Origin of the sequence: Azospirillum sp. RU38E, assembly GCF_900188385.1 — a bacterium.
Classification (GTDB): domain Bacteria; phylum Pseudomonadota; class Alphaproteobacteria; order Azospirillales; family Azospirillaceae; genus Niveispirillum.
The window spans coordinates 801,072-916,414 of the sequence record NZ_FZOI01000001.1 but is presented as its reverse complement, the minus strand read 5'-3'; the positions used below and the strand labels follow the sequence as shown (position 1 = coordinate 916,414).

Below are 115,343 nucleotides of genomic sequence, written 5' to 3'. Positions count from 1 at the left end.
GCTGATCAGGCGGAAATCCGGCGTTTTCAGCTTCAGCGTCACGGTATTGCCCGCCAGCCCGGCCGCCTTCAACCGGCGGGAGATGGTTTCAGCCAGGGGCCACATGATCTTTTCCAGCGCATCGCCGTCAGCGACATCCTGATCAAAGGTGGTTTCGGCGGAAATGCTCTTGGCCGGGCTATGGGGCGTGACACTGCGATCATCCTCCCCACGGGAGAACCGATAGAGTCGCTGGCCGATGCTGCCATAGCGGCTGACCAGATATTTCAGGTCCATTTCCCGCAGTTGGCCGATGCTGCGGATACCATCATGTTCCAGTTTCTGGGCCAGGGCCTTGCCCACCCCCCAGATCATGCCCACCGGCTTGGGGGCCAGGAAATCCAAGGCCTCCGCGCGACCGATCACGGCAAAACCGCGCGGCTTGTCCAGATCGCTGGCCACCTTGGCCAGAAATTTATTGTAACTGAGACCGATGGAAGCGGTGATGCCGATCTCCTGCTCAATCCGCCGCACCAACCGGGCCAGGGTCTGGGCCGGGCTGCCGCCATGCAGCAGTTCCGTCCCGGCAAGGTCCAGGAAGGCCTCATCGATGGAAATGGGCTCCACCAGCGGGGTGACAGACTCCATCAGCTGCCGCACCTGCCTTCCCACCTGGGCGTATCGGCGCATGTCGGGCTTGATCACCGTGGCCGTCGGGCAGAGCGCCAGGGCCTTGAACATCGGCATGGCAGAGCGCACACCATAAAGACGCGCGACATAGCAGCAGGCGGAAACCACGCCCCGATGCCCGCCGCCAACAATCACCGGCTGGTCGGCCAGTTCCGGCCGGTCGCGTTTTTCCACACTGGCGTAAAAGGCATCGCAGTCGATATGGGCGGTGGACAGCGCGTGCAACTCCGCATGGGCCAGCATCCGCACCGACCCGCAGGCGGTACAGCGGCGGGCGCGCAGCTGGCGCCGCCCGCAATCACGGCACAGCCCGTCTGCGGGGCCGGTAGGGGGATCAGCGTGGGACAAGGGGGCCGGGCCGATAACCGATGTTTAACCTTTGCCGCTGCTTAATCCCAAGCAACGGTTAACTGTTTCTTTGCCACGACGGGCATCGCACAGTATGTCAGCATAGTGCCATAAACCCCGTCGGAACAGGACATGCAACATGGGTGCAGAAATGATGGCCCCGATGGCGGACAGCCCACAGCAGAAGAACGGTCGGCCCCTCGTCCTGATTGTCGAGGATAATGAGTTGAACATGAAACTGTTCAACGACCTGCTGGAAGCCCATGGCTATGCCACGCTGCAGACCCGCGACGGGATGGAGGCTTTGCGCCTTGCCCGTTTGCACAATCCCGACCTGATCTTGATGGATATCCAGCTGCCGGAGGTTTCGGGGCTTGAGGTTACCAAATGGCTGAAGGAAGATGACGCGTTGCGGGCCATCCCCGTCATTGCCGTCACTGCCTTTGCCATGAAGGGGGATGAAGAGAAGATTCGTGAAGGCGGCTGCGAAGCCTATATCGCCAAACCGATCTCGGTGGCAAAATTCCTGCAAACGGTTCAAGATTTCGTATGACGCCCGCCTGCCGGGCACGGAAGAATAGGAAACCATGTCGGCCCGGGTTCTTGTTGTTGATGATGTGCTCCCCAATGTGAAACTCCTCGCGGCCAAGCTGACGCGGGAATATTTTGACGTTGTCACCGCCAATAGCGGCCCGGAAGCGCTGGAGCGGATCAAGGCCCATCAACCCGATATTGTGCTGCTGGATGTGATGATGCCCGGCATGGACGGGTTTGAGGTGTGCGAACGGATTCGCGCCGATCCGGCCATCATGCATATTCCGGTTATCATGGTGACCGCCCTGTCGGATGTCAGCGACCGGGTGCGCGGGCTGGAGGCCGGGGCCGATGATTTCCTGACCAAGCCGGTCAATGACGTGGCGCTTTTCGCCCGCGTCCGCTCCCTGGTCCGTCTGAAAATGATGATGGATGAATGGCGCCTGCGGGAAAGCACCTCCGGTCAGCTGGGGATGTTGGTCTCCACCGATTCGGTGCAGAACCAGACGGCAGAGGCGGCCCGCGTGCTGGTGGTGGAAGACAGTGCCATCGATCTGGACAAGATCGACGAGACGCTGGCCCGCGACCGTGATGAGCTGACGGATACCGACAGCTGCGCCGCCGGGCTGGAGCTGGCGCTGAATGAGGAGTTCGACCTGATCATCGTCAGCCTGACGCTGATGCGGGAAGATGGCTTGCGGCTCTGCTCCCAGCTGCGCAGCCAGGAACGTTCTCGCCAGATCCCCATTCTGCTGCTGGCCGATGAAACCGACATGGATCGGGTGGCCAAGGGGCTGGAGCTGGGCGCCAATGATTATCTGATCAAACCGATCGACCGGAATGAGCTGCTGGCCCGCGCCCGGACGCAGATACGGCGCAAGCGCTATCAGGACCGGTTGCGCGCCAATTATGAACAGAGCCTGTCGATGGCGCTGACGGACAGCCTGACCGGCCTGTTCAACCGCCGCTATCTTTCCGCCCACCTGCCCCGGCTGCTGGATCGCAGCGGTGGCAATGCCAAGCCCGTCTCCGCCCTGATGTTCGATATTGACCATTTCAAGGTGGTCAATGACAGCTGGGGCCATGGTGTGGGCGATGAGGTGCTGAAGGAAGTGGCAGGTCGTGCCAGCCGCAACCTGCGCAATTTCGACCTCGTCGCCCGGCTGGGCGGGGAGGAATTCGTCGTCATCATGCCCGATACGGACATGACCCAGGCGACGCTGGTGGCGGAACGGCTGCGCAAGCGCATTGCCGAAACCAGCTTCGACGTCGCGGCCCCGGTGCAGAAGATCGATGTCACCATCAGCATCGGCGTCGCCGTCACCGACGGCCGGCTGGATGAAGAAGGCAAGCCCGAAAGCGGGGAACAGCTGCTGCGCCGCGCCGATATGGCGCTTTATCAGGCCAAGCGGTCCGGCCGTAACCGCGTCGTCGTCGACGACGGCAGCATCCCGGCCGTCAGCTGAACGGAAAAGTCGGCGGGGTCAGTGCCCCGCCGCATAGCTCAGGGCTGCTTTGCCGGCGGCGATGCCGCTGGCGAAACAGCCCTGCAGCAGATAGCCGCCGGTCGGTGCCTCCCAATCCAGCATTTCGCCACAGGCGAAGATACCGGGCAGATCCTTCAGCATCAGCCCGTCATCCAGGGCTGTCAGCCGGATGCCGCCAGCGGTGGAGATGGCGCGTTCCAGCCCCTGCATCCCGGAAAGCTTGATGGGCAGGGCTTTCAGCAGGCTGGCCACGCTCATGCTGCGTGTCAGGTCGGCGTCGCCCGCCCCTTCCCGCAACAGCGCACCGGCGGGCGGGGCCAGCGACAGCGCCTTGCGCAGCCGGTTCGCCAGACTGTCGGCCGGCGGCACCCGCGCCAGCCGATTCTGCACCTGCGACACGGTGAGATCGGGTTTCAGGTCCAGCAGAATCTCCGCCTCCCCATCCCGTTCAATGGCATCACGCAGGGGCGCGGACAGGGCATAAAGCGGCCCGCCTTCCAGCCCATGGGCGGTAATCACCAGTTCGCCGGGTACTGTGCGGTCGCGGAAGGTGACGCTGATGCGTTTCAGGGGCATCCCTTCCGCCCGCTCCCGCAGGCCGGCGCTCCAGCACACATCGAATCCGCTGTTGGACGGGCGGAACGGCGCCAGCGGCACGGCGCGGCCGCGCAGCAATTCCGCCCAGCCCCCGTCAGAGCCCAGGCGGGGCCAGCTGGCCCCACCCAGGGCCAGAATCACCGCTGCCGCGCCGTCACTGGTCACCTCCCCCGCCGGTCCCGCCAGGCGCAACGCCCCCTCTGCCGTCCAGCCGACCCAGCGATGGCGGGGATGCAGTTCCACACCCAACCCGGCCAACCGCCGCAGCCAGGCCCGCAACAGGATGCTGGCCTTCATCTCTTTCGGAAATACCCGGCCGGAGGAGCCGACAAAGGTTTCCACCCCCAGCCCATGGCACCAGTCGCGCAGGTCAGCCGGCGTGAATGCCCGAATCAGCCGATCAAACAGCGGCCGCGCCGCGCCATACCGAGCAATGAACCGGTCCAGCGGCTCGCTGTGAGTCAGGTTCAGCCCGCCCCGCCCCGCCATCAGGAATTTGCGCGCCGGCGATGGCATGGCGTCATAAAGCCGGACCTTGCCGCCAGCAGCGGCAATGGTTTCGGCGGCGATCAGGCCGGCCGGGCCGGCGCCGATGATGATGAAGGGCTTTGCGGACATGGGGACCAAACCGGAATGCGGGCTCTGCAGGGGGCTGAAATAGCGAAGGGGCGGCACCGTCGCCGGTGCCGCCCCTTGCGGAAATGCAACTGATCAGGCGTGGGTGATCGCGCGCTCAACCAGCTGGCCCAGATGCTGGGTGCGCTTGGTCAGGCTCTGCAACACGGCGGAGATTTCGGCCGTGGCGGCAGCGGTCTGACCGGACAGGTTCTTCACTTCACCAGCCACAACCGCGAAACCCTTGCCGGCTTCACCCGCGCGGGCGGCTTCGATGGTGGCGTTCAGGGCCAGCAGGTTGGTCTGCTTGGCGATGGCGTCGATCTGCTGGGCCACAGTGCCCACCTTCTCGATCTCGGTGCGCAGACCTTCCAGTTCGCGGCTGATTTCCTGGAGCGCGGAGGAAACCTCGCTCTTGCCAGCGCCGGAGAAATTGCTCGATTCGCTGCCGTACTTCATCTGCAAAGGCCTTGCGTCTTAGGGGTTGACCTGTAGCGACCCGGACAAACCGGGCGTTCCACCTTCATAGCACAAAGCCGGCGAACAAATCGTGACGATTTTCCGGCTGGGGCACCCCTTATGGATAGTTTCCATCAGGGTGCCCCGTCCTTGAGCTGGATCAGAAATCCAGCGACTTCACCCGCACCACGCTCGGCAGGCCCTGGATCTTGCCCAGCAGCTCTTCCGATACGGCCTGATCGACCGACACCAGACAGATGGCATTGGCACCGGGAGCGGTACGGCCCAGATGGAAGGTGGCGATATTCACACCGGCATCGCCCAGCGTGCTGCCCAGCTTGCCGATGAAGCCCGGCTTATCCTCGTTGCGGATGAACAGCATATGGTCGGTGACTTCCGCCTCGACCGGCACTTCCTCGATTTCCACCAGACGGGGCTTGTCGCCGCCGAACAGGGTACCGGCGACAGAGCGGGTGCGCTGTTCGGTCTGCACGATGACACGCACCAGGGTCTGATAATCGCCAGCCACCTCGCGCTTGGTCTCGCTCACCTTGATGTCACGCTCCTTGGCGATGACCGGCGCGTTGACCATGTTGACCGATTCCATCAGCGGGCCCAGCAGGCCCTTCAGCACGATGGCGGTCAGCGGACGGGTGTTCAGCTCGGCGGCCTGACCTTCATATTCGATGGTCACGGCCTTGATGCCGGTCTCGGTGATCTGGCCGGCAAAGCCGCCCAGCTGTTCGGCCAGCTTCATATAGGGGCGCAGCTTCGGCGCATCTTCGGCCGAGACGGACGGCATGTTCAGCGCATTGACCACCGCACCGCTGACCAGATAATCGGCCAGCTGCTCGGCCACCTGCAAGGCGACATTTTCCTGCGCTTCGGTGGTGGACGCACCCAGATGCGGGGTGGCAATAACCTTCTCATTGCCGAACAGCGGGTGGGCCTTGGCCGGCTCCTCCGCGAACACGTCCAGGGCGGCACCGGCGACATGACCAGCCTCAATGGCCGCCTGCAGCGCCTCTTCCACGATCAGGCCGCCACGGGCGCAGTTAATGATGCGCACGCCCTTCTTGGTCTTGGCCAGGGCCTTGGCGTCCAGGATGTTCTTGGTCGCTTCGGTCAGCGGCGTGTGCAGGGTGATGAAATCAGCGCGCTTCAGCAGATCTTCCAGTTCCACCTTTTCCACGCCGATTTCGGTGGCGCGTTCCGGCGACAGGAACGGGTCGAAGGCGATGACCTTCATCTTCAGGCCGACAGCGCGGTCAGCAACGATGCCGCCGATATTGCCGCAGCCGATAACGCCCAGCACCTTGCCGAACAGCTCCACGCCCATGAAGCGGTTCTTTTCCCACTTGCCGGCATGGGTGGAGGCATTGGCGGCCGGGATTTCACGCGCCAGCGCAAACATCATGGCGATGGCATGTTCGGCGGTGGTGATGGAATTGCCGAACGGGGTGTTCATCACCACCACGCCACGGGCGGTGGCGGCGGGGATGTCCACATTGTCGACACCGATACCGGCGCGGCCGACAACCTTCAGGTTGGTGGCGGCAGCCAGGATATCCTTGGTCACCTTGGTGGCCGAACGGATGGCCAGACCATCATATTCGCCGATGATGGCCTTCAGCTCGTCCGGCTTCAGGCCGACCTTCACATCGACCTCAACGCCGCGCTCCTTGAAAATCTCAACGGCGCGGGGGCTCAGGCTGTCGGAAATAAGAACCTTGGGCATGGGTGACTCCGAAATCTCAGGCGAGGAGCGGGTCAGCTCCAATCATGGACGGAAAAGAAGACGGCAACGGCGATCAGCAGAAACGCGACCCAATCGTTCCAGCGCAGGGATTCGCCAAGCCAGAAAGCGGAGAAGATGGCGAACACGGTCAGCGTGATCGCCTCCTGGATCATCTTCAGCTGCGGGGCCGTATAGACCGCGTGACCCAGCCGGTTGGCCGGCACCTGCAGGCAATATTCAAAGAAAGCAATGCCCCAACTGACCATGATGGCGGTGATGAGCGGCGCCGACTTGAATTTCAGATGCCCGTACCAGGCAAAGGTCATGAAGATGTTGGAAGCGACCAGCAGCAGAACCGGCCAAAGATAGGTGGTGAAGGTGGACATGGATCATCAGCCAGGAAACGGGTTTCCGGCCTGTCGATGCCCCTCCCCCATCGGCCGGAACCAGACGGGGGAGGTCACCTTAACCAGTTACAAAATCAGCCAGCCTTGACGGTGGCATAGGCCCAGTCCAGCCAGGGCAGCAGGGCCACGATATCGGCATTTTCAACCGTCGCACCGCCCCAAATGCGAATACCCGGCGGGGCATCACGATATGAGCCGGCATCCAAAGCCACGCCTTCCTTCTCCAGCAGAGAGGTCAGCTTCTTGGCGATTTCGGCCTGCGCTTCCGCCGGCTGCTCCGTCGCCCAGGGGTCGACGATCTTCAGGCAGATGGAGGTGCAGGAACGGCTCTCGGCCGTGTCAGCCAGGAAATCGACCCAGTCGGTCTTGGCCACCCAGTCGGCCACAGCCTTCAGGTTGGACTCCGACCGGCCGATCAGCCCTTCCAGGCCGCCGACGGACTTGGCCCAGTTCAGGCCGTCCAGCGCGTCTTCCACGGCGATCATCGACGGGGTGTTGATCGTCTCGCCCTTGAAGATGCCTTCCGACAGCTTGCCATTGCTGGCCATGCGGAAAATCTTCGGCAGCGGCCAGGCCGGCTTGTAATTCAGCAACCGATCAACGGCGCGGGGGGAGAGCGCGATCATGCCGTGCGCCGCTTCACCGCCCAGCACCTTCTGCCAGGACCAAGTGACGACATCCAGCTTGTCCCAGGGCAGGTCCATGGCGAACGCGGCGGACGTCGCGTCGCAGATGGTCAGGCCTTCGCGGTCAGCGGCGATCCAGTCGCCATTGGCGACGCGCACGCCCGAGGTGGTGCCGTTCCAGGTGAAGACGACATCGCGGGAGAAATCGACGGCGGCGAGGTCGGGCAGCGCGCCGTAACCGGCGACCATCTGACGGACATCGGTCAGCTTCAGCTGCTTGACGACGTCGGTGACCCAATCCTTGCCGAAGGATTCCCAGGCCAGCATATCGACGCCACGGGCACCCAGCAGCGACCACAGCGCCATTTCGACGGCGCCCGTGTCAGAGGCGGGAACAATGCCCAGCCGGTAATCGGCGGGGATGCCCAGAATTTCTTTGGAGAGGGTAATCACCTGCTCAAGCTTGGCCTTGCCGGGCTTGGAGCGGTGCGAGCGGCCCACCAGGGCGCCCTTCAGGGCTTCGATCGACCAGCCGGGGCGCTTGGCGCAGGGACCGGACGAGAATTGCGGATTGGCGGGGCGATTGCCCGGCTTCGGCGCAGCCATTATGGCTATTCCTTCCAGAATAGTAGCATCCCGTTGGGGGGATGTGACCCGCCGCCGAAGCTATGGGAGGGCGCTGGCTCCGTCAATCGCAAACTGCTCCCCGCTGATCAGATTTCTGCGTTGCAGGGGGCGCAGGGGAAAGATTGTTACAATTATGCCAACCCGCCGAGGGTTTGACCCTTGGCGGGTTGGCGGCCGGCGACCGCCGGCCCGCCGCACGTGCGGCGTAAGCCAAGCTGCCGGAGGCAGCGCCCGGCGATTGAGGGAACACGAAATCTCCCTGGATCGGTCACGATCAAGGGAGATTGGTATTACGCCAATACCGGGCTGGGCAGCATCAGGCCGCGGGCGCCGCGCATATCGGCATCTGTCCAGTCGGCATCACGCAGATCAGCCTGGGTCATCACGGCATCGGTCAGGATGGTACCGCGCAGAATGGCGTTTTGCAGGTTGGCCTGGGTCAGGTCGCAATCATCCAGCCGGGCCCTGGACAGGTCGATCCCGGCCAGCAGCCCACGGGCCAGCCGCGCCTTGCTGAAATTGGTCGGCCAGCTCTGGCCATTGCGCAATTCCATCGGCCCGGCGATCACATTGCTGAGGTTGGTTTCGTAGAGAATGGCCCGTTCCAGACAGGCACCGCGCAGATCGGCCCGGGGCATCCGGGCCTGCCGCATATCCGCCATGGACAGGTCGGCCATGGCCAGCACGGTGCCGGACAGGTTGGCCCCGCGCAGCGAGGTCTGCTTCAGGATCGCGGCGGAAAGATTGAGGTTGGAGAGATCCTGGCCGGAAAGATCCAGGGCGGACAGGTTGGCCCGCTCCCCCTTATGGCCATTGGTGACGATCCATTCCCGGTGCAGGCGCAACGCCTCCCCGATAACGCCGGTGATATTGTCCAGCCGGCGCAGCAGATCGGCCCCGGACAGGTTGGCGGTGGACAAATCCACCTCATCCAGCAAGGCACCCAGCAGGCTGGCCTGCGACAGGTTGGCATTGCGCAGCAGGGCGCGGGTGAGGATGCAGCCATCGAGACGGGTGCCGGACAGGTTGGCATCCGACAGATCGGCCCCTTCCAGGTTGCAGCCGGTCAGGTCCGATCCGCTGAGATCGGCCCGCACAAACACAGCCCCGCGCAAATCGGTGTCGCGCAGATCGGCCTGGATGACGAAGGCGTTGGAGAGCTTGGCCCGGCTGAGATTGGCCCGCACCATGCTGGCCTCGGATAATTCAGTCTTGTTGTGCTCCGTCGTCATTGGCGCCAGATCGCCATTCTTGGAACGCATCAGATAGCCATCACGCAGGTCCGCCTCATTCAGCACGGCGCGGGCCATGCAGGCCCCCCGCATGGCGGCACCCCGTAAATCCGCACGGGTCAAATTGGCCGAGGGCAGATTGGCTCGGCGCAGATCGGCCCCGAACAGACAGGCGCCATGCAGATCAGCCCCCGACAGGTCGGCCCCGTTCAATTTGGCGCCGGTCAGGTCCGCATCGGCAAGATTAGCGCTGCGCAGCACGGCGAAGGAGAGATCGTGGAACTTCAGGTTGGCCCGCATCCCGCCGCGTTGCCCCTGCAGGAATCGGCGATGGGCCGCCAGAACCTTTTCCAGTTCGGGAGCCGCAATCTTCGTATAGCCAATATCCAGCCCGTCAAGGGTCGCCGGTTTCATCGGAACGTATCAACCTTTCATGCAATGCCACCAATGACGCTATCGACCATATGTTAATATTTTACTCATGCCCTCCACTTGATCCGGATCAATACCGGGGAATTGTGAGTGGAAAAAGGGTACATCTTTTTTCCGATAAATGAAAATATAGATAAAACACCCCAATTTAACCATTTAATCTGGAAATGAAAATCAGAATTATGGAAGTAAATTTGGAAATATTTCCAGAATTTCTGCAATGGAGATGATTTTCATATTGAGACACTCCCGGTAAGAACACGCAACGCGGCGTCTCGCCGCAGGACGCTGATATCAAGGCGCTGGACCGGACGGGGAAAAAGCGGCTTGATTGATCTCGCTCATGTCCCGCAGCACTTCAGCTGACGCACTATCGATCCTGGTTTCCCGCCCTCTTGCCGAAAAGGTGGCAGGCTGAATGACCGGTGATGACCCATTTCCACAGCAGGCGCCACAGGAAACCGGCGGCACCATCCTGGCCGTGCGCGGTTCCGTGCTGGATATTGCCTTCCCCCACGGGCTGCCGGCCCTGGATGAGCTGGTGATCGCCGGCCAGGGCATCCCGGCAGAGGTGCGGGCGCATCTATCGGCGGACAAGGTGCGCGCCGTGGCGCTGGATGGCACGGCCGGGCTGCGGCGGGGCGACGGCGCCCGCCGCACCGGGGCCAGCCTGTCTGTGCCGGTGGGGCCGGACCTGTTGGGCCGGGTGGTCGATGTGATGGGACGCCCGCTGGATGGCGGGGCGGCGGCACCGGACAGCGCGCCCCGCTGGTCTATCCACCGCGCTTCCCCCCCGCTGGCCGCCCGCACCGCGCATCTGCAACCGCTCTGGACCGGGATCAAGATCATCGATCTTCTGTCGCCGCTGACACGCGGTGGCAAGACGGCCCTGTTCGGCGGGGCCGGTGTGGGCAAGACGGTGCTGATCATGGAACTGATCCGCACCGTGGTAGAACGCGATAACGGCCTGTCGGTCTTTGCCGGCATTGGCGAACGATCACGCGAAGCGGCCGAGTTGCTGGAGGATATGCGCGGGTCCGGCGTGCTGGCCCGCACCGCCATGGTGCTGGGCCAGATGGCGGAACCGCCCGGCGCGCGCTGGCGTGCCGGCATGACGGCGCTGACCCAGGCGGAATATTTCCGCGATGCCATGGGCCGCGACGTGCTGCTGCTGATGGATAATGTCTTCCGCTTCGTGCAGGCGGGGGCGGAGATTGCCGGCATGTTGGGGGTGATGCCGGCCCGCGTCGGCTATCAGCCCACCATGGCGGGGGAGATCGGGGCCTTGCAGGAACGCATCGCATCCGTCCCCGGTGCGGCCATCACCGCCATCCAGGCCGTCTATGTCCCCGCCGATGATTTCACCGATCCCGCCGTGGCCGAACTGTTCAGCCATCTGGATGGTTCCATCGTGCTGTCGCGCGCCGTGGCGGCGGAAGGGCTTTACCCCGCCGTCGATCCGCTGGCCTCATCCGCCCGGCTGATGGACCCGGACCTGCTGGGCCAGCGGCATTATCAGGTGGCCGGCGCCGTGCGCGCCGCCATCGCGCAATATCGCGCCCTGGAAGATATCATCGCCCTGCTGGGCATTGATGAACTGTCCGCCAACGACCGGCAGGTGGTGACGCGGGCCCGCCGGCTGCTGCGTTTCCTCACTCAACCTTTCTTCGTCACCGGCGGCTTCACCGGTCGCGGCGGTGTCAGTGTGGGGATTGAGGAGACGCTGGCCGGCTGCGAGGCGATCCTGAGCGGAGAGGCCGATAATTGGGCCGAATCCTCCCTCTACATGATCGGCACGCTGGACGATGCCCGCGCGCGGGAAAAGGCGGTGGCGGCATGAGGCTGCGCATCCTCACCCCGCTGGCCACCCTGCTGGACCGGGCCGACATCGCCCAGCTTGCCGCCGCCGATGACAGCGGCGGCTTCGCCATCCGCACCGGCCATGCCCCCTTCCTGACCGCCCTGCCCCCGTCGGTACTGCGCCTGCGACTGGCAGACGGCGGCACGCTTTACGCCGCCGTGGCGGGCGGCATGGTGCAGGTGGGCCGGGATGGCGTCACCGTCACCAGCCAGGATGCCGCCGTCGGCACTGACCTCGCCCCCCTCGCGGCCCGGGTGGAACGCGAACAGGCGGAACGCCAGACCAGACGGGCGGAAGGTACGGCGACGGAGCGCAAGCTGCAGGCGGCCCTGGTGCATCACCTGCTGGACAGCACCGCCGCCGAACGCCGCGCCGGGGGGGATTGAGCATGACTGACCCCGACCTGCTGGACCCGATCCACCAAGCCCAGCGCGATGCCGAACGGGCGGAGCGGGAGAAGCACCGCCGCCTGGGCGCCACCCTGGCGCTGATCGGCACGCTGGGCTGGCTGATCGTGTTGCCGCCGGTGCTGGGCCTCTTCCTGGGCCGCTGGCTGGACCGGGCCGGCGGCCAGTTCTGGACCTTGTCGCTGCTGTTCACCGGGGTTGCCGTCGGCTGCTGGGCGGCTTGGCGGCGCGTGACGGAGGGGGATTGATGGCACAAAACCTGCCGATCGGGCTGATGGCCCTGGGCCTGGTGACGGGTGCCGGTTTCGGCTGGCTGTTCTTCCGCCTGCTGGCGCTGAACAGCCGGCTTTACACCGCCGGGCGGGTGGGGCCGGCCACGGCCCTGCATGTCGGGCGGCTGGCCGGGGCCGTGCTGCTGTTCGTGGCGCTGGCCCGCCTGGGCGGGGCGGCCCCGCTGCTGACGGCCTTTGTTGGTTTTCTGGCCATCCGGCCCTTGCTGATCCGCCGCCATGGCAGGGGGGTATCATGAACCTTGCCTCCCCCTTTGCGGCGGATGTCGCCTTCCATCTGGGACCGCTGGCCATCAGTTGGCCCGTCATTTTCGGCGCGCTGGTCAGTTTCATCCTGGCGCTGACGGCGCGGCTGCTGGCAGGCCGGGTGGGACGGGACCAGCCGGGCCGCATCGGCACCGCGCTGGAGGCTGTCGTCACCATCCTGCGCGACCAGTTCGACGAGATCATGCAGACGGACAGCCGCCCCTTCCTACCGTTGCTGGGCAGCCTGTTCCTGTTCATTGCGGCCAGCAACTGGCTGGGGCTGATCCCTGGTTTTAAATCACCGACGGCGCATCTGGAAACCACGCTGGCCCTGGGGCTGACCGTCTTCGGGGCCGCCCAGGTACTGGGCGTGCGCGTCCGGGGCCTGCGGGCCTATCTGGCTGGTTTCGCCCATCCGCGCTGGTGGATGCTGCCGCTTAACCTGTTGTCGGAATTCACCCGCACCCTGTCGCTGGTCCTGCGCCTGTTCGGCAATGTGATGAGCGGGGAATTCGTCATTGCCATCGTGCTGTCGCTGGCGGGCTTTCTGGTGCCCGTGCCGCTGATGGCGCTGGAGGCGCTGCTGGGCCTGATCCAGGCCTATATCTTCACCATCCTGGCCGCCGTCTTCATTGGCGGGGCCATCGGCACCATTGAAAGGGGCTGACCCATGACCGTTGAAATGATCAGCATCCTGGCAGCCGCCCTGGCTGTCAGCTTCGGCGCCATCGGCCCGGCCCTGGCAGAGGGCCGCGCCGTGGCGGCGGCCCTGGATGCCATCGCCCGCCAGCCGGATGCCGCCAACACCATCTCCCGCACCCTGTTCGTCGGGCTGGCGATGATCGAAACCATGGCGATCTATTGCCTGGTGGTGGCGTTGCTGGTGCTGTTCGCCAACCCGTTCGTGGGCTGAAAGCGATGCATCTGGACCCGACCACCCTGGCCCTGCAGCTGGTGAATTTCCTGGTACTGGTCTGGCTGCTGCGCCGTTTCCTGTTCCGCCCCGTGCTGGCCGCCATCGACAAGCGCGACGCTGACCTGACCCAGCGCCGCGCCCAGGCGGAGACGCTGGCCGCCGAGGTTGCCGCCACCCGCAGCGCGGTGGAGGCCGAACGCCAGTCGCTGGCCAAACAGGCCGCCGAACTGCGCGCCACCGCCCAGGCCGAGGCAGAGGCCGAACGCCGCCGCCTGCTGGATGCCGCCCGGCAATCCGCCGATGCCCTGCGCGCTGCCGCCGCCAGCCAGTTGGCCGCCGAACGCCAGCAGGCAGAGACCGACCTGACCAAACAGGCCGCCGATCTGGCCACGGCCATGGCCGGTCGCCTGTTGGCCGATGCAAGGCCCGATTTAGCCGACCGGGTGCTGACCGACGCGCTGTGCCAGCAACTGGCCACCCTGCCGGCAGCGGAAAAATCCAGCCTGCTGGCCGGCCCTGGCGGCATCACCCTGACCAGCGCCCGCCCCCTGCCCGCCGACCTGCAATCAGCGCTGATCACCGCCCTGGGCCCCAATATCGCCATAAGCTGGACCGTTGATCCCGCTGTGATTGCCGGGGTGGAGCTTTCCGCCCCGCATCACCTGATCCATCAAAGCTGGCGGGCGGCCCTGGCCGGCGCGCGGGAAAGGCTGGGATCATGAGCGCCAGCCTTTCCACCCATCTGGCAGACTGGACCCGCCAGCAAAGCCAAACACTGGCCAGCCAGCCAGCCCCCGCTCCCGGCTGGCAGCAACTGGGCCGGGTCAGCCATATTGGCGACGGTATCGCCCTGGTCAGCGGGCTGGAACAGGCCCCGGCGGACGGGATGCTGCTGTTCACCGGCAATGTGCCGGGCTTGGTGCTGGACCTGGATGAAGGCCGGCTGGGCTGTCTGCTGCTGGGTGCGGCGGAGGGGATCAAGGCCGGCGATCCGGTGCGCATGGCCCAAGGCGTGCTGCGTGTGCCGGTGGGCGACGGCTTGCTGGGCCGGGTGATTGACCCGATGGGCCGCGCCCTGGATGGCAGGCCCGATCCCACGCCCGACCGGTTGGAGCCGATTGAACGCTCCGCCCCCGCCCTGACCAGCCGGGGCACGGTGGCCGAGCGGCTGGCCACCGGCACCACCATCATCGACAGTCTCTACCCCATCGGGCGCGGCCAGCGGGAACTGATCGTCGGCGACCGGGGCACGGGCAAGACCTGCATCGCCATGGATGCGTTGCTGGCCCAAGCCGGCGGCGATGTCATCCCCATCTATTGCGCCATCGGTCAGCGTGCCTCTGCGGTGGCCGATGTCATCGCCACTTTGCGCGATGGCGGGCTGGCGGATCGGGCGATCATCATCGTTGCCGCCCCTGATGCCGCCCCCGGCCTGCAATGGATCGCGCCTTATGCCGCCATGACCATGGCGGAATATTTCCGCGACAGCGGGCGTCACGCCCTGCTGGTGCTGGATGATCTGTCCAAACATGCCGCCATGCACCGGCAGGTCAGCCTGCTGTTGCAGCGCCCGCCAGGGCGGGAGGCCTTTCCCGGCGATATTTTCTATCTCCATTCCCGCCTGCTGGAACGCTCGGCCAAACTGTCAGACGCGGCGGGCGGTGGCTCGCTCACCTGCCTGCCGGTGGTGGAAACCCAGGCCGGCAATCTGGCGGCCTATATCCCCACCAACCTGATCTCCATCACCGATGGGCAGATCGTGCTGGATACCAGCCAGTTCCAGGCCGGCCAGCGCCCGGCGGTGGATGTGGGGCGCAGTGTCAGCCGCGTCGGTGCCCGCACCCAGCCGCCGGAACTGCGCAAACTGGCGGAAAAGCTGAAGCTGGAATATGCCCAGTTTCTGGAGCTGGAGGCCTTCACCCGTTTCGGCGGGCTGGTGGATGAACGCACGAAACAGACGGTGGAGCGCGGTCGCCGCCTGCGCGCCCTGCTGGGCCAGCGTCACGGCCACCCCCGCGCGCTGGCCGCGGAGGTGGCCTTGCTGCTCTCCCATGCCGACGGCTTGCTGGATGATCTGACCCTGCCCCAGGTGGAACAGGTGCGCGATGGCATCGCGGCCTCCATCGATGGCAACGACCCCGCCAACCTGGATAATCTGCGCCGCATCATCCAGATCGCCAAAGCCGCCGTGCTGAAGGGTCCGGCATGAGCATCGCGGCGCTGGAATATCGCCTGTCGACCCTGGGCAGCCTGTTGAGCGTGGTGGAGGCGTTGCGGTCGCTGGCCGCCGCCAAGCAGCAACGGGCCGCCGGGATGCTGGGGGCCGCCAGCGCCTATGCCGCGGCCAGTGCTGCCGCCCTTTCCGCCCTTTGCCCCGAACCGCAGCCACCCACCCGCCGCCTGTTCCTGCTGTTGGGGCCGGAGGGGGGATTTACCGGCGGCCTGCCCAGCCGGCTGGTTGCCGCCTTGCCAGGGGATCAGCCCCCGCTGGTGGTGGGCAGCCGCACCATTGCCGCCGCCCAGGCCCGGCATCTGCCGCTTGCCGGCACGATACCGGCCCCCGCCATGGCCGATGCCCTGCCGCCCCTGGCCACCAGCCTGTGCGCGCAATTCCCGGCAGATGCCGCCATCACCATCCTGCACCCGCGCGACCACGCCATCATCCAGACGGACTTGCCGCCGCTGCCGCAACAATCCGGCCGGGTGGAGCTGTTGACCCAGGTACCGGCATCGTCCCTGCTGGCCGCCGCTGGAATGCAGGACCGGCAGGCAAGGCTGTTGCTGGCCCTGCTGCAAACCCATGCTGCTGAACAATTGGCCCGCCTCTCCACCCTGACCGGTGCCCGCGAACGTATCCGCGACCGGGTATCGGAACTGACCATCCAGCTTTCCACCGCCCGCCAAGACAGCATCAGCCAGGAAATCGCCGACCTCTGGTCCGGCCGCCGCGCCCTGATGGGGTGAGCTGGATCATGGCGTGGGAGAGGGATCGTGGTTATGGTGGGGCGTGTGGATGGGGGATCGGATGCAATTTCACTTCAATTTTATTTCCCAGCTTCTCTTTCTTTCCATCCGCCTGCCCTGCCTCCTTTGAAGCAAACCATCCCCTGTTTCCCCCGCATCCTTTGCCTCCCCCGCGAAAGCGGGGGTCCAGGGGCAACAGCACCGATGTTTCGGTTCCAATAACCCTGGACCCCCGCTTTCGCGGGGGAGGCGGGGAAGAGACTGTCAGTAACAGCATTATCAATCTGCTAAACCCATTCCAGCCCCCCAACCCGGACCCATTTCATGCCCCGTTCCAGTTCCTCTGGCCTTGTCCTCACCAGTCTCATCGGCATCGCGGCCACCATCGGCCTTCTCGCCTTTGTCGTCTATGCCGGGGGCGATGCGCGCTTCTTCTTCAATCTGGAAGGGTTGGTGATTGTCGGGGGCGGCGTCATCTGCGTGGCGCTGCTGGCCTTCCGGGGGGATGAGATCACGGCGGCCCTGTCCGCCATCGCCGCCATGTTCAAGGGTCCGCCCAGCCTGGAACGGGAAATGGCGGAGCTGCTGGAGGTCTCCAAACAGCTTTTCAGCCGGCAGATCCAGGCTGCCGATGAACGGGTGCGCCGGGTGGGCAGCCCCTTTCTGCGGCTGGGGTTGCAGATGGTGGTGGATAATGCCTCGCTGGATGACATCATGCATGTGATGAACTGGCGCATCCAGAAACAGGTGGAGGCGGATCAGAAGCAATCCCGCTTCTTCCGCGTGCTGGCCTCCTTCGCGCCGGCCTTCGGGCTGCTGGGCACGCTGGCCGGCATGGTGGGGATGTTGAAGCAATTGGGATCGGGCGATATCGGCCTGATCGGTTCGTCCATGGCGGTGGCCATGCTGGCCACGCTTTACGGGCTGATCCTGGCCAATCTGCTGTTCAAGCCCATCGCCATCAAGCTGGAACAGCGCACCACCGAACGGGTGGCGCAGTTGAACATTCTGCTGGAAGGCGTGGTGCTGGCCCATCTCAACCGCTCCCCCATGGTGATTGAGGAGACATTGCGCACTTATCTGCTGGATGCCGGCGACGAGGTGCGCGGTGGCCGCTGATCGTGACCTGACACCGGAGACCGAGCGCGCCCGCGTCGCCGCCCGCCGCCAGCCCCACCGCCCCCATGAAAAATCGCTGGAACCGATGGAGGAAAGCGAGGAATGGGTCATCAGCTATATGGATATGGTCACGGTGCTGATGACTGTGTTCCTGGGCATGGTGGCGATTCTGGGCATGGATGGCCGCCTGTCCAACCCCAGCGATGAGGAGCGGGAGGCGACCAAGCAGGTGGACAAGGCCCTGGCCAGCCATCCCCTGCCCTCCCCCTTCCCCAATCTGCATCGGGAAGACGATGCCGATGACGAGGCACCGCCGCCCGCCCGCCCGCCCGGCCAGGGCGGCCCGGCGGGTCGCAGCGGCAATGCAACGGTCGCCGGCAGCAATGCCGCCGCGGCGCTGTCGCCCGCCGCACAGGCCTGGTTGCGCAAGCTGGAAGCGGCGGGTCTGCCGCCGGATGTGGACATCACCCTGAAGGACCGCAAGGTCGCCATCGTGGTGCGCGACCGCATCTTGTTCCCGTCGGGTTCCGCCACCTTGCAGCCGGCAGCGGTGGATTTGCTGCGCACGCTGGCCCCCTCCCTGGCCGCCTTGCCGGGCAGTGTGACGGTGGAGGGGCATAGCGACGATGTGGCCATCAGCACGGCCCGCTTCCCCTCCAACTGGGAACTCTCCGCCGCCCGCGCCGCCGCCGTGGTGCGCGTGCTGGCCGCCCTGGGCCTGCCCCCGGAACGGCTGGGCGCCCTGGGCCTGGCCGACAGCCGCCCGCTGACCACCGACCCCACCCGCCGGTCAGAAAACCGCCGGGTGGAAATTGTTGTGGATACGGATGCGGTGACGGCGAAGGGGGTGGGGCGGTGAGGGGGAGCTATCTAAGACAAGACACCATCTATATTGAAAATTTTATTCTTTTGTGCTGCAATATTTCTATTATGATTCACACGAATGGAGCAGTCATTATGCGGGAATTAATTTTAAAATATCCGAGTAAATGGCCTAGTGCCCTTCTTAATTTTTTGAAACATAATCAATCGATATTCCATAAATGGGAGAATGATCGAAATAATGTAAGCGTTATTGAATTTGAAATTAAATATCACGAACTAAGAAGAATACTAAATTTATATTATTTAGTAGGGTGGCATTGCACAAGGCTTACAGATTATGAAATAATAAATATAAAAACATATGGCATGGTAACTCCAAGCTTGGATTTTCTTTCAAAGAGAATAGAAAATTTGATTGAGTTAGGAGAAATTACAGAAAAATTTGGTGAAATATTTAAAAATTCAAATAGATACCAAGAAAAAAATAATACACACAATATATGGTTTCAATTTGATGAACCAAATACATTAGATGAAGATGCGAACTATCGTCTCCTAAGAAGATGGGGAGGCGAAGCCCTTTATTCTGAACACGAAGACGATAAAGAAAGAAATGATATTCTAGAAAAAATTGGACACCCCTGTGTTATTTTCGCCAGAATACCAATTAAATTTCTATGTAAAGATGGATCTATAACGCAAAAGGTGTATAAAATATTTTTAAACTACACAAACAAACGCAGAACCAGACAATGCGAATTGGAGGATTCATTGATTCAAAACCTACCAAATCAATACATTACCCACATTTATAAATACCCAGATAAAGACTTTTTAGAGATAACGGGTTGTGAAAAATGGAAAAAACATCTTTATTAATATTATTCTATGCAATGGACTATATAAATTTAATCCAAAATTGAATTTATCTTAATTAAATTACAAATAAAGCCCCGCGCATCATCCCCACAAATTCCGTTGCGTAGGGTTGCGTAGGGTTAACGGCGGCACCCGGTCGGATGCCGCCGTCCCTTACCCTCAAACCGCCTTCACCAACGCCGACACCGACCCCGGTGCCAGCAGCAGGTGCAGCAGCCCGTCGCCCGGCACTGCCGTTTCTCGCACACCCAGGCGGGTCAGGCTGGCCCGGTCGGCCTTGGCCGTATCGACCAGTTCCAGCCGCAGGCGGCTGCCATGCTGGCTGACACGGCGGATATTGCCGGCCCCGCCCAGAGCCGCCAGCGCTGCATCGGTCAGGGTGATCCCCGCCGCCGCCGTGCTGACCGTCGCCGTCTCGGCCTTGCGCGCCGGCTGGGTGCCGCCGCCCTGGGCCATGGCGTCGCGGATTTCCACCGCAACCTGATCGGCAATCGGCCCCAGCACCACCTGCAAGGCATTGGCCGAGGGGCGGATCACACCCCGCGCGCCCAGCCCCTTCAACGATGCCTCATCCACCAGCCCCTGATCGGCCACGATCAGGCGCAGGCGGGTGGTGCAGGCCCCCACGCTGGTCAGGTTGGCGGCCCCGCCCAGGGCGCAGACAAACGCCTCCCCCCGACCGCCGGGCAGGCTGGCCGTCACCGTGGTGGGGCTGGCCGCCCCCTCCTCCTCCCGCCCCGGCGTCTTCAGGTCGAAGCGGCGGATGACGAAGGAGAAGACGCTATAATAAATGGCGAAATAGGCCAGACCCACCGGCAGCAGCATCAGCGGCTTGGTGGCCTTGCCGTAATTCAGCACATAGTCGAACAGACCGGCGGAGAAGCCGAAGCCCAGCTTCACCCCCAGCATGTCCATCAGCACCATCGCCCCACCGGTCAGGATGGCATGAAGGGCATAAAGGGCGGGGGCCAAAAACATGAAGCTGAACTCAATCGGCTCCGTCACCCCGGTCAGGGCGGAGGTCAGGGCCAGACTGAACAGCATCCCGCCCACGGCCTTGCGCCGTTCCGGCTTGGCCGCGCGATACATGGCCAGACAGGCCGCCGGCAGGCCAAACATCATCACCGGGAAGAAACCGGCCATGAAGCCGCCAGCGGTGGGATCGCCCGCGAAGAAGCGGCGCAGATCGCCGGCGGTGCCGTTATAATCGCCCTGCACGAACCAGAAGACATTGTTCAGGATATGGTGCAGGCCGGTGACCAGCAGCAAACGGTTCAGCAGGCCGAAGATGAACAGGCCAAAACCGCCCGCCTCTGCCACGCCATGCGACAGCCCATCAACCCCCGCACTGATATGCGGGAAGCCCAGGCCGACAATGACGGCCAGCACCAGCCCCGCCGCCCCGGCCACGATGGGCACAAAGCGCCGCCCGCCGAAAAAGGCCAGATAATCCGGCAGTTTGATGGTGGAGAAGCGGTTATAGAACATGCCGCCGACAAGGCCGGAAATGATCCCGACCGGCACATCAAGCCGTGCCACCGCCTTGGCCTTCCAGGCGGCAATGGCCAGATCGCCCGTCACCTCTGGCGGGATCGCCAGCAGGGATTTACCGGCCTCGGTCGCCACCAGGAAGCAGACAATGCCGGAAAGACAGGCCGCGCCATTGCCATCACGGGCATAGCCGGTGGCCACGCCAATGGCGAACAGCAGACCCAGATGGGAGAAAAGCGCATCGCCCGCCGCACTGAGGAAGGCGATATCCAGCAGATCGGGCTGGCCCAGGCGCAGCATCAGCCCCGCCACCGGCAGCACCGCGATGGGCAGCATCAGCGCGCGGCCAAGGGGCTGAAGTTTTTCCAGGATCGACTTCATGCGCTGAACCCCCGCGCGAGTGTACGGACATCCGCCGCCGTGGCGCATTCCAGCGCCGCCGCAGCATGGGCACGGGCCTGTTCCAGCGTCAGCGCGGAGACCAGTGCCTTGATTTCAGGGACAATGGCCGGCGTGGCCGACAATTCCGCCACGCCCAGGCCCACCAGAATGGGCACGGCCAGCGGGTCGGATGCCAGGCTGCCACACACGCCCGTCCATTTGCCATGGCGGGCCGCCCCCTGGCAGGTCTGCGCAATCAGGCGCAGCACCGACGGGTGCAGACCGTCGATGGAGCCGGCGACAGCGGCATTGCCGCGATCCATGGCCAGCGCATATTGCGTCAGGTCATTGGTGCCGATGGACAGGAAATCGGCTTCCGCCGCCAGCAGATCGGCTGTCACCGCCGCCGCCGGGGTTTCCACCATCACGCCCAGTTCCACCTTGTCGGTGATGCCCATCTCCGTCCGCACGCGGTCCAGCACGGCGCGCACGCGCCGCAGCTCATCCACCCCGGCGATCATCGGCACCATGATGCGGCACTGGCCCACCGGCTGCACCGACAGGATGGCGCGGATCTGATCCTCCAGCATGGTCGGATAGGCGAAGCCAACGCGGATGCCGCGCAGACCCAGGGCCGGGTTCTCCTCCGCCGGGATCGGCAGATAGGGGGCCGGCTTGTCGCCACCAATATCCAGCAGCCGCACGATCAGCGGGCGGCCTTCCAGTGCGGTGGCGATGGATTGGTAATCGGCGGTCTGTTCGGCCACCGTCGGCGCCGTCGCCCGTTCCAGGAACAGGAACTCCGTGCGCAGCAAGCCGCTGCCCTCGGCCCCATTGGCGACGGCCTGCTTGGCATCCGCCTCTGATCCCAGATTGGCAAAGACCTCAATGCGCACGCCGTCCGCCGTGTGGCAGGGCTTGCCCGCCGCCGCCTTGGCCGCCGCCCGCCGGGCGGTGATCACGGCCAGCCTGTCGCGCGCCGCCGCCAGGGTGGCGGCATCGGGGGCGACATGCAGGGTGCAGCCGGTGGCATCCAGAATCAGGTCGGTGCCATCCGCCACCTGATGCAGCGCCGGGCCAATGGCAACCAGCGCCGGCAGCCCCATGCTGGCGGCCAGAATGGCAACGTGAGAGGTGGGGCCACCCCGTTCCACCACGAAGCCGACGACATTTTCCTTATCCAGCGCCATCAATTGCGAGGGCAACAGGTCTTCAGCCACCAGCACCGTACCGGGCGGGAAAGACAGCGGCTCATCCGCCACGCCTTCCAGCACGGCCAGCACCCGGCGTTCCAAATCCAACATATCATCGGCGCGTTCGGCCAGATGGGCATCGCCCGTGGCGCGCAACGCCGCCGCCTGGGGCCGCACGGCGGCGCGCCAGGCATGGCCGGCGCTGGCGCCATCGCCGATGGACAGGCTGGCCGCTTCCAGCAAGCCATCATCATCCAGCATGGCGCGGTGCGCCTGGATGATGGATTTCTGCGGACCGCTGGCGTGTGCCGCTTCAGCCTCCAGCCGCCGGCCCAGCTCGGCGCGGGCTGCTTCCAGCCGTGCCTGCTCGACCGCCGCCCCCTGACCGGTGGGGGCAACCTGGATTTCCGGCAGCCGGAAGGCGCGCGCCTGCCCCACGGCCAAACCGGGGGACGCGGTAACACCCGCCAGCTTGCCATCGGCCGGCAGTACCGCCGTACCTTGCGCCACCGGGGCCGCGACCGGGGCGACGGGCTGGGCCTTGGGTGCCGATGCCGGATCGGCCTTTTCCCCCATGCCGCTGTCGATCAGCGCCCCCAGGGTTGCCAATGCCTCGGCGGCATCGGCACCTTGGGCGCTGATGCTAACCTCATCACCCAACCGGATACCCAGCGTCAGCAGCCCCACCGGGCTGCGGGCATTCATGGCCTTGCCGGCCTTAGCGATGGTGACGCTGGCGCTGAACCCGCTCAACGCTTCCTTGATGCGGGCGGCGGGTCTGGCATGGATGCCATGGGCCAGCGGCACCAGAAGGCGGCGTTCCAGCGTGGCCCCCGTGGCCGCCTCTGCCGGGGTGCCCGCCTCTGCCGCCTTGGCGGTCAGGGTGAAGATATAGTCACCGGCCTTCACCGGGCCGTTGTCGCGGGTGCGGGCCAGGGTGAAACGGTCGGTTTCCAGCAGCAGAACCGGCGTTACCACCGCCGGGGCCGCCTGCACAATGGCGTCCAGATCGAAACGGATCAGCACATCGCCGCGCTTCACCCGGTCGCCCTGGCGGACGCAGGGGGTGAAGCCGCGACCGGCCAGGGCCACCGTATCGATGCCGATATGCATCAGGATTTCCGCGCCATCCGCAATGCGGATGGTGACGGCGTGGCCGCTGGCATTCAGCGCGCTGACCTCCCCATCGCAGGGGGAAACCAGGCAATCGCCCGTCGGGTCGATGGCCACACCATCCCCCAGCATCCGGCTGGCGAAAACGGCGTCGGGCACTTCATCCAGAACGGTCAGCCAGCCCGTCAGGGGCGCGCCGATGGCGATGGACGCCCCGGCGATACCGTCGATCTTGTTGGTCGGTGGTGTCATGCTCAGGGCCAAGTCTCTTTGATGTTGGCGTCAGGCGATGCGGGTGCCGGCGATCCAGGTTCCCGCAGGCTGAAGGTCGTGCGTCAACTGCACCCAGTCGGCCACCAGTCCGGGGGCCAGCGCGCCCCGTTCCGCCGACAGACCCAGGAAACCGGCCGGCCCGGCAGAGGCCATGATGGCAGCATCGGCCGGGGAGCGCTGCAGGCGGTTGACGGTATTGCGGAAGGCGGCAGCCATATCGATGGCCGAACCGGCCAGCGTGCCATCCTCCCCCACGCAACGGCCATCGCGCACCAGAATGCGGCGGCCATGCAGGTCGAATTCCGTCACATCCACGCCGACGCAGGACATGGCATCCGTCACCAGCATGAAATGATCCAGCGCATGGGAGCGGATGGCAACGCGCAGCGCCGCATCATGCACGTGGAACCCGTCAACGATGATCCCGCAATAGATGCTTTGATCATCCAGGGCGGCCCCCACCACGCCGGGGGCGCGATGCTGCAACGGCGACATGGCGTTGAACAGGTGGGTCACAGCGGACATGCCCGCCTGGAAACCCGCCACCGCCGTGTCATAGTCGGCATCGCTATGGCCGATGGCCATGATCACGCCCAGGTCGCGCAGACGGGTGATATCCTCCACCGCCGCCATTTCCGGCGCCAGGGTCAGCATCACCTTGCCACGGCGGGGCTTCTCGAACAGGGCCAGCATCTCCGGGTCCAGCCGGCGGAACTTGGCCGGATCGTGGATACCCTTGCGGGAGACATTGATGATCGGCCCTTCGATATGGACGCCCAGGCAGCCGGGCACCCCGGCCTCAATCGCCGCATCCGCCGCATCCAGCGCGCGGGCGATCACGGACGGCACATCGCTGATCAATGTCGGCAGGAAACCGGTGGTACCGAAACGCGCATGGGCGCGCCCGATGGCGGCAATACCCTCCACCGTCGGTTCATCATTGAACAGCACACCGCCGCCGCCATTGACCTGCGTATCGATGAAGCCGGGAACGATCCAGCCGCCTTGCAGGTCTATGGCACCTTCGGTCGTGGTCAGCGGACGGATGGCGGCGATACGGCCGCCCTCCACCGTGATCTCGGCCCCATCCAACATACCGGCCGGCGTCACCACCCGGCCATTGACGAAGCGAAACCCGGTCATCGTGTTTCAGTCACCTTGCTGAGGAAGAGCGGACGATCCGGATCATGGCCGCGCGCCACGGAAAGCGCGTTGGCCATATGATAGAAGCTCTGGATCATCAAAATCGGTTCGATCACCGGATGGGCCTGCAGCGCCGGCAGGGCGCTGGCCCCTTCGGCCTTGGCATCGGCCAGGCAGACGCGCGCACCACGGTCGGCAAACACCGCCGCCGTCTCCCGCACGCCGTTACCGGCCGTATCGGAACCGGCAAAGGCCAGCACGGGGAAACCATCGCGCACGATCGCCATCGGGCCGTGCTTCACCTCGGCGGCGCTGAAGGCCTCCGCGTGCAGACCGCAGGTTTCCTTGAACTTCAGCGCCGCCTCCTGCGCGATCCCGAACGTATAGCCGCGACCGATGGTGAACAGGTTGCGGGCATCGCGCAATGCCTCAACCGCAGCAGACCAATCCAGACCATTGGCCTTGGCCAGCAGATCGGGCAGGCCCTGCACGGCGGCACGCAGCGCGTCATCATCGGCCCATTCGGCCACCAGCGCGGCAAGGCCGGCCAGGGAGACGATATAGGACTTGGTAGCAGCAACCGACTTTTCCGGGCCGGCCTTCAAGGCGATATAAGTATCAGCCATGGCCGCCAGCGGCGAGGTCTCGTCATTGACGAAGGCCACCAGGCGGGCACCCGACTTCTTATAGGCCTCTGCCGTGGCCAGCAGATCGGGGCTGCGGCCGCTCTGCGAAATGGCAATGCAGAGCGCGCCACCGGCAACAACCGGGGCCGAGAAGACCGACACCACCGAGGGGGCGGCAGAGGCCACCGGCACACCCAGCAGGGTTTCAATCAGATATTTGCCATAGGTCGCGGCATGGTCGGACGAACCACGCGCACAGGTCGCCACCAGCGACGGCGGCGTCGCCCGCAGCGCCGCACCCAATGCACGCAGCGTGTCGATGTTGGCATCCAGCAGACGGCGCACAGCGGCCGCCCCTTCGGCCGCCTCGCTCCCCATCAGGGTCGCCGCAGCATCCGTGGCCTTATGATTTTCGTCAGCGATCACTTTCGCCCCCACCTGTTCTGTAAACCAATCCGCCAAGGATAAGTCACATATTGGTATTGTACAAGGTACTATTCAGGACCTATCAGCCATCACCAGCGCGCGCAGGGCGGCCACCTTGTCGGCCTGGGTGCGCAGACGCGGGCCCGCCTGGAAACCGAAACGCTTTTCCTGCTCCCCTGGTGCCCCCAGCGGGGCGCGGCAGGAGGCATGAACCTCCCTGACACCGGTGGCCAGGATGGTGGAGACATTGCCGGCATCAATGCCGCCGCCAGGCAGAATGATAATGCGGCCGGCCGCTTGACGAACCAGGGCAGCCAAGGTGGCCGCCCCATCCACGGCGCGCGGCTGACCGCCCGACGTCAGGATACGGTCGAAGCCCAGCGCAATCGCCGCCTCCAGCGCTGCCCCGTGATCGGGGCAGAGATCGAAGGCGCGGTGCAGGGTCAACAGCAGCGGACGCCCCCGCTTCTCCCCCTCTGCCCGGGCATGGGCCACCCATTGCGTCAGCAAATTGGTATCAAGGTGGTTATGCTGATCATTGGCCCCGATCACCACACCAGCCAAGCCGGCCTGGGCGGCATCGCTGATATCCTCCGCCACCAGGGCCGCCTCACGCGCATCATAACGGAAATCGCCTTCGCGCGGGCGGGCCAGCAGCAGCGCCGGCACCGGACAGGCCGCGGCCGCGCGGATCAGGGCTGGCGACGGGGTCAGCCCGCCCAACGACAGGCCGGCGCATAATTCCATGCGATCGGCACCACCGGCTACGGCGGCATCAATGCCGGCCGCTTCCTCTACGCATACTTCAAGCATGAGGCCCCTGTCTGATCTGATTTTCCCCGGCGCAGCACCCTGCGATTCAGCGGCGTGCGCAATCCCGTTACATAAAACAACACAAAACCAAAACAATTCCAATACAGGCCTTATAGGCTTCCTTCTTGACGGGGGACCTGCGTGGGCTATCGTGATGTTAGCGCAACCGGGCACCCTGCCCGCCTCCCTCCTTGCGCGGCCATTTCCAGACACCTGTCAGGGATATTTCCCCATGAGAAGCCTATTCTGGTCCGCCGTCCTGCTGGGCGCCGGTCTGGCCGTGCCCGCCTATGCGGCGGATTATGCGGCGCCACCCGTTCCGCCCGTGGGAACCAACACGGTCGCCGAGGTGGAGTTGCGCGTTCCGCGCCCCGCCAGCCAGCCCTGCATCGTCACCCTGTTCGACACCCGCGAATTTGTCGGCGAAGATCCGGCCCGATTCGATTATGCGCCACCGCAGAATTGCAAAGGCCCCTGGGCCAAGGTGGTGATCGAGGCAGATTACGCGGTTTCCGCCGGCCGCCAATATGATCGCACCGCCATCATCAATGTCGGCGGCGTCAATCTGTATTTCGGCACCACGATGGAGCCGCGCAAGGACATTGCCCCCGAATGGCATGTTGAGCGTGACGTGACCGATTATCAGGCGTACCTGCGTGACAAACGCAAAGGGGCCGCCTGGCTGGTCAATTATGTGGATGACACCTATACCGGCCATATCACGGGCCGGGCACGGATGTTGTTCTATCCCGCCACCAAGGATGTGCCGGCCGCCGAAACGGCCCCCTTCGTCACCCCCATTTCCGATGCACCGGTACGGTTGGACAGTGACACACCGCGCCTGACCACGCAGGTGCGCTTCCCCGCCAACCTGGAACGGCTCTATCTGGATTTGCTGGCCGAACCGCAGGGGGCGGATGAATTCTGGTACGCCTGTGTGGATGACCGGCTGGCCGGCGACGGCAAGGAAAATTGCGGCGGCGGCGCCTGGCGGGAAGCGGAACTGTGGATTGACGGCCAACGCGCCGGCACCGCACCGCTTTATCCCTGGATTTATACCGGTGGTATCAACCCCTATATGTGGTTCCCGGCCCCCGGCATCCAGACCCTGAATTTCGTGCCGACGCGGCTGGATCTGACGCCGTTTGTCGGCTTGCTGACCGATGACAAGCCGCATGAAATCGCGGTGACCATCCAGGGTCTGCGCCGTTACTTCCTGGTCACCGGCACGCTGATGGGCTGGCAGGATAAAGCGGCAAAGCGTGTTACCGGTGCCGTGATCAGCAACAGCCTGACCGACCCGGAGATAACCGCCGATTTCAGCCGGGCCAAGCCAACAGAACAGGGCGAGTTGAACGGCAACAGCCTCACCACCCAGGCCCGCGCCTATGAAATTGCCGGATTTGTGGAAACATCCAGGGGCCGCATCGAAACCAGGGTCCGCAGCAGCACCCGTTTCTTTAACCGGCAGGATTATGTTTCTGCGGAGAAGGCCAATATCTGGCGGGTCGATCAATCCACCCTGATCGACAATCTGGTCCAGACCATCGACAAGGATGGCTTGCGGATGGAACGCTTCCAGGCCCGCTACCCTTTGACCATCGACATGCAGGTCTCCGGTGACGATAATAATCGAACCCAACAGCTGAAACTGGAACAGGGCCTTTGGTCGGAGCGGGTGATCACCGATACGTCCGGCTCGCGCTGGTGGCAGACAATGGATTATCAGGTGACGCCGAACCTGACAGCCCAAACCGATCCACAAACGCGCCGTTCCCGTCAGGTGACCGGAACGAATCGTGTGCGACTGGATGTGAAAGACAGTGACGGCGGATGCTATCACCGCACGATCCATGTGACGAACAATGCTGTCGCCGGGGTGACGGACGGTTGCCGCTGAGCGGCGGCAACAACCCTGTGACACTGCCCGCCGCCGCCCCCCTTCGGGGGTAGCGGCGGGCTGCAAGCGCTTGATCGCGCAAGATTCGAGTCACTCCAACAGCCATACGTGTTCACGGTAACATAAATCCTATTTTGGTATTGAATTGATATTGCCTGCATGGCAACCTCCCTGCAGCACATTGCAGTTTGGTTACTTTGCTCTTGGGGGAAACAAGAGGCAGATCGACAGTGGACGCTGAAACGGAAACCGTGGAGGGACGGGTTCCGTGAATTTGTCTTTTGTCCTTCCGCCATAGAAAAGTGACCGGGCGGCAAGTGCTCAAAACGGGGACAATCACTAAGGAAACATACGAATGCGGCCATGCTGCCGCATCTGAACAGCAATCAACAATATCGGGCAGCCTCGCGTCCGGGTAGCGAAGTGGGAAGCTAGACGCAGGCTTTCAGTCGTTGAAAAACGACTTACAAATGGGGGATTTAAATGATGAAGGGACGTAACCGTCTTCTTTTGCTGTCGACCTGCGCCTTGAGCCTGTTAGCGGTAACCGCTTCGGCACAGCAGGCGGCGGACAAAAAGGGTTCCGACACGGAACTCTCACTGACAGAAATTGTCGTCACCGGCACGCGCATCGCGCGGCCGAATGCGACGGCCGCCGCACCGATCCAGTCGGTGACAGCAGCGGAGATTCAGGCGCAGGCCGCCGTCAATATCGAAGAAGTGCTGAACCGGCTGCCGCAGATCTCGCCTGACAACCAGGCCAGCTATCAGGATTCCGATGGTCGCCAGCGCATCAAGCTGCGCAATCTCGGTTTTGAACGCACCCTGGTTCTGGTGGATGGCAAGCGCCTGGGCACCATGAATGGCCAGGATGCCGGCATGATCCCCACCGCCCTGCTGGAGCGGGTGGATGTGCTGACCGGTGGCGCGTCGTCGGTCTATGGTTCCGACGCCGTTGCCGGCGTCGTCAATTTCGTGATGAAGAAGAAGTTTGAGGGCGTTCAGGTCAACGCCAACCATAACTTCTACTATCACAAAAACAAGCCGACCCTGGTGTCGGACGTTGCCAATCAATATGGCTTCACGCCGGCCACCGGCACCAACAAGGATGGCGGCCGCGCCGACATCTCCGTCGCCGCCGGCACGGGGCTGTTTGAAGACCGGCTGCATATTGCAGGCTTCGTCGATTACCGCGAAGCCAGCCTGGTGAAGTACAGCAGCCGCGAAACCTCCGCCTGCCAGATCACGGAATCGACCAAGGACGGCCCGCTGGGCTGCACCACCTCCACCTATTCGCCGGCAGGTTATATTTCGCCGCGCGGTGGCAGCAATAATGGGTCCGTTTTCCTGAACAACCCGAATGGCAGCCGCACCTTCGTGCCCAGCAGCACAGCGCCCGGCTTTGCCACCAACCCCTATGATGGTTATCCGTTCCAGCGCGAGAATAAGCGGTGGAATGCCGGCGGCTTCGCCACGTTTGATCTGACCGACAGCGCCGAGATTTATGTCGACGCAATGATGTTCCATGATCGCACGTCGAACCCCTATCCGGCGCGCGTCTACAGCTACACGGTTTATGGCAGCACGCCTTATCAGGTGAACTGCAACAACCCGTTCATGTCGGCCACGCAGGCACAGTCGGTGTGCGGTTCCTCTGCCGGGACCGCCAGCTTCATGCCGCTGGAAGTGCGCTACCGTTTCAACGACCTGCCCCATGTTGAAGATGTCTATGTCAACAAGGGTCATCGCATCACCGGCGGCGTGCGCGGCAAGTTCGCCGACGTCTGGAGCTATGATGTCGGCGGCGTTTATGCCCGCAACCGGCAGGATTCCACCGGCGGCAATCTGCCCGACTTCGACAAGATCAATCGCTCGCTGAATGTGGTCAATGTCAATGGCACGCCCACCTGCGTGTCCAAGATCAATGGCAGCGATCCTGACTGCGTGCCGTTCGATGCGTTCCGCGCCAACAATAACGACGCGGCCCTGTTCGATTACCTGCTGACCCGCCCCAGTGGCACCAGCAGCAATATCGGTACCCTGGGCAATGTCCTGGCCAACGTGCAGGGCGACCTGGGTGCCTATGGCGTTACCTCGCCCTGGGCAAACGAAGGTCTTGCCGTTGCCTTTGGCGCCGAGTTTCGCCACGATCAGTTGAAGACCTTTGCTGACTCAATCTACCGCACGGAAAATGGCGGCACGGACCGGACGTTGAACCAGCATGTCTGGGAAGGCAATCTGGAAGTGCAGGCCCCGCTGGTGCAGGAAAAGCCGGGTGTTGAGCTGTTGCAGCTGAACGGCGGTTATCGCCTGTCCAAGTATAACAGCAACCCGGATAGCTTCTCCACCTGGAAGGGTGAGAGCCTTTACGCCCCGGTGGAGGACATCACCTTCCGCGCCTCCATCAACAAGGCGCAGCGCGCGCCGACCGTGGTGGAAATCGCCCAGGCCGAGAATTTCGAGTACCGGACGCAGGGCGGGCTGGAGAACGATTTCTGCGCCAGCACGCCGCGTCAGGTGCAGGATCCCAACGATCCGACCAAGATGATCACGGTCTATGACAGCCCCAAGGCATCGCAGGCCGTCTGCGCCGCCACCGGGCTGGCTCCCAGCCTCTATGGCAGCCGTGACCTTTCCTGCCCGGACAATGCCTGTACCGTTCGCCTGGGCGGCTTCACGGTCGACCCGGAAACCGCCTATACCAAGACCATCGGTGTGGTGCTGAAGCCGCGCTTCGCCAAGGGTCTGGTGGTGTCGGTTGATCGGTTCATGATCGACCTGAATGACAGCATCGGCTTTAACTACGACGATTATTTCTGGAAGGGCTGCCTGCAAACCGGTCAGGAATTCTTCTGCTCCAAGTTCGTGCGCAATGCCAACGGCACGCTCTACAGCGCTGCCAGCACCAACCCCACCACCGGCTTCATCCGTGGTGGCACCACCAACTATTACAAGAGCAAGTCGCACGGCTGGGACATCCAGGCCCAGTATCGTCTGGACCTGGAAGACCTGAACCTGCAGGAAGCCGGCTTCATCGACTGGAGCTTCGCCGGTTCGTTGACCACCCTGGCTGGTGGCCAGGATTCGCCGATCCTGCCGAAGTATAATTGCGCCGGTTATTATGGTGGTCCGTGCGGCCAGCTGATCCCGAAATGGACGCATGGTCTGCGCGGTACCTATAATTCGGAAGATGGCAACTTCACCGCTTCGCTGAACTGGCGCTATGTTGGCGTCATGAACAATGTCAGCAATTCCGGCAAGCCGGAACTGGGCTGGACGCAGGCGGGTGAACGTTCCACCTTCTACCGCATTCCGGCCTATAATTACTTCGATCTGGCCTTCTCCTATCGCGTGCAGGAGAATTACACGTTCCGGCTGGCGGCGAACAACCTGTTCGACAAGCGCCCGCCGATCCTGCCGAACTCCTACAGCTATGGCCTGTCCCGCAACAACACCCTGTCGGGTCGCTATGACTCGCTGGGCCGTCAGATTGCCATGGGCCTGACCATCAACTTCTGATCCCTGCCCTTCCCGGCTTCCACCCCCTGTGGGGCCGGGATATTCCACACGAAATTAAACCCCTTCAGCCCAGCCGGGCTGAAGGGGTCTTTTTTGGGCGGAGAGGAAATGCGTTGGCTGGTCAGGTCCGGATGCTGGCCACGAAACGCTGCACTTCCTGACGCAGTTGGGTTGCCTGCTGGGACAGGTTATCGGATGCCGTCCTGGCATGGGCCGCCATGGCACCGGTTTCACCGGCAGCCCGCGTCACCTCCTGAATCGTCGCCGTGACTTCCTGGGTGCCGGCTGCGGCTTCCTGCACATTGCGGCTGATTTCCTGGGTTGCCGCCCCCTGTTCCTCCGCCGCCGCAGCGATGGTGGTCACTGTTTCGCTGATCGAGACGATGGTGTGACCGATGGACTGGATGGCAGTGACGGCATTACCGCTCACCGCCTGCATCCGGCTGATCTGTCCGGCAATTTCCTCCGTGGCGCGCGCCGTCTGGGCGGCAAGGTTCTTCACCTCCGACGCCACCACGGCAAAGCCCTTGCCGGCTTCCCCTGCCCGCGCCGCCTCAATCGTGGCGTTCAGGGCCAGCAGATTGGTCTGGGCGGCAATTTCCTGGATCAGGTTCACCACATCGCCAATCCGCTGTGCCGCATCAACCAGCCCGGCGACCGTGTCATTGGTCTTCTCCACCTCTGTCACGGCGTCCCCGGCCTTGCGGCTGGATTCCGCCAAGCGCTGGTTGATTTCGGTAATGGAGCGGGCCAGTTCCTCCGCCGCCGCTGCGACCGTCTGCACATTGGCGCTGGCAATGTCAGCGGCATTGGACACGGCGTTCGCCTGGGCCGTGGTTTGGCTGGCGATGGCGGACAAAGCTTCGGAATCATGGCGGATACGGTCTGACTGCTCGGCCACCGCACCAACCACGCCGCCGACACTGCTTTCAAAATCATCCGCCAACCGGTTCAGCTCCTGCTTCTGGCGCCGGGCGGCCTGTTCCTCATCCTGGCGGCGCTGTTCTTCCATCTGCGCCACACGGCCAGCATTATCCTTGAACAATTGCAGTGCCTTGTTGATCGCACCGATTTCGTCAGCGCGATCCTGGTCACCGACATGGACAGAATGATTGCCGCTGGTCAGCGCCTGCACGGTGACAATGATCCGCTGCAGCGGCGCGCCGATAATCTGGCGGGTGGAAACCCAAAGCGCCAGCAGCAACAGCACTGTCAAAAGGCCGGCGCCCATCAGGATGATATTGCGCAACTCCACCTTCGGCTTTTCAACCTGATTCAAGGGCAGATTGACCAGAACCGACCAGGGGGTGACGCTGCTGCCAATATTTACCGGGATAAAAAGCTGCTGCACCTCGGTATTCAAGCTTTTCGAGGTAGAAAACTGCTTGTAATCCTTCCCTTCACGAATGGGGGCGAGGGCATTTTTCAGTCGCTCGTTGGTGTCCCCAATGGGCTTGCCCAAATGATCCTTGTTGGCATAACCAACCCACAGCCCGGTGTTTGAAATCAGATAGACCGACCCGGTGGTGAAGGGTTTCACCCCCTTCAAGCCTTCCCAAATACTGTCGGTCGCCACATCAACGCCGGCATTGCCGATGAATTTTCCATTTTCGATAATCGGCACAACCAGCGACATCATCAGAACGGATTTGCCGGCAACCGTATAAAGATAGGGTTCGACCACCACTTCCTTCAGGCTGCGCTTGGCCATCTGGTAATAAACCCCGTCCGGTCCCGGATCGTCATAGCCGACCAGGGTTTCCAGTACCGGCTTGCCCGTGCCCCGGTTCCAATAGGGGACATAGCGGCCCGCTGCATCGCTGCCGGGCGTGTTGGCGGCATCGGCATCCTTGCCGCCAAAGGCGTTGGGCTCCATCCCTACCCAGACGGCCAGTACATTCGGGTTGGTTTCCAGCAAATCCTTCAGCCAGGCGTTGATCTCTTTACGGCCCATGCCGTTATTCTTCAGGCTGACCATGGAGCTGGCCACGAAGCGGCTGATATCCATAGCGTCGTTCAGCTGTCGCTCCACCTGCGCAGCATTATAACGGCCAACTTTCTCGCCAACCTCCAATGCCAGCCTGTCGGTATGTTCGCCGCTGCTCTCCGTAATGGCAAAAATGGCAACGCCCAGCCCCAGAACCAGGACGGCGGATATGGCCAACAGCAGCTTGGTCACCAACGGAAATCGCTTGAACACCTGATCCCCCTCAACGAACGTTTCCTGAGAGGATAAACGCAGAGGAGAATTCATAAAGTTAGAAGCACTATCCCGAAGGCTATAACAGCCACCAACAGCCCCGTCTGGCGCAGATGAGAACGGTAAATTGATTAATTTTTCTCCACGGTCACCATTGGCAGCAACCATACTTCAGCAACCTGCTTTCCCCGCCCGCTTCCCCCCATGCCGGCGGGTCGGAACCATTGTAAGGTGAGCTGTCCTGTATGAATAGCTTCCGGGGGAATAGTGCCTTCCCAGACGCTTGGATTCTTTGGGCGTGAAAAATCCCGCTGTATTTCTATTTCATTATTGGCGACCAGGCGGATAGGAAGATGGTAATCCTCCCCGGCATAGGTCACCCGCAGCCGATAACTTTTCCCAGGATCAAGATCACGATAGTGCAGGGTCAGCGGGCTGTCATACAGCGTCTCCCCATAGGTCACCCAGGACAGGCGCCAATCAGGCCCCGGCGTGACATCGGCGATGGAGTGGATAGCCGTCTGGAAGAATTGTGGATCAAGCGCCTGCCCAGGCCCGCGCACCAGATGGGGGGAGCGGGCTGGATCGCCCAGATCATCATAGAGCGCGCCGGGGACCGGCTGTTCCCAATCGATGATGGTGGCGAGTTGCTGCAACCTTGCTCCCTCATCCGGCAGGGCAGCAATCATCCCGAACTGCTTTTCCAGCCAGGATCGGTTATTGAGTGCCGTATCGATACGATCCAGGTTGGCCCCACGTTCCCAGTTGGACGCCCCATAGAGCCGAACGCTGAGCTGCAGGCCAACATGCCGGTAAAGCCGTCCGGCCAGTTCCATCAACTGGTTGCGAAGACGGCCGGTCTCCGCATCATCCGCCGCGGCCAGGGCGGTGCGGGCATCTGCCATGGCGGTGGCAGCACCCAGGCGGGCGGCTCGGCGCAGGGCATCCATGGCCAGCACCTCCCGCTCCGTTTCAGCCACAGACCGCCGCCTTGCATAGGCATCATAATGGGCGCGGTAGAGCAGGCTTTCCCAGCGCCAGTTACCCGGTGCCACCCCATGGTCCAGGGCCTGAAAACCCTGAAGCGTGGCACCGATACCGGCATTCTGTCGGATCGGCCCGCGCCAGTTGCGCTCCAGATCCTGGATCAGGGCGGCGGCACGGTCCGCCTGTTGCTGACCGATGGCGGGGCCAAGGAAATAGCGGGCGTAATCCCGCAGAATCTCCACCGGATCACGGGTGGCTGACCAGCCCCATTGCGACCACAGCATCTTGTTCACATCATCCGTCACCCCTTCGGAATAGGTGACGAAGCCGGTGAACAGCGGCTGAAAATGGCGATAGATCACACCCATATCCGCCGGCCTTGGGCTGATCGGCTCCCGCCCTTCCAACAGGGCGAAGGCCGGATCCCAATTCGCCACAGGGAACTGCGCGTGCAATGTATGTCCGATATCGGGATAGGCCTGGATCGGATAGCGTGCGGGGATACGCGCCCGCTGCACCGCCATCGGGTCACGTGATTGCGGGCCGATGAAGATGCCCGTCAGCCAGGGCGGCTGGCGGTCCAACTGACGGTAAAACGCCTCATAGCCGGCCTGATCGAACCCCTGGGTTGATACCCACAGTTCGGCGTTCGGATGATGGCGGTGCAGGCGCGCCGCCAGCTTTTCCAGCAGCGGGAACAGGTGGTCCGGCGGGGTATGGCCCGGATCGCCACCGGGCACATAGAGCGCATGGATGGCGGGGAAGCGCTGGATCAGCGCCTCGAAATCCGCCAACTCCGCCGCCACCTGCGCCGGATCGCCATAATCAGCGCGGATGACCGGGTAATAAAGATCGAAATCCAGCCCATATTTCGCCAGGATGCCGGCAATACCGATGATGGTTTCATCCGCCGGAGCGGGGAAAAGCGGGCTTGCCTTCTCATCATCGGAAATCGGGGCAATCACCTGGATGGCGTTGCTGCCAAAGACCGCCAGATCGCGGATTTCCTGTTCGAACTGCGCCAGGGTCCAGGCATCATAGGTGTTGTTCTTGAAGCGATAGCCAATCTGGTGGCTGCGCAGCGTCTTTTCCGGTGTTGCCGTGACATTCAAGGGGGCCGCCAGAACCGCCCGCCCCTTCTCCATCGCCAGCGACCGCAGCAGATGGCCGATACCATAGAGCACGCCGCGCGCATCATGCCCGGCGATGGCGATCAAGGGGCGGCCCTGATAGGTGAAGGTGCGCAGCGCATAGCCCTCACGGCCCCACCCCGCCGGGGCCTTCCAGGCACGACGCAGATCGGTGGGCAGCAACGTGGCCATCTGCGCCGCCTGCCCCACCACCACCAGCGGCCCCGCCCCTGCGGCCGTCTGTTCCCAGATAATGCCCGTGCGTTTGGCCACCTCTTCCACCAGCAAGGTCACCGCCGCCTGTTCCGGACCGCTGGCGGGAGCCGCAATCAAGGTGGCGTGGGTCAGGTCCAGGCTTTGGGCCTGCGCCGGCAGCAGCGGGGAAAGACAGAGCAGGGCGATCAGGAGCAGAAGACGCATGGGAAGCAACGTCCGGAAAAAGCATAAGAAAAAGGCGCGGAAGTCTCCCCCCGCGCCTTCACGATCAAGCCGCCTTAGGAGCGCGGCGTAAACCCACCGATGCCGGCGATGGCCATGCGCGGCATCGCCACCGCCGTTTCCGCGAAGCTGAGCCGCAGGAAGCGGGCCTTGCGCGGTGCATCGAACGGAATGCGCTGGGTGGCCAGGGCATAGGCGATGTTGGAGAACTCACCCTTGCCGCCGGCTTGCCAGGACTTGCCGTCCAGGCTGGTTTCGGCGACATAGCCCTTGGGCGGGGCGGCACCGGTCATCACCTGACGCGAGGGTGTCAGGCTGAAGCCGGCCAGATTGGTCTCCGCCCCCAGATCAACGGTGACGCTGGCGGGCTTGCCCGGCTGCGGTGCATCCATGATCCAGATGGTCTGGGCATCATTATCCAGCAGCTTTTCCGCCTTCGGGGCCGTTGCCTCCACCACCTTCCACGTGGTCACGTCCAGTACGGTCGGATCGGTGGAAACGATGGGCGGCACCGACACCGGGGCGACGGCACGGAACAGGGCGAATTCGGTAATGGCCGGGCACACCGGTGCCTCGACAATGCGCAGCCGCACCTTGGTCGGCGTGATCGGTGCGGGCAGGCGAACAACACGCTGTTGGGAGATGCATTCATGCTCCGCCAGCACCTGCCACTTGCCATCAATCTCCGCATCCAGCGCAAAGCGGGTGACGCGCACGCCCAGCGGCAGATATTCGGCAATGCGGATCAGGTCGAACGTGGTGCCGGGCTTCAGTTCCAGCGTCAAAGCCGGCTTGGTCACGTCGTCAGGCGTGGACCAATAGGTTTCCCGGTCGCCATCCAACACCAGCGAGGGCTCAAACCCCGGTCCCCGACTGTGGCTGGCATAGGCCACCGCCCCCTGCGCCAGATCCTGGGCAAAGGTGGCGCGCATGGCATCGCCGAAGGATTTCAGGATCTTCACATCCTGATCGGGGATGCGGCCGCGCCGATCCGGCGGCAGGTTCAGGTTCAGGTTGGTGCCGCGGGCGATGCTTTCGTCAAACAGCTTCACCAGCCGTTCCGGGCTCTTGACCTTGGAATCCTCATCCGCATGGTAGAACCAGCCGGGCCGGATGGAAACATTGGTTTCCGTCGGCCACCAGAGTTCACCACCGCGCACGCCGGAATTGCCCTCCACCTGATCATAGGGCTTGTTGGGCATGGTCGGCCAGCACGGGTCGCCGGCTACGCCGTCTTCGTTCCCAACCCAGCGGATATCGGCGCCCAGCGGGTCGAAGGTGCAGGCGTTGGGCTGCAGCTTGTGCACCAGGGCCACAATGTCAGGCCAATTGTAATATTTCGGCGCGTCGATCTTGCGGGCTTCCCGCGCGCCGCCGTAATAGCCGTCGCCGCCATTGGCCCCGTCGAACCAGACCTCGAACAGGTCGCCATACTGGGTGCAAAGCTCGGTCAGTGTGGCGCGGAAATATTCCACATAGGCCGGGCGGCCATAGTCGGCATGGTTACGATCCCAGGGGGACAGGTAGATGCCGAAGAACATCCCTGCCCGCTTACAGGCATCGGCAAATTCGCGGACGATATCGCCCTGGCCGTTCTTGTAGGGGCTGTTGCGGATGCAATGTTCGGTCAGCTTGGTCGGCCAGAGGCAGAAACCATCATGATGCTTGGCGGTCAGCAGAATACCGCGCAACCCGCCCGCCTTGGCCGCACCGACGATCTGGTCAGCATCAAAATCGGTGGGGTTGAACAGCTTCACATCCTCATCCCCATACCCCCATTCCTTATCGGTGAAGGTATTGATGGAGAAATGGATGAAGGCATAGCTGCCGATGCCGTGCCAGCGCCATTGCCGGGCGCTGGGCGTGGCCCCATAGGGCTTGGGCGCATTGGCGCGCGTGGCGGCCAGCGCCGACATGGCCGGAAGCGTGCTGGCGGCCAGGCTGGTGGCAAGCAAAGTACGCCGGGAAAAGGCGGTCATCTTGGGGCTTCCTTCTCTTACCAGCGGCATTTGATCGTGGCCGATCCAATGCCGCTTCATGTTCCCTCAATCGCCGGGCGGGCGCTTGCGCGCCCTTGGCTTACGCGCCACGTGGCACGGGCCGAAGCCCATGCCCATGGCCTCAGCTCTGGCTGGCACTGCGCCCAAAGGAGGGCGGACGGTCGGCGATTTTGGCGCCGAAGGTACGGTTGGGTTCCTTGGACATGGTGAAACGCAGCGTACCGCCCTGCACCAGATCCTTATGCGCGATCCAGCTTTTGCTCCAGGGCTGGCCGTTCCATTCCACGGCGCTGATATAGGGCGTATCGGCGCTGTTGCCGGGGGCTTCCACCACCAGCGTGCGGCCATGGCCCACCTTCACCGTGGCACGTTCGAACAAGGGCGAGCCAAAGACATAGACAGCCTCCACCGGATCAACCGGATAGAAACCAAGGGCAGAGAAGACGAACCAGGCGCTCATCTGGCCGCAATCATCATTGCCGATAATGCCCTTGGGCGCGTTGTGGTACATTTCCACGCACAGACGCCGCACCATGGCCTGGGTCTTCCAGGGGGTGCCGACATAGGCATAGAGATAGGGTGCGTGCTGGTCCGGCTCGTTGCCATGGGCATATTGGCCAACCAGCCCGGCAATATCCGGCGGCGCATTATGCGGCAGAGTGGACGGCGCATTGAACAGCGCGTCCAGCTTGGCCTCATAGGCCTGATCGCCGCCCATATGCTTGATCATGCCGTAAATGTCATGCTGGTTCAGGAAGGTGGCCTGCCAGCCATTGGCCTCCGTATAATCCCGCCACCAGGGCTTGGGCATATGGCCCAACTGGATGGGATCATAGGGTTCCCACCAGGAACCATCGGCAAAGCGCGGACGGGCGAAGCCGACGCGCTGATCAATCACATTGACCCAATTGCCCGACCGCCGCAGCAACCGCTGGGCATCCACCGTCTCCCCGATGGAACGGGCAAGCCTGGAACTGGCCCAATCATCATAGGCATATTCCTGGGTGCGGCTGACGCTCTCAAACACCTTGTCGGCCGGCACATAGCCCAGCTTGTCATAAAGGTCGCGGCCCCGGCTGTTATCCTTGTCCGGTGCCTTGAAATCAAAGCTGCGGCGGCGGATGGCTGGCCAGGCGGCAGCGTAATCCGCCGCAATCCCCTTGGCCTGCGCCTCGGCCAGCGGCACCACGCCGTGCCAGCCAATCATGGTGCCGGTTTCCTTGCCCTGCAGCGGCCAGACCAGCGGACCGAACGGCGATTGCGCCGTCTGGCGGATCAGATCATCGACCAGTTGTTTGGTCTTATCCGGGGCCACCAGGGTGAACAGCGGATGCACGGCGCGATAGGTATCCCACAGCGACCATGTGCTGTGCGCCGCCCCGCCGGCCGGCACCGTATGTACCTTACCATCCATGCCCAGATAGCGCCCATCGGCGTCAGAGAACAGCGTGGGGGCCAGTTGCGCATGGTAAAGCGCGGTGGTCATGATGGTGCGCTGGTCTTCGCTGCCGCCTTCCACCTGGATGGTGCCCAGCGTCTCAGCCCAAACGCCCGATGCCGCCCGGCGCACGGCATCGAAATCCCAATGCGTGGCCTCCGCCTTCAGGTTGCCCAGCGCGCCTTCCCGATCCACCCCGGAAATGCCGCAGCGGACCAGGATCGGCTCCCCGCCCGCCTCCTTGAATTGGACCAGCGCCTTCAGCCGGCGGCCTTCCACCTTGGCAGCACCGGCGGGCTGGGCCGCATCATCATCGGCATAGAAGCTGACCCGATCGGGCGACCGGGAAAACTGCATGGCGAAATAGATGCGCCGCCCCTTGGCCCAGCGGTTCACCGTGCGATGGCCGGTCAATGTGCCGTCGGCGGCCAGTTCCATGCCCGCATCCTGGATGAGCGGCGGCTGGTCGGACTTGTCCAGCACCAGATGCGACAGGTCGATCAGCAGATGACCGGGCCCTTGTGGGAACTGGTAGCGGTGATAGCCGGTGCGCGCCGTCACGGTCAGTTCGGCGCGCACGCCGCTTTCCAGCGTCACGGCATAGTAACCCGGTTCCGCCACCTCATCCTTGAAACGCTGGCGATATCCTGCATCCGGGTCGGCCATGGTGCCGGGGGTCAGTTGCACCTTGTCGCCCGCCGTCGGCACCACCAGCACATCCAGCATGTCGCCGATGCCGGTGCCCGACAGATGGGTGTGGGAGAAGCCCAGGATGGACGTATCGGTGCGGTGATAGCCGGAACAGGTATCCCAGCGCTCCACATCCGTATCCGGCCCCAGTTGCACCATGCCGAACGGCAGGCTGGGGCCGGGATAGGTGTGCCCATCCCCGCCGGTGCCGATGAACAGGTTGGGGGCGGTGGCCGGCGTGGCAGCCCAGGCCCGCCCGCGCGGCAGGCCCATACTCAGCATGGCCCCACCAAGCGCGCTGGAAATCAGAAGTTGGCGACGGCTGATCCCCATCACAGCACCTCTTTCAGGATTTGCGGGCGGGTATCGGCCAGATGCACAATCATTTCCCCGAACAGCCCATTGGCCCAGGCGAACCAGTCGCGGGTGAATTTCGACGGATCATCATGATCCACCGCTTCATGCATGAAGCCAGTATCGGCGTCACTGTCGCGCAGCATCTTCAGGCAGGTGCGGATGGTGGCATCATCGTTGGACGACAGCGCCCGCATGGTCAGCGACATGGGCCAGACCTGGCCTAAGCCGACATGCGGGCCACCGATGCCTTCCACCGCCTTACCCTTGGAGAAATAGGGATTGTTCTCGCTCCAGCAGGCATCACGGGTGCGGCGCCACAACGGATCGGCAAAATCAACACAGCCAAGATAGGCCAGCGACGACAGCGACGGCGTGTTGGCATCATCCATGAAAAGGGCGTTGCCGAACCCGTCCACCTCATAGGCCCAGACCTCGCTGCCATCCAGCAGGCGGGTCTTGCCATATTGGCGGATGGCGATCTCCACCTCATCCGCCAGGGCTTTGGCATCATTGGCCAAGTTGGCATCGCCCAAAGCCTCGCTGGCGATCACCGCCAGTTCGCGCAGCGTGGTGACGGCGAAGAAATTGGCCGGGATGAAGAAAGGATAAACGCAAGAATCGTCCGATGGACGGAAGCCGCAATGGATCATCCCCACCGGCCGCGACGGCGCACCATAACCATCCAGCATCAGGGTTTCGGTGGGGCGGTTGCTGGCCCGCAGGAAGCGGTAAGGCCCCTTCCCGTCCTTGCGCTGCTGTTCGCGGAAGGTGCGGATAACGGCCTTGGCGGCTTCCACCCAGGTCGCGTCATAGGGGCTCTTGTCCCCCATTTCCTTCCAATATTCGTAAGAGAGGCGCAGGAAGTAACAGAGGCTGTCGATCTCCCACTTCCGTTCGGCCACGCCGGGCTTCATTTCCGTCTGGTCCTGCAACGACCATTTCAGGTTGGTCGGGGCAGACGGGTCTTCCATGAAGGCATTGGCATAGGGATCGATCAGCACGGATCGGGCCTGCCGCCCGATCAGCCCCTGGAACAGGCGCTGCAACTCCTTATCCTGCCGCACCAGATGCAGGTACGGCTTCACCTGGGCGGCCGAATCACGCAGCCAGAGACAGGGGATATCGCCGGTGATCACAAAGCTGTCCAGCTTGCCATCCACCATGCCCATTTTCACCGTGGTATCCAGGGTGTTGGGATAGCAGTTGGCGAACATCCAGCGCAGCTTGGGATCCGCGATCTTGGCAGAGACACGCTTGATCTCCGCCTCCACCGCCTCGCTGGTGAAATGGCGGTCAGCCTTGGCGGGGCGGTGGCTGGTGAAACCGCTTTCGGTGCGGGCAAAGGCGGGTGCAGCCGTCAGCGCGGCGCCAGCGGCAATGCCCGTGGTAATGAACGTGCGACGGTCGATCATTTCGGCAGCTCCCAGGCTTCGCCCTGCAGGGTGAATTCAGTCCAGACACCGGGCGCGGTGCCCGGTTGGCCACCACCAATCCACAGCTTGTACGTACCCGGCTGCACCGTGCGGGTGCCATCACGAGAAACCGTAGACAGGCTACGCGGATCAATGGTGAAGCGCACATCCGTGGCCTTGCCCGGCTTCAATGGGGCGCGGGTGAAACCCACAAGCTGGCGCTGCAACACCGGGGTGGTCAGGGTCTTGCGGTCCTTGGATGCGGGCGGCACCAGATAGGCCTGCACCACCTCTTCCCCCGCCAGTTTTCCGGTATTGCTCACGCGGACGCTGACATCGACCGGGGCCTTGATGCTGCCCGGCTTGGCCTTGATCTGGTCATAGGCATAGCTGGTATAGGACAGGCCATGCCCGAAGCCATAAAGCGGCGTACCCGTAAAGAAGCGATAGGTGCGCTCCTTCATGCCATAATCGACAAAGGCCGGCAGGTCGCTGGTCTTCTGATAGATCGTCACCGGCAGACGGCCGGACGGGTTGTTCAGGCCCGCCAGCGTTTCGGCAACCGCCGTACCACCTTCCACACCCGGATACCATGCCGTCAGCATGGCATCGGCCATGGCCGGGTCGATGGTGACGGCGCTGCCGCTGGCCAGCACCACCACAACCGGCTTGCCGGTATCGCGCAGGGCCTGCAACAGCCGGCGTTGGATCAGCGGCAGTTCGATTTCCGTGCGGTCGCCACCGACAAAGCCGGGCACCGTCACCTGCAGGGCTTCACCCTCCAGGTCAGGGGTCAGGCCGACCATGGCGACGATGACATCGGCATTGGCCGCCGCCGCCAAGGCCTGCTGCAACAAAGGCTGATCGGGGGCCTGCCACATCATGCGGATGCCCTCATCCTCCCCGTAATGGTCCAGCTCCAGCCGGAAATCCACTGGCTTGCCATCGCTGTTATAGGGGATTTCCACCCGCTGCTTGCCCAATAGGCCCTGATGCACCGGCTTGCCATCGATCCACAACCGCACCTCGTCATGGCGGGTGCAGTCCTTCCAGCAGGCGGGGATGTCGATGGCCAGCACGTAACGGCCAGCGCCCGGCGGCACGAACTGGCCGGTCCAGCGGGCCGCAAACGACTTGGGGTCCAATTGCGGCAGGGGGGCGGTGCGGGCGAAGTTGAAATCAACCCGCCGGTCCTGCCGCGTCGCCACCGGGGTGCCGGTGACGGTGGAGGTGGCGAAATATTCCGCCTTCAGGCCCGGCTTGCCATCCGCCATGAAGGCGGTTTCCGGCATGGTGACGGCAGCACCATCCACCAGCACGGAACCCTGGGCATAGGTGACGTTCTGCGGCCCGAACTGACGGCGCAGGCCATCCAGCGGCGTCACCGGGTTCAGGGCCGCACCCTTATAATTGCCTTCCAGCACGCCCAGATCGTCGGCATTCGGGCCGATCACGGCAAGGCGCGTGCCCTGCTTCAGCGGCAGGATGGCATTATCATTCTTCAGCAGCACAATGGCCTTGCGCGCCGCTTCCAGCGCCAGGGCGCGGTGTTCGGGCGTGTTCACCTGATCGGGCTTGATGCTGGCCCATTTGCTGCTGGCGCCAAAGGCCGTGCCCAGCACGCGGCGGCCTTCCAGCGCACGGGCGAGCGACGTGTCAATCTCCGCTTCCGTGACCAGACCGCGCTTCACCGCTTCCGGCAGGGCCGCATAGGTATTGCCGCAATTCAGGTCCGTACCGCCCTTCAGGCTGGCGGCGGCGGCACCGGCCGCATCCAGGCGGTAATGGTGGAACATATGGACATTGGCCACCGCGTCACAGTCGGACACGGTGAAGCCCTTGAAGCCCCAATCCTTGCGCACCCGATCAACCATCAGCGACGGCAGGGCACAGACCGGCACGCCATGGATGGAATTATAAGCACACATCACCGACTGGGCTTGGCCCTCCGTAATGGTCTTGCGGAAGGCCGGCAGGTAAGTGGATTCCAGATCCTGCGGGCTGACATCCACGCTGAAACTGTCGCGCCCGGCCTCCGGTCCGCTATGCACGGCCAGATGTTTGGGCGTGGCGATCACCTTGGGCTGGCTCGGGTCTGGACCCTGCAGCCCCTTCACGAAAGCCACCCCCAGCGTGCCCGTCAGATGCGGGTCTTCGCCGTAGGTTTCCTGCCCCCGACCCCAGCGCGGGTCACGGAAAATGTTGATATTGGGCGACCAGATGGTCAGCCCTTCAAAGATACGGCGGTCGGCATCGGCGGGCTTGGTATTGAACTTGGCCCGCGCTTCAGTGGCGACGACATCGCCCACCTTGCCCAACAGTTCCGCATCCCAGGTGGCGGCCAGACCGACCGCCTGAGGGAACACGGTGGCATAGCCGTTGCGGGCCAGACCATGCAGCCCCTCGTTCCACCAATCGAAGGCGGGGATACCCACCTTGCGATTGGCGGGGGCCGTGCTTTGCAGCTGGGCGGCCTTTTCTTCCAGCGTCATCGTGGCGATGGCCTTGGCGACCGTATCATCCACGGGGGCGGCCACCGCGCTGGTGGACAGCGCGGTGGCGGCGAGCAGCAATAAACGACGGAACATGTTATTGCGGTCCCAGGGTACGGAGGGTCAGGGCACGCTTCAGCGCGGCGGCGGTGGCATCGGAACGGACATCCACGGTGATGCTTTCACCCGGCAACAGGTCAAACCCATCATCGGACGGCTGGGCGGCGGTGGCGCCGAAATCCAGCATCACAGCGCGGGCCAGGGAAGTGGCTGTGATCGTCACCTTTTTACCCTCCCATTCGGCCTTCAGGCCGGGGGCGGGATAGGCCATGTCCTTGGGCAACGCGCGTTCCACAATGGTGCGGGACACAGGCTTGCCGTCGATGATCAGCTCGGCCACGGCATAGCTGGCCTTGGCATCGGCACCATGGAACAGATCAGCATCCGGGATGCTGGCCACCTGTGCTGCACTTATCGGCAACATGGTTACAGTTTCCTCCCGATTGCCGATGACTTTCCCGGCCATGTCGAAGGACCGGATACGCCATTGGCCGGTGATCGGCTGGGTGGCATCCGACACCACGGAAACCACCGTCGCGCCCTCGCGGTACTGGGCCACGATGGCCTGCGGCGCGAAGAAGCGGCGGGCGGCGTAATGCAGCAGCTTCCAGCGCCCGTAATAATCCATGCTGGCCCAGGAAATAGCCGGCCAAGTATCATTGATCTGCCAATAGAGCGAACCCAGCGTTACCGGGCGGCAGGCGCGGTGGTGACGGGCGGCCATCTCAATCGCCTGCGCCTGGTTCACCTGGGTCAGGTAGACCAGATCGGCAAAATCCTTCGCCGGGCGCAGCCGCTGATCCAGATACATCTGCAGGCGCGCATTGCCCTCACCGGCCAGGAACTTCTGGTGTGCCTTCAGCACCGGGCTGTCGATAGCCAGATCACCCTTGCCGGCAAATTGGCGAATGGTCGCCATGTCCGGCATGGACTGGAAACCGAATTCCGACATGAAGCGCGGGCAGGATTCCAGGTACTTTTCCACCGGCTTGGAACCGGACCAGACATCCCAGAAATGGCGGTCGCCATCCTTGTCCGTGTCGGTCGGCCCTTCATAATCGGTGGAGGGGGAACCCGGCCAATAGGGGATGCCGGGGGAGCGGCTCAACACCGCATCGCGGAGCACCCGGTCGAACAGCACGGCCATGCCGACGCCGACCCGTTCCTGCTCATCCGGTCCCACCCTCTTCTTGAAGGCCTTGCGATCGGACCAGTTTTCCCAGCCCGACAAAACCTCGTTATTGCCGGCCCAGACAACAACGGATGCGTGCGATTGCAGGCGTTCCACCTGCTCTTCCGCCTCCGCCTTCACGCTATGGCGGAATTCCGCATCCGGCGGGGTGACGGCCCCGCCGAACATGAAGTCCTGCCAGACCATGATGCCCAATTCGTCCGCCATGTCATAGAAGGGCTTATGCAGGTAATAGCCGCCGCCCCAGACGCGGATCATGTTCATGTTGGCGTCGCGCGCGCTGTTCAGCACGTCGCGCATTTGGGCTTCTGAAACACGGGAAGGGAAATTATCAAACGGGATCAGGTTCGCCCCCTTGGCGAAAATCTCCACCCCGTTGATCTTGAAGCCAAAGCTGCCCTTCTCGCGCACCAGTTCGCTGGTGCGCAGGCCGATGCGGCGTTCCACCTTGTCGGCGGCCCCCTGCCCGTCACCCAACTGGCCGGAAACCTTGTAAAGCGGCTGCGCGCCATAGCCCACCGGCCACCAGCGCTGCGGCTTCTCAATGGTCAACGGAATCGTGACCTCATTCACGCCAGCGGCCACCTTGGCCGTGCGTTCCACCTTCTGCACCGTGCCATCGGGCGCGGTGATGCTGGTGGTCAGCGTCACCATAGTTTCCTTATCGGCAACAACGCGGTAGCGGGCCAGCAACCGCGCCTCTGCATCGTTCAGCGCTTCCTGATGCACCAGCAGCGTGTCAACGCGGGCGTCATCCCAGACTTCCAGATTGACCGGCTGCCAGACGCCGATATTCACCAGACGCGGGCCCCAATCCCAGCCATACTGATATTTCGGCTTGCGGATATAGGGACTGGTCTGTTTGCCCTTCGGCTCATCGCCAAAGGCACTGTCATATTCGCCGGGCAGCGGGTTGGCTTCGGCCAGCACCTTGGGCTGCAGCGTGCGGATGGGCGAGGCGATGGAGACGATGATCTCATTCTCCCCCGCCTTCAGCGCCTGCTTCGCATCCACCCGCCAGCGGCGATGGGCATTGTCGGTGGACAGCAGCACCTTGCCATTAACGCTGACGCTGGCGAACGTATCCAGCCCGTCAAACACCAGTTCCAGATTGTCGCGCGCCAGCATGGCGGGCGTAACCTGGATGGTGCGGCGGAACTGCCAGTTGGTCAGGCCTGCCCACTGGATCGGTGCTTCATTGATACCGATAAACGGGTCGGGCACGCGACCGGCGGCCAGCAGATCCTGCTGTACCGAACCGGGCACCAGGGACTTGAACCATTTCGCTTCTTTGGGATGGGCCTTCACGGCATCCGCATCGCTGGGGTCGATGCGGACCTGCCATTCCCCATCCAGGGAAACAATATCCTTGGGTGCGGCCAGCGCGGAAGTGGTCAGCAGCAGAACGGAGAGGAGAGCGGCACGGATTTTCATTGGGCCTTCTCCTTCAGCGTCACGCTATGCACCGTATAGAACGGGTCCAGCAGCGAGGATGTGAACTGGAAGCACATGTCGGCATCCCCTTCCAGCTTCGGCAGGCTGCCGCTGAAGCTGAAGCGGGTGGGGGCGGTGTTGGGATCGGGCAGCGGGAAAGTGGCCACCACCGTCGGCTTCAGCTTGCCCTCGCTCTTGGCGGCGGCAATGCAGTTGGCGCTGATCACCAGTTCGCCATGGGTGGTGACGGCATAGTGATGCCGCAGGGCCTTTTCCTCATGCGCCAAGCCATAGTGACGAGCCAGCCGCGCCACCTCCACGGTGAAGCTCTTGGCGACATCCAGCGGGGCCGCCGGATAGGCGGTGCAGGTATCGAAGATATTGACGTTATAGGCCGGCGCATTCTCCTTGGCGCCAGAGGTCGCCGGCACGCGCAAACCCAGCGCACCGCGCGGGCAGGCCACCATGTCCGAGGCGCTGCGGGTCAGCAGTGCTTCCCGCGTCGTGTCAAAGCTGCGCGGGGCGGCCGTGGGCTGACCCTGCTTGTCAAAGGCGACGGCGCGGATGGTGGTGCCGGGCTTGACCGTCAGCGTCTCTTTGAAGGTCTTGGACTTAGCTGTCGGTTCCTTGCCATCCAGCGTATAGCGGATGGTGCCATAGCCGGCCTGGGTGGTCAGGTTGACCTTCACCTTATTGTCGCGCAGGGCCTGGCCCCGCGTGCCATCCAGCTTGAAATCCACGGCAAAGGCGCTGTCGGCGACATGGATGCCGGAACGCTCCCAGCGCTGCATCTGCGGGCGCACCCGGTCCAGAAAGCTGGTGAAATCGCGCTTGTCCTTATCAGACCAGACGATTTCCGCCACCGCCGCCGCACGCGGGAAAATCACATGCTGCACCTGATAGGGGGTGGCCAGATACTCGCTCCAGGCATTGGCCTGGGCACCCAGCACATGCTTGGCCTTTTCCGCATCGATGCCGGCCGGCATCGGATCGTACTTGTAGACATCGGCCAGGGTCTGGATCGACAGGCGACCCGGCGGCTCATCCGCACGGTCGCTCTGCAAACTATCCAGATAGAGCGTCGGCGCGGGGCTCAACACCACATCATGGCCGGCATTGGCGGCAGCAACCGCCCCCTTTTCCCCACGCCAGGACATGACGGAGGCGGATGGCGGAAGACCACCTTCCAGAATCTCATCCCAGCCGATCAGGCGGCGGCCCTTCTGTGCCAGATAGGCCCCGAGTTCATCAATCACCCAGGTTTGCAGATGGTTTTCATCCCGCAGGCCCAGGGCCTTGATCTGGGCCTGCACTTCCGGCGAACGCTGCCACTGGTCCTTTACCGCCTCATCACCGCCCAGATGAATGAAGGTGCCGGGGAAGACGGCGATCAGTTCATCCAGCACATTCTTGATGAACTGCATTCCCTTCTCATTGGGGTTCAGCAGATAGGGGTTGATACCCCAATCGTGGGAAACAACCGGTCGGTCGCCGAACACGCCAATTTCCGGATAGGCTGCGACCAGGGCCTGGGCATGGCCCGGCAGGTCGATTTCAGGCACGATGGTGATGCCGCGCTCAGCGGCATAGGCGACCAGCGCCTTCAGCTGTTCCTGGGTGTAATAGCCGCCGACCTTCTCCGTCGGGGCCGGGCCGCCCGTGCTGGGGCCCTGACGCCAGGCGCCAAGCTCGGTCAGCTTGGGATATTGCTTCACCTCAAAGCGCCAGCCCTGATCATCGGTCAGGTGGATATGCAGGGTGTTCAGCTTCACCGACACCATCTGATCGACGATGCCATAAAGGAATTCGATCGGCTGGAAATGCCGCGCCACATCCACCATCAGACCGCGCCAGCCAAAACGCGGCGCGTCTTCAATGGACAGGGCCGGCACCGTCACCGGCTTGCCGAAATTGTGATCCGGGCTCAGCAACTGCGCCACCGTCATGGCGCCATAGATCAGGCCACGGTCGCCAGAGGCGGTGACGCGGATACCCGTGGCATCCACCGACAGCTTATAGGCTTCGTCCCCAGCGACAGCGGAATCGCGCACCAGGGTGATGGTGCCGGCCGTGCCAGCCGCCACCAAAGACAGGCCGCGTTCGACCTTCACATGCGCCGCCAGCAGCCGCGCCGCCGCCGTCGCACCGGCATCCCCCGCCGGCACACCAATGGTTGCCCCGTCCGAAACCGTGAAGCTGCCGGTGGCGGCAGCTACCTTCTGCGGCATGGGTACGAGCGGCGGTAATGTTTGCGCTATCGCGGTGGAGGCGAACAACGTCGCCAGCCCGATTGATATGCTCAATGCAGCTCGTTTCATCCATGCCTCACAGGTTCTGTATTGGTATTATAGAGGACTCTGCTGCGGAAACTGCCAAATCCGCGCAAACCTTGAGCCTCTTAGCGGAAACGCGACATCAAACGGTCTTAAATGACCGCATTGTTATCATAAAGGTATGGTGCCAAAGGCTGCGCGCCACGTCTATGCCTGATATGCGCAGATGACCAAAAAATTCCACAGCATCCCTGCGGCCAAGATGCAGACATGCGAATGCACAGGCGCGATATCGGTAACCGCGCCTGTGCATTCAAGACCATGCGATATGCAGATAAAAAAATTCCCATGGGGCCCGGTCCTGACAGCCGGGCCCCATGGGAAAGGCCTCCTTTCCCCAAAAGGGAAAGGAGGCGCTGGGAGGAATTACATGCGGTAAGAGATGGACGCCGCGTAGGTCCGGCCATTCTTGTAGAAGGCGGTCGGACGGTCACGGGAGCCGCTATACTGGATGTAGGTTTCGTCCAGCAGGTTCTGGGCATTCACCGTCAGCGAGATCGCATCGGTGATCTGGTAAGCGGCCGAGAAGTCCAGCTGGCTGTACGGGGCCACCATGTCGCGCGAGTTCAGGCGACCGATGGTACGGAAATAGGACGAACGGTAATTGTAGCTGAGGCGGGCCTGGAACGGGCCCTCTTCATAGTACGGGATCACCGACACGGTGTGCTTGGACAGGTACGGCAGATTCAGCTCACCCAGGGTGTCGCTGGAGTCCGTGGAGCTGTCGGCATAGGTGTAGTTGGCCTGGATACCAAAGCCGTTCCAGATTTCACTCTGGCCAGCGATCAGGATACCATTGACCTTGGCAGAACCAGCATTGACCGGACGGCTGACGCTGTAACCATCCTCAAAGCGCTGGGTCAGGCCATTGAACAGACGCACATTGCTCTCACGGCTGTTCACGATGTAGTTGTCGATTTCACGACGGAACAGTTCCAGCGACACCAGGGTGCCACGCTTCGGATACCACTCGGCCGAGATTTCGTAGTTCACCGACTCATAGGGCTTCAGGTTGGGGTTGCCGCCGCTGGCATCCTTGGTGACATCGTTCTGGGAGAACGAGCCGGCCAATTCGCCATAACGCGGACGGGAAATCACCTTGGCCACAGCACCGCGCAGAATGACGTTCTCTTCGAACTCATAGGCGATGTTGAAGTTCGGCAGGAACTTCAGATAATCGGTCTCGACCGACTGAACCTGCGGCACCGGGTTGTCGTTGCTGGTCAGCGCGAAATCAGAGACATCGCGGGTGTAGACCAGACGGCCACCGATGTTACCGCGGATGTTACCCTTTTCGAAATTCAGCTGGGTGTAGCCAGCCGCCACATTTTCCTGCACCCGGTTGGATGCGCCAATCTTGCGACCCAGGTCGAAATTGATGCTGTCGGCCAGGATCTTGATGACGGCTTCGCGCGGCAGGTTCAGGTACTTGGTGGCATTGCCGCTGCCGCCAGAACCGTCGAACACGCCGTCGGGCGTGGACAAGGTTTCAACACCCAGCTGGGAGGCCAGCTTGGACGTGGACAGATAGGTGTTGAAGCCAGCCGCATCGACGCGGTTGACATGGTCGGTGATACGGCCGCCGAACAGCAGCTTGGTAAAGGGACCGAATTCCAGCGGGATTTCGGTATCGACACCGCCATAGATGTCACGGTCGGTGGTCTTGCTGTAATCCAGCCCGCCAATCTGCGCGGCGTTCAGCTGAACGCCGTTGACGATCATCGGCTTGCCTTCGAACGTCTGCAGATTGTTGTTCGGGTTGGTGAAGTAATTGGCCGGGTTGGTCGGGTCACCCTTGAAGTTGACCGTCGCGCTGTCATCCGTGAACGCATAGTCAAAGCCCAGCTTGGTCTGGACGTTGAACAGGTATTCCGGATCGCGACCACCGGTGGCCTTGCTCCAACCGCCGCTCAGCTTCACCTTGGCGCCGCTGGTGCCTTCCCACTCGCCTTCCAGGTTCAGGCTGTCGGTCTTCAGCTTGGTACGACGAACCAGGGTATCCAGCTGGGCGCTCTGGCTGCTGGCCGGGTCGAAGGAAGCAGCCGTCACCACACCATTATTGATGGTTGCCGACAGCAGCTTGTCACCGGTCCAGGCACCCGGAATGGTGTACATGGACTGGCTGTAGTTATTGTAGTTACCGTCGATATGCAGACCGCTGGCGGTCAGCGTAATCTCTTCCGACGGACGCCACTGGGCGGTGCTGGAAACGCTGGTGCGTTCACGCACCTGCTGGAAATAGGCATAGTTGATGCCGAACGGCGAAACGGCCTTATCCAGGTCGGCGACGCTGCCGCCGGTGATCTTGGCGTTCGGGTTCTTCAGCACGCGCTGACCAGCCGCATTGGTGGTCAGGAACGGGCTGCTGCCACCATTGACATTGTCATAACCGAAGAACTCGACACCGGCGCGGGTCAGGTTCTGGCGGTCATAGGTGACAGCACCCAGGATACCGAAGGTCTCGTCTTCGTTCTTCCAGCTGAGCAGACCGGAGGCGCGGCCATTGCCCTTCTCGGAACGGTCATTATAGGAATAACCAGCCGAGGCGAAAGCGGAACCCGATTCCATGTCCAGCGGCTTGCGCGTGCGGACGATGACGGTACCACCGATCGAACCTTCTTCGATCTGCGCTTCCGGCGACTTGTAGACCTCAAGACGGTCCACCAGTTCCGGCGCCAGCAGAGAATAGTTGAAGGTACGGCTGGACGGGTCGTTGTCGTTACCACCCCAGTCGGCCGAGGCCAGGGCGTGGCCATCCAGCAGCATCCGGTTCAGGGCCGGATCGGTACCATGAATGGCGACCTTTTCACCCTCACCGAAGCGACGGTCGATGGAGACGCCGGGGATGTGGGACAGCGATTCCGCAACGTTACGATCCGGGAACTTGCCCACATCTTCGGCGGAAATCACGTCAACCACGGAATTGGCCTGACGCTTAACCTCAATGGCCTGACGCAGGCTGCCGCGAATACCGGTAACAATAATTTCTTCGAGCTGCTCGCCACCAGCGGTTCCCTGTGCCTGGGCCTGAACGCCGCAAGCAAAACCCGCCAACGCGGTGGAAACCAGAACCAAATGCCGCAATTTCATGCCTTCCCCCTGTTGAAAGATGCCCCCAGCCAAGAGCGCCGCCGAGAGGCACGCCCACCATCTGGCGGACGCCATTCCACACATTTCTTGTCGGCCCAGCCGATCACTGTTAGCGCTAAAATCAACATAACCAATTCATACCAAACATGCTACCTCTTTTAAAATTTCGTGACGGTCGCATGAACTATGCGCAAGCGATTGATTAAATTAAAAAATTCTTCAGTTGGCACCAAGGCTCCGATAGCGTCAGGCGTACAGTCTTTTACGACCGTGTAAATCTTGCCACAGTGTCCTTCCCCTCCTTAATACCAACTCGTAACAATCACTTTCCAGCGGCAACCCAAAGCCGCAAAAGTACATAACCTTGTAAGGTGAATTGCCCCCCTAAATAACATGGTATGCAGCCCCCCCCTGTGAGGCACTCAGACGATTCCACATTGAGGAAGGGGGGGCATCCCAAGCACCAATATAGGTCTTGGCCCATACCGGTTGCCCTGCTGTTAAGCATGATATATTTCTGACGCTATTGGGTGCGGCGCAGGATCGCCGCCAGGGAGGCGTGATGGCGTTTTCGGATTTGGTGGGACGCTTCCGGGCGGATAACCACTCCCCTCTATATATTCAGCTTCAGCAGCTGATCCGCGATGCGATCGGCGGCAATGTGTTGAACCAGGGGGATGCCATTCCGCCGGAACGCGATCTGGCGGTGGAATATGATGTTTCCCGCATCACCGTGCGCAAGGCGATTGCCGGGCTGGTGGAGGAAGGCTTGCTGACCCGTCGGCGGGGTGCGGGCACCTTCGTCGCTGGCCGGGTGGAAAAAAGCTTCTCCAAGCTTTCCTCCTTCTCCGAGGATATGGCGGCACGCGGGCGCCGGGCCAGCAGCAGCTGGATTTCCAAGGGCCCCGGACAGGTCAATCCGGAAGAGGCCATGGCCCTGGGCCTTTCTCCCGGCGCGCCGGTGTTCCGTTTTGCCCGTATCCGCTATGCCGATGATGTGCCGATGGCGCTGGAATTTTCCACCATCGCCGGCTATTGCCTGCCTTCGGCCGATGCGGTGGGCAGCAGCCTTTATGCTGCCCTGGAAAAGGCCGGCAGCCGCCCGGTGCGGGCGTTGCAGCGGCTGCGCGCCGTGCCGTTCCTGGGTGACCACGCCAAGATGCTGGGCGTGGATGCTGGTCATGCCGGCCTGCTGATCGAACGCCGCGCCTTCCTGCGCGATGGCAGGGCGGCGGAATTCACCCGCTCCTATTATCGCGGCGATGCTTATGATTTTGTTGCGGAATTGAGCGATATCTAACCAATAGAATACCAATTTATCTCAATTTCATGTATCAAACTTTGGCGCGGGCAGTTCTACCGGCTTGCCCGATAGCGCTCGCCTGAGTTTCCGACCCCATAGCGCCTGCTGATCAGGCGCCCGCGATGGAGCCGATATATGGATCGCCGCCAATTCCTGCTGGCCACCACGGGCACTGGAGCCTTATTGACAGCCGGTCAGTGGCCCTTGGCTGTTCTAGCAAGCAGCGGGGCCGCCACAATTTCGCAGAATTTCCCTATGCCGGCACCCCTGGACAGCCCAGCACCCACTCTGCCGGAAACCGACGCAACCCGTACCCTGCTTGATCTCGGCTGGCGTTTCCATGAAGGAGACATTCCAGTACCGGAGCCGGTGGGCCATCATGCCACATATCTTTCAATCAAAGCAGGCACGGCCCCCGGTGCTGCGGCTCTCATTTATGATGATAGCGACTGGCGGGAAGTCCGGCTGCCGCACGACTGGGCTTCTGAGCAGCCATTCGTTGAATCCGCCAATATCTCCCAGGGGTACCGTCCACGCGGTATCGGCTGGTACCGGCGGGCGCTTCGGCTGGACCCGGCGGATCGGGGCAAAAAGATCGAGCTGCAGATCGGCGCTATCGCCACCCATGCCACTATCTGGATCAACGGCTCCATCGTCGCTCACAGCTTTTCGGGCTATACCAGTCTTTACATTGATATCACTCCCTTCGCCCGCTATGGCGACGATCTGAACATCATCGCCATCCGCGCCGATGCCACCGCCATGGAAGGCTGGTGGTATGAAGGGGCGGGCCTTTACCGCAATGTCTGGCTGGCGCGCCGGGCCTCTGTTTCCATTATTACCGATGGCATCCATTGCGACCCGCGCCAGGATGGCGGTGGCCGATGGCGCGTGCCGGTCACCGCCACCTTGACCAATATTGAAACGGCACCGGTGACAGTGACCGTGGAAGCAAGCCTGGTGTCACCGGATGGGCAGGAAATCACCCGTGGCAGCGCCGGCGTAACCGTCGTTCCGGTTCTGGATCAGGCCACGGCCAGCCTGTCGCTGGATGCCGGCCAGCCCCGGCTCTGGTCGGTGGACAGCCCCACCCTCTATACCCTGCGCACCCGCGTGCTGCGGGATGGCAAGGTGATCGATGAACGTAACACGCCGATCGGTTTCCGCAGCATCCGATTCGATGCCGATAAGGGTTTCTTCCTCAATGATCAGCCGGTGAAGCTGAAGGGTGTTTGCATCCATCAAGATCATGCAGGCGTCGGCGTTGCCGTGCCGGACAGTCTGATCCATTGGCGCCTGCTGCGGCTAAAGGCCATGGGCTGCAATGCCATCCGCATGTCCTCCCACGCGCCGACAGCGGAGTTGCTGGATTGGTGCGACCGGCTGGGCTTCCTAGTGATGAACGAGAATCGCTTGTTCAATCCAGCACCGGAATATTTGGGTCAGCTGGAATGGCTGGTGCAGCGCGACCGCAATCACCCCAGCGTAATCCTCTGGTGCCTGTTCAACGAAGAGCCCATGCAGGGCACCGAATCCGGGGTGGAAATGGTGCGCCGGATGGTGATGGCCTTGAAGCGGTTGGATGACAGCCGACCGGTGACGGCGGCAATGAATGGCTCTTTCTATGATCCGGTCAATGTTTCCACCGTCGTCGACGTGATGGGCTTTAATTACTATCAGGAGCATTACGACCGGTATCATGCCCGCAATCCGGGCAAACCCATTATCAGCTCGGAAGATACCAGCGCCTATCAGACGCGCGGCGCCTTTGAGAGCGACCCCAGCCGTAACATCATCACCTCTTATGACAAGGAAGCCGCAAGCTGGGGTAATACACACCGGCAGAGCTGGAAGAATATCGCCGAGCGTCCCTTCATCGCCGGCGGCTTCGTCTGGACCGGTTTCGATTATCATGGGGAGCCTACACCCCATGCCTGGCCCAGCATCGCCAGTTTCTTCGGCATCCTGGACCTTTGCGGTTTTCCCAAAACCGCCTTCGGCATCCATGCCGCCCATTGGATTGATGACCGCCCCGTCATCTTCATGGCCCCGCATTGGACCTGGCCCGGCCGCGAGGGCCAGATGGTGAAGCTCTTCATCAGCAGCAATGCTGACGAGGTCATCCTGAAACTGAACGGGCGGGAGATCGGGCGGCAGAAGGCCGACCGCTTCATGGGCAATGAATGGGATGTCCCCTATACCCCCGGCCGGATTGAGGCCGTGGCTTTGCGGGATGGCAAGCCGGTCGCTTCCGCGATGCACGAGACGGCCGGCCCCCCCGTGGCCCTGCGCCTGACGCCCGCCCGGACAAGCATGGCCGGCGATGGGGAGGAGGTGCAGCCCATCACCATCGATGCGGTGGATTCCAAGGGCCGCCACGTCCCCACGGCCAACCTGATGACGCGTTTTCAGGTGGAAGGCGCCAGCATCATCGGCGTCGGCAATGGTGACCCCAACAGCCATGAGCCAGAGCAGGGCAACAGCCGCTCCCTGTTCAACGGTCTGGCCCAGATCATCATCCGTGCCGATCAGGGCAAGGGTCGCATCACACTGCGGGCGGAAGCAGATGGGTTGAAACCGGCGCGACTCTCCATCGAGCGGCTGGCCGCATCCCCCCGCCCGCAGGTGCCGGTGACCCCGCCGCGTCTGGCGCTGGAGGAATGGCGGCGCTCCCCCCTGCTGACGGAAAAACCCGCCCCCGCCCTGGCCCCGGCCGATGGGGACAATAACAGCTGGGCCTTCCTGCGGGCTGGCATCACCACGCCGGCGGAATCCCAGCCCGGCTGGCGCGTCTATCGCACCCGCTTCCAGCCCTGGAAGCGGATGGCAGCGGAAGGCGGGCTGCTGCGGTTCGAGCAGGTCGGCGGCCGCGCCGAACTCTGGGTTGATGGGCGGCTGGTGGCGGAGAAATCCGCTGCCGGGGCGGGACCGCTGCAGGCCAGCTTCCCCCCCGGCAGCGCTGCGCGCAGCGTCGTCCTGCTGGTGGAGTCGGCGGCCGGTGCGCCCTCGGGTCTGCTGGGCAAGGTCAGCGCGCTGGTCAACGGATAGGCGGGCTGGACATGGCTTCTCAACGGGTTGCGGTGTTATGCTGCCGCTGCCCATGAGGAACCGAGCCGGAACCGATCATGCACCATGCCCCGTCCTGGTACGCCGATACTGCCCATGCCGCCCCCGCCCGCCCAATGCTGGTGGGGGACACGGCAGCGGATGTCTGCATTGTCGGTGCCGGTTATACGGGGCTGGTCACCGCCATTGAACTGGCCCAACGGGGCCTGTCCGTGGTGGTGCTGGAGGCGGCCAGGGTCGGCTGGGGTGCCTCTGGCCGCAATGGTGGCCAGATCGTCACCGGCTATAACAAGTCCATTGCCGAGATCGAACAGCTGGTGGGCAAGGCCGATGCCCGGCTTCTGTGGGACATGTCGGAGGAAGCCAAGCAGATATTGGCCGGGCTGGTGGAGCAGCATCAGATCGATTGCGATCTGAAATGGGGCTATCTGTTGGCCGCCTTGAAGCCCCGCCATGTCACCGCCCTGGCGGCGCATCAGGCGGAGCTGGAAGGGCTGGGCTATGGCCAGTCCCGCCTGGTGGGTCAGGCGGAAATGCGTGAGATGGTGGCGACCAAGGCCTATCTCAGCGGCCTTTATGATGCCGGGTCCGGCCAGCTGCACCCGCTGAACTATGCGCTGGGGCTGGCCCGCGCCGCTGAAAGCCTGGGCGTGCGCATCCATGAGGATAGCCGGGTGGTGCGTGTGGAGACCGGCGACCAGCCCTTTGCCACCACCGCCACCGGCAAGGTCTCGGCCCGTTATCTGGTGCTGGCCGGCAATGCCTATCTGGGCGGGCTGGCTGGGGCCGCCAGCAGCCGGATCATGCCCGCCGGCACCTATATTATCGGCACCGCCCCAATGGATCCGGCCCGGGCAGAAGCGCTGATCCCCAGCGGCATCGCCGTGGCCGATATCAATTTCGCCCTGAATTATTACCGCCGCTCACCCGACCACCGCTTCCTGTTCGGTGGTGGCGTCAGCTATTCCGGCTTTGATGCGCCGGGCCTGAAACAGAGCCTGCGCCGCACCATGTTGCAGTATTTTCCGCAACTGGCTGATCTGGCGATTGATTATCTCTGGGGCGGTCATGTTGCCATCACCATGAACCGCCTGCCCCATCTGGGCCGGCTCAGCCCCACCACCTATTTCGCCCATGGCTATAGCGGCCACGGGGTGGCGCTCACGGCCATGGCCAGCCGGGTGATTGCGGAAGCCATCAGCACTCAGGCCGAACGGTTTGATGTCTTCGCCCGCATCCCGCACCGGCCCTTCCCCGGTGGTCAGGCCCTGCGGATGCCGGCCCTGGTCCTGGCCATGACCTGGTACCGGCTGCGCGATTTGATTTAAGCCACTATTTTACCGGATCATGTTGGGGTTCAGCAGCAGGTTGGTATTATCCGGCTTGCGCGTGCCCAGCAGTTCGATGGTGAACAGCAGGGTGGCCCCACCAGGAATGCTGCCCGGCTGACCCCGCGCGCCATAACCCAGCTCCGACGGGACCGCCAGTTCCCAGGTCTCCCCCACCTTCATCATCGGGATGGCTTCCTGCCAGCCGCGAATCAAGCCCGACAGCGGGAAGGAGGCGGGGCGGCCCCGGTTATAGGAACTGTCAAACACGGTGCCATCGATCAGCACGCCGCGATAATGCACCGTCACCTCATCCGTCAGGGCCGGGCGGGGCGCATTGCCCACCGCCTGCTTCATGATGCGGAACTGCAGACCGCTGGGCGTCATCCGCCAGCCGGGCTTCTTGGCATTTTCAATCAGATACTGCTTCTGCGGATCGATACGCGGCAGGGTCAGCGCCGCATCAGCGCCAGCAGCCGGGGACGCCGGCTGCTGGGCAGCAACGGGCAGCGCCTGGAAGGTCAGCAGGGCAGCGGCAAGCAGGGCGGACTTGGACAGGACGGACATGTGGGCGACGGCTCCGTTCCGGCGACAACGGGGAAAGACAGGCATTGCGCACGGGCGTAGCACGGAAGCGGGCGCAGAACCATCCCCCTTGCCGCCGCAGCCGCATCACCCCGGTATCAACCGCCGCCACCGATCTCGCTGCTCAGCTTCGGCGCTTCCAGCCCCAGCAGTTCGATGGTGAACAACAAGGTGGAATCGGGCGGCACCTTGCCGGTGGATGATCCACGCGCGCCATAACCCAGCTTGGCCGGCACAGCGATTTCCCACTTGTCGCCAACATGCATCAGGGGCAACACTTCCTTCCAGCCGGCAATTACCCGCGTCAGCTGCAGACGGACAGGCTTGCGCCCCTTGGCCGTGTCGTCGAACACGGTGCCGTTCAGCAGGCTGCCGCGATAATGCAGGGTGGCATAATCGGTCAGCAGCGGGCCCCTGCCCTTGCCGGGGCCCGCCTCCACCACCCGGTAGCGCACGCCGCCCGGCGTGGCCTTCCAGCCGGCAGCATCCAGGGACTGGAGATATTCAGCCTCCGGCAAGGGGGCCGCCCGCGCCAGCGACGGCACCAGCGGGGACAGCAGAAAGGCGAACAGGGCCCCCAGAACGCGCAACATCCTCACTTCTTCTCCTCCTGGAAGGCGGGCGGCACCCTCCCCGCCTCCGGCCCCATGTCCATCATGCGCAGGCCGGGCGGCGGGGTGAACAAGGCGGCATCCTGCGGCCCGCGTTTGATGTCAGACAAGCGCATGGCCATGTCGATCGGGCCGGCCGCATCGCTAACCTTGCCTTCAATCCGCACATAGATGCCGTCAGGCGTGGACCAGACGGTGCCGTCAAAAGCGCCCCCTTGCGGAAAACTATCCTGCACGCGGTAGCGCGTGACCTTTTCGCCGGCCAGCGTTTCAGTCCCCTGCGGCTTGGCTTCCAGCCGGGCGAGTGCCGCCGGCACCACGCCGACTTCCGGGTCGGTCAGGTCGATCTGCATGGCCATCCGGCTTTCCGGCTGGATGACGATGGCCTTTTCCTGATCCGGTCGCACGATCAGCAGATTGTTCAACCCATCGACCCGGCTTTCCCGGCGTTCCTTGCCATGGTCATGGTGGATCACCGCTTCCAGCACCGCGCCATTGATGGTCAGGCTTTGCCGCGCCTGATATTGCGCCGCCGGGGCCGGCAGATGGTCGGCCAGCGCGGGTGCCGCCGGCACCAGCAACAGGCCGGCGGTGAGAAGCCACCCGATCCGGCGATTGCACATAGTCATGGTTACAAGCTCCCTGTCTCAGGCCCAGAGCGGGCAGCCCTTCCCGGCGCGAGGGTACGGCGGGGACGGAAGCGGGGCAAGCCGGATGAACCGCCGCTTGTCGGCTTGACCCCTTATGCTCTGGCGGAGCATAAGGGATTTGCCCGGCCCGATTCTCCATCCCAGCGGCCGGAACGGGACCGGAAGCAGAATGACCGATCAACTGACCATCGCGCTGGCGCAGATCAACCCCACCGTCGGTGCGCTTGACCATAATGCCGGGCTTATCCTGGCCGCCCGTGAAGAGGCGGCGCGATCCGGCGCCGATCTGGTAGTTTATCCCGAATTGTCGGTCTGCGGCTATCCGCCCGAAGATCTGGTGCTGAAGCCCTTCTTCCTCGACAAGGTGGAAGATGTGGTGCAGTCCCTGGCCGCCCGCACCGCCGATGGCGGCCCCGCTTTGCTGGTGGGCGCCCCCTGGCGGGTGGAAGGGCGGCGGCATAATGCCGCCCTGCTGCTGGATGGCGGCAAGATCCAGGCCATCCGCCTGAAACATGACCTGCCCAATTACGGCCCCTTTGATGAAAAGCGGGTGTTCGATGCCGGTCCCCTGCCCGGCCCGGTCAATTTCCGGGGCGTCCGGCTGGGCGTGCTGGTCTGCGAGGATATGTGGAAGCCAGATGTAGCCGAAACCCTGGCAGAGACGGGGGCTGAGCTGCTGGTGGTGCCCAATGGCAGCCCGTTTGAGCTGGGAAAGGCTGATAATCGCCTGTCGCTGGCCGTCGCCCGCGTCACCGAAACCGGTCTGCCGCTGATCTATCTGAATCAGGTTGGCGGGCAGGATGAGCTGGTGTTTGACGGGGCCAGCTTCGCCATCAATGCCGACAAGGGGCTGGTGGCGCAGATGCCGGCCTTCGTCGAATGCGTCGCCATCACCCGCTGGACACGCGGTGCCGATGGCTGGGTGGGTCGGTCCGATGAAATGGTGCCGCCGCCGGAATCACTGGCCGCCATTTATGGGGCCATGGTGCTGGGCCTGCGCGATTATGTCGGCAAAAACGGCTTTCCCGGTGTGATCCTGGGCATGTCGGGTGGCATTGATTCGGCGATTTCCGCGGCCGTGGCGGTGGATGCGCTGGGGCCGGAGAGGGTGCATTGCGTGATGATGCCCAGCCCCTATACCAGCCAGGACAGCCTGGATGACGCGGCGGAATGCGCCGGGCTGCTGGGCTGCCGCATCGATACCATCTCCATCGGCCCGGCCATGCAGGCCTTCGACACCATGCTGGCCCCCAGTTTCAGCGGCCGGGCGGCCGACATCACGGAAGAGAATCTGCAAAGCCGGTCGCGTGGCGTCACCCTGATGGCGCTGTCGAACAAGTTTGGCGGCATGGTGCTGTCCACCGGCAACAAGTCGGAAATGTCGGTCGGCTATGCCACGCTCTATGGCGATATGTGCGGCGGCTATTCCGTGCTGAAGGATGTTTACAAGACCACCGTTTACCGGCTGTCGCACTGGCGCAACCAGAACCACCCGGCCGGCGGGCTGGGGCCGGCCGGCCGGGTGATTCCCGAACGCATCATCACCAAGGCCCCCACGGCCGAGCTGAAGCCTGATCAGAAGGATCAGGATACCCTGCCCGACTATGCCGTGCTGGACGATATCCTGGAATGTCTGGTCGAACGCGACATGGCCCTGGCCGATATCGTGGCGCGCGGCCACGATGCCGAAACGGTCAACCGCGTCTGGCGGATGCTGGATCGGGCCGAATATAAGCGGCGTCAAGCCCCGCCGGGGGTGAAAATCACCTCCCGCAGCTTCGGCAAGGACCGCCGCTACCCGATTACCAGCGGTTTGCTGTCCCTCCTGCGCCGCACTTGATGAAAAGGTTCAAAAGGTCAGTTCCACTAAGCTTGACAAGGGGCGGCACGGAAACCAAAGTGCGGCCTGATCCGCCGGTAGGGTTATGATTGTTGGCTTGTTTCAAACGATCAGTTACCCTCTGGTGGTATCATCATACGGTAGGTCAGGAACACCCGATCAGGGTGGATCGACCATATGGTGATTAATGTATTAACGCGATACATCTTGGCGCAACACGTTCAGGTGGGGGTTCCGCAGTGTCCTTGAACATTCAAGTGCTGGTTGTCGATGATTATGCGACGATGCGGCGTATCATCAGGAACCTGCTTACCCAGATCGGGTTCACGAAGATCGAAGAGGCTGCCGATGGCGCCGAAGCGCTGGCCAAGCTGCGTGCTGCCCAGTTCGGTCTGGTGATTTCCGACTGGAACATGGAACCGATGACCGGCCTGCAGCTTCTGAAAGAAGTGCGCGCCGATGTGCGGTTGAAGGGGACACCCTTCATCATGGTGACGGCCGAATCGAAGACGGAAAATGTGATCGCCGCCAAGGAAGCCGGCGTGAACAATTATATCGTCAAGCCCTTCAACGCTGACACGCTGAAGAAGAAGATCGAAAGCGTCCTCGGCGCGCTCGGGTGATCGGCCGTGTCGGAGATCATTGATCTTTCCGACGCCGAGTTTGATCAGATCGAAGACGCGTTGCTGTCCAGTCCCCGTGGTCGCGCATTCCTTCGGGTGCGTGACCGCCGGCACCGGGCTGTGTCGCTTGACGATCTCCGCCGCATCGTGCGGGAGCGGCGGGACCCTCCTGAGGTCGATCAGCGCTCGCATATCAAGATTCTGCGGCGGGAGCTGCAGGAGCTTTCCTCCCATATCGCGGAGACGCGGCGTGAAATCGCCGCCCTGAAGCCGGATGATCCGTCCGCCAATCGCATCATGCGGGCGACGGAAGAGCTTGACGCCATCCTGCAATCCACCGAGCACGCGACGACCGAAATCCTCAACGGTTCGGAACGTATCCAGTCGGTCGCTGACCGGCTGCGGAAGGATCACCCTGACCTCGCCCAGATTCTGGATGCGGAGGTGACGGAGATCATGACCGCCTGCTCCTTCCAGGATATTACCGGCCAGCGGATGACCAAGGTGGTCAACACCTTGCGTTATATCGAACGCCGCGTCCATGCGATGATCCAGATCTGGGGTCTGGAAGGGGTGGAAGAAGGCGAATTGTCTGCCGTCTTGACGGAGGACAAGGATACCAGACCCGACGCGGACCTGATGCACGGCCCGCCCCTGCGCGACGCCATCAATCAGGATGCGGTGGATATGCTGCTGGCAGGGGCTGCCTCGGCCTTAAAGCAGGTCAATGATCCCCTGGCGGCGAAACCGGCTGTTGCAGCGGCATCGTCCCCTGCCCCGGTGGCGCGCCCGCCGGTGTCTGCCATGGCAGAAGAAGATGCGGTTGCCGGGGATGCAACACCCATGTCCCAGTCGGCCGTGGACGACCTCTTCCCCTGACGGGCCACCCCCATCTGCGCACGCAAAGAACTCTGTCGATACATAAAAGGCCCAGGTTTCACCCTGGGCCTTTTGCTTTATTTACCCGCCGGCTCCAAGCCTTCAGCTGCCCTGCTGGGCCATCTGTTCGTCGCGGCGGCGCTGCTTTTCCTGCCGGGCATTATAGAAGCCGGCAGCAAGGATGCCCAAGGCGACAATCGCCACCACGATGGTTGCCAGCGCATTGACCTTCGGGCTGAGGCCCAGGCGCACGCTGGAGAACACCACCTGCGGCAAGGTGGTGGAACCGGGGCCGGAGACGAAGCTGGTAATGACCAGATCGTCCAGCGACAGGGTGAAGGCCAGCAACCAGCCCGACACGATGGCCGGTGCGATCAGCGGCAGGGTGATGACGAAGAACACCTTGGCCGGCCGCGCGCCCAAATCCATGGCTGCCTCTTCCAGGCTGGCATCCATCGATACCAGCCGCGATTGCACCACCACGGTGACAAAGGACATGGTGAAGGTGATATGGGCCAGGATGATGGTCAGCATCCCGCGGCCTTCCGGCCAGCCGAACATCTGTTCCATGCTGACGAACAGCAGCAGCATGGCCAGCCCCATGATCACTTCCGGCATCACCAGCGGCGCCGACACCATGCCGGAGAACAGGGCCCGGCCCTTGAACATGCCGAATCGGGCCAGCATCATGCCGGCCATGGTGCCCAGCACCACGGCAAAGCTGGCGGAAATGAAGGCGACCCGCACAGAGAGCCACGCCGCCGAGAGCAGCTGATCGTCGCGCAGCAATTCCCCATACCAGCGGAAGGAGAATTCGCTCCACACCGACACAGACCGGTTGTCATTGAAGGACAGCACGATCAGCAGGGCGATGGGGATATAGAGGAACAGCAGCCCCGTCAGCAGGCCCGCCCGCAGAAACCAGGATTTCGGCATTACGGGTGCCCCCCCTGTTTGCCCTGCACATTCTGGAACAGCATGATCGGCACCACCAGGAACAGCAACAGGGCCACCGCGACGGCAGAGGCCAGCGGCCAGTCGCGGTTATTGAAGAATTCCGTCCAGAGCGTGCGCCCGATCATCAGCGTATCCGGCCCGCCCAACAGCTCGGGAATAACGAATTCACCCATGGCCGGGATGAAAACCAGCAAGGCACCAGCGATCATGCCGGGCACCGACAAAGGCAGCGTAATGGTCAGGAACGCCTTCCAGGGCGGGCAGCCCAGATCGGCCGCCGCCTCCAGCAAGGTATTATCCAACCGCTCCAGGGTGGAATAGAGCGGCAGGATCATGAAGGGCAGATAGGAATAAGTGATGCCGATATAGGTCGCCATGGGCGTGTAGAGAATGTGCAGCGGCTGGTCGATGATGCCCAGCCACATCAGCACATTATTCAGCACCCCATTATCGGAGAGGATGCCGATCCAGGCATAAACGCGGATCAGGAAACTGGTCCAGAAGGGCAGGATGATCAGCATCAACAGCGGCGCACGCCATTTCGGATCGGCCTTGGCGATGGCATAGGCCACCGGATAACCCAGCACCAGACAGCACAGGGTGGAGATGAAGGCGATCTTCAGGCTGTTGAGATAGGCCAGAATATACAGATCATCCGCGACCATGCTGTGGAAATTATAGAAGGTCACGGTGATCTGGTATTTCAGCTCCTCCGTCATCTCCACCAGCGGGGTGAAGGGCGGGATCGCCATCTGGCTTTCGGCCAGGGCGATCTTCAGCACAATCAGGAACGGAATCAGAAAGAACAGCAGCAGCCAGGCATAGGGCACCGCCATGACCAGCGCCCGGCCGGACAGGCCGAGGCGCTGCAGCAGGCCCAGAAAGCCGGTATGGCGCATTTCGCTCTGGGATATCTCCGCCATGCGTCGCCCCTCCGCTCAGCTGGTCAGCACGCTGCCGGCGAAAGGCCGCCAGCTGAGATAGACCCGATCTTCCCAGGTGATGGGCATTTCGGTGCGGCGCGTCACCATCGGCGCCGTCACCCGCACCCGCTTGCCGGTATCCAATTCGATCTCATAGATGGAGACATCGCCCAGATAGGCGATTTCCTTCACCGTCCCCATCGCCTGATTGCGCCCACCCTCGGTGGCCGGCGGCTCCTTGGTGATGGCGATCTTTTCCGGCCGCACGGCGACCCAGCATTCCGTCCCCGGCGCCACATGGCCCGGATGGCTGACATAAAGGTCGCAATCGGCCTCGTCAGAGCGGATCAGCGAATGATCAGGCTCCGATTCCAGGATGCGGCCATGGAACATATTGACCGAACCGATGAACTCCGCCGTGAAGCGGCTGTTGGGATATTCATAGATTTCCGTCGGCGTGCCGATCTGGGCGATGTATCCCCGGTTCATCACGGCGATGCGGGACGACATGGTCATCGCCTCTTCCTGGTCATGGGTGACCACGATGAAGGTGATGCCGACCTTTTCCTGAATATTCACCAGCTCGAACTGGGTCTGTTCCCGCAGTTTCTTGTCCAGGGCGCCCAGCGGTTCATCCAGCAGCAGCAGCTTGGGCCGCTTCACCAGCGCGCGGGCCAGGGCCACGCGCTGGCGCTGGCCACCAGACAGCTGATGCGGCTTGCGCTTGCCAAACTGGGAGAGCTGAACCAGGTTCAGCGCTTCGGCCACCCGTTCCTTGATCTCCGCCTTACCCACCTTGTCCTGATGCAGGCCAAAGGCGATGTTGTTTTCCACCGTCATATGCGGAAACAGGGCGTAGGACTGGAACATCATGTTCACCGGCCGCTCATAGGGCGGCACGTTGGACATATCCACGCCATCGATGAAAATCTTGCCCTCTGTAGGGCGCTCAAACCCGGCAAGCATACGCAGCAATGTCGTCTTGCCGGAACCAGAGCCCCCCAGCAGGGAGAAGAATTCCCCCCGATAGATGGAGAGGGAGACATCATCCACGGCGGTGAAGTCACCAAATTTCTTGGTGACCTTCTCGATGCGGACATAGGGCTTCTCATCCGGATCCCGCCAAGGTTCCAACCTGGTCTGGGTCCGCGAAGGCTGCGCAGTGGCCATGTCCGTATCTATTCCTGTCCGGTTGGCAATATCGGTTAGGGCGCGTGCTTGTTCACGCAACGCACAATTCTACACGCGGGACGCCGGAAATGGATAGAGGCAGCATGTAAATCCAGCATAATTTTAAACGTACGCAACCAGCGCTTTAGGCGCCGCGCCCCGCCTCGGTGGGGAGCATGAAGAAAGGGCCGGCCCGGTTTCCCCGGCCGGCCCTCAATTCCCCCGCCTGCCGCCACCGCAGCAGGCGAAAAATCAATCGGCAAACGCCTCTTCCCAGCTGCCCTTGGTGGCGGCGCGGGAATATTCGGTGGCCCGATTTTCAAAGAAGTTGGTGTGCTCAATCCCGTTCAGGATGGCATCCATCCAGGGCAGCGGGTTCTTGCCGACATGATAGACATTGTTCAGCCCCAGCTGTTCCAGCCGGCGGTCGGCGATATAGCGGATATAGCGCTTCACATCCTCCGCCGTCAGCCCATCGATCGGCCCCATCTCGAAGGCCAGATCGATGAAGGCATCCTCATGCTCCACAATCGTCTGGCAGGCCTTGTACAGATCCTGCTGCAATTGTTCGGTCCAGACCTCCGGATTTTCGGCGATGAAGGTCTTGAACAGGCGGATGATGGATTGGGTGTGCAGCGTCTCATCCCGCACCGACCAGGTGACGATCTGGCCCATCCCCTTCAGCTTGTTATGCCGGGGGAAGTTCATCAGGATGGCAAAGCTGGCGAACAGCTGCAGCCCTTCGGTGAAGGCACCGAACACGGCCAGGGTCTTGGCAATGTCGGTCAGGCTGTCGACATTGAATTCCTGCATATAATCATACTTGTCCTTCATCTCCTTATAATGGAGGAAGGCCGAGTATTCCGCTTCCGGCATCCCGATCGTATCGAGCAGGTGACTGTAAGCGGCGATATGCACCGTCTCCATGGCGGAGAAGGCGGCCAGCATCATACACACCTCGGTGGGCGTGAAGACGCGGCTGTAATGGCGCATATAGCAGTTATTCACCTCGACATCCGCCTGGGTGAAGAAGCGGAAAATCTGGGTGACGAGGTTCTGTTCCGCCGTCGTCAGATTGTTGCGCCAATCCTTCACATCATCGGCCAGCGGCACTTCCTCCGGCAGCCAATGCAGGCGCTGCTGGGTCAGCCAGGCCTCATAGGCCCAGGGATAACGGAAGGGCTTGTAGACCGGATTGGGTGTCAACAAGGGAGAAGCCATGGCGGACGACACTATATTTTGTGGTGATGGCGCCAACCTAACACAATAGCCGGATCAGGGAAGCGCCTTCGATGCGGATTGATGTAGAGAAAAGGGGGCATCCCGGCAAGGGGGCCGGCAAAGGGCCAGGAATGCCCGGATTTCCTTACTCTTCTCGCCAGGCCCGCATCGGGCCATCGGCGAAGGCCAGGAACTCCTCGCGGGAGACAACGCCATCGCCGTTGCGGTCCATCTGCCCATGGCGGATGGCCATTTGCGCCAGGAATTCCGCCAATGTCACCCGGAAATCGGCATTGGCATCGGCCGACATCACCGGATCGATACCCATGCGATATTGCGGTCGGCCCTGCGAATCACGGCTGGCCGTGTCCGCCTCATCCGCGGTCAGATTAAGACGGCCGGGACGGATGCGCCCGCCGCCCTGCACCGGGGTGGCGCGATAGGGGGAGTTGACGCGATAGGCCGTCATCTCCGCCGAGGTGACGAAGCCATCGCCATTCTGATCATAGAGTTTAAAGGCGCGTTCGGCATCGGCGCGCATCTCCGCCGCATCCAGCCGGCCATCATGGTTGGCGTCGGCCCGGTCGAACCAGCCCAGCATCGCGGCGCGATAGGCATCGGCATCCATGGTGGGGGCGGCCAGCAGCTCACCGGCCGGGCTGACCGCCGCATAGCGGATGTTGGGCAGCTTGTCCCTGCCGCCACCGCAGCCCGCCAGGGAAAGCGCCAGGGGGAGCAACAGCAAAGCCCGTGATAAGACACCAGCCACAAGAAACCCCCGCCTTTACACCAGAACCGGGCCGCCACAGCGGCCACACCGCGATCAAAGGCTTAACCGATGACAGGCAAAGCCGAAAGCGCAAAGGCCCTTCCGGTCCGGTTCGGGTCACATACCCCCGGAAGGCCGGCGGTGACCACCGCCACCACCGCCCCCGCCACCGCGCCCACGGCTGGGCTTTTCACCATAGGCCTGGGCGGCCCAGTCCTGCAGCTCTGCCAGGGTGACGCGGCCATCGTGATCGCTATCCATGGTGGCCAGCCGTTCCAGCGCCTTATGGGTCAATTCCTCCAGCGTGACGCGGAAATCCAGGTTGGTGTCGGCCGCCATGACGACATCGCCGCCGCCGACACCCCCACCGCCACCGGCCGGCGCGGGCAGGTCCGCGGGCGGCCCCTGCCGGCGCGGCAGGCTTTTCCCCTCCCCCTCATCGGGCCGGGGCGGCCGCAGGGCCGCCAGCCTTGCCTGGCGATATTCTGCCAGTTCGCGGGTATTGACGGCATGGTCGCCATCCTTGTCCATGGCCTGGAAGAAGCGGGCCGTGTCCGCCTGCATCTCCGCCCGCGACAGCACCCCATCCTTGTCCAGATCGGCCGCCTGGAACCATTGGGTGACAGCGGCGACATAGGCCGCCTCATCATGGGCGGGCAGGCCCAGCGGCTCCCCCGCCGGGCTGACCGCGACCCGGCCGCCCCGCATCCCGGCAAACCCGCCACCATGGCCGGAGGGGGCATCGGGACGCGATGAACAACCGGCCAGCACCAGAAGAAGCGCCAGCGCCGAACAGGTAAACCAGAGATGCCGCATCGTTCCATTCCATGGCTATGCCCCCGCCTTACACGGGGCGAGGGCATGGGCCTGTCGGGCCTGCGGCTGGATCAGGCGGCGCGGACGCCATCAATGAAGCGGCTGATCCCCTGGCGCATATCGACCGTCTTATGTGCCAGCTCCCCGGCGGAGGCCAGAACTTGCCCCGCCGCCGATGCCGTGGTGCCCGCCGCTTCCCGCACCTGATGGATGGTGGCGGAGACTTCCTGCGTGCCGCGCGCAGCTTCCGAGGCATTGCGGCCGATTTCCGCCGTGGCGGCGGCCTGCTGTTCGGCCGCACTGGCCACACTGGCCGCGACCCGGTTCAGGCGATCCACCACCCCGGCCACATGGCCGATCTTGTCGGCCGCCGCCTTGATGGAGGCGCGCATCGCCTCCACCTGGGTGCGGATATCGTCGGTGGCGCGGGCAGTCTGGTTGGCCAGTTGCTTGACCTCGCTGGCCACCACGGCAAAGCCCTTGCCGGCCTCCCCTGCCCGCGCCGCCTCGATGGTGGCATTCAGGGCCAGCAGGTTGGTCTGGCCGGCCACATCCTGGATCATGGCGACAACATCGCCAATGCGTTCCCCGGCCGCTTCCAGCGCTTCCACCTGTTCGCGGCTGCTGCCGGCTTCGCGGGCGGCCTCATCGGCGATGGTGCGGGCATCATGCATCTGACGGGTGACTTCCTGCACCGTCGCGGCCAGTTCCTCTGTTGCCGCCGCCATGGTTTCCACATTCGCGGTTGCCTGCTCCGACGCAGACGCCACAGCGCTGGACTGCTGCTCCGTCTGCTCCGCCGTGCTGGACATGGAATTGGCCGTGGCTTCCAGTTCAGTGGTGGCGGACGAAATCACCTCCAGCACATTGCCCATCGTGCTCTCGAATTCCTGCACCAGATCCTGAATGCGGGTGGCGCGGGCCAGGCGCTGCTGCTGCTCGGCTTCCTGCTGTTCCTGCAATTTCAGGCGCTGGACCGCGTTTTCCTGGAACACCAGCATGGCGTCAGCCATATCGCCGATCTCATCCCGGCGGCCCTTGCCAACGATCGTGAGGTTCAACTCCCCATTGGCCAGACGGCGCAGGCAGTCCAAGGCCGCCGTCAGCGGCTTCACCACACCGAAATTGGAGATAGCCCAGGCACCGCCGGCCCCCACGGCAACGCCGAAACCAGCCACCAACATCAGTATCCAGCCGACACGATCACCGGTTTCGGTGGCCTTGTCAGCGATCAAGTCTGCTTTATTGTTGGTGTAATTGGCAAAATCCGTCATGCCCTCGCGCAGCTTGTCGGCCACCACACGGCTGGAAAGCACCTCGCTATAAATAATCTTTTGCGCATCGCTCATCGTCACCGCACCGACGCTTTTGGTACGGGTAATCGTGCTTTGCAGTTCATTCTCATAACGATCATAATTCTGGCGAATATTGGCCAGCATCGCCGCCTGCTTGTCGTCGATCAGTTTTTCCAGCTGGCTGAAATTGTCACGGGCCTGCTTTTTGATTTCAATGACGCTCTTTTCAATATCCGCCACCTCTGCCGGATTGGCGGCCAGGGCATATTCCGCCCGGTTCATCATCACCACATAACGGTTTACCTGCGCCGCCAAGCGTTGGGCACGCGCCGCCTTGTTGGATTCCTGGGCCATATCTTCCATCTGGCCCGTGCCATTCATGCCCACCCCGGCGATGATCATAGAGACAAGGCAAAGAAAGCCCACCACTGCAAATATTTTGGTGGCGATCTTAAAATTCGAAAGCACGATAGTTCCCCCAACTGCGGATATTTGCGGGGAACTTAAATTTTACAAAATGGAAAAGCGAATCAAAATTAAGCAGGGACGCCTTAACACATCTTAACATTAAATCGTATACTTAAAATCTGGTAAAAACTAAGAATTATTGCTTTATACTTAGTGGAAACCCCCCGAATAATAAACCGGAATATTATGATACATTTGGAAACCCAATTTAAAATTGCCGTGTAACATATAAATATAGTAAAAATAATAATGTGAGCAAAATTTAGGCAAAAGCGGATACACCTTGGAACATACTGGCTCTTTTTTCTTAGCGAAGACTAACATCATCATAAGAAGGTATGCATCCTTTTGCTGACCCTCTTGGCGCCAAACAAAAACCCCGCCGCTGTTCAGACAGCGGCGGGGCACGACTTTAATCAGATGTGAATTTTTTGAATGGCTCACTGGCAGGCGAGGCATTCCTCGTACTTGTTCGTTTCCACAGGGGCCACAGGCGCCGGCTTGTCGGTGCCAATGGTCTTGGTGACATTGCTTTCCGCACGCTGCACCGACAGGGAGCGCAGGTAGTAGAGGCTCTTCACGCCCTTCTTCCAGGCCAGCATATGGATCTGATGCAGGTCGCGCTTATGCACGTCCGCCGGCAGGAAGACGTTCAGCGACTGGCTCTGGCAAACATAGGGCGTGCGGTCGGCGGCATGTTCGATCAGCCAGCGCTGGTCCAGCTCGAACGCCGTCTTGAACACATCCTTCTCCTCCTGGGTCAGGAAATCCAGATGCTGGACGGAACCGCCATTCAGGGTGATGTCGGACCAGGTATCTTCATCATTGCGGCCCTTCTGCTCCAGCAGCTTTTCCAGGTACGGGTTGCGCACCGAATGGCTGCCCGACAGGGTCTTGTGGGTGAAGGCATTGGCGGCGTTCGGCTCAATCCCCGGCGAAGCACCGCCGGTGATGATGGAGATGGATGCCGTCGGCGCAATGGCGATCTTGTTGGAGAAGCGCTCCATGATGCCATATTCGGCGGCATCCGGGCACGGCCCCCGCTCATGCGCCAGCTTCACCGAAGCGGCATCAGCCTGGCGCTTGATCAGGGCGAACATGCGCTTGTTCCACACCTTGGCCATCACCCCTTCCAGCGGGATCATCTGGCTTTGCAGGAAGCTGTGGAAGCCCATGACGCCCAGGCCAACCGACCGTTCGCGCATGGCGGAATATTTGGCGCGCTCCATGTCCGACGGGGCCTTCTGGATGAAGTCCGTCATGACATTATCCAGGAAGCGCAGCGTATCCTCGATAAAGGTCGGGTGATCCTGCCATTCCAGGAAATATTCCAGGTTCAGGGAGGAGAGACAGCAGACGGCGGTGCGCTGCTTGCCCCAGGGGTCCAGACCCGTCGGCAGCGTGATTTCGCTGCACAGGTTGGACATCTTCACATTCAGCCCGGCCAGCTTGTGATGCTGCGGGATGGCGCGGTTCACATGGTCGATGAACAGCAGGTAGGGTTCACCCGTTTCCACCCGCGCCGTCAGGATGCGGATCCACAGGTCGCGCGCCTTCACCCGGCGCAGGATGCGGCCATCCTTCGGGCTGGTCAGGCCCCATTCCTCGTCATTCTCCACCGCGCGCATGAAGGCGTCGGTGATGGAGATGCCATGATGCAGGTTCAGCGCCTTGCGGTTGGGATCGCCGCCGGTGGGGCGGCGCATCTCGATGAATTCCTCCACCTCCGGATGGGTGATCGGCAGATAGCAGGCGGCCGAACCCCGGCGGAGCGAACCCTGGGAAATGGCCAGCGTCAGGCTGTCCATCACCCGGATGAAGGGGATGACGCCGCTGGTCTTGCCGCTATCCTTCACCTGCTCCCCGATGGAGCGCAGATTGCCCCAATAGGAGCCGATACCGCCACCCTTGGCCGCCAGCCAGACATTCTCGTTCCACAGGCCGACAATGCCTTCCAGGCTGTCGCTGGCCTCGTTCAGGAAGCAGGAAATGGGCAGACCACGGCTGGTGCCGCCATTGGACAGCACCGGCGTGGCCGGCATGAACCAGAGGCGGGAGATATAGTCATACAGGCGCTGGGCGTGGCTCTGATCATCCGCGTAATAGCTGGCGACGCGGGCAAACAGATCCTGATAGGATTCGCCCGGCATCAGATAGCGGTCGTTCAGCGTGGCCTTGCCGAAGGCAGTCAACAGCTCATCGCGGGAGCGATCAACGACCACGGCGGGATGTTTCACCATCTGCACCTGACCGAACACATCGCCACCCTGCGGAACCCATTCATTCACTTCGCCGTCGCGCATGACCTATACCCCGTTTTCCCCAGTGCAGACGCTGTGGATAACTTGCAGTGGACACAATATCTTGTTTGCTGAGAGGCCGGATCGTACCAAATCCCGTCCCCACCACAAGCGCTTTTTGCCGGTCTACGCCGCAAGAATAGGGTTGACTGGCGGTGTTGCAGGGCTTTTGGCCGATGCGGTCCGGCCATGCGTTACTGCGCCCTTGACCCGGAGGGGTCGCTTGCCGCAGCCGCGCCAATGGGCGTATCAACAGGTTCATACCCAACGGGTCCATCTGGCAGGGGACGGTGATGTTCATCGAATGCTCCAACCTGATTTCCGGTAATGTTCCAGCGCTGCATTACGGTGTGGCGGTGGCCGATCTGGATGGCGATGGGCATGACGAGATTATGGTGGCCGGCTATGGCGGCCCGAATCGTCTGCTGAAATGGGATGGCCATCGGCTGGTCGACATCACCGACCCGCTGATCGCCGACGCCGGGCGGCGCGCCGTGGGGCTGGCCTGCGGCGACCTGGATGGCGATGGGCGGGAGGAGCTGTATATCCTCAACAATGACGGCCATTCCGGGCCCAAACAGGTCAGCGATCGGCTGTTTGCCTGTTTCGGCCAGCGCTGGATCGACCTGTTCGCCCTGTCGGAGAATTTTGCCGCCGCCAACCGTTTCGCCGGGCGCAGTGTCGGCGTGATCGACCGCAGCGGCAACGGCCGCTACGGCTTTATCGTCGCCAACCATGGCGGGCCGCTGCGGCTTTATGAAATGGGCACGCGGGGACGGGTGCAGGATGTGGCCGATGATTGCGGGTTGGATGGGCCGGGGGCTGGCCGGTCCCTGCTGGCGGCCCCGCTGCTGGGCGGCCGGCCGGATATTTTCATCGGCATGGAAGCGGGCTCCAACCTGCTGTTCCGCAATGATGGCAGCGGGCATTTCCTGGAGATGGCGGAGGCCCTGGGGCTGGCCGATCCGGCCCAGGCCGCGCGGGGCGTGGCCCTGCTGGATGGGGAGGATGGGCGGTTCGATCTGGTGCTGGCCAATTGGGAAGGCCGCCACCGGCTGTACCAGCAGGGCGGCGGCGGTGGATTCGCTGATGTCGCCCCGCCGGAGATGGCGCAGACATCGCGCACCCGTACCGTCATCGTCGCTGATTTCGATAATGACGGGTACGAGGAGATTTTCTTCAATAATCTGGGCCAGCCCAACCGGCTGTTCGGCTGGCGGGATCAGCGCTGGGTGCTGCTGGATGCCGGCGACGCCACCCTGCCCCACGGCCTGGGCACCGGGGCCGCCGTTGCCGATCTGGATGGCGACGGCCAGTTGGAATTGCTGGTGGCGCATGGCGAACAGGCGGCCCAGCCACTGTCCCTGTTCATCGCGGAGCCGCGCGGCCATCATTGGCTGCGGGTGCGGCCGCTGACCAAGGCCGGTGCACCGGCCCGGGGGGCGCTGGTGCGGCTGTGGGCCGGCGGGCGGCAGCAGATGCGCGCCATCTGCGCCGGTTCAGGCTATCTCTGCCAGATGGAACCGGTGGCCCATTTCGGGCTGGGGGCCACCCATCAGGTGGATCAGCTGGAAATCATCTGGCCGGACGGGGCCAGCCTGCGACTGGACCGGCAGCAAAGCTGCCAGACGCTGACCATCCGTCATCCGTGAAGCATGGTCATTGAATGACCCTGGTTTTTAGCGGTCGCCGGCCTCCAAGGGTCATGTCCCATGACCCTTGGTGTCATTCCGCCTCATCATCCGTGCGCACAGGGCGGGGCTTGATATAGGGACCGATGGCCACACCATAGATGCGGGCCCAGAGCAGGGCAGAGGCGGCCACCACCAACGGCTGGGTCAGCGACATCACCAGATTGGTGACCAGCAGCAGCAACACATTGCCGCTGGCCAGCGAACCGAACACCAGCAGCACGGAAGGGATCTGCAGCGGCACACTGACCAGCAGCAGGGCCAGACAGGCCGGCAGACCGCCCAGCCGCGCGGTGGCCTTCCAGCTGCCGCCCAGCGCCATCGGCTGATCCTGCACCACGGCGCCGATGCCGGGCGCCAGCCGCGCCACCGGCCACAACATCATCAGCAGGCAGACCAGAATCGCCAGCAGATGGAACCAGTCCGGCAGCATGGCGGCCAGGGCGGGCGCGTCCACCGCCGGCCCGCCCTTGGGCAAGCCGCCGACCAGCCCGGTCAGCAAGGCCATGACCAGGGAAGCGGGAATGATCGCCGCCAGCAGGGAGCCCAGAATCAAGGCCAGCACAATGCCGCCGGTGCGCCAGACACGCCCATCAAACGGCATGTCCCAGAACTGCACCTGATCTTCCCCCAGCAGCAGAAAGCGCGCCCAGCGCACCGTCCACACCCCCACGCTCCAGATCGTACCCAGCAGCGACAGCAGAAGAAGAAGATTGCCGGTACTGCCCTGCAGCCCCGTCATCTGGGCCACACCCAGCACGGTCAGCACCAGGGCCGGCGCCCCGGCAAAGCGGATGACGCGGCCGGGATCGGCCAGCAACAGCAGGTAGACCGCCAGCGATTCACGCCAGGCAACGCGGAAATCCATCTTTTCCCCATTCCATCAGGCCGCCCTTCGGCGTCGGGCGCCAACGGTCTATCACATGGGAAGCCTGCTGCGCGACCACCATGGCAATGCAACAGAATCTGTCGCATTGCGACCGGGGTGGGAAAGTGATGGCAACGGGTTTAGGATGATTGCCCTTCTTTGCCAGCCTGGAAACCCGCCCGCACCATGACAGAGAATGCCCCCTCCCTTGCCCTGACGGTGGAAAGCACCGCCTTCCCCATCCGGGGCAGTTTCCGCATTGCCCGTGGTGCCAAGACCGAGGCGCTGGTGGTGACGGCCACGTTGACGGCCGATGATGGCAGCATCGGCCGGGGGGAATGTGTGCCCTATGCCCGCTATGGCGAAAGCGTGGAAGGGGTGATGGCGGCGATCCAGGGGTTGGCCCCCGCCCTGGCGTCCGGGCGGCTGGACCGGGGCACGCTGCAACAGGCGCTGCCAGCAGGGGCCGCCCGCAATGCGCTGGATTGCGCGCTGTGGGATCTGGCTGCCAAGCGCACCGGCCAGCCAGCTTGGCGGCTGGCCGGGCTGGCGGAGCCGCTGCCGGTGACCACCGCCTTCACCCTGTCCATCGACACGCCGGAGGCCATGGCGGAAGCGGCCCGCGCGCTGGCGGGCACAAGGCCGCTGCTGAAACTGAAACTGGCCGGCGATGGGGCCGATCTGGCCCGCGTTGGCGCCGTGCGAGCCGCCGCCCCGGCTGCCCGGCTGATCGTGGATGCCAATGAAGGCTGGAGCCTGGACGATCTGGCCCACCTGCCCCGTCAGTTCGCCGATCTGGGGGTGGAGATGATTGAACAGCCCCTGCCCGCCGGCCAGGATGCCGCCCTGGCCGATATCGACCGACCGCTGTTGATCGGTGCAGACGAAAGCGCGCATGGGCTGGAGGGGCTGGAGGAACTGGCCCGCCGCTATGATGTGATCAATATCAAGCTGGACAAGACCGGCGGGCTGACCGAAGCGCTGATGCTGAAGGCGCGGGCGGAGGTGCTGGGCCTGCGCACCATGATCGGCTGCATGGTGGCGACATCCTTGTCCATGGCCCCTGCCCTGCTGCTGGCCCAGGGGGCCGATTATGTCGATCTGGACGGGCCGCTGCTGCTGGCCCGCGACCGGGAACCCGGCCTGCGCTACGAGGGGGCCCTGGCCTATCCGCCCATCAGTGCCGTCTGGGGTTGAGGTGCCACCGAAGGACATAATCCTTTTGGTGGGCGCGGGGCGTGCGCTTGGTGGCTTACCGGGGCGTCATTGTATGGCATGATCGGCATTCACGGCAGAGAACAGATACAGAAACCTTGATGAACACCGCCCGCGGCGCCCACTCCCTGCCCTCGCATGACATGCAGGTCATGCTGGCCCAGCACACTTTGTTTGCCCGCGGCCATGCCGGCAAGCGGCTGGAGATGCGTCTGCAGAACCTTTCCGGGATGCGGCTGCATAATTTCGACCTGTCACAATGCCTGCTGCTGGCCTGCAACCTGTCCCATACCGATCTGGAAGGCTGCCATTTCCAGGCCGCCAACCTGTCCAACAGCCTGTTCATCGGCGCCAATCTGCGCCATTGCGATTTCACCCGCGCCGACCTGCGCGGTACCCGATTCTATAAATCGGACCTGCAGCAGGCCAATATGACCGGCAGCGACATGCGCATCGGTTCCATCACCCTGAACAGCGGGGGGGTGCCAACGCAGCGGGAATTCACCACCGACCTTTCCTATTGCAACATGGAAGAGGCGACGCTGCGCGATGCGGTACTGCACAAGGTGCGACTGCGCGGCGTCAATATGCGCAATGCCGATCTGGCCGGCGCCGATCTCTCGGGCGCTGATCTGCAGGGCGTGGTGCTGCTGGGCACCACGATGGACCGGGCAATCTTCACCGGGGCCAATATCAAGAATGCCGTCTTCACGGTGAATGATGAAACCCGGCGCCTGTTCTCCGGCAACCCCGCCTTTGAAGAACATCTGTCCAACCTGCGGGAGACCGACCGCGCTGTCGCCTCGCATGAGGAATGGGTGAATTCCGGCGGGCGTGCGGGCCAGCGGGCGGATTTCGCCGGCAAGGCCCTGCGCGGGGTTGATCTGCGCGGCCGGGAACTGTCAGCCGTCTCCTTCCGGGGCGCGGACCTGACGGGCGCCAAGCTGGCCCATGCACGGCTGGCCGCTGCCGATTTCAACGGGGCCACCCTGGCCTATGCCGAACTGGCCAGCGCCGATCTGCGCGGGGCCAGCCTGGAAAATGCCCGCCTGCTGCACACAAACGTGGATGCGGCCGATTTCGGCGATCTGGATTTGCGCGGCGGCGGCAAGCTGGCCACCCGCTTTGCCGGGGCCAGCGTGGAATGGACCAGCTTCAGCCTGTGCAACATCACGCCGGAACAGATGGCCGGTGCCGTGCTGCGGGAATGCAGCTTCGCCGAGATCGATGCCTGACCACAGGTGAATGATGGGCCATCGAAATCTATTAATAAGTTAATTATTTGTATTTTTAAAAAAAGGCGGCAGGATAGCGTCAACCAGTCGCCGCACACATAGGCATTCAGTTTGCGCGCTGGCTTTTATGCTCTGCTGACTGACTGACCCTTACCATGACCGACCTTTCCGGCTCATCCACCCGTTCCAAGCAAGATCTGACCTTGCTCCTGGCCCAGCATTCGCTTTTCCTGAAAAGGCGCAGCGGCAAGCGGCTGGAATTGCGGCTGGCCAATCTGGAACGCACCAAGCTGCGTGGTTTTGATCTCTCCCAGAGTATCCTGCTGGCCTGCAACCTGTCGCAATGTGATATGGAAGGGTGCGGTTTTCGGGAGGCTGATCTTTCCAACAGCCTGTTCATCGGCGCCAATCTGAAACATTGCGACTTCACCCGCGCCAACCTGCGCGGGGCCCGGCTCTACAAGACCGATCTGGCCCAGGCCAAGCTGGATGGCAGCGACATGCGCATGGGCAACCTGACCATGCATCGCCGCAACAGCGAGGGGGAGCGCGACGTCATCAGCCGGGAATATGTCACCGACCTTTCCTTCTGCAATATGGAGGAAGCCTCCCTGGAGGATGCGGTGATGCGCAAGGTGAAGCTGCGCGGCGTCAACCTGCGCAATGCCAATCTGGCCAAGGCCGATTTCAGCGAGGCGGACCTGCAGGGCGTGGTGCTGCTGGGCGCCAACATGGATGGCGCCAATTTCTATAATGCCGATATCAAGGATGCCACCTTCACGGTCAATGACACGACGCGGCGCATGTTCCAGGGCCTGTCAGCCTTCACCGAGCATCTGAATAATCTGGCGGAGATTGACCGGTTGGTGGCCGCCCATGAAGAATGGGTGGACAGTGGCGGGCGCAGCGGCGCGCGGGCGGATTTCACCGGCCGCAAGATGAAGGGTGTTGATCTGCGCGGCCGCGAGCTATCGGCCATTTCCTTCCGCGGGGCCGACCTGTCGGGCGCCCTGCTTTCCCATGCCAAGCTGGCCGCCGCCGATTTCAACGGCGCCAACCTGCCCTATGCCGACCTGTCGAGCGCCGACCTGCGCGGTGCTGGCTTTGAGGGGGCGACGCTGCGCCATGCGCTGCTGGAGGCCGCCGATCTGGCACCGCTGGAACTGCGCGGCGGCGGCAGCCTGCCGCTGCGCCTGCGCGATGCCACGGTGGAATGGGTGGATTTCACCAAGACAGCGGTGCCCGACGGCCTGTTCAAGGGGGCCAGCGTGCGCAACTGCGTGCTGCCTGAGGGGATGGCGGAAGACTGACCGCCATCCCCTCAGCTTGTGTCATACCAATCCGCCGAGGGTTTTACCCTTGGCGGATTGGAGGCCGGCGACTGCCGGCCCGCCGCACGTGCGGCGTGAGCCAAGGGCGCGGATGCGCCCGCCCGGCGACTGAGGGAACGCGAAATCTCCCTGGATCGGTCACGATCAAGGGAGATTGGTATCACACCAGACGCAGCAGCCGTTCGATCAGCAGGTCGAAGAAACCATCGGCATCGGCCTGCATCATGTACTGCACATTGGCCGGGCGGCCGGTCTTCATATATTTGTCCACCACCGTCTGGCCGATGGTCAGCGGGCTGGCGGTTTCCACCGCCACATTGCACAGTTTGCCGGTGAACAGTTCCGGCTTCAGCAGCCAGGCGATGGTGCAGGGATCGTGCAGCGGGCCGCCATCGGTGCCGTATTTCGCCTCATCATAGCGACGATAGAAATCCAGCATCTCATACGTCACCTGCCCGATCGGGCCGGGAATGGCCTTCACCCGCGCCATCTGCCGCTGCGAGGTCAGCACCTGATGCGTCACATCCAGCGGGAACATCACGATGGGCGCGCCGCAGCGCAGGACGATATCGGCCGCGTGCGGATCAACAAAAATATTGAACTCCGCCACCGGGCTGCTGTTGCCGCCTTCGGTCTGCGCGCCGCCCATCAGCACGATCTGCTTGATGCGCGGCGCGATATCCGGCGCGCGGGTCAGTGCTGTGGCGATGTTCGTCAGCGGCCCCACGGGGCACAGGGTCACCGTGCCGGCGTCATGGCTGCGCAGCGTCTCAATAATGAAATCGACGGCATGCTGTTCCTGCAGGGGCATGGTGGGCATGGGCAGATGCGGGCCGTCCAGCCCGGTTTCCCCATGCACTTCCGGGGCGGTGTGCAGGTCCAGGAACAGCGGGCGGTCACAGCCAGCAAAGACCTTTACATCGGTGCGCCGCGCAAGCTCACAAATCTTGCGGGCATTCACCTCTGTCAGGTGCAGCGGCGCATTGCCGGCCACGGCGGTGATGCCCAGCACCTCAATCTCTTCCGGGGAGCCGAAGGCCAGCAGCATGGCCACGGCATCATCCTGGCCGGGATCGGTATCAATGATGATCTTTTCGCGCGCCATAATCCTTGGTCCTTCCAGCAGGAACGATACAGATGCCAGCCTTTACCCGGAAAGGGCTTGAGAGAAAAGCGCCAACCGGCTTTGATGGCCGCGGGTTATCCGGGGGGAGGCGACACTGTTCGCGCGTATTTTCAGCCATCTGGCCAATGGCGTGCTGCTCTATGCCATCTTCTATGCGCTGGTCTGGCTGTTGATGCTGAAGGCCGGGGCGGTGATGAGTGCGACCTGGGGCGATGGCGTGCCCGATCTGGTGGATGGGGCGCTGGTGCCCTTTTTGATGAGCACGCTGGCCGCCTTTCTGGCCCATGCCGGCCTGCGGCTGACGCTGAAACGGCTGCGCCTGCGCCTGTCGACCCCGGAATCCACCGCCAGTTCCGTCTTTCTCGGCGTGCTGACCCTGCTGGCCTTCACCGGGGTGATGGGCGAAATTTTCCAGACCCCCGATTCGGTCTGGTGGTCGCCGCTTTGCGTTATCGTTGGGGCATGGGTGGGGGCGGCCATCCGCCGCCGCCTGCCCCTTTGAATCCGGTTCACAGGTTCCAGGGATCATGAGCAAGGGCATCGCCATTTTTGATTTCGACGGCACGCTGGTTGCCGGCGACAGTCTGCTGCCCTTCCTGGAACGGGTGGTGGGCAAGCGCAAGGCGCGCTTTGCCATGGTGCGGTCGCTGCGCGCCGCCGTGCTGCGGGCCAGCCGGGGCAAGGGCGGGGATATCCGCACCCAGGTGAAGGCCGGCCTGCTGGCCCGCACCCTGAAGGGGGTGCCGGCCGACAAGGCAAAGGCCGCCGCCGACGATCTGGCTGGCTGGCTGCGCTGGCACCCACCCACGCTGGATGCCCTGCGCCGCCATGCCGACAAGGGCCACCGGGTGATTGTCGCCACCGGCGCATTGGCGCTTTACATGCCGCGCCTGCTGGCCGATCTGCCGGTGGATGGCTTGATGGCAACGGAAATGGAATGTGTGAATGGGGTGCTGACCGGCCATATGCAGGGCGGTAATTGTGTGCGCGATGAAAAGGCCCGCCGGGTGGCCGAACTGCTGGAAAGCGACGGCCCCTTCACCGCCACCTATGGCTATGGCAACCGCCCGTCCGACCTGCCCTTCCTGGCACTGATGCAGCACCCGACCATCGTGCCCACGGTGGGAAGGCGCGGAAAGCCGAAACCCGGAACCGACGATGCCGAATAGCCGCAGGCATCCCGCGACCGTTTCAGCCATGGAACTGTTATAAACCACGGCTTGCACCCGCCCATGGGCGGTTTATATGATAATCTGGAATCATTCCAAGGACGAAGCCTGACCGTGAGCCGCCGCAGCGCCCCCCTGTCCCGTCGCCATCTGCTGGCCCTTGCCGGTGCCGCCAGCCTGTTGCCGGCCTCAGCAAGGGCGGCGGCGGGCAAGCCCGGCCTGCTGGCCACCACGGGGCAAGTGGCGGAATTGCTGCGCGCCGTGGCCGGCGACACGGCGGAGATTTCCAGCCTGATGGGCGAAGGCATCGACCCGCATTCCTATAAGCTGACGCGCAGTGACACGGTGGCGATGATGCGCGCCGATGCCGTGTTCCCCAGCGGGCTGTTCCTGGAAGGCAAGATGACGGAGACGCTGGAAAAGCTGGCGGCGGGCGGCAAGCCCGTCCACCCGGCTGCCAGCGCGCTGCCCGCCAGCCTGCTGCTGCACCCGGAAGGGGCGGAGGGCCATCCCGATCCGCATGTCTGGATGGATGTGTCGCTGTGGAAGCGGGCGCTGGAAGGGGTGCGCGACAAGCTTTCCACCCTCTATCCCGCCCATGCCGACACCTATCGCAGCCGCACCGCCATTGCGGCGGCAGACTATGACCGGCTGCACGCCTATGCGCGCGATGCGCTGGCCACTGTGCCGGCTGAACGGCGGGTGCTGGTAACGGCGCATGATGCCTTCTCCTATCTCGGCCGCGCCTATGGGCTGACGGTGGTGGGCATCCAGGGCATCAGCACGGAATCAGAGGCCGGGCTGCAACGCATCGAATCCGTGGTGACCATGCTGGCATCGCGGAAAATCCCGGCGGTGTTCGTGGAAAGCAGCGTCTCGGACCGCAATGTCCAGGCCCTGGTGCAGGGCGCCGCCGCCAAGGGGCACAAGGTGGCCATTGGCGGCCAGCTTTATTCCGATGCCATGGGGGCTGCCGGCACCTATGAGGGCACCTATATCGGCATGATCGACCATAATGTCACGCTGATGGCCCAGGCCCTGGGCGGGTCGCCGCCGGCGGGCGGCTTCCAGGGCCGGCTGGCCTTGGCACAACCGGGACGGTGATGGCCATGCTGCAACGGCTGCGCACCCGCAATTTCATCCCCCCCGCCGATGCTGGCGTCAGCCCGCTGTCGGTCACCGGGCTTTCCGTCGCCTATCATCGGCAACTGGCCTTGCGGGATGTCAGTTGGGCGGCGCCGACCGGCGGGCTGGTGGCCGTGGTTGGCCCCAACGGGGCCGGCAAATCCACCTTTCTGAAGGCCGTCCTGGGGCTGGTGCCCGCCTTGGCCGGGACGGTGGAGGTCTATGGCCGCCCGCTGGCACAACAACGCGGGCTGATCGGCTATGTGCCGCAGCGGGAAAGCGTGGATTGGGATTTCCCCGTCAATGCGCTGGATGTGGTGACGATGGGCCGCTACGGCATGATCGGCTGGGGCCGGCGCATAACCGGTGCGCATAAGCGCGCCGGGATGGAGGCGCTGGACCGGGTGGGCATGGCCGATTATGCCCGCCGCCAGATCGGGCAGCTTTCCGGCGGCCAGCAGCAGCGCGTGTTCCTGGCCCGCGCCCTGGCCCAGGAAGCGCGGCTTTATTTCATGGATGAACCGCTGGCCGGCGTGGATGCCGCCACCGAGCAGACCATCCTGGCCGTGCTGCGGGAGCTGGAGGCGGAAGGGCGCACGGTCATCTGTGTGCATCATGATCTGCAGACGGTGGCCGCCACCTTTGACCATGTGCTGATGCTGAACCGCACCCTGGTGGCCGCCGGGCCGGTGGCCAGCATGCTGACGGATGCCAACCTGCGTCTGGCCTATGGTCAGCGGGCCTCCGGCCTGTCGCTGCTGTCATGATGGAAGCGCTGCCCTTCGCCGGCATGGGCCATAATACCGCCATGGTGCTGGCAGGCACCACGGCTTTGGGCATCGCCGCCGGCACGGTGGGCTGTTTCATGGTGCTGCGCCGCCGCGCCCTGGTCAGCGATGCCTTGAGCCACGCCACCCTGCCCGGCATCGTCATCGCCTTTCTGGTCGGGCTGGCGCTGGGGGTGGAGGGGCGATCGCTGCCCCTGCTGCTGCTGGGGGCCGCACTCAGCGGCGCGCTGGCCGTGGCCTGCATCCAGGCCATCACCCGCTGGACCCGCCTGCCCGAAGATGCCGCCATCGGGGCGGTGCTGTCCTGTTTCTTCGGGCTGGGGGTGGTGCTGCTGTCGGTGGTGCAGGCCCTGCCGGCCGCCAATGCGGCGGGGCTGAAGGGCTTCATCTTCGGCCAGACCGCCGCCATGCGCAGCGGGGAGGCCGCCACCCTGGCCGTGCTGGCGCTGGCGGCCCTGGCCGGTGTTGCCCTGTTTTTCAAGGAATTGCGCCTGCTGGCCTTTGATGAAGGCTTTGCCCGCGCCGCCGGCTGGCCAACCAGCCGCTTTGATCTGGGCCTGATGGCACTGGTCACACTGGTGACGGTGGCCGGCTTGCAGACGGTGGGGCTGGTGCTGATCATCGCCCTGTTGATCACGCCTGCCGCCGCCGCCCGGTTCTGGACCGACCGGCTGGGCATCATGCTGCTGGTGGCCGGCTTGATCGGTGGCCTGTCGGGCGGCATCGGCGCCCTGCTCTCCGCCCGGTTCCAGAACTTGCCGGCCGGCGCCATCATCGTGCTGGTCGCCTCCTGCTTCTTCATGGCCAGCCTGTTTTTCGCACCGGCGCGCGGGTTGCTGGCCCGCACGCTGCGCCGCGCCCGGCTGCGCGCCTCCCTGGGGGCGGCGCCATGACCCTGCCGGATACACAAACCTTTCTGTCGGTTGACCTGCCGGCCATGCTGGCGGCCCTGTTCGCCTGTCTTTCCTGTGCGCTGGTGGGTAATTTCCTGGTGCTGCGGCGGCAAAGCCTGATGGGCGATGCCATCAGCCATGCCGTGCTGCCCGGCATCGTCGCCGGCTTTCTGGTGGCTGGCACGCGCGACACGCTGCCCATGCTGACCGGCGCCCTGGTGGCCGCCGTCACCGCCGGCCTGTTGATTGAGCTGGTGCGCCGCCTGGGCAAGGTGGAGGCGGGGGCCGCCATGGGCGTGGTCTTCACCAGCCTGTTCGCGCTGGGCGTCATCCTGATCGAACAGGGGCCGGCGCGGCAGGTCGATCTGGATGCCGATTGCGTGCTGTATGGCCAGTTGGAAGGCATCCTCTGGTTCGGGCCTGCCGGCTGGTCCAGCCTGCTGGACCCCGGCACCTGGGCCAGCCTGCCGCGACAGGTGGTGCAGCTTGCCGCCGTCTTTGCCTTCTGTCTCGCCATCGTGCTGATTTTCCTGAAGGAACTGACGCTAGTCAGTTTTGACCCGGCGCTGGCCGACACGCTGGGCCTGCGCTCCGCCCTGGTGCAGCATGGCATCGTGGCGCTGGCGGCCCTGTGTGCCATTGCGGCGTTTGAGGCGGTGGGGTCCATCCTGGTGATCGCCATGCTGATCTGCCCGGCCGCCACCGCGCGCCTGTTGTGCGACCGGATGCCGGCGCAGATCGCCCTGTCCCTGCTGGCGGGGGCTATGGCCGCCATTGGCGGCTATGCGCTGGGGGCTTTCGGGCCGGCTTTGGTCGGGTTTGACCATTCGGTGGGGGCGGCGGGCAGCATTGCCACGCTTTCCGGCCTGATCCTGGCCGTCGCCATCCTGTTCGCCCCGCGCTATGGCGTGCTGGCCCGCCGCCGGCTGGCGCAGGTGAAACAACCGCTGGCCGTGGGTTAACCCCTGTCCGCATCAGCTTAGGAGCGACCCGATGCGCGATCAGGATCAGAAGCTGGCCGATCACGCCGCCGCCTTGGGCCACGCCCTGGCGGGTGGCGTGGAAGAGCCGCTTTACGACGCCGCTCTGTGGCGGCAATGCGAGCAACTGCTGGAACAGATGCGGGAAGCGCTGGCCGCAGGGGCCGACCCGGCCCCGGTGACCCGGATGCTGGCAGCCCTGCCCGCGCCGGAGAATCGCCGGGCGCAGACCCTGGCCCTGCTGCTGCGCGCCAACCTGTTGCAGGACGGGGCCGCCACCACGCAAGCGCTGGACGGCGCCGCCGCCGATCTGGCCAGCGCCACACCATCGCACAGCCTGGCCCAGGCGGATTATCTGTTGCGCGCGGTGGTTTTCGGCTGCTGGTCCAACCGGCTGCCCGTGGCCGACCCCCCGGCGCATGACATGGCCCTGCGGCGGCTCTGGCAGGCGATCATGGCCCGTTACCGGGCGGAAACCCCTGTGCCGCCGCCCCTGCCCCGTGCCGAACGGGAACGCGATCTGGTGCTGGTCATCACCGGTCAGTTCATGCAGGGGATGCACCAACCCTCCCTGGATATCATCGATTTCCTGTCAACGCTGGTGCTGCGCCTGGGCCGGCGCGTCGTGCTGATCAACACGGCGGACGGACCGGTCAGCGCCAAATTGCCGTTCCTGGGCGGCATGGTGGGCATGGCCGACGATGCATTGCAGGGGCTAGACAGTCTGTCAGTGAACCGGCTGCCCGTGCCGTTCCGCCATCTGCCCCCCGGTTTCACCAGCCCCGCCCTGGCCGCCTCCACCCTGGCCCATATCCGTGACTTGCGACCGGACATGGTGATGGCTTTCGGCACCATGAACCCGGTGGCCGATCTCTGCCGCGATCTGCTGGATGTCGTCGCCATCCCGTTCGGCAGTTACATGCCCCTGGCCGAGCCGGGCTTTCTGGCCCTGCCCCGGCCCCTGACGCCGGCCGACGGACCGGCATTGGCCATGGGTGGGCTGACGCCGGAGCGGGTGATTCCCATCCAGTACAGCTATGCCCCACCGCCCGCGCAGCAGACGCGCAGCCGGGCCGATCTGGGCGTGCCGGCGGATGCCATCCTCACCCTGGTCATCGGCCTGCGGCTGGCACAGGAGGTGACACCCGCCTTTGCCGACGCCCTGGATCAGGCCATCCGGCAGGAACCGCGCCTGTTCTTCCTGTTTGTCGGTCCGCTGGCGGACGATGATTGGGCGGCGCGCTTGCCATCCCTGGCGGCACGGTCGCGCCGGCATGGCTATGATGAGGATGTGATGTCCATCCTGCCGCTTGCCGATCTCTATCTCAATCCGCCGCGCCTGGGCGGGGGCAGTTCGGCGGCCTTTGCGCTATCCTGCGCCGTGCCGGCCTATGGCCTGCCCATCGGCGATGTGGCCACGGTGATCGGCCCGGATTTCCATCTGTCCGATTACAGCGACTTCGCCCCCCTGGCCCGCCGCTGGGCCGATGACCCGGCATGGCGGGCGGGGCAGCGGCTGAAAGCCAAGGCCCGATTCAACGACATCTCATCCAGGGAGACCATGTTGCGGTCGATTCTGGATGGGGTGAAGGCACGGCGGCAGCCGTAAAACTCACCCCCGCCGCCGGCGCTGCCGGCGCCGCCATTTCCGCTCCCCCCAGATGATCAGGCGGGAAACCGGCCTTTGCAAAGGCGGGATTTCAAATGCCAGCAGGGCAATCCCCAGCGGCAGCATCCAAAGGCCCAGCACCGGCAGAAACCACAGGCAGCCGCCAGCAATCAGCAGCAGCGCCATGGGGATGCGCAGCCAGCGCCCACCCGGACGGCGCAGCCACGCCAAGGGACGGGCGACCCAGCCGGGCAAATCCCGCTCAACCCTTGAAAAGCAGCGGTCCAGCCTTTCCTGTTCGGTATTCTGCGGCACGCTCTCTCCTGTCGCGGCCCAATCATCCCAACCCCGGAATGATATTGTCGCGCAGGATCGCCAGACCAAGGCCCGGACCGTTCCATGATACCAACGGGCCGGGACCATACCCCTTGAGAGAGAGCCGCGACGCCCCTTTCACATCAATCCGCCGGTGATGGTGGCCGCACCGGCAGCGACATCATCTCGGTAAAGAAATCAAATTTCTGCTGATCGGGCCAGGGTGCTGTCTTTACCGTCTGACCGAACTCCAGCAATTTCGGCCGCTTGGGCGTGAACCGGGGCCAGGTCAGTTCGCTGGTGTCCGGATTTCCCGTCCGGGCAAAGGCCACCAGGGACCGGGTCATCGTTTTGCTGATCGCATAATCCGCCAGCCCCCAGTTGCGCGTCGGACGGAAGCGATTGAAACTGTCCAGCGTTCCCAACCAGAAGGGCACTTCCGATGTGTGGTAAGCCCCGGCGGTGGCGGGATTGAGATCGGAGAATGTGGCGTTCGGCGCATAGCTATGCGGCCGTGAAAATTGATAGGAGAAAACCGGGGCCCGCCCATTGGCCTGTTGCAGGTTGGCCCAGGTCAACATGCTGATCGCCATCGTGGCATCCCGATCAGCCGCGCGGGCCTGAGCCTGCGCGTCAGCATCCGTTTGCGCGGGATAGAGCTTCAGGAACCGCTCTGTATTGGCCCCGAAACGGGCCTTGGCCTTGGCCTGAAAATCCGCCAGGCCGCTGACCGGCCCCAGGCCGCCAAAGGATTCATCATGGGTGAAACCCACCAGCAGCGGCACATCGGCCTGTTCCTTGCGCGCAAAGCTCTCCGGAATCGGCACGGGCAGGACATAGCCATCGATCGTCGGGCCGGTGGTGGGCCCGTTGGGCACACGCGGCACCACCAGCCTGTCTGCCGGCAGAGCCCTTAAATGCTTCAGATCCTGGGCCTTCCAGCCCGCCTTCAGCTTTTCGCCATCCTGTTCGGCCTGCAGCAGCGAGGGCATCTTGATGGGCCCACCGATCGCGGCCCCGCTCATGCCGACGGCGCGATGGAACAGCCCTTTGGCAAGCGGGCTGGCCTGCAACGCCAGCACGGACATGGAACCGGCGGACTGGCCGGCGATGGTGACATTGTCCGGATCGCCACCGAAACGGGCAATGTTGCGTTTCACCCATTCCAGGGCGGCAATCTGGTCCATGAAGCCATAATTCCCCGAGGCCCGTCGGGGAGATTCAGCACTCAGCTCCGGCAGGGCGAGAAAGCCCAAAGGGCCAAGCCGGTAATTCATATTGACGAAAACGGCCCCCTCCTGGCTGACCGCCTCGCCCCGATAAATGTCATTGCTGCCCGCCCCGACAAAGAACGCGCCGCCATGGATATAGACGATGACGGGGGCCTTTTTCAGATCGGGCCGGGTCCAGACATTGAGATAAAGGCAATCTTCGGAGCTGACTTCCACACCGGCATAATGGTTGGAGGTCGCATCGCGGAGCGGTTGAATGCATTGCGGGGCAAATTTATCCGCCGCCAGCACCCCTTGCCATGGCGCCACCGGCTGGGGCTCGTGCCAGCGCAGTTCACGCACCGGCGGTGCGGCATAAGGCATCCCCAGATAGGCGGTGACGCCAGAGGGAAGTGCCCGACCGGTGACAAGGCCGCCATCAATCGGCACCGCATCGCCCGCCGCCATTGGCTGAGCGCCCTGTTGTGCTGCTGCCGGCAACGCAATCCATACTGACGCCAGCACCAACCCGATAATCGAACCGACCCGCATCTGCGTTCCTCTCCCCAACCATTGGCCCCGAGCGGAAATGGGAAGCCCGTGTCCGGTCAGGGCAGCACCACACAGGCGATGCCCCAACGACCACCACGTCACCCATGATCTGCCCGAATGGCGATGTTGTTCTTGGTCTTGCCTTTGGCCCCACGGCCACGGTTGCCCCAACCGACGCGCCCATTACACACCAATATCTGCCATTTGGCCTTACCAAAAGGCAAGACCAAATGGCACCACCCCAAAACGAGTATCGTCCAAAATCACCTTGCGCTGCCCCGTTTTTAGGCGCACTCCCTGACTTATCAGTTTGAGCGATCCCATGTATCGGCGACACTTCTCCATCACATCATATTATAAATATTATTATATTTGGACTTAGATGTGGCATGATGGATTCTAGATTGTGTGGATCGCCAATTTGTGAGATTGGTCTGTCCAATCCAGATAATAAGGGAGGACTCAATGCTCAAGATATCCGGTTTGGTCGTCAGCCTGTCTGCTTTGGCGCTCAGCCAGACCGCCTATGCACAGGAGTCGCAGGACGCGGTCCTGGAAGAAATCGTGGTGACCGCGCAAAAGCGTGAACAGAACCTGCAATCGGTTCCGGTTTCGGTGACCGCACTGTCGGCCGATGCAATTGTCACCAAGGGCATCACCCAGTTTGAAAATCTGTCACAGGTTGCCCCCGGCCTGACCATCACGCAGGGCACCCAGCGCACCGGCAACAGCATCAACCTGCGCGGCATCGGCACCTCGGCCTTCAGCACCGGGGTGGAACCTGCGGTGGCGGTTGTGGTCGATGATGTGCCGATCCTGAACCAGGGCCAGGCCTTCACCACATTGAGCGATATTGAGCGGATCGAGGTTCTGCGGGGACCGCAGGGCACCCTGTTCGGCAAGAACGCCTCGGCCGGCGTCGTCAGCATTGTCACCCGCGCCCCGTCCGATCATTTCACCGGCCGGATTGGCGCCTCGGCGACCACGGATGATGCCTATCGCATCGAAGCGGGGCTTTCCGGGCCGATCGCAGAGGGTGTCGGCGTCCGGGTCAATGGCTTTTACAGCGACTTGCGCGGCCATGTGAAGAATCAGGCGACCGGCAATTACTTGGGCGCCGATGAAAGCTGGGGTCTTCGCGGCAAGTTGGTGGCCGATCTTTCTGAACGGGTGACGGTCAACCTTTCCGCCGAACATTCCCAGACAGATGCCAATTCCACGCCCCGGACCGCGCGCAGCTTCCAGCCTGGCAGCGTGGTGTTCGGCGCGTCACTGACAGCCAACTCGACCAACCTCAATGTTGGACCGAACAACTATGCCGTGAACCAGAATTATGATGGCCTTGCCAAGGCAAAGGCGACCAACTTCAGCGGGCGGGCGGTCATCGACCTGGGTGATGTCGATCTGGTTTCCGTGACCAGCTACCAGAAATGGGGGCTGGATACGATGGACGATGTCGATCAGTTGAATTTGCCTGTTTTCAACTCGCCCACCGGGCTGGTGCAGGTCAGCCCCTATGATACGAAGTTCTTTACCCAGGAACTGCGCCTGATCTCGACCGCCCCCTCGCGCTTCCAATATATTCTGGGGGCCTTTTATGCGGATGGTAAGACCGATCGTTCCTTTGATCGTGGTCCTGCCGGCCCGTTGCTGGCCGCCTGGACGTCGGCCACCAGCACCAAGACCATGGCGGCCTTCGCACAGGCAACCTATGATCTGGCGGAAAAGACCCATCTTGATGGGGGCATCCGCTACAATCATGAAAAGATCGATGTCGACTTCCAGCGGCTGAACCGCCCGGCGGTCGCCCCCGCCAACAATGCGATCTGCCTGACCACCTGCTCCGGCGACGCGTCTGACAACCATGTGACGGGCAAGATCGCGCTCCGCCAGGATCTGGCCGAGCGGATGATGGTCTATGCATCCTTCGCCACCGGCTATAAGGGGCAGGGCTATGACGTATCGTCCGGCTTCACGCCGTCGCGTGCGGCCAACCCGGTCAAGCCGGAAACCTCAAACGCCTATGAGCTGGGCCTGAAAAGCCGCTTCCTGTCCAACCGGGTGCAGTTGAACGTCACCGGCTTCTGGACGGACTACGATAATTACCAATCACAATCGGGTGTGGTTCAGCCTGACCTGTCGGTTGTCCTGCAGCTCAATAATGTCGGCAAGCTGCGCACCCGCGGCGTTGAGGTCGAAGTTCAGACAAAGCCAACGCAGGCGCTTTCCTTTGACTTCTCCGCCACCTACCTTGACGCCAAGGTGCGTGAATATCCGTTCGCCAACTGCTTTACCGGTCAGACGGCGGCACAGGGGTGCTTTGACATCGATGGCGCCGGGCCCGGCACCGCCACGGCGCAGGATCTGGCGGGCAAACCGCTGGCCAATGCCCCGAAATTCATGTTCAACACCTCTGCCGCCTATGACATTGCCCTGGAATCGCTGCCGTTCGATGGCTTTGTGACGCTGGATTATCGCTATCAGAGCAAGGTCAATTTCGATCTGACCCAGAACCCGCTCTATGTCCAGAAGGCCTATGGCATTTTCAACGGCAGCATCGGCATCAAGGGTGCGGGGGATGCCTATCGCATCACCCTGTTCGTCAACAACCTGTTCGACAAGCACTATGCGTCAAACGTCAGCGGGCTGGTCGGCGGTCCGCCGACGGCGGTTGGCCAGGTACTTTCCCGCAACTCGCGGCGCTATTTCGGCATCCGCGCCAACTATAATTTCTAAACGGGCGTGAGGGTCTTTCTGGCCGGCTATTGTCCGCTTGAACGCAGCCGGCTAGGGACCAGCCTTCTCTATTCCCAAAATAGCCGCCCAAAACGAAACCGCCCGGAACAGGGTCTGTTCCGGGCGGCTCGAACACTTCATCAGCAGGGGCCAGACGGCACCCGGAACCCTTAGTCGTTGCGCTGGCCCATCAGAGACAGCAGCATCTGAAACAGGTTGATGAAGTTCAGGTACAGCGACAGCGCACCCATCACCGCCATCCGGCTATTGGCCTCATCACCATAGGAGGAGGCATAGCCTTCCTTGATGGCCTGGGTATCCCAGGCGGTCAGGCCAGTGAAGACGATGACACCGATGATGGAGATGGCGAACTGCAACGCCGAGGAACCGACGAAGATATTCACCAGACCGGCAATGACGATACCGATCAGGCCCATCATCATGAAGCTGCCCATCTTCGACAGGTCAGCCTTGGTGGTGTAACCCCACAGGCTGGTGCCGGCGAACATGGCAGCCGTGATGAAGAAGACCCGCGCGATGCTCTGCCCGGTAAAGACCAGGAAGATGCTCATCATCGACAGGCCCATCAGCACGCTGAAGAGCATGAGTGAGGTGCGCAGGGCCGAGGCCGACATCCGATCCGGCCGGAAGCCGAAGAAGATGAAGGCCAGCGGGGCCAGCATCACCACCCATTTCAGCGGCGTGCCATGGATCAACTGTACCAGGGCTGGAATCTGGGAGCCCACAAAAGCGGTCACACCCGTGATCGCCAACGCCAAGCACATGTAGTTATAGACGCGCAGCATGTGCGTACGCAGACCGGCATCAAACTGTGCCTGGTCCATTGCACGCCCAGATGACGCATACGGATTATAGGGTCCGTTTACCATTGAAGTGTCCTCGACACGGGATGTTGGACATACGTGTCAGTATATTGGGAGGGTCACCGTCCCAATCAATGGGTAATCGACGCGATCAGGATGCGGCTTTATCGCTGGGCCGGGTGAAACGGCCACCGATGCGGAACTTGTCCAGATATGTCGGCACGATCACTTCGATCGCCTTGGCCTCGATCCCCAGATCGGCCAGACCGGGCAGCGTGCCGCCCGCCACATTATCCACCTTCAGCAACTCCACCTGATCGGCGGTCAGCGGCTTGCCCGGCAGAAGCTGCAGGAAGCTGCCCAGCAGGCTGGACAGGCCGAAGCCCAGCGAGATCATGCACTTGTTGGGGCGGCCGATCTGGTTGACCGTGAACTGCATCAGTTCCTTGAAGCTGTAGCGGCGGGGGCCGGCCAGTTCATAGGTGCGGCCCTGGGCCCCCTCCCCTTCCACCGCCGCCAGCACGGCGTCGGCCACATCACCGACATAGACCGGCTGCATCAGGGTGCGGCCACCGCCAATCAGCGGCAGGCAGGGCAGACCGGCCCCCATGGCGGCAAACCGGTTGAAGAACTGGTCATCCGGGCCGAACACCACCGACGGGCGTAGGATGGTGGCCTCCGGGAAGGCGGCCAGCACGGCCTTTTCCCCTTCAGCCTTGCTGCGGGCATAGCTGGAATTGGAACCGGCATCGGCCCCCAGGGCGGAGACCTGGACGAAGCGCTTGGCCCCGGCGGCCTTGGCGGCGCGGGCAATGCGGGCGGCGGCCTGATGCTGCACGGCATCAAAGCTGTTGCGGCCGCTGGGGGCCAGAATGCCGATCAGGTTCACCACCAGATCGGCACCGGCCACGGCCGTGGCCACCGACTGGTCATCATTGATATCAATGGCGATCGGCAGCACCTGACCGACATCACCTGCGGAACGCAGATATGCCGCCTGCCCCGGATGGCGCGACGGCACCACCACGCGGGCGCCGGTCTTGGCAAGGCGGCGGACGATGTAGCGGCCGATGAAGCCCGAGCCACCAAACACCACGGCGTTGCTGTACCGATTGCCCATCACACATTCTCCAACATTTAGGAAACGCGGCCGAGAAGGCCAAATAAGGGGGGTACGACGGGGATCTAATGGGATACCCCGCGCGCTCACCTGCTGGTTATAGCGCAAGGGCAGTCGAGTGTGAAAGCACAGCCGCTGCAGCGCCCTGCCGCATTGCACGCAAGGGCCGGCGATAAAAAATGAAAATGCCTGTTGACAGGGGGCGGATACCTCTCTAAAAGCCCCCTCCACGATGCGACGGCGGCCGCCACAAACGGCAGACGGCGCAGCGGGAAACGCCCAGATGGCGGAATTGGTAGACGCGCAGGTTTCAGGTACCTGTACCGCAAGGTGTGGAAGTTCGAGTCTTCTTCTGGGCACCATCCGCATGTAACGCTCAACAGGCCGCCGGTTCTTCCGGCGGCCTGTTGCGTTTCCGGCCCCGCCCTATGCCCGTCGGAAAAAATCTTCATCCCCTGAAAATAGCTGTTGACGCCCACGGCGCCGACCATTAAAAGCCCCCTCCACGACGCGACGGCGGCCGCCACAAACGGCAGACGGCGCAGCGGGAAACGCCCAGATGGCGGAATTGGTAGACGCGCAGGTTTCAGGTACCTGTACCGCAAGGTGTGGAAGTTCGAGTCTTCTTCTGGGCACCATCCGCATGTAACGCTCAACAGGCCGCCGGTTCTTCCGGCGGCCTGTTGCGTTTCCGGGCCTGGCTTTCACGCCCGCCTGCTGCTCATCCGACCCTTGCGGCATCGGCCCTTGTGGCGGGGCACGGCACAGCGGATAAATGATCCGCATTTCCGCATTCAATTCATGGCTCAGGAACAAGGGTCCGATGTCGATCGATCTTTATGATGGTGATTTGCCCGCCGGTCTGGATCTGGGCCCGGTGGTGGCGGTCGATACCGAAACCATGGGCCTGAACCCAATCCGCGACCGGCTGTGCCTGGTGCAGCTGTCGGGCGGTGATGGCAATGCCCATCTGGTGCAGATCCGCCGGGGCCAGAAAAGCGCCCCCAATCTGGCCCGGCTGCTGTCGGATACCAATACGCTGAAGCTGTTCCATTTCGCCCGTTTCGATGTGGCGGTGCTGCGCCATGGGCTGGGCATTGTCTGCCAGCCCATCTATTGCACCAAGATCGTCTCCAAGCTGGTCCGCACCTCCACCGACCGGCATGGATTGAAGGATCTGTGCAAGGAACTGACAGGCGTGGAGCTGTCCAAGCAGCAGCAATCCAGCGACTGGGGTGCGGATGAGCTGAATGAGGAGCAGTTGAAATACGCTGCCTCCGACGTACTGTACCTGCACGCCATCAAGGAAAAGCTGGATGCGCTGCTGGCACGCGAAGGCCGGCGCGAACTGGCGCAGGCCTGCTTTGATTTCCTGCCCGCCCGTGGCCAGCTTGATCTGCTGGGCTGGGACGAGCCGGATATTTTCGCCCATTGATTTTTTGCAGCAGGACGGGATGGCAGGCCTGACCTGTGCGTCCCGTCACAGAATTGCCGTCAAGAACGGGCAAGACCTGGGAAGGGCGTGAGTTTATCTCTGAAACCACGCCCGATCCGTTTTTGCTGTGCCCGTCGTTCTTTCATCAATATCGAGTATTCCTGACACCCATGACCACCCCTCCCCCCACCCCAGCCGGTGCGATCCGGCCGCGCGAAGCCCAGCCGGGCCCCGGCCGGGGCGGCAATGGCACGCGCGATCCCTTCGCCCATACCCGCGTGGTGCGTACCGCCCGGGTGGCATTGCCGGTGGTGGCGGGGCTGGTCTTGCTGCTGATCGTCATCTGGCCGCTGTTCGGCGGTTCGGGCGATGGCAGCAAGGCGGGGCCGGATCAGGGTGATCTGGAAATGACCAAGGCCCGCTATCTGGGCACGGACACCACCGACCGCCCCTTCGAAATCCGCGCCGACCGGGTGATGCAGTTGGGCGATACCGGCTCGCAGGTCGACCTCAGCGCACCGGAAGCCGATATCACCATGAAGGGCGGCGACTGGCTGTCCATGGCCGCCGACAGCGGCCATTATGATCAGGACAAGAATGTGCTGACCCTGCAGGGCAAGGTCTCCATCTTCCATGGCGCCGGGTATGAGTTCCGTACCAACGAGGCGGCCCTGGACGTGGACAAGGGTATCGCCTGGGGCAACAAGCCGGTGGAAGGCCAGGGCCCGCTGGGCATGGTGGAAGCCGGGGGCTTCCGCGTGCTGCAGGATGGTGATGTGCTGGTCTTCACCGGGGCCGCGCGCCTGCGTGCCATGGCGGCGGGCGGTGACAAGAACAAGCCGGAAGGAACGGCGCCATGAGCATGATGAACGAGCATTTCCGCCGCTGGCGCCGCCCGCTTGCCATCACCGCCATCGGTCTGGCCCTGGTGATCGGCCGTCCCGTGCCGGCACAGAGCCCATCGCTGGAAATGGGTGGGGAAAAGCCGATCGATGTGGTGGCCCCCGGCGGGTTTGAATTCCATGAGAAGGAAAATGTCGCCATCGCGCGCGGCGGTGCCACCGCCACCCAGGGCGACATGACCTTGAAGGCCCAGACCCTGGCCGCCTATTTCCGCAAGAATGCCCAGGGCACGAATGAGATTTACCGCCTGCTGGCCGAAGGAAATGTGGAGCTGCATGGGCAGAGCCAGAGCGCCTATGGCACGCGCGGCATCTATGATCTGGATCGCTCCGTCGCCGTGCTGACCGGCGAAGGGCTGCGGCTGGTCACAGAGCAGGATACCGTCACCGCCACCGATTCCCTGGAATATTGGCGCACGGAGAATCTGACGGTGGCGCGGGGCAATGCCGTGGCCATCCGGGAGAATAACCGGGTCCGCGCCGACCGTCTGGTCGGGCTGCTGACCACGGACAAGCAGGACAAACAGAGCCTGAGCCGGGTGGATGCCACCGGCAATGTCGTCATCACCACCCCGCAGGAGGTGGCGCGCGGCGACAAGGGCACCTATGACCTGGATACGGAAATGGCGCTGCTGACCGGCAATGTGAAGGTCACACGCGGCCAGAACCAGTTGAACGGCCCGGCCGCCCAGGTGGACCTGAAATCCGGTGTCAGCCGGATGTTGTCGCAGGTTCCGGGCGGTTCCCCCGTACAAGGGGGGACGCAGCAGCCAACCGGCGATGGCCGCGTCCGGGGTCTTTTCATCCCGGACAGCCAGGGCCGGGGCGGTCAACCGCAGCAACCCGCCACCCCGCCGCCAAGCGGGCAGCAGACGCAACCCGGCCAAGGGAGCAAGAAGCCATGAGCCGTGCGAGCAAGCAGACCCAGACGACCACGCCCAACGGGGAAGCCCCCAAGGGCCCGCATCTGGTGGCGGATAATGCCGGTCTGGTCGCCAGCAATATCGGCAAGTCCTATAAGGGCCGGCCGGTGCTGCGCGATATCAGCCTGTCGGTGCAGCGCGGGGAGGCCGTGGGCCTGCTGGGGCCGAACGGTGCCGGCAAGACCACCTGCTTTTACATCATCACCGGCCTGATCCTGCCCGATTACGGCAGCATCACCCTGGATGGGTTGGGCATGACCGACCTGCCCATGTATCGCCGCGCCCGCATGGGCATCGGCTATCTGCCGCAGGAAGCCAGCATTTTCCGCGGTCTGTCGGTGGAGGCCAATATCCGCGCCGTGCTGGAGGTGGTGGAGCCCGACCGCGATGTGCGCGAGCAGCGGCTGGATGAGCTGCTGGCCGAATTCTCCATCACCCATCTGCGCCGTACCCCGGCGCTGGCCCTGTCGGGTGGCGAACGTCGCCGCGCCGAAATCGCCCGCGCCCTGGCCAGCAACCCGCATTTCATCCTGCTGGATGAACCGTTCGCCGGCGTGGACCCGATTGCGGTGAATGATATCCGCGAACTGGTCAGCCACCTGCGCGAACGCGGCATCGGCGTGCTGATCACCGACCATAATGTGCGCGAAACGCTGGATATCGTCGACCGCGCCTATATCCTGCATGATGGCGTGGTGCTGATGGAAGGCAAGCCGTCAGAAATCGTCGCCCACAAGGATGTGCGCCGGGTTTATCTGGGTGAACGGTTCAGTTTGTGAGGGGGGGGTTATTTACAGCCTGCCGCCTTCATGAAGCCGATTGATATCAGACATTAAGCTGCCCCCCTGCCCAAACGTGCCTCCCCCGCGAAAGCGGGGGTCCAGGGCCGCAGGGATAATGCGTCGGTGCCTTGGCCCCTGGACCCCCGCTTTCGCGGGGGAGGCAACAAGATGCTCATTCGTTGGCTTAGCCAACCAGTCCGCGCCTTCGCCGGTATTGCGGTAGAGGCCCCCCTCCCCCAGCCCGGACCCCGCGCTTGGAACATCACGTCGATATTACCGGCATCGCCATCGTCACCTCTGTGGCCCTGTTGTGTGGGCTGGTGCTGTCGCGGCTGAAACAGCCCTCCATCGTCGGTTATATCGTGGCCGGCATCGTGCTGGGGCCGGGCGGGTTCGGGCTGGTCAGCCAGTCGGACAGTATCCGTACCCTGGCGGACCTGGGCGTGCTGATGCTGCTGTTTCTGGTCGGCATGGAATTGTCGGTCAAGGCGTTTCAGGCCGTCTGGCGGGTGGCTTTGCTGGCCGTGGCGGGACAGGTGGGCCTGTCGCTGGCCGTCACGGCGCTCGCCGGGTTGATCCTGGGCTGGCCGATGGAACGATCCATCGTCTTCGGCTTCATCGTCGCCCTGTCCGGCACGGCGGTCGCCATCAAGATGCTGGACGATATTGGTGAGCTGAAGACGGAGACGGGCCGCGTCACCATTGGTGTGCTGATCGCGCAGGATCTGGCCTTCGTGCCGTTGCTGCTGATCACCAATGGCATGGGCAGCGGGGCCGGGCTGGATATCGCCATCTTCCTGAAACTGGGTGCTGCCGTCGCCGCCCTGGGTGGGCTGGTCTGGTTCCTGTCGCGGCGGGAACGGCTGATCGTGCCCTATGGCGCCTGGTTCCGCCGCAACCATGATGTGGTGCCGCTGGCAGCCCTGGCGCTCTGCTTCACCATGGCGGCGCTGACCGGCCTGCTGGGCCTGTCCACTGCGTTCGGTGCCTTCATGGCCGGCTTTGCACTGGGCAATTCCGACGGGCGCACCCTGGCCCTGCGCGCCACCCACCCGATTCAGTCGGTGCTGGTGGTGGTGTTCTTCCTGTCCATCGGGCTGCTGATCGACCTGCGTTATGTCTGGGACCATCTGGGGGAAGTGCTGCTGCTGCTGTTCGTGGTGACGCTGGTGAAGACGGCCATCAATGTCGGCACGCTGCATTTTCTGGGTGAACCCTGGGAACGCGCCTTCCCCGCCGGGGTGATCATGGGATCGCTGGGGGAATTCAGCTTCGTGCTGGCCGCCGCCGGCCTGTCCATCGCTGCCATCGATCCGCAGGGCTATCAGTTGGCCGTGACGGTGATCGCGCTGTCCTGGCTGGCCAGCCCGCTCTGGCTGGATGCCGCCAAGCGCTTCCACGGGCTGGCGGCCGGCACGGTGGTATCGCTGCGGCCCGCCTTGCAGCAGATATACAGCGGTGAGATTGCCGTATTGAATCGCCTGTTCACGCTGACACTGCACGCCGCCAGCGCCGCCGTAGACACCATCCGCCGCCTGACGAAGCGCGACGAAAAGCCCTAACGCCTTACCGCAGCCCAGGATTGTCTGTTTGCCGCTGGTGACGGAACACGGCATCCTTCCCACTATCCACGCTGGTAAGGGAATGGGGCCGATGGTTGAAATCCACGTCATCCCGGTATTGAACGATAATTACGTCCATCTGTGGCACGATGCGGCCGCCGGGGTGACGGCCATTGTTGATCCCGGTGAGGCCGCGCCGGTACAGGCCTTTCTGGAAGAACGCGGCTGGCACCTGACCCATATCCTGAACACCCATCACCATGGTGACCATATTGGCGGCAATGCCGGGCTGATGGCCTGGTCGCACGCCACCCTGATCGGGCCGCGGGCGGAGATCGACCGTATCCCCGACATGGCCGAAACCTATGGTGATGGCGACCGGTTCACCCTGGGCAGCCAGACCGTCACCGTGTTCGACACACCGGGCCATACGCGCGGCCATGTCGCCTTTTATCTGGAACCGGCTGGCCTGCTGTTCAGCGGCGATACGCTGTTCTCCCTCGGCTGTGGCCGCCTGTTTGAGGGCACGCCGGCGCAGATGTGGCACAGCCTGTTGAAGCTGCGCGCCCTGCCGGACGACACCATGGTCCATTGCGGCCATGAATACACAGCCAGCAACCTGCGCTTTGCCCTGTTCATCGATCCGGATAACCCGTCGCTGGCCCTGATGGCGGATCAGGTGGCCCGATCCCGTGCCGCCAACCGGCCCACCGTGCCGTCACGCCTGGGGCTGGAAAAGGCGGCCAACCCGTTCCTGCGCGCCGATGATGCGGCCCTGGCCGCCGCCATCGGGCTGGCCGGGGCCGACCCCGTTGCCGTCTTCGCCGAGATCCGCCAACGGAAGGATCATTTCCGCGGCTGATCCATTGCCTTTCCCCCTCCTCTCTCTCCCCCACCCCGACCGGGATGCATCATCGTGATGAAACTGCGTTACAGCCAGACCTCCCCCTATGTCCGCAAGGTATTGATGGTGGCGCATGAAACCGGGCTGGCCGACCGTATTGAGCTATGCCCCGTCAATGTCTGGGGGCCGGACAATCCCATCGTGCGGGAAAATCCGCTGGCCAAGATCCCGACCCTGCTGACCGAAGATGGCATGGTGCTGTTCGACAGCCCGGTGATCGCCGAATATCTGGACAGCCTGCATGGGGGCCGCAAGCTGCTGCCGCCGGGGGCGGGGAAGGATCGCTGGATCGCCCTGCGTCAACAGGCGCTGGGTGATGGCATCTGTGATGCCGCCGTACTGCGCCGCATGGAATCGCTGCGGCCGGAATCGCTGCGCTCCGCCGACTGGGACAGCCGCCAGCGCGCCGCCATGGTGCGCGCCTTTGACCGGCTGGAGGAGGAGGCGGGCGACCTGCCGCCCCCCGATGCCCCCACCATCGGGGGGCTGGCCGTGCTGTCGGCCATGGCCTATCTGGATTTCCGTTTCGGCCATGAACCCTGGCGTCCCGGCCACCCGACATTGGCCCGCTGGTTTGAGGCGGCGGCCAAGCGGCCCAGCTTCCTGGCCACCGAACCCCCGACGGAGTGAAGATGGACCAGACGCTAAGCGCCCAACAGATCATCGACCGGCTGGGGATGCGTCCCCATCCGGAAGGCGGCCATTATGTGGAAACCTGGCGCCACCAGCCGCCCGATGGCGGGCGTGGCGCCCATACCGCCATCTATTTCCTGCTGGCGGCGGGGGATTATTCCCATTGGCACCGGGTGAAGGACGCGGATGAGGTCTGGCATTATTATGCCGGGGCGCCCTTGGTACTGACCATCTCCCCCAACGGGCATGATGCGGCGGCCTATCATCTGGGCAATGACCTGCTGGCCGGCCAGCGCCCGCAGATCGTGGTGCCGGCCAACCAATGGCAAACGGCGGTCAGCCTGGGGGCCTGGACCCTGGTGGGCTGCACCGTGGCCCCCGCCTTTGAGTTCAGCCAGTTCGAACTGGCCCCGCCGGACTGGCGGCCAACACCGCGCCATCCGGCGGGGTGACAGCAAGCCCCGGTAGGTTCTTCCCACCGGGGCTTAAGCCCTTAATCGTACCGCAATTCCCCCGCCTTGCCCCGGAACACCCGATAGGCGAAGACCGTGTAGCCCAGAATGACCGGCAGCACGACGCAGGCCCCGATGAAGATCACCATCAGGCTTTCCGGCGCCGCTGCTGCGTCCCACACGGTCAGCTTCTCCGGCACCACGAACGGATAGAAACTATAGGCCAGCCCGTGGAAACCCAGGGTGAAGATGCCGATGGCCCCGGCGAACGGCACCCAGCACCAGCGATCATCCGCCGCCGGCAGGTGGCGCAGGGCCAACCAGACGGCCACGAACAGCCCCACCGCCACCAGTGGAATCGGCGCCAGCAGGAAGAATTGCGGCAGGTCGAACCATTTGGCGGCGATACGGTCGCTGACCAGCGGGGTGACGACGGAGATGGCCACCATGCCCAGCGCCGCCAACCACAACAGGCTGCGGCAGCGCGCTGCCGCCTTGGCCTGCAACGCGCCATCGGTTTTCAGCACCAGCCAGGCCGCCCCAATGAAACCATAGGCCGCCGTCAGGCAAACCCCCGTCAACAGACCAAAGGCCATGGCGGCCCAGCCGGTCTGCAGCCCCAGAATATAGACACCCAGCATATAGCCCTGTGACAAGGCGGCCAGCAGCGACCCGGCGACAAAGGCCCGGTTCCACCAGACCCGGTGCAACCCGTCCGTCTTGGCGCGGAATTCAAAACTGACGCCGCGCATGATCAAGCCCAGCAGCAGGGCCAATACCGGCAGGTACAGCGCCCCCAGGATCATGCCATGGGCCAGCGGAAAGGCGACCAGCAGCAGGCCCACCGCCAGCACCAGCCAGGTTTCATTAGCATCCCAGAAGGGGCCGATGCTGGCAATCATCCGGTCGCGTTCAGCATCATCGGCATCGGCCATCAGGATGCCCACACCCAGATCGTACCCATCCAGGATGACATAGGCCAGGATGGCGATACCCATCAGGGCGGCAAAGGCGATGGGCAGCCAGTGGGCTGCATTGGCCATGATAAGGTCGGTCATATCTTGTTTCCTTCCCTGCTCAACCGGCGGCCTGCGGCAAGGCGGGACCGTTCAGCGCGGCCTGCTTGCCAGCTTTCACAGCCTTGCCGGCCAGCTTGAAGATTACGGTGATGTAGGCGACCAGCAGCCCGGCATAGAGGGCCAGGTACAGCGCCAGCGACAGGCCGATGGAACTGGCAGGCACGGCCCCCGCCGCATCGGCGGCGCGCAGCACGCCGGTCACCAGCCAGGGCTGACGCCCGATCTCCGTCACATACCAGCCCGCCAGCGTGGCCACCCAGCCGGAAAAACTCATCCCCACCAGGGCACGGGCCAACCAGATAGGGGGCTGACCGCGCCGCCGCAGCATCCAGACCCCCGCCCAGGAGACGGCCAGCATGGCCATGCCGGTGCCGACCATGACGCGGAAGGAGAAGAAGACGGGGGCCACCGGCGGGTGCTTGCCGTCGAAATCATTCAGCCCCTGGATCACACCGGCGGGATCATGGCGCAGGATCAGGCTGGCACCGGACGGGATGCCCAGTTCGAAATGGTTGGTGCGCGCCTTTTCGTCGGGCAGGGCGAACAGCAGCAGCGGCACATGTCCGCCCGTTTCCCAATGGCCTTCCATGGCGGCGATCTTGGCGGGCTGATGTTCCAGCGTGTTCAGCCCGTGCATATCGCCGGCCAGGATCTGCAGCGGGATCAGGGCGGCGGCGGCATAGACACCGGTGCGCAATGCGGCCAGCACGGCGGGTGCCCGGTCCCCCTTCAGCCAGCGCCAGGCCGATACGCCCGCCACCAGAAAGGCCGCCGTCAGGCCGGAGGCCAGCAGCATATGCACCAGCCGATAGGGCATGGAGGGGTTGAAGATGATCGCCAGCCAGTCGGTGGCATGGGCCACACCGTCGCGCATTTCAAACCCGACCGGGGTATGCATCCAGCTATTCAGCGCGATGATCCAGAAGGCCGACACGGTGGTGCCAAAGGCGACCAGGAATGTCGCCGTGGTGTGCAGCCAGTTGGGCACCCGGCGAAAGCCGAACAACATCACGGCGATGAAGGTCGCCTCCATGAAGAAGGCTGTCAGCACCTCATAGGCCAGCAGCGGGCCGGCAATATTGCCGACCGTTTTCATGAAGCCCGGCCAGTTGGTACCGAACTGGAAGCTCATGGTGATGCCGGACACCACCCCCAGGGCGAAGGTGAGTGCAAAGACCTTCACCCACTGGAAATAGGCATCCATCCATTTCTGATCGCCGGTGGCGTTGAAGCGCAGCTTGAAGAACAGCAGCACCCAGCCCAGCGCGATCGTGACGGTGGGAAACAGGATGTGGAAGGAGATATTGGCCGCGAACTGGAGTCGGGCCAGGATCAGGGCGTCCATGGTTCAGCCCTCCTTTTCCGCAGATGCCTTCGAACGGCCGCCCGGCAGGGCGAACAGCCGGTCCTTCACCTCCAGGATTTTCTGCACCTTGGCGCCCAGGCTGAGCAGTTGGATCAGCCGATCCGTTTCCAGCCGGCGCACATCGTCGTACCAGCCGCACAGCATCTCGATCATCTCGTACATCTCGCGCATCTTGTCCTGCGCGTGCTGTTCATCGGCCATGGCGGGGTTTTGCATCAGCAGTTCGCGCAAGACCGACAAGGTGGGGTCCACCTCCCGCTTCTTGCGCTCTTCCACCAGGGTGCGGACGATCTGCCAGATATCGCCCAGTGTGGTGAAATAATCCTTGCGGTCGTCCGGCTTGTGCATCAGCCGGACGAGATTCCAGGATTGCAGCTCCTTCAACCCCATGGAGACGTTGGAGCGCGACATGCCCAGCCGGTCCACCATGTCATCGGCACAGAGCGGTTCCGGGGAGACATAGAGCAGGGCATAAATCTGCCCCACCGTGCGGTTGATGCCCCATCGGCTGCCCATCTCCCCGAAATGCAGCACAAAGGCCTGGATGACTGGCGGCAGGTTCATGATTTCCTCAACTTTCAGAAATTTCTGAAATATGTGGAGGAGGAATGGTTCGGCGGAAATGCGCCCGGTTGCCGCAGTGCGGAATGATATATCGGGCGGCCCTTCGTTGCGGCCCGCTTGGCGGGCAAGCCATGATCGGGCTAAAAGACAGGTTGTACCCAAGCCCCGCAGCAAAGGCCGCCCTGCCCGATGTCCCTGTCCCTGGCCGAAATCCTGGCTTCCCTGGCCGGCGCCCGTGTCACCATCATCGGTGATGTGATGCTGGACCGGTTCATTTATGGCGATATCGCGCGGATTTCGCCCGAAGCCCCGGTGCCGGTGCTGAAATATGACCATGCACGGGAAATGCTGGGCGGGGCCGGCAATGTGGCGGCCAACGCCCGCTCATTGGGCGCTGATGTGGTGCTGATCGGGCTGGTGGGGGAGGATGCGGCGGGTTCCACGGCGCGCCGGCTGGCCGGGCCGGCGGCCCGGCTGCTGGCGCGGGGGGATGGGCCGACCACGGTGAAAACCCGCATGATCGCCCGCCAGCAGCAGATGTTGCGGCTGGATGAGGAAAAGGTGGGACCGCCGACAGCGGATGAGGCGGCCGGCCTGCTGGCAGCCCTGAACGCCGCCCTTCCGGATAGCGATGTGATTTTATTATCCGATTATGCCAAGGGCGTGCTGGCCGGCGACCTGCCGCAAAGGATCATCGCCGCCGCAAAAGGGGCCGGCAAACAGGTGATCGTCGATCCCAAGGGGCGGGATTTTGCCCGCTATCGCGGGGCCGATCTGGTCACCCCCAATCTGACTGAACTGCGGCTGGCCAGCGGTGCCGACTGTGAAGACGATACCGGCGTGGTGGATGCCGCCCGCGACCTTCTAACGCGGCACGCGCTCGGCGCCATCATCGTCACCCGCAGCGAACAGGGCATGTCGGTGGTGACTGCCGATGCAGCCGTACATCTGCCCACCATGGCGCGGGAGGTGTTCGACGTTTCCGGTGCCGGTGACACGGTGGTGGCCATGCTGGCCTGTGCGCTCTCCCGTGGTGCGGCACTGGCCGATGCAGCCCGGCTGGCCAATGCAGCAGCGGGAATTGTGGTGGGCAAGCAGGGTACGGCCCAGGTCACGCCGGGGGAACTGGCGCTGGCCCTGCGCCAGCAGGATGCCGGCGATATCGACGCCAAGATCGCCAGCCAGGACGAAGCATCCGCCATCGCCGCCCAGTGGCGCGAACGCGGCCTGCGCGTCGGCTTCACCAATGGCTGTTTCGACCTGCTGCATCCCGGCCACCTGTCGCTGCTGCGCCAGGCCCGGGCGGCCTGTGACCGGCTGATCGTGGGCATGAATGATGATGCCTCGGTCCGCCGGCTGAAGGGGGAAAGCCGCCCGATCCAGAACCAGGATGCCCGCGCCGCCGTGCTGGCCAGCCTGCAACTGGTCGATCTGGTGGTTCCCTTCACGCAGGACACGCCATTGGAGCTGATCCAGCTGGTGCGGCCGGATGTGCTGGTAAAGGGGGCGGATTACCGCATTGATCAGGTGGTGGGGGCCGATTTCGTGCAGGGACTGGGCGGGCGGGTGCTGCTGGCCAACCTGAAGGAAGGTTTCAGCACCACCCGTACCGTGGCCCGCATCACCGGCAAGGGCAGCTGACCGGTCCGGTCATAGTGGTTGCATTCTGTTGCACAGTGTTGCGCAGGAAATTGCGGCCCCGGCATCCACACCGGGGCCGCGTTCACCTCAGCCTTTCACCGGGGTGGCGTAAAGCTGCTGGTCGGGCTTCACGCCGGCGGGCTGGCCCACCACCACAGTGGTCAGTTTGGCCGGGTCCAGCAGGCGGGCGGCGACCCGCTTCACGTCGGCCAGAGTCACCGCATTGATCAGGTCATTGCGCTTGTTCAGATAATCAATGCCCAGCCCATCCTGCTGCACCGACAGCAGCAGGCCGGCAATGGCCCCGTTATTGGTGAATTGCAGCGGGAAGCTGCCGGTCAGATAGGTTTTGGCGTCGTTCAGTTCGGCCTCGGTAATGCCGTTCTTGCCCACCTCGCCCCAAATCTGCTTGATCAGGTCGATGGCTTGGCCCGCCTTCTCATTCATGGTGGAGCCGCTGACGCTGATCAGTGCCGCATGGTCATAGGGTGCCAGGCCGGAACCCACGCCATAGGTCAGGCCGCGCTTTTCCCGCACCTCGTCCATCAGGCGGGAGGAAAAGCCGCCGCCGCCCAGCGCATAGTTCAGCACCGTAGCCGCGTACCAGTCCGGGTCGTTGCGGCGCAGACCTTCCTGGGCCATCACCATAATGGTCTGGGGAATCGGGCGCGGCACGGCGATGGTGCGGCCGCCATTGGCCGGGCTGATATCGGCCACCGCGGCGCGTTCGCCCTTGGCCGGCAGGCTGGCGAAAATCTGGTCCAGCACCGGGGCCAGTTCGGCGGCGGTGATGTCTCCAGAAACCGCCACCTTCAGCCCGTCACGCACCAGCCGGGCACGGGTCAAGGCCAGCAGATCGTCACGGGTGATCGCCGGCAGGGTTTCCAGCGTACCGCGCTGGGGCCGGCCATAGGGATGGTTGGGAAAAAGGCTCTCCGACAGGGCCAGCTGCGCCCAATAGCTGGGATCGGCCTGTGACCGGCGCAGGCCGGCAATCATCTGGCCGCGCACCCGCTCCACTGCTTCCTTGTCGAAGCGCGGCTTGGTCAGGGCCAGCCGCAGCAGATCAAAGGCAGTCTCCTTCGTCTCCCGCAGGGTGGTGAGGGAGCCGCCAAATTCATCCCGCCCGGCACTGAAACCCAGGGAGATGGAATTATCCTCCAGCTTGCCCTGGAAGGCCTGGGAATCCAGATCACCGGCCCCTTCATCCAGGGTGCTGGCGGTCAGCATGGCCAGCCCCAGCTTGTTGGCCGGATCCAGTTCCGTACCACCCTCGAAAGAAAACTGGATGGCGATGATCGGGTTCTTGGTATCGCGCACCAGCCAGGCTTCCACGCCCGCCGGGCTGACCACCTTTTCAATATCGATGGCGGCGGCCGGCAGCGCCAAACCGACAAACAGGGCGCAGGCACCGGCCAGCGCCAGCGCTGTGCGACGAAACAACATGGTGATCCTCATGGCGTGACCTCCCGACCCAGCATGTCGCCGATCAGGCCATCCGGGCTGTACCCAGTGCTCATAGTGGGTTTGCCCAACGCCGGGGCCGCCCCGCCCGGCATCGGGGGTGCATTGGGGTCGGGCAGCAGGATGCCGGTGACATGGTTATCCTGCGCCAGCACGGCGCGGGCCGCCGCATTCACCTGCTCCACCGTCACCGCAGCGATACGGTCGGGCCAGGCCTCCACATCGGCCACCGTCTGGCCGGTGGTCATGGCCTGGCCGAAGGCATAGGCGGGGCCCTGCAAGCTGTCACGGGCGAAGATGGCATCGCGCTTCAGGCGGGTTTTGGCATTCTCCACCTCCTGCGCGGTGACGCCATCCTTCAGCAGCTTGGCAAGCTCGGCTTCCAGCGCCTGTTCCACCACCTCCACCTTGCCGCCGGCAACCGGCGATGCGGAAAGCCCCATGGTCCCCAGGTTCAGCGCCGTCGGCTCGTACCACATGGAGGCACTGGTGGCGACGCGCTGATCCACCACCAGCGACTTGTAAAGCCGGCTGGTGGCCCCACCGCTCATGATGGTTTCCAGCACCTGCAGCGCATAGGCGTGCTGCTTGTCGCCATCATTATAGCTGGGGGCCTTCCACAGCCGCATCCAGCTTGGCTGGCGCACCTGGGCGTCGGTCAGGCTGATGCGGCGGGCGCCTTCCGTCGGCGGCTCCGTCACCCGCACGCGCGGGGGGAGATCCTTCACCGGCTTCAGCTTGCCATAGGTCTTTTCGGCCAGCGGCTTCAGCTGGGCGGCGGTGATATCGCCGGCCACCACCAGGATGGCATTGTTGGGGGCGTAATGGATCTTGTAGAAATCCAGCGCGTCCTGGGTGGTCAGCCCCTGGATCTCATGCATCCAGCCGATGATCGGCGTGCCATAGGGGTGATGCACAAACAGCAGCGGCGCCAACTGTTCATACAGCCGGGCCGACGGGTTGTTATCCGTCCGCTGGCGCCGTTCCTCCTTGATCACATCGCGTTCCGGCAGGGTGATGGCGTCGGTCAGTTTCAGGCCGGTCATGCGATCGGCCTCCATCGACATCACCAGTTCCAGCCGGTCACGGGCGATATTCTCGAAATAGGCTGTGTAATCGGTGGAGGTGAAGGCATTGTCGCGCCCGCCATTGCGGGCCACCGTGCGGGAGAATTCCCCCGGCTTCAGCTTGGACGTGCCCTTGAACATCAGATGTTCAAGATAATGGGCGATGCCGGATTTGCCGGCATGTTCATCGGCCGACCCGACCTTGTACCACACCATATGGCTGACCACAGGCGCGCGCGGGTTGTTGATGACAACCACCTGCATCCCATTGGACAGGGTAAAGGTTTCCGGATCGAAGACGCGGGCCATGGCAGGGGCGGCGATGCCGGCGGACAGCAGGCAAAGCGCTGCACCGGTGGCCAGCGCCCGCAAGCGCCGCCCGGCCCCGCGCCGGGCCGGGGTGACGGGATGGGTTCTCACTATACTGCAACCTCCCAGCAACGGGCATGACCGGGAAGGATGGCCCGGTCACGAATGGGTCGCAGTGTGCCGCCGGGGGATCGACGCGCCAAGCGATTCCCGCCTGGAGGCGCATTAAATCCCTTTCATGCAAAACAAAAAGCCGCCGGACAAGCCGGCGGCTTTCATAAACGGCTCTGCAGCGAAGCTTACTTGACCGTGCTTTCCTTGCGGACGATCGTCGGCTCCTTGCCGGGCTGCACGATCTCCGGATTCGGCGCGCCGTCCTTCCAGAACAGCAGCCGGTCAACCAGGCTCTTATCCGCCACCACAACGCCGGGATTCTCCCGGTCGACGATGGCGCGGATATCGCGGTTGGCCTGATCGGCACCGGCCAGCGTCAGCAGGGCGCCCTCGCCCTTGCTCTGTGCCGGGTTGGTACGCGGATCGACCAGGGCACCGGTGCCGGCGCTGCTGGCGCCGAACATGGAGGACTGGGCGCGGGTATCGCGCTCCAGCTCCTGCGGGCGCGGGCTGCCCGGCTGCGGCGGACGCAGGTTGAAATCGGGCGGCACCTCCAGCGGGGCCCGCGACACCACCTGGAACTCATCCGGCGCACCGCGATTGCCGAGGAGGCCGCAACCGGAGAGCGACCCTGCAACGGCGATCAGCGCCAGGGCCGGGACGGCGTTACGCATCTGCTTGTACACACCCATGGTCCGATCCGTACCTTTTCAAAGCGCAAGTAACGTAGATTAACGCGGCTGCGACGGCGACAACAACCCGTCGAGCAAAAGCAGCCCCACGCCGACAACGATGCAGGCATCCGCAACATTGAATGCCGGCCAGTGCCAGCCCGCGAGGTGAAAGTCAAGGAAATCGGCAACCGCCCCGAAACGCAGCCGGTCGATCACGTTCCCCATGGCACCGCCAACCACCATGCCAACCGCCAGGGCGGCCAGCCGGGTAGCCCCGCGCCAGACCCAGGCGACCAGCAAACCGCTGATCAGCAGGGATACGGCGATCAGCACGTAAGGCATCAGGTCCGCCCCGCTGGCAAACAGGCCGAAGCTGACGCCGAAATTCCACACCATGACAAGGTTGAAGAAAGACGTCAGCTCAATGAACGGGGAATTGACCGCACAGCCCGGCCCCGTCGGGCCTGACAGGCACGGCAGCACAGCGGACAGCACCCATTGCTTGGACGCCTGATCTAGGATGAAGGCAACCAACGCCACCAGCCCGATCAGCCGCATCACCTGCGCCCGCGGCAGAACCGCCGCTGCCCCAACAACCGCCATCAACCCACTCCCAACCGGCCTGCATGACCGGCCTTCTATGCCTTAAACACGGCGGAAAGGCGGCAACCTGCCGCGACGCCCGACGAAATTCCGCCGGATGGTAGCAGCGGACGCCATGGCGTCAACAATTCTACGGTCCACCGGCAAAACAACCGCCGCAGAACCGGCTGCCCCGCCATCGCCGACGCCCCGTTGGTTCGAATTTCGACGGTACAGGGATTGCTTGTCCGCGGACATAAAATGTCTTGTGCGGAAGGACATGCGCCATGAACATCAACTCCCTGTTTTCGCCCTCGGCAATCTTGTCCCGCTTGCAGGTCAAGCCAACCGCCGGAAGCAGCGGCACACCTGCCGCAACCACCAAGACCGCTGCCGCTCCACCGGATCTCGCCAGCCAGCAGCGGGAGGAAATGGCCGCCCTGAAGCAGGAACGGGCCGCCTATGATGCGCAGCGGAACAGCGAAATTCAGAAGCGGCAACAGGAGTTTGAGCAGACACATGGCCGCCCCTACGGGCAGCGAGGCGATCCGCCCCTGGCCTTCCAGATGGCCATGCCAGCCAACGAACGCGGCTATATGCCCTTTGTCAGTGCAGACCAGCAGAAGACGATTGATAATATTACCGATAAATACCTTCAGCAGGAAAATCCTGCAGCCATGTGGGTAGAACTTACCACACTGGGCCTGAATTCCGATCAATTGGTGAAATCAGCGAAGTATTTTACCACTCTGGACGGACATATGGCGACGCGGGAAGAAGCGACGAAGGGCGTCAACATCAGCGTATAATCGTCTCTCTGTTTGTTTGTTACACAAATTTATACCAACCCGCCTAAAGGTTGACCTTTAGGCGGGTTGGAGGCCGGCGACTGCCGGCCCGCGCCACATGGCGCGCAAGCCAAGCTGCCGGATGGCAGCGCCCGGCGCATGAGGGAACGAAAAATCTCCCTTGATCGGTCACGATCAAGGGAGATTGGTATTATATTGATCAGCATCGGAAACAGTATTTTCAGAAAAAAATAAAAAGCCCCACCTCGATCATCCGGGGTGGGGCTGGAAATCCGTCCGCCATCGCTGGCGACAGCAGAAAATCAATTCGTGCTGGTCGCCGTAGAGGTCGAGGTCGACGTGCTGGTCGGCGGACCAGCCTCATCTTCGCCACCGCCCAGCGTGGCGGCCAGGGCACCGACGGCCGCAACACCGGCCACACCCAGCGCCGGATACAGCCGGCCGGCCGAGAACACCGAGGCCCGGTTGCCGGCAGCACTGCCGGTGGCTTTATGCTCTTTCTGGCCAGCCTGAGCCACCTGCATGTCCGGGGAAGCCTGGGTGTTGGCAACCGGCTCCGCAGCGGACTGCGCCAGGGCGGCAGAGGGAACGGCGACCAACGCCGCAGAGATAATCAGAAGACGGGTAAAGCGGGTCATCATCACATTCCACAGATAAGCACGGTCGCCCCAATGGCGCACAAGCTACCGCTCAGCGCCAGGAAGGGAAAGCGCAAAAGCACGCGGGTCAGGGATGGCCCCAATGAAAAAGCCCCGGCACCGGGCCGGGGCTTTCAACATCGTACAAGCCAAGGCAGGCGACAGCCGATCAAGCCGGATTGGCCGCCAGCCTCGTGCAGACATTGGCAATCAGGATCTGACGGGCACGCTCCACAATCTCATCCATGCTGGGGGTACGGACGAACATGTTAGCCGCACGCTGGCGCATTTCCTCCGTCGTCGGGATATGCGGCAGATGGATATTGGCCACCAGTGCCTCCACCCGCGTCTTCGCATTTTCCGACGCCTGGCGCATCTTCTCTTCAATCTCCGCCAGGGTGGGGGTATGGGCCAGGGCGTCGCGCACCTGCGCCGTCAGCTTATCGATCTGGAAGCTGGCCGCCAGTTGGGCAGCCGCCGTTTCGATCACCTTGGTGCCCAGACGCTGTTCGTTACGCACCACCGAAGCCGGCGGTTCATGCACGTCCCAGACCAGACGCAGGCCCTGCATGATCTTGATGATATAGTAGGATGTATCCACTTCCCACCAGCGGAAGCCCTGGCGGGCGGCTGACTGATAGGCATGGTGGTTATTGTGCCAGCCCTCCCCCATGGTGGCGATGGCCAGCGCCCAGTTATTGCGGCTGTCATCGCCGGTCAGGTAACGGCGGCGGCCGACCACATGGGCCAGGGAATTGATGCAGAAGGTAGCGTGATACAGCGCCACCGTGCTCCAGAAGAAACCGACGATCAGGCCCGACCAGCCAAACAAGGCCCAGGTGGCAAAGCCCATCACGATGGCCGGCACATAATAATGCCGGTCCAGCCAAACCAGTTCCGGATATTTGGTCAGGTCGCCGATGGTGCGATAATCGGCTGTGTCATGCTTGGGCGTGAAGATCCAGCCCAGATGCGCATAGAGGAAGCCCTTATGCTTGGGCGAATGCACATCCATCGGCGTATCGGAATATTTGTGATGGTGCCGGTGCTTGGCTGCCCACCAGAGCGCCCCGCGCTGCGCGGAGCTCTGCGCCAGGAAGGCCAGCAGGAACTGCATGACCCGGCTGGTCTTGTAGGCGCGGTGAGAGAAATAGCGGTGATAACCGCCGGTGATGCCGAACATGCGGGCACCGTAGAGCACCAGGGCCAGCACCACATCCTGCCAATGCACGCCCGTCCAGATCGCGCCCAGGCAGGCGAGATGGACCAGCAGAAAGGGGATCATGGCGGGGTAGACAATATCGTCCGACTGGGCCGCGGTATCGCCGCGGTCGAGATCGCTGGGGGCAGTCACGTGTGAACCAGGCTCCAAAACATGGCCATCAGGGCCGGCGGCGCACCAGCGCCACTTCAGACGAAAGTGATAATAGCATGTCATCCCCACCCTGGGGGGCAACAAAAACCACCCCTGACCGGATGCGCGTAAGCGTCGCGGGGCAAAAGGGGGATGTTTCAGACCAACGGCCTTTCCGGGGTCACCTGCTTGCGCACTGCGCTCTGCCTGTCATGCGGTTTGGGGGATGGCCGGGTGGCCACAAAGGTGCCGGTGCAGCAGAGAATCAGCCCCACCACGATCGGGGCGGCCGGATGGGGTGCGGTCAGATAAACAATGACCCAGGACAGCGCCATCACCCCAACAGCAGCGATCTTGCCGCGGGTGGGAATGGCCCCCTGCTCCCGCCAGTCGCGCAGGGCCGGGCCGAAACGCGGATGTTCCAGAAGCTTCTGCGCCTTTTCCGGATGGGAGCGGAAGTAAGCCCAGAGGGCGACCAGCAGAAAGGGCGTTGTCGGCAGCAAGGGCAGAACAGCACCCGCCATCCCCAGCCCGACGCAGAGATAGGCCAGGGCCAAATAGAAATATCGCCAACGGGGAGGTTGGGGAGGCATGGTCATGCGGCCGCCTGCATCCAATCGCAAATCATTCGCAATGAATGTGGGCCTGATGACGAAGGATGGCAAGGCGACAAAATCTGTCCAGAAGGATCAGCCCCGAAAAAAGATGGGCGCCCAGGGTTGCCCCTGGACGCCCACAAGGTCGGCCGCCGCGAAATGACCGGAGAAACGGCGGCCGTGAGGACTGAAAACGGGTAAAGCAGATCAGGCCGGGCGCTTCAGCGAAGCCGCCTCGCGCGCCAGGGCCTCAATCCCTGCCCAATCGCCGGCGGCGACCAGCTTGGCGGGGGTGACCCAGGAACCGCCGACGCACATCACGTTCGGCAGGGCCAGGAAATCCTTGGCATTGGTGGCATTCACCCCGCCCGTCGGGCAGAAACGGATCTGCGACAGGGGCGAACCGATCGCCTTCAGCATGTCGATCCCACCCACCACCGTGGCCGGGAACAGCTTCTGATGGCGGATGCCACGGGCCAGCAGGGCCATCAT

At 63.2% G+C, this 115,343-nt stretch carries 93 protein-coding genes and 2 tRNA genes (2 of these 95 cut by a window edge); 46 read left to right on the top strand and 49 right to left on the bottom strand.

The window, feature by feature from the left end; all coding sequences use genetic code 11:
- Positions 1-1,017, bottom strand: the 5' portion of a protein-coding gene (locus CHB97_RS03890; protein ID WP_089286583.1) for a DNA polymerase IV. It extends 288 nt beyond the left edge of the window; 1,017 of the gene's 1,305 nt are visible here — the first part of the coding sequence; it begins with the start codon at positions 1,015-1,017; its stop codon lies off the left edge, out of view.
- A gap of 154 nt (positions 1,018-1,171) precedes the next feature.
- Here CHB97_RS03890 and CHB97_RS03885 point away from each other — a divergent pair, with 154 nt between their 5' ends.
- Both CHB97_RS03885 and CHB97_RS03880 read left to right on the top strand, forming a co-directional pair.
- Entirely contained in the window at positions 1,172-1,570 is a 399-nt protein-coding gene (locus tag CHB97_RS03885) for a response regulator (RefSeq protein ID WP_371332960.1), read from the top strand.
- A gap of 34 nt (positions 1,571-1,604) precedes the next feature.
- Positions 1,605-3,017 carry a PleD family two-component system response regulator gene (locus tag CHB97_RS03880; protein WP_089286582.1) on the top strand — a complete coding sequence of 471 codons (1,413 nt, stop codon included), beginning with the start codon at positions 1,605-1,607 and terminating at the stop codon, positions 3,015-3,017.
- Between the two features lie 18 nt (positions 3,018-3,035).
- On the opposite strand, the gene CHB97_RS03875 is transcribed toward CHB97_RS03880, so the two are convergent.
- The 6 genes from CHB97_RS03875 to CHB97_RS03850 form a co-directional block, all read right to left on the bottom strand.
- Positions 3,036-4,253, bottom strand: a complete 1,218-nt coding sequence (locus CHB97_RS03875) for a TIGR03862 family flavoprotein (protein ID WP_089286581.1) — start codon at positions 4,251-4,253, stop codon at positions 3,036-3,038.
- 93 nt (positions 4,254-4,346) lie between these two features.
- Positions 4,347-4,709 carry a methyl-accepting chemotaxis protein gene (locus tag CHB97_RS26955; protein ID WP_089286580.1) on the bottom strand — a complete coding sequence of 121 codons (363 nt, stop codon included), beginning with the start codon at positions 4,707-4,709 and terminating at the stop codon, positions 4,347-4,349.
- Between the two features lie 160 nt (positions 4,710-4,869).
- Positions 4,870-6,447 carry a phosphoglycerate dehydrogenase gene (serA, locus tag CHB97_RS03865; RefSeq protein WP_089286579.1) on the bottom strand — a complete coding sequence of 526 codons (1,578 nt, stop codon included), beginning with the start codon at positions 6,445-6,447 and terminating at the stop codon, positions 4,870-4,872.
- A 32-nt stretch (positions 6,448-6,479) separates the two neighbouring features.
- Positions 6,480-6,833: a DMT family protein gene (locus tag CHB97_RS03860; RefSeq protein WP_089286578.1), complete on the bottom strand. Its 354-nt coding sequence runs from the start codon at positions 6,831-6,833 to the stop codon at positions 6,480-6,482.
- Between the two features lie 95 nt (positions 6,834-6,928).
- On the bottom strand, positions 6,929-8,086 hold the full coding sequence (locus CHB97_RS03855) for a phosphoserine transaminase (RefSeq protein ID WP_089286577.1): 1,158 nt from the start codon (positions 8,084-8,086) through the stop codon (positions 6,929-6,931).
- 311 nt (positions 8,087-8,397) lie between these two features.
- Positions 8,398-9,753: a pentapeptide repeat-containing protein gene (locus CHB97_RS03850; protein WP_089286576.1), complete on the bottom strand. Its 1,356-nt coding sequence runs from the start codon at positions 9,751-9,753 to the stop codon at positions 8,398-8,400.
- Positions 9,754-10,189: 436 nt separating this feature from the next.
- On the opposite strand from CHB97_RS03850, the gene atpD reads away from it, so the two are divergent.
- The 12 genes from atpD (at position 10,190) to CHB97_RS25770 (ending at position 19,278) form a co-directional block, all read left to right on the top strand.
- On the top strand, positions 10,190-11,611 hold the full coding sequence (atpD, locus tag CHB97_RS03845; protein ID WP_089286575.1) for a F0F1 ATP synthase subunit beta: 1,422 nt from the start codon (positions 10,190-10,192) through the stop codon (positions 11,609-11,611).
- The gene (locus CHB97_RS03840; protein ID WP_089286574.1) at positions 11,608-12,018 is read left to right on the top strand and encodes a hypothetical protein; all 411 of its coding nucleotides are present in this window, start codon (positions 11,608-11,610) and stop codon (positions 12,016-12,018) included. Before atpD ends, CHB97_RS03840 begins: the two co-directional genes overlap by 4 nt.
- Before the next feature lie 2 nt (positions 12,019-12,020).
- Entirely contained in the window at positions 12,021-12,287 is a 267-nt protein-coding gene (locus CHB97_RS03835; protein WP_089286573.1) for an AtpZ/AtpI family protein, read from the top strand.
- Complete coding sequence (locus CHB97_RS03830; RefSeq protein ID WP_089286572.1) at positions 12,287-12,568, top strand: ATP synthase subunit I; 282 nt, start codon at positions 12,287-12,289, stop codon at positions 12,566-12,568. Before CHB97_RS03835 ends, CHB97_RS03830 begins: the two co-directional genes overlap by 1 nt.
- The gene (atpB, locus tag CHB97_RS03825; RefSeq protein ID WP_089286571.1) at positions 12,565-13,242 is read left to right on the top strand and encodes a F0F1 ATP synthase subunit A; all 678 of its coding nucleotides are present in this window, start codon (positions 12,565-12,567) and stop codon (positions 13,240-13,242) included. Before CHB97_RS03830 ends, atpB begins: the two co-directional genes overlap by 4 nt.
- Before the next feature lie 3 nt (positions 13,243-13,245).
- Positions 13,246-13,488, top strand: coding sequence for a F0F1 ATP synthase subunit C (locus CHB97_RS03820; protein ID WP_089286570.1), 243 nt, complete (start codon positions 13,246-13,248; stop codon positions 13,486-13,488).
- A gap of 5 nt (positions 13,489-13,493) precedes the next feature.
- Positions 13,494-14,213 carry a hypothetical protein gene (locus CHB97_RS03815; RefSeq protein WP_089286569.1) on the top strand — a complete coding sequence of 240 codons (720 nt, stop codon included), beginning with the start codon at positions 13,494-13,496 and terminating at the stop codon, positions 14,211-14,213.
- Positions 14,210-15,700, top strand: coding sequence for a F0F1 ATP synthase subunit alpha (locus CHB97_RS03810; protein WP_089286568.1), 1,491 nt, complete (start codon positions 14,210-14,212; stop codon positions 15,698-15,700). The genes CHB97_RS03815 and CHB97_RS03810 overlap by 4 nt, the downstream gene beginning before the upstream one ends.
- Positions 15,697-16,455: a F0F1 ATP synthase subunit gamma gene (locus tag CHB97_RS03805; protein ID WP_089286567.1), complete on the top strand. Its 759-nt coding sequence runs from the start codon at positions 15,697-15,699 to the stop codon at positions 16,453-16,455. The genes CHB97_RS03810 and CHB97_RS03805 overlap by 4 nt, the downstream gene beginning before the upstream one ends.
- A 324-nt stretch (positions 16,456-16,779) precedes the next feature.
- On the top strand, positions 16,780-17,574 hold the full coding sequence (locus CHB97_RS03800; RefSeq protein ID WP_089286566.1) for a motility protein A: 795 nt from the start codon (positions 16,780-16,782) through the stop codon (positions 17,572-17,574).
- Positions 17,564-18,433, top strand: coding sequence for an OmpA family protein (locus tag CHB97_RS03795; RefSeq protein WP_160105523.1), 870 nt, complete (start codon positions 17,564-17,566; stop codon positions 18,431-18,433). The genes CHB97_RS03800 and CHB97_RS03795 overlap by 11 nt, the downstream gene beginning before the upstream one ends.
- The gene (locus tag CHB97_RS25770; protein ID WP_143270693.1) at positions 18,430-19,278 is read left to right on the top strand and encodes a hypothetical protein; all 849 of its coding nucleotides are present in this window, start codon (positions 18,430-18,432) and stop codon (positions 19,276-19,278) included. Before CHB97_RS03795 ends, CHB97_RS25770 begins: the two co-directional genes overlap by 4 nt.
- A 159-nt stretch (positions 19,279-19,437) precedes the next feature.
- On the opposite strand, the gene nagE is transcribed toward CHB97_RS25770, so the two are convergent.
- The 5 genes from nagE to CHB97_RS03770 form a co-directional block, all read right to left on the bottom strand.
- The gene (gene nagE, locus CHB97_RS03790) at positions 19,438-21,150 is read right to left on the bottom strand and encodes an N-acetylglucosamine-specific PTS transporter subunit IIBC (RefSeq protein ID WP_089286564.1); all 1,713 of its coding nucleotides are present in this window, start codon (positions 21,148-21,150) and stop codon (positions 19,438-19,440) included.
- Entirely contained in the window at positions 21,147-23,708 is a 2,562-nt protein-coding gene (gene ptsP / locus CHB97_RS03785) for a phosphoenolpyruvate--protein phosphotransferase (protein WP_200819789.1), read from the bottom strand. The genes nagE and ptsP overlap by 4 nt, the downstream gene beginning before the upstream one ends.
- A 30-nt stretch (positions 23,709-23,738) precedes the next feature.
- Positions 23,739-24,872, bottom strand: a complete 1,134-nt coding sequence (nagA, locus tag CHB97_RS03780; RefSeq protein ID WP_089286563.1) for an N-acetylglucosamine-6-phosphate deacetylase — start codon at positions 24,870-24,872, stop codon at positions 23,739-23,741.
- Positions 24,869-25,924, bottom strand: a complete 1,056-nt coding sequence (locus CHB97_RS03775; protein WP_244559370.1) for an SIS domain-containing protein — start codon at positions 25,922-25,924, stop codon at positions 24,869-24,871. Before CHB97_RS03775 ends, nagA begins: the two co-directional genes overlap by 4 nt.
- Positions 25,925-25,996: 72 nt before the next feature.
- Positions 25,997-26,737 (bottom strand): copper homeostasis protein CutC, encoded by a 741-nt coding sequence (locus tag CHB97_RS03770; protein ID WP_089286889.1) that lies wholly within the window; start codon positions 26,735-26,737, stop codon positions 25,997-25,999.
- A gap of 232 nt (positions 26,738-26,969) precedes the next feature.
- On the opposite strand from CHB97_RS03770, the gene CHB97_RS03765 reads away from it, so the two are divergent.
- Positions 26,970-28,637, top strand: a complete 1,668-nt coding sequence (locus CHB97_RS03765) for a peptide-N4-asparagine amidase (protein WP_160105521.1) — start codon at positions 26,970-26,972, stop codon at positions 28,635-28,637.
- 483 nt (positions 28,638-29,120) lie between these two features.
- A complete protein-coding gene (locus CHB97_RS03760; protein WP_200819788.1) occupies positions 29,121-32,156 on the top strand; it encodes a TonB-dependent receptor domain-containing protein in 3,036 nt (1,011 codons plus the stop codon).
- A 121-nt stretch (positions 32,157-32,277) separates the two neighbouring features.
- Here CHB97_RS03760 and CHB97_RS03755 read toward each other — a convergent pair whose 3' ends face one another.
- The 9 genes from CHB97_RS03755 to CHB97_RS03715 all read right to left on the bottom strand — a co-directional run bounded on the left by CHB97_RS03755 (position 32,278) and on the right by CHB97_RS03715 (position 53,409).
- The gene (locus tag CHB97_RS03755; protein WP_089286561.1) at positions 32,278-34,356 is read right to left on the bottom strand and encodes a methyl-accepting chemotaxis protein; all 2,079 of its coding nucleotides are present in this window, start codon (positions 34,354-34,356) and stop codon (positions 32,278-32,280) included.
- A 131-nt stretch (positions 34,357-34,487) separates the two neighbouring features.
- A complete protein-coding gene (locus tag CHB97_RS03750; protein ID WP_143270691.1) occupies positions 34,488-36,893 on the bottom strand; it encodes a hypothetical protein in 2,406 nt (801 codons plus the stop codon).
- 74 nt (positions 36,894-36,967) lie between these two features.
- The gene (locus CHB97_RS03745) at positions 36,968-38,890 is read right to left on the bottom strand and encodes an alpha-L-fucosidase (protein WP_089286560.1); all 1,923 of its coding nucleotides are present in this window, start codon (positions 38,888-38,890) and stop codon (positions 36,968-36,970) included.
- Positions 38,891-39,032: 142 nt separating this feature from the next.
- A complete protein-coding gene (locus CHB97_RS03740) occupies positions 39,033-41,372 on the bottom strand; it encodes a GH92 family glycosyl hydrolase (RefSeq protein WP_089286559.1) in 2,340 nt (779 codons plus the stop codon).
- On the bottom strand, positions 41,372-42,808 hold the full coding sequence (locus CHB97_RS03735; protein WP_089286558.1) for a glycoside hydrolase family 125 protein: 1,437 nt from the start codon (positions 42,806-42,808) through the stop codon (positions 41,372-41,374). The genes CHB97_RS03740 and CHB97_RS03735 overlap by 1 nt, the downstream gene beginning before the upstream one ends.
- Positions 42,805-45,396: a glycoside hydrolase family 3 C-terminal domain-containing protein gene (locus CHB97_RS03730; RefSeq protein WP_089286557.1), complete on the bottom strand. Its 2,592-nt coding sequence runs from the start codon at positions 45,394-45,396 to the stop codon at positions 42,805-42,807. Before CHB97_RS03730 ends, CHB97_RS03735 begins: the two co-directional genes overlap by 4 nt.
- A gap of 1 nt (position 45,397) precedes the next feature.
- Positions 45,398-47,986, bottom strand: coding sequence for a glycoside hydrolase family 2 protein (locus CHB97_RS03725; protein ID WP_089286556.1), 2,589 nt, complete (start codon positions 47,984-47,986; stop codon positions 45,398-45,400).
- Complete coding sequence (locus CHB97_RS03720) at positions 47,983-50,304, bottom strand: beta-N-acetylhexosaminidase (protein WP_089286555.1); 2,322 nt, start codon at positions 50,302-50,304, stop codon at positions 47,983-47,985. Before CHB97_RS03720 ends, CHB97_RS03725 begins: the two co-directional genes overlap by 4 nt.
- A 381-nt stretch (positions 50,305-50,685) precedes the next feature.
- Entirely contained in the window at positions 50,686-53,409 is a 2,724-nt protein-coding gene (locus CHB97_RS03715) for a TonB-dependent receptor (protein ID WP_089286554.1), read from the bottom strand.
- Positions 53,410-53,971: 562 nt separating this feature from the next.
- Between CHB97_RS03715 and CHB97_RS03710 the strand changes: the two genes are divergently transcribed.
- The 3 genes from CHB97_RS03710 to CHB97_RS03700 all read left to right on the top strand — a co-directional run bounded on the left by CHB97_RS03710 (position 53,972) and on the right by CHB97_RS03700 (position 59,106).
- The gene (locus tag CHB97_RS03710) at positions 53,972-54,709 is read left to right on the top strand and encodes a GntR family transcriptional regulator (RefSeq protein ID WP_089286553.1); all 738 of its coding nucleotides are present in this window, start codon (positions 53,972-53,974) and stop codon (positions 54,707-54,709) included.
- A gap of 258 nt (positions 54,710-54,967) precedes the next feature.
- Positions 54,968-57,760 (top strand): beta-galactosidase GalA, encoded by a 2,793-nt coding sequence (galA, locus tag CHB97_RS03705; protein ID WP_200819785.1) that lies wholly within the window; start codon positions 54,968-54,970, stop codon positions 57,758-57,760.
- 77 nt (positions 57,761-57,837) lie between these two features.
- Positions 57,838-59,106 (top strand): FAD-binding oxidoreductase, encoded by a 1,269-nt coding sequence (locus tag CHB97_RS03700; protein WP_089286551.1) that lies wholly within the window; start codon positions 57,838-57,840, stop codon positions 59,104-59,106.
- Positions 59,107-59,115: 9 nt separating this feature from the next.
- Here the strand turns inward: CHB97_RS03700 and CHB97_RS03695 are convergent, their stop codons facing one another.
- From CHB97_RS03695 to CHB97_RS03685, 3 genes are all read right to left on the bottom strand, one after another.
- Positions 59,116-59,673 carry an FKBP-type peptidyl-prolyl cis-trans isomerase gene (locus CHB97_RS03695; RefSeq protein ID WP_089286550.1) on the bottom strand — a complete coding sequence of 186 codons (558 nt, stop codon included), beginning with the start codon at positions 59,671-59,673 and terminating at the stop codon, positions 59,116-59,118.
- Positions 59,674-59,789: 116 nt separating this feature from the next.
- Positions 59,790-60,284 carry an FKBP-type peptidyl-prolyl cis-trans isomerase gene (locus CHB97_RS03690; RefSeq protein WP_089286549.1) on the bottom strand — a complete coding sequence of 165 codons (495 nt, stop codon included), beginning with the start codon at positions 60,282-60,284 and terminating at the stop codon, positions 59,790-59,792.
- A gap of 2 nt (positions 60,285-60,286) precedes the next feature.
- Positions 60,287-60,931, bottom strand: a complete 645-nt coding sequence (locus CHB97_RS03685) for a hypothetical protein (protein ID WP_143270689.1) — start codon at positions 60,929-60,931, stop codon at positions 60,287-60,289.
- Between the two features lie 190 nt (positions 60,932-61,121).
- Between CHB97_RS03685 and CHB97_RS03680 the strand changes: the two genes are divergently transcribed.
- The 3 genes from CHB97_RS03680 to CHB97_RS03670 all read left to right on the top strand — a co-directional run bounded on the left by CHB97_RS03680 (position 61,122) and on the right by CHB97_RS03670 (position 64,294).
- Entirely contained in the window at positions 61,122-62,792 is a 1,671-nt protein-coding gene (locus CHB97_RS03680) for an NAD+ synthase (RefSeq protein WP_089286547.1), read from the top strand.
- 239 nt (positions 62,793-63,031) lie between these two features.
- Positions 63,032-63,415, top strand: coding sequence for a chemotaxis response regulator CheY (locus CHB97_RS03675; RefSeq protein WP_256387114.1), 384 nt, complete (start codon positions 63,032-63,034; stop codon positions 63,413-63,415).
- Positions 63,416-63,421: 6 nt separating this feature from the next.
- Positions 63,422-64,294, top strand: coding sequence for a protein phosphatase CheZ (locus CHB97_RS03670; protein WP_089286546.1), 873 nt, complete (start codon positions 63,422-63,424; stop codon positions 64,292-64,294).
- 102 nt (positions 64,295-64,396) lie between these two features.
- Here the strand turns inward: CHB97_RS03670 and CHB97_RS03665 are convergent, their stop codons facing one another.
- The 8 genes from CHB97_RS03665 to CHB97_RS03630 all read right to left on the bottom strand — a co-directional run bounded on the left by CHB97_RS03665 (position 64,397) and on the right by CHB97_RS03630 (position 74,153).
- A complete protein-coding gene (locus tag CHB97_RS03665) occupies positions 64,397-65,230 on the bottom strand; it encodes an ABC transporter permease subunit (RefSeq protein ID WP_089286545.1) in 834 nt (277 codons plus the stop codon).
- The gene (locus tag CHB97_RS03660) at positions 65,230-66,174 is read right to left on the bottom strand and encodes an ABC transporter permease subunit (RefSeq protein WP_089286544.1); all 945 of its coding nucleotides are present in this window, start codon (positions 66,172-66,174) and stop codon (positions 65,230-65,232) included. The genes CHB97_RS03665 and CHB97_RS03660 overlap by 1 nt, the downstream gene beginning before the upstream one ends.
- A 15-nt stretch (positions 66,175-66,189) precedes the next feature.
- Positions 66,190-67,344 (bottom strand): ABC transporter ATP-binding protein, encoded by a 1,155-nt coding sequence (locus CHB97_RS03655; protein ID WP_089286543.1) that lies wholly within the window; start codon positions 67,342-67,344, stop codon positions 66,190-66,192.
- 252 nt (positions 67,345-67,596) lie between these two features.
- On the bottom strand, positions 67,597-68,565 hold the full coding sequence (locus tag CHB97_RS03650; RefSeq protein WP_089286542.1) for a ribonucleotide-diphosphate reductase subunit beta: 969 nt from the start codon (positions 68,563-68,565) through the stop codon (positions 67,597-67,599).
- A 145-nt stretch (positions 68,566-68,710) separates the two neighbouring features.
- Entirely contained in the window at positions 68,711-69,310 is a 600-nt protein-coding gene (locus tag CHB97_RS03645) for an EF-hand domain-containing protein (protein WP_089286541.1), read from the bottom strand.
- A gap of 141 nt (positions 69,311-69,451) precedes the next feature.
- The gene (locus tag CHB97_RS03640) at positions 69,452-70,150 is read right to left on the bottom strand and encodes a hypothetical protein (RefSeq protein WP_089286540.1); all 699 of its coding nucleotides are present in this window, start codon (positions 70,148-70,150) and stop codon (positions 69,452-69,454) included.
- A 71-nt stretch (positions 70,151-70,221) separates the two neighbouring features.
- Positions 70,222-71,913 carry a methyl-accepting chemotaxis protein gene (locus tag CHB97_RS03635; protein ID WP_089286539.1) on the bottom strand — a complete coding sequence of 564 codons (1,692 nt, stop codon included), beginning with the start codon at positions 71,911-71,913 and terminating at the stop codon, positions 70,222-70,224.
- Between the two features lie 440 nt (positions 71,914-72,353).
- Positions 72,354-74,153, bottom strand: coding sequence for a ribonucleoside-diphosphate reductase subunit alpha (locus CHB97_RS03630; protein ID WP_371332959.1), 1,800 nt, complete (start codon positions 74,151-74,153; stop codon positions 72,354-72,356).
- A gap of 353 nt (positions 74,154-74,506) precedes the next feature.
- On the opposite strand from CHB97_RS03630, the gene CHB97_RS03625 reads away from it, so the two are divergent.
- Positions 74,507-75,865, top strand: a complete 1,359-nt coding sequence (locus CHB97_RS03625) for a CRTAC1 family protein (protein ID WP_089286537.1) — start codon at positions 74,507-74,509, stop codon at positions 75,863-75,865.
- Between the two features lie 73 nt (positions 75,866-75,938).
- On the opposite strand, the gene CHB97_RS03620 is transcribed toward CHB97_RS03625, so the two are convergent.
- The gene (locus CHB97_RS03620) at positions 75,939-76,772 is read right to left on the bottom strand and encodes a hypothetical protein (protein WP_089286536.1); all 834 of its coding nucleotides are present in this window, start codon (positions 76,770-76,772) and stop codon (positions 75,939-75,941) included.
- Between the two features lie 186 nt (positions 76,773-76,958).
- Between CHB97_RS03620 and dgcA the strand changes: the two genes are divergently transcribed.
- From dgcA to CHB97_RS03605, 3 genes are all read left to right on the top strand, one after another.
- Complete coding sequence (gene dgcA / locus CHB97_RS03615; RefSeq protein WP_089286535.1) at positions 76,959-77,969, top strand: N-acetyl-D-Glu racemase DgcA; 1,011 nt, start codon at positions 76,959-76,961, stop codon at positions 77,967-77,969.
- Positions 77,970-78,088: 119 nt separating this feature from the next.
- Positions 78,089-79,222 carry a pentapeptide repeat-containing protein gene (locus tag CHB97_RS03610; protein WP_089286534.1) on the top strand — a complete coding sequence of 378 codons (1,134 nt, stop codon included), beginning with the start codon at positions 78,089-78,091 and terminating at the stop codon, positions 79,220-79,222.
- A gap of 155 nt (positions 79,223-79,377) precedes the next feature.
- Positions 79,378-80,532 (top strand): pentapeptide repeat-containing protein, encoded by a 1,155-nt coding sequence (locus CHB97_RS03605; protein ID WP_089286533.1) that lies wholly within the window; start codon positions 79,378-79,380, stop codon positions 80,530-80,532.
- Positions 80,533-80,713: 181 nt separating this feature from the next.
- On the opposite strand, the gene CHB97_RS03600 is transcribed toward CHB97_RS03605, so the two are convergent.
- The gene (locus CHB97_RS03600) at positions 80,714-81,658 is read right to left on the bottom strand and encodes a nucleoside hydrolase (RefSeq protein WP_200819784.1); all 945 of its coding nucleotides are present in this window, start codon (positions 81,656-81,658) and stop codon (positions 80,714-80,716) included.
- A 151-nt stretch (positions 81,659-81,809) separates the two neighbouring features.
- Here CHB97_RS03600 and CHB97_RS03595 point away from each other — a divergent pair, with 151 nt between their 5' ends.
- The 7 genes from CHB97_RS03595 to CHB97_RS03565 all read left to right on the top strand — a co-directional run bounded on the left by CHB97_RS03595 (position 81,810) and on the right by CHB97_RS03565 (position 88,243).
- A complete protein-coding gene (locus tag CHB97_RS03595) occupies positions 81,810-82,181 on the top strand; it encodes a hypothetical protein (protein WP_089286531.1) in 372 nt (123 codons plus the stop codon).
- Positions 82,182-82,206: 25 nt separating this feature from the next.
- The gene (locus CHB97_RS03590; protein ID WP_244559369.1) at positions 82,207-82,848 is read left to right on the top strand and encodes an HAD-IB family hydrolase; all 642 of its coding nucleotides are present in this window, start codon (positions 82,207-82,209) and stop codon (positions 82,846-82,848) included.
- A 114-nt stretch (positions 82,849-82,962) separates the two neighbouring features.
- Positions 82,963-83,952: a metal ABC transporter solute-binding protein, Zn/Mn family gene (locus CHB97_RS03585; protein WP_244559368.1), complete on the top strand. Its 990-nt coding sequence runs from the start codon at positions 82,963-82,965 to the stop codon at positions 83,950-83,952.
- Positions 83,952-84,740 (top strand): metal ABC transporter ATP-binding protein, encoded by a 789-nt coding sequence (locus tag CHB97_RS03580; RefSeq protein ID WP_371332955.1) that lies wholly within the window; start codon positions 83,952-83,954, stop codon positions 84,738-84,740. The genes CHB97_RS03585 and CHB97_RS03580 overlap by 1 nt, the downstream gene beginning before the upstream one ends.
- Positions 84,737-85,654, top strand: coding sequence for a metal ABC transporter permease (locus CHB97_RS03575; protein ID WP_089286529.1), 918 nt, complete (start codon positions 84,737-84,739; stop codon positions 85,652-85,654). Before CHB97_RS03580 ends, CHB97_RS03575 begins: the two co-directional genes overlap by 4 nt.
- Positions 85,651-86,616 (top strand): metal ABC transporter permease, encoded by a 966-nt coding sequence (locus CHB97_RS03570; RefSeq protein WP_089286528.1) that lies wholly within the window; start codon positions 85,651-85,653, stop codon positions 86,614-86,616. The genes CHB97_RS03575 and CHB97_RS03570 overlap by 4 nt, the downstream gene beginning before the upstream one ends.
- A gap of 31 nt (positions 86,617-86,647) precedes the next feature.
- Positions 86,648-88,243 (top strand): glycosyltransferase family 1 protein, encoded by a 1,596-nt coding sequence (locus tag CHB97_RS03565; protein ID WP_089286527.1) that lies wholly within the window; start codon positions 86,648-86,650, stop codon positions 88,241-88,243.
- 3 nt (positions 88,244-88,246) lie between these two features.
- Here the strand turns inward: CHB97_RS03565 and CHB97_RS03560 are convergent, their stop codons facing one another.
- Both CHB97_RS03560 and CHB97_RS03555 read right to left on the bottom strand, forming a co-directional pair.
- Positions 88,247-88,558 carry a hypothetical protein gene (locus tag CHB97_RS03560; RefSeq protein ID WP_089286526.1) on the bottom strand — a complete coding sequence of 104 codons (312 nt, stop codon included), beginning with the start codon at positions 88,556-88,558 and terminating at the stop codon, positions 88,247-88,249.
- Positions 88,559-88,701: 143 nt separating this feature from the next.
- On the bottom strand, positions 88,702-90,321 hold the full coding sequence (locus CHB97_RS03555) for a carboxylesterase/lipase family protein (protein WP_089286525.1): 1,620 nt from the start codon (positions 90,319-90,321) through the stop codon (positions 88,702-88,704).
- Positions 90,322-90,786: 465 nt separating this feature from the next.
- On the opposite strand from CHB97_RS03555, the gene CHB97_RS03550 reads away from it, so the two are divergent.
- A complete protein-coding gene (locus CHB97_RS03550) occupies positions 90,787-93,057 on the top strand; it encodes a TonB-dependent receptor (protein WP_089286524.1) in 2,271 nt (756 codons plus the stop codon).
- A gap of 170 nt (positions 93,058-93,227) precedes the next feature.
- Here the strand turns inward: CHB97_RS03550 and CHB97_RS03545 are convergent, their stop codons facing one another.
- Both CHB97_RS03545 and CHB97_RS03540 read right to left on the bottom strand, forming a co-directional pair.
- On the bottom strand, positions 93,228-93,902 hold the full coding sequence (locus CHB97_RS03545; protein WP_244559367.1) for a Bax inhibitor-1/YccA family protein: 675 nt from the start codon (positions 93,900-93,902) through the stop codon (positions 93,228-93,230).
- A gap of 130 nt (positions 93,903-94,032) precedes the next feature.
- Positions 94,033-95,001 (bottom strand): complex I NDUFA9 subunit family protein, encoded by a 969-nt coding sequence (locus CHB97_RS03540; RefSeq protein ID WP_089286522.1) that lies wholly within the window; start codon positions 94,999-95,001, stop codon positions 94,033-94,035.
- A 277-nt stretch (positions 95,002-95,278) separates the two neighbouring features.
- Here CHB97_RS03540 and CHB97_RS03535 point away from each other — a divergent pair.
- The 10 genes from CHB97_RS03535 (at position 95,279) to CHB97_RS03490 (ending at position 102,594) form a co-directional block, all read left to right on the top strand.
- Positions 95,279-95,363 (top strand) — tRNA-Leu (locus CHB97_RS03535).
- A 191-nt stretch (positions 95,364-95,554) separates the two neighbouring features.
- Positions 95,555-95,639: transfer RNA gene (locus CHB97_RS03530), tRNA-Leu, on the top strand.
- A gap of 185 nt (positions 95,640-95,824) precedes the next feature.
- Positions 95,825-96,436, top strand: a complete 612-nt coding sequence (locus tag CHB97_RS03525) for a ribonuclease D (protein ID WP_089286521.1) — start codon at positions 95,825-95,827, stop codon at positions 96,434-96,436.
- A 170-nt stretch (positions 96,437-96,606) separates the two neighbouring features.
- Positions 96,607-97,296 carry an LPS export ABC transporter periplasmic protein LptC gene (lptC, locus tag CHB97_RS03520; RefSeq protein ID WP_089286520.1) on the top strand — a complete coding sequence of 230 codons (690 nt, stop codon included), beginning with the start codon at positions 96,607-96,609 and terminating at the stop codon, positions 97,294-97,296.
- Complete coding sequence (locus CHB97_RS03515) at positions 97,293-98,243, top strand: LptA/OstA family protein (protein ID WP_089286519.1); 951 nt, start codon at positions 97,293-97,295, stop codon at positions 98,241-98,243. The genes lptC and CHB97_RS03515 overlap by 4 nt, the downstream gene beginning before the upstream one ends.
- Positions 98,240-99,040 carry an LPS export ABC transporter ATP-binding protein gene (gene lptB, locus CHB97_RS03510; RefSeq protein WP_089286518.1) on the top strand — a complete coding sequence of 267 codons (801 nt, stop codon included), beginning with the start codon at positions 98,240-98,242 and terminating at the stop codon, positions 99,038-99,040. The genes CHB97_RS03515 and lptB overlap by 4 nt, the downstream gene beginning before the upstream one ends.
- Before the next feature lie 257 nt (positions 99,041-99,297).
- Positions 99,298-100,605 carry a cation:proton antiporter gene (locus tag CHB97_RS03505; RefSeq protein ID WP_089286517.1) on the top strand — a complete coding sequence of 436 codons (1,308 nt, stop codon included), beginning with the start codon at positions 99,298-99,300 and terminating at the stop codon, positions 100,603-100,605.
- Positions 100,606-100,687: 82 nt separating this feature from the next.
- Entirely contained in the window at positions 100,688-101,467 is a 780-nt protein-coding gene (gloB, locus tag CHB97_RS03500) for a hydroxyacylglutathione hydrolase (RefSeq protein WP_089286516.1), read from the top strand.
- A gap of 57 nt (positions 101,468-101,524) precedes the next feature.
- Positions 101,525-102,139, top strand: a complete 615-nt coding sequence (locus CHB97_RS03495; protein ID WP_089286515.1) for a glutathione S-transferase N-terminal domain-containing protein — start codon at positions 101,525-101,527, stop codon at positions 102,137-102,139.
- Between the two features lie 2 nt (positions 102,140-102,141).
- Positions 102,142-102,594, top strand: a complete 453-nt coding sequence (locus CHB97_RS03490) for a cupin domain-containing protein (protein ID WP_089286514.1) — start codon at positions 102,142-102,144, stop codon at positions 102,592-102,594.
- Positions 102,595-102,635: 41 nt separating this feature from the next.
- On the opposite strand, the gene CHB97_RS03485 is transcribed toward CHB97_RS03490, so the two are convergent.
- From CHB97_RS03485 to CHB97_RS03475, 3 genes are read right to left on the bottom strand one after another with little or no spacing between them, the layout of a single operon-like run.
- The gene (locus tag CHB97_RS03485) at positions 102,636-103,652 is read right to left on the bottom strand and encodes a cytochrome d ubiquinol oxidase subunit II (protein ID WP_089286513.1); all 1,017 of its coding nucleotides are present in this window, start codon (positions 103,650-103,652) and stop codon (positions 102,636-102,638) included.
- A 19-nt stretch (positions 103,653-103,671) separates the two neighbouring features.
- Positions 103,672-105,018, bottom strand: a complete 1,347-nt coding sequence (locus tag CHB97_RS03480) for a cytochrome ubiquinol oxidase subunit I (protein WP_089286512.1) — start codon at positions 105,016-105,018, stop codon at positions 103,672-103,674.
- A gap of 3 nt (positions 105,019-105,021) precedes the next feature.
- Positions 105,022-105,603: a GbsR/MarR family transcriptional regulator gene (locus CHB97_RS03475; protein WP_089286511.1), complete on the bottom strand. Its 582-nt coding sequence runs from the start codon at positions 105,601-105,603 to the stop codon at positions 105,022-105,024.
- A gap of 189 nt (positions 105,604-105,792) precedes the next feature.
- Between CHB97_RS03475 and hldE the strand changes: the two genes are divergently transcribed.
- Positions 105,793-107,244 carry a bifunctional D-glycero-beta-D-manno-heptose-7-phosphate kinase/D-glycero-beta-D-manno-heptose 1-phosphate adenylyltransferase HldE gene (hldE, locus tag CHB97_RS03470; protein WP_089286510.1) on the top strand — a complete coding sequence of 484 codons (1,452 nt, stop codon included), beginning with the start codon at positions 105,793-105,795 and terminating at the stop codon, positions 107,242-107,244.
- Positions 107,245-107,331: 87 nt separating this feature from the next.
- Here hldE and CHB97_RS03465 read toward each other — a convergent pair whose 3' ends face one another.
- The 4 genes from CHB97_RS03465 to lspA all read right to left on the bottom strand — a co-directional run bounded on the left by CHB97_RS03465 (position 107,332) and on the right by lspA (position 111,475).
- Positions 107,332-108,702: a pitrilysin family protein gene (locus CHB97_RS03465; protein ID WP_244559366.1), complete on the bottom strand. Its 1,371-nt coding sequence runs from the start codon at positions 108,700-108,702 to the stop codon at positions 107,332-107,334.
- Positions 108,699-110,195, bottom strand: coding sequence for a pitrilysin family protein (locus tag CHB97_RS03460; protein ID WP_244559365.1), 1,497 nt, complete (start codon positions 110,193-110,195; stop codon positions 108,699-108,701). The genes CHB97_RS03465 and CHB97_RS03460 overlap by 4 nt, the downstream gene beginning before the upstream one ends.
- A 188-nt stretch (positions 110,196-110,383) precedes the next feature.
- On the bottom strand, positions 110,384-110,872 hold the full coding sequence (locus CHB97_RS03455; protein WP_160105518.1) for a DUF3035 domain-containing protein: 489 nt from the start codon (positions 110,870-110,872) through the stop codon (positions 110,384-110,386).
- A gap of 57 nt (positions 110,873-110,929) precedes the next feature.
- Entirely contained in the window at positions 110,930-111,475 is a 546-nt protein-coding gene (gene lspA, locus CHB97_RS03450; RefSeq protein WP_244559364.1) for a signal peptidase II, read from the bottom strand.
- Positions 111,476-111,741: 266 nt separating this feature from the next.
- On the opposite strand from lspA, the gene CHB97_RS03445 reads away from it, so the two are divergent.
- Entirely contained in the window at positions 111,742-112,263 is a 522-nt protein-coding gene (locus tag CHB97_RS03445) for a hypothetical protein (RefSeq protein WP_089286508.1), read from the top strand.
- Between the two features lie 302 nt (positions 112,264-112,565).
- On the opposite strand, the gene CHB97_RS03440 is transcribed toward CHB97_RS03445, so the two are convergent.
- The 4 genes from CHB97_RS03440 to CHB97_RS03425 form a co-directional block, all read right to left on the bottom strand.
- Positions 112,566-112,904, bottom strand: a complete 339-nt coding sequence (locus CHB97_RS03440; protein WP_143270687.1) for a hypothetical protein — start codon at positions 112,902-112,904, stop codon at positions 112,566-112,568.
- Between the two features lie 166 nt (positions 112,905-113,070).
- Complete coding sequence (locus CHB97_RS03435) at positions 113,071-114,255, bottom strand: fatty acid desaturase (RefSeq protein ID WP_244559363.1); 1,185 nt, start codon at positions 114,253-114,255, stop codon at positions 113,071-113,073.
- 158 nt (positions 114,256-114,413) lie between these two features.
- Complete coding sequence (locus CHB97_RS03430) at positions 114,414-114,854, bottom strand: YbaN family protein (RefSeq protein WP_200819782.1); 441 nt, start codon at positions 114,852-114,854, stop codon at positions 114,414-114,416.
- 204 nt (positions 114,855-115,058) lie between these two features.
- A protein-coding gene (locus CHB97_RS03425) for a bifunctional 4-hydroxy-2-oxoglutarate aldolase/2-dehydro-3-deoxy-phosphogluconate aldolase (RefSeq protein WP_089286505.1) crosses the window boundary here: on the bottom strand, positions 115,059-115,343 show its 3' portion. It continues 348 nt past the right edge of the window; only the last 285 of its 633 coding nucleotides appear in the window; the start codon falls outside the window, past its right edge; its stop codon occupies positions 115,059-115,061.

Bases quoted from the DNA above. Each gene is read 5' to 3' on its own strand.
- CHB97_RS03565 (WP_089286527.1), top strand. From the start codon at position 86,648: ATGCGCGATCAGGATCAGAAGCTGGCCGATCACGCCGCCGCCTTGGGC.
- CHB97_RS03485 (WP_089286513.1), bottom strand. From the start codon at position 103,652: ATGACCGACCTTATCATGGCCAATGCAGCCCACTGGCTGCCCATCGCC.
- nagA (WP_089286563.1), bottom strand. From the start codon at position 24,872: ATGACCGGGTTTCGCTTCGTCAATGGCCGGGTGGTGACGCCGGCCGGT.
- nagE (WP_089286564.1), bottom strand. From the start codon at position 21,150: ATGAAGTCGATCCTGGAAAAACTTCAGCCCCTTGGCCGCGCGCTGATG.
- CHB97_RS03695 (WP_089286550.1), bottom strand. From the start codon at position 59,673: ATGTCCGTCCTGTCCAAGTCCGCCCTGCTTGCCGCTGCCCTGCTGACC.
- CHB97_RS03650 (WP_089286542.1), bottom strand. From the start codon at position 68,565: ATGGCTTCTCCCTTGTTGACACCCAATCCGGTCTACAAGCCCTTCCGT.
- CHB97_RS03805 (WP_089286567.1), top strand. From the start codon at position 15,697: ATGAGCATCGCGGCGCTGGAATATCGCCTGTCGACCCTGGGCAGCCTG.
- CHB97_RS03740 (WP_089286559.1), bottom strand. From the start codon at position 41,372: ATGGGGATCAGCCGTCGCCAACTTCTGATTTCCAGCGCGCTTGGTGGG.
- CHB97_RS03800 (WP_089286566.1), top strand. From the start codon at position 16,780: ATGCCCCGTTCCAGTTCCTCTGGCCTTGTCCTCACCAGTCTCATCGGC.
- CHB97_RS03855 (WP_089286577.1), bottom strand. From the start codon at position 8,086: ATGGCTGCGCCGAAGCCGGGCAATCGCCCCGCCAATCCGCAATTCTCG.
- CHB97_RS03490 (WP_089286514.1), top strand. From the start codon at position 102,142: ATGGACCAGACGCTAAGCGCCCAACAGATCATCGACCGGCTGGGGATG.
- CHB97_RS03605 (WP_089286533.1), top strand. From the start codon at position 79,378: ATGACCGACCTTTCCGGCTCATCCACCCGTTCCAAGCAAGATCTGACC.
- CHB97_RS03525 (WP_089286521.1), top strand. From the start codon at position 95,825: ATGTCGATCGATCTTTATGATGGTGATTTGCCCGCCGGTCTGGATCTG.
- galA (WP_200819785.1), top strand. From the start codon at position 54,968: ATGCCGGCACCCCTGGACAGCCCAGCACCCACTCTGCCGGAAACCGAC.
- CHB97_RS03440 (WP_143270687.1), bottom strand. From the start codon at position 112,904: ATGATGACCCGCTTTACCCGTCTTCTGATTATCTCTGCGGCGTTGGTC.
- CHB97_RS03715 (WP_089286554.1), bottom strand. From the start codon at position 53,409: ATGAAATTGCGGCATTTGGTTCTGGTTTCCACCGCGTTGGCGGGTTTT.
- CHB97_RS03620 (WP_089286536.1), bottom strand. From the start codon at position 76,772: ATGGATTTCCGCGTTGCCTGGCGTGAATCGCTGGCGGTCTACCTGCTG.
- CHB97_RS26955 (WP_089286580.1), bottom strand. From the start codon at position 4,709: ATGAAGTACGGCAGCGAATCGAGCAATTTCTCCGGCGCTGGCAAGAGC.
- CHB97_RS03550 (WP_089286524.1), top strand. From the start codon at position 90,787: ATGCTCAAGATATCCGGTTTGGTCGTCAGCCTGTCTGCTTTGGCGCTC.
- CHB97_RS03610 (WP_089286534.1), top strand. From the start codon at position 78,089: ATGAACACCGCCCGCGGCGCCCACTCCCTGCCCTCGCATGACATGCAG.
- CHB97_RS03720 (WP_089286555.1), bottom strand. From the start codon at position 50,304: ATGAAACGAGCTGCATTGAGCATATCAATCGGGCTGGCGACGTTGTTC.
- CHB97_RS03455 (WP_160105518.1), bottom strand. From the start codon at position 110,872: ATGCGTAACGCCGTCCCGGCCCTGGCGCTGATCGCCGTTGCAGGGTCG.
- dgcA (WP_089286535.1), top strand. From the start codon at position 76,959: ATGACAGAGAATGCCCCCTCCCTTGCCCTGACGGTGGAAAGCACCGCC.
- CHB97_RS03885 (WP_371332960.1), top strand. From the start codon at position 1,172: ATGGCCCCGATGGCGGACAGCCCACAGCAGAAGAACGGTCGGCCCCTC.
- CHB97_RS03465 (WP_244559366.1), bottom strand. From the start codon at position 108,702: ATGAGGATCACCATGTTGTTTCGTCGCACAGCGCTGGCGCTGGCCGGT.
- CHB97_RS03760 (WP_200819788.1), top strand. From the start codon at position 29,121: ATGATGAAGGGACGTAACCGTCTTCTTTTGCTGTCGACCTGCGCCTTG.
- atpD (WP_089286575.1), top strand. From the start codon at position 10,190: ATGACCGGTGATGACCCATTTCCACAGCAGGCGCCACAGGAAACCGGC.
- lptB (WP_089286518.1), top strand. From the start codon at position 98,240: ATGAGCCGTGCGAGCAAGCAGACCCAGACGACCACGCCCAACGGGGAA.
- CHB97_RS03545 (WP_244559367.1), bottom strand. From the start codon at position 93,902: ATGGACCAGGCACAGTTTGATGCCGGTCTGCGTACGCACATGCTGCGC.
- CHB97_RS03810 (WP_089286568.1), top strand. From the start codon at position 14,210: ATGAGCGCCAGCCTTTCCACCCATCTGGCAGACTGGACCCGCCAGCAA.
- CHB97_RS03830 (WP_089286572.1), top strand. From the start codon at position 12,287: ATGGCACAAAACCTGCCGATCGGGCTGATGGCCCTGGGCCTGGTGACG.
- CHB97_RS03445 (WP_089286508.1), top strand. From the start codon at position 111,742: ATGAACATCAACTCCCTGTTTTCGCCCTCGGCAATCTTGTCCCGCTTG.
- CHB97_RS03700 (WP_089286551.1), top strand. From the start codon at position 57,838: ATGCACCATGCCCCGTCCTGGTACGCCGATACTGCCCATGCCGCCCCC.
- CHB97_RS03625 (WP_089286537.1), top strand. From the start codon at position 74,507: ATGTTCATCGAATGCTCCAACCTGATTTCCGGTAATGTTCCAGCGCTG.
- CHB97_RS03495 (WP_089286515.1), top strand. From the start codon at position 101,525: ATGAAACTGCGTTACAGCCAGACCTCCCCCTATGTCCGCAAGGTATTG.
- CHB97_RS03875 (WP_089286581.1), bottom strand. From the start codon at position 4,253: ATGTCCGCAAAGCCCTTCATCATCATCGGCGCCGGCCCGGCCGGCCTG.
- CHB97_RS03840 (WP_089286574.1), top strand. From the start codon at position 11,608: ATGAGGCTGCGCATCCTCACCCCGCTGGCCACCCTGCTGGACCGGGCC.
- serA (WP_089286579.1), bottom strand. From the start codon at position 6,447: ATGCCCAAGGTTCTTATTTCCGACAGCCTGAGCCCCCGCGCCGTTGAG.
- CHB97_RS03690 (WP_089286549.1), bottom strand. From the start codon at position 60,284: ATGTTGCGCGTTCTGGGGGCCCTGTTCGCCTTTCTGCTGTCCCCGCTG.
- CHB97_RS03575 (WP_089286529.1), top strand. From the start codon at position 84,737: ATGATGGAAGCGCTGCCCTTCGCCGGCATGGGCCATAATACCGCCATG.
- CHB97_RS03850 (WP_089286576.1), bottom strand. From the start codon at position 9,753: ATGAAACCGGCGACCCTTGACGGGCTGGATATTGGCTATACGAAGATT.
- CHB97_RS03665 (WP_089286545.1), bottom strand. From the start codon at position 65,230: ATGCCGAAATCCTGGTTTCTGCGGGCGGGCCTGCTGACGGGGCTGCTG.
- lptC (WP_089286520.1), top strand. From the start codon at position 96,607: ATGACCACCCCTCCCCCCACCCCAGCCGGTGCGATCCGGCCGCGCGAA.
- CHB97_RS03745 (WP_089286560.1), bottom strand. From the start codon at position 38,890: ATGACCGCCTTTTCCCGGCGTACTTTGCTTGCCACCAGCCTGGCCGCC.
- atpB (WP_089286571.1), top strand. From the start codon at position 12,565: ATGAACCTTGCCTCCCCCTTTGCGGCGGATGTCGCCTTCCATCTGGGA.
- CHB97_RS03480 (WP_089286512.1), bottom strand. From the start codon at position 105,018: ATGGACGCCCTGATCCTGGCCCGACTCCAGTTCGCGGCCAATATCTCC.
- CHB97_RS03880 (WP_089286582.1), top strand. From the start codon at position 1,605: ATGTCGGCCCGGGTTCTTGTTGTTGATGATGTGCTCCCCAATGTGAAA.
- CHB97_RS03685 (WP_143270689.1), bottom strand. From the start codon at position 60,931: ATGACTATGTGCAATCGCCGGATCGGGTGGCTTCTCACCGCCGGCCTG.
- CHB97_RS03835 (WP_089286573.1), top strand. From the start codon at position 12,021: ATGACTGACCCCGACCTGCTGGACCCGATCCACCAAGCCCAGCGCGAT.
- CHB97_RS03430 (WP_200819782.1), bottom strand. From the start codon at position 114,854: ATGACCATGCCTCCCCAACCTCCCCGTTGGCGATATTTCTATTTGGCC.
- CHB97_RS03820 (WP_089286570.1), top strand. From the start codon at position 13,246: ATGACCGTTGAAATGATCAGCATCCTGGCAGCCGCCCTGGCTGTCAGC.
- CHB97_RS03730 (WP_089286557.1), bottom strand. From the start codon at position 45,396: ATGTTCCGTCGTTTATTGCTGCTCGCCGCCACCGCGCTGTCCACCAGC.
- CHB97_RS03860 (WP_089286578.1), bottom strand. From the start codon at position 6,833: ATGTCCACCTTCACCACCTATCTTTGGCCGGTTCTGCTGCTGGTCGCT.
- CHB97_RS03680 (WP_089286547.1), top strand. From the start codon at position 61,122: ATGACCGATCAACTGACCATCGCGCTGGCGCAGATCAACCCCACCGTC.
- CHB97_RS03555 (WP_089286525.1), bottom strand. From the start codon at position 90,321: ATGCGGGTCGGTTCGATTATCGGGTTGGTGCTGGCGTCAGTATGGATT.
- gloB (WP_089286516.1), top strand. From the start codon at position 100,688: ATGGGGCCGATGGTTGAAATCCACGTCATCCCGGTATTGAACGATAAT.
- CHB97_RS03640 (WP_089286540.1), bottom strand. From the start codon at position 70,150: ATGCGGCATCTCTGGTTTACCTGTTCGGCGCTGGCGCTTCTTCTGGTG.
- lspA (WP_244559364.1), bottom strand. From the start codon at position 111,475: ATGGCGGTTGTTGGGGCAGCGGCGGTTCTGCCGCGGGCGCAGGTGATG.
- CHB97_RS03660 (WP_089286544.1), bottom strand. From the start codon at position 66,174: ATGGCGGAGATATCCCAGAGCGAAATGCGCCATACCGGCTTTCTGGGC.
- CHB97_RS03710 (WP_089286553.1), top strand. From the start codon at position 53,972: ATGGCGTTTTCGGATTTGGTGGGACGCTTCCGGGCGGATAACCACTCC.
- CHB97_RS03600 (WP_200819784.1), bottom strand. From the start codon at position 81,658: ATGGCGCGCGAAAAGATCATCATTGATACCGATCCCGGCCAGGATGAT.
- CHB97_RS03630 (WP_371332959.1), bottom strand. From the start codon at position 74,153: ATGGTGAAACATCCCGCCGTGGTCGTTGATCGCTCCCGCGATGAGCTG.
- CHB97_RS03725 (WP_089286556.1), bottom strand. From the start codon at position 47,986: ATGAAAATCCGTGCCGCTCTCCTCTCCGTTCTGCTGCTGACCACTTCC.
- CHB97_RS03515 (WP_089286519.1), top strand. From the start codon at position 97,293: ATGAGCATGATGAACGAGCATTTCCGCCGCTGGCGCCGCCCGCTTGCC.
- CHB97_RS03540 (WP_089286522.1), bottom strand. From the start codon at position 95,001: ATGGGCAATCGGTACAGCAACGCCGTGGTGTTTGGTGGCTCGGGCTTC.
- CHB97_RS03765 (WP_160105521.1), top strand. From the start codon at position 26,970: ATGAGAAGCCTATTCTGGTCCGCCGTCCTGCTGGGCGCCGGTCTGGCC.
- CHB97_RS03475 (WP_089286511.1), bottom strand. From the start codon at position 105,603: ATGAACCTGCCGCCAGTCATCCAGGCCTTTGTGCTGCATTTCGGGGAG.
- CHB97_RS03735 (WP_089286558.1), bottom strand. From the start codon at position 42,808: ATGATCGACCGTCGCACGTTCATTACCACGGGCATTGCCGCTGGCGCC.
- CHB97_RS03750 (WP_143270691.1), bottom strand. From the start codon at position 36,893: ATGCGTCTTCTGCTCCTGATCGCCCTGCTCTGTCTTTCCCCGCTGCTG.
- CHB97_RS03590 (WP_244559369.1), top strand. From the start codon at position 82,207: ATGAGCAAGGGCATCGCCATTTTTGATTTCGACGGCACGCTGGTTGCC.
- CHB97_RS03580 (WP_371332955.1), top strand. From the start codon at position 83,952: ATGGCCATGCTGCAACGGCTGCGCACCCGCAATTTCATCCCCCCCGCC.
- ptsP (WP_200819789.1), bottom strand. From the start codon at position 23,708: ATGACACCACCGACCAACAAGATCGACGGTATCGCCGGGGCGTCCATC.
- CHB97_RS03770 (WP_089286889.1), bottom strand. From the start codon at position 26,737: ATGCTTGAAGTATGCGTAGAGGAAGCGGCCGGCATTGATGCCGCCGTA.
- CHB97_RS03655 (WP_089286543.1), bottom strand. From the start codon at position 67,344: ATGGCCACTGCGCAGCCTTCGCGGACCCAGACCAGGTTGGAACCTTGG.
- CHB97_RS03570 (WP_089286528.1), top strand. From the start codon at position 85,651: ATGACCCTGCCGGATACACAAACCTTTCTGTCGGTTGACCTGCCGGCC.
- CHB97_RS03815 (WP_089286569.1), top strand. From the start codon at position 13,494: ATGCATCTGGACCCGACCACCCTGGCCCTGCAGCTGGTGAATTTCCTG.
- hldE (WP_089286510.1), top strand. From the start codon at position 105,793: ATGTCCCTGTCCCTGGCCGAAATCCTGGCTTCCCTGGCCGGCGCCCGT.